The 114,803-nt window shown below is 49.8% G+C and carries 111 protein-coding genes, 4 tRNA genes and 3 pseudogenes (2 of these 118 cut by a window edge); 72 read left to right on the forward strand and 46 right to left on the reverse strand.

Annotation, left to right across the window (positions count from 1 at the left end):
• Both ACZ41M_RS02150 and rimO read left to right on the forward strand, forming a co-directional pair.
• Positions 1-384: the end of a DMT family transporter gene (locus ACZ41M_RS02150; protein WP_464730495.1), read on the forward strand. 588 nt of this gene lie to the left of the window's left edge; 384 of the gene's 972 nt are visible here — the last part of the coding sequence; its start codon lies beyond the left edge, outside the window; the stop codon is at positions 382-384.
• Between the two features lie 31 nt (positions 385-415).
• Positions 416-1,789 (forward strand): 30S ribosomal protein S12 methylthiotransferase RimO, encoded by a 1,374-nt coding sequence (gene rimO / locus ACZ41M_RS02155; RefSeq protein ID WP_464730494.1) that lies wholly within the window; start codon positions 416-418, stop codon positions 1,787-1,789.
• Between the two features lie 66 nt (positions 1,790-1,855).
• Here rimO and ACZ41M_RS02160 read toward each other — a convergent pair whose 3' ends face one another.
• Entirely contained in the window at positions 1,856-2,122 is a 267-nt protein-coding gene (locus ACZ41M_RS02160) for an acyl-CoA-binding protein (RefSeq protein ID WP_464730493.1), read from the reverse strand.
• A gap of 209 nt (positions 2,123-2,331) precedes the next feature.
• On the opposite strand from ACZ41M_RS02160, the gene ACZ41M_RS02165 reads away from it, so the two are divergent.
• Positions 2,332-2,763, forward strand: coding sequence for a septum formation initiator family protein (locus tag ACZ41M_RS02165; RefSeq protein WP_464730492.1), 432 nt, complete (start codon positions 2,332-2,334; stop codon positions 2,761-2,763).
• 38 nt (positions 2,764-2,801) lie between these two features.
• Here the strand turns inward: ACZ41M_RS02165 and hslO are convergent, their stop codons facing one another.
• A complete protein-coding gene (gene hslO, locus ACZ41M_RS02170) occupies positions 2,802-3,725 on the reverse strand; it encodes an Hsp33 family molecular chaperone HslO (protein WP_464730491.1) in 924 nt (307 codons plus the stop codon).
• Between the two features lie 89 nt (positions 3,726-3,814).
• On the opposite strand from hslO, the gene earP reads away from it, so the two are divergent.
• Together earP and efp are read left to right on the forward strand one after the other, a co-directional pair.
• A complete protein-coding gene (gene earP, locus ACZ41M_RS02175) occupies positions 3,815-4,948 on the forward strand; it encodes an elongation factor P maturation arginine rhamnosyltransferase EarP (RefSeq protein ID WP_464730490.1) in 1,134 nt (377 codons plus the stop codon).
• 144 nt (positions 4,949-5,092) lie between these two features.
• Positions 5,093-5,653: an elongation factor P gene (gene efp / locus ACZ41M_RS02180; RefSeq protein ID WP_464730489.1), complete on the forward strand. Its 561-nt coding sequence runs from the start codon at positions 5,093-5,095 to the stop codon at positions 5,651-5,653.
• A gap of 177 nt (positions 5,654-5,830) precedes the next feature.
• Here efp and ACZ41M_RS02185 read toward each other — a convergent pair whose 3' ends face one another.
• A complete protein-coding gene (locus ACZ41M_RS02185; RefSeq protein WP_464730488.1) occupies positions 5,831-7,165 on the reverse strand; it encodes a citrate (Si)-synthase in 1,335 nt (444 codons plus the stop codon).
• A gap of 465 nt (positions 7,166-7,630) precedes the next feature.
• On the opposite strand from ACZ41M_RS02185, the gene ACZ41M_RS02190 reads away from it, so the two are divergent.
• From ACZ41M_RS02190 to ACZ41M_RS02235, 10 genes are all read left to right on the forward strand, one after another.
• Entirely contained in the window at positions 7,631-7,960 is a 330-nt protein-coding gene (locus ACZ41M_RS02190) for an FAD assembly factor SdhE (RefSeq protein ID WP_464730487.1), read from the forward strand.
• Between the two features lie 45 nt (positions 7,961-8,005).
• Positions 8,006-9,307: a citrate synthase gene (gltA, locus tag ACZ41M_RS02195; protein ID WP_464730486.1), complete on the forward strand. Its 1,302-nt coding sequence runs from the start codon at positions 8,006-8,008 to the stop codon at positions 9,305-9,307.
• 333 nt (positions 9,308-9,640) lie between these two features.
• On the forward strand, positions 9,641-12,502 hold the full coding sequence (locus tag ACZ41M_RS02200) for a 2-oxoglutarate dehydrogenase E1 component (protein WP_464730485.1): 2,862 nt from the start codon (positions 9,641-9,643) through the stop codon (positions 12,500-12,502).
• 109 nt (positions 12,503-12,611) lie between these two features.
• Positions 12,612-13,913 (forward strand): 2-oxoglutarate dehydrogenase complex dihydrolipoyllysine-residue succinyltransferase, encoded by a 1,302-nt coding sequence (odhB, locus tag ACZ41M_RS02205; RefSeq protein WP_464730484.1) that lies wholly within the window; start codon positions 12,612-12,614, stop codon positions 13,911-13,913.
• A 132-nt stretch (positions 13,914-14,045) separates the two neighbouring features.
• Entirely contained in the window at positions 14,046-14,546 is a 501-nt protein-coding gene (locus tag ACZ41M_RS02210) for a hypothetical protein (protein WP_464730483.1), read from the forward strand.
• A gap of 104 nt (positions 14,547-14,650) precedes the next feature.
• Positions 14,651-15,313 carry a M24 family metallopeptidase gene (locus ACZ41M_RS02215; protein ID WP_464730482.1) on the forward strand — a complete coding sequence of 221 codons (663 nt, stop codon included), beginning with the start codon at positions 14,651-14,653 and terminating at the stop codon, positions 15,311-15,313.
• Positions 15,314-15,402: 89 nt separating this feature from the next.
• Positions 15,403-15,813 carry a nucleoside diphosphate kinase regulator gene (rnk, locus tag ACZ41M_RS02220; protein WP_464730481.1) on the forward strand — a complete coding sequence of 137 codons (411 nt, stop codon included), beginning with the start codon at positions 15,403-15,405 and terminating at the stop codon, positions 15,811-15,813.
• 30 nt (positions 15,814-15,843) lie between these two features.
• On the forward strand, positions 15,844-17,283 hold the full coding sequence (gene lpdA / locus ACZ41M_RS02225; protein ID WP_464730480.1) for a dihydrolipoyl dehydrogenase: 1,440 nt from the start codon (positions 15,844-15,846) through the stop codon (positions 17,281-17,283).
• 663 nt (positions 17,284-17,946) lie between these two features.
• Positions 17,947-19,242, forward strand: coding sequence for an MFS transporter (locus tag ACZ41M_RS02230; protein WP_464730479.1), 1,296 nt, complete (start codon positions 17,947-17,949; stop codon positions 19,240-19,242).
• A 171-nt stretch (positions 19,243-19,413) separates the two neighbouring features.
• Positions 19,414-19,623 (forward strand): dodecin family protein, encoded by a 210-nt coding sequence (locus ACZ41M_RS02235; RefSeq protein WP_464730478.1) that lies wholly within the window; start codon positions 19,414-19,416, stop codon positions 19,621-19,623.
• A gap of 80 nt (positions 19,624-19,703) precedes the next feature.
• Here the strand turns inward: ACZ41M_RS02235 and ACZ41M_RS02240 are convergent, their stop codons facing one another.
• From ACZ41M_RS02240 to ACZ41M_RS02255, 4 genes are all read right to left on the reverse strand, one after another.
• Positions 19,704-21,098, reverse strand: coding sequence for an efflux transporter outer membrane subunit (locus ACZ41M_RS02240; protein WP_464730477.1), 1,395 nt, complete (start codon positions 21,096-21,098; stop codon positions 19,704-19,706).
• A 22-nt stretch (positions 21,099-21,120) separates the two neighbouring features.
• Complete coding sequence (locus ACZ41M_RS02245) at positions 21,121-23,166, reverse strand: MacB family efflux pump subunit (RefSeq protein ID WP_464730476.1); 2,046 nt, start codon at positions 23,164-23,166, stop codon at positions 21,121-21,123.
• A 68-nt stretch (positions 23,167-23,234) separates the two neighbouring features.
• Positions 23,235-24,395 carry an efflux RND transporter periplasmic adaptor subunit gene (locus ACZ41M_RS02250; RefSeq protein ID WP_464730475.1) on the reverse strand — a complete coding sequence of 387 codons (1,161 nt, stop codon included), beginning with the start codon at positions 24,393-24,395 and terminating at the stop codon, positions 23,235-23,237.
• Positions 24,396-24,493: 98 nt separating this feature from the next.
• Entirely contained in the window at positions 24,494-24,994 is a 501-nt protein-coding gene (locus ACZ41M_RS02255; RefSeq protein ID WP_464730474.1) for a DUF4405 domain-containing protein, read from the reverse strand.
• 374 nt (positions 24,995-25,368) lie between these two features.
• Here ACZ41M_RS02255 and pflB point away from each other — a divergent pair, with 374 nt between their 5' ends.
• Genes pflB through ACZ41M_RS02270 form a run of 3 tightly spaced genes read left to right on the forward strand, consistent with a single transcriptional unit; the run spans position 25,369 to position 29,436 of the window.
• Positions 25,369-27,624: a formate C-acetyltransferase gene (pflB, locus tag ACZ41M_RS02260; RefSeq protein WP_464730473.1), complete on the forward strand. Its 2,256-nt coding sequence runs from the start codon at positions 25,369-25,371 to the stop codon at positions 27,622-27,624.
• A gap of 35 nt (positions 27,625-27,659) precedes the next feature.
• Positions 27,660-28,475, forward strand: a complete 816-nt coding sequence (pflA, locus tag ACZ41M_RS02265) for a pyruvate formate-lyase-activating protein (RefSeq protein ID WP_464730472.1) — start codon at positions 27,660-27,662, stop codon at positions 28,473-28,475.
• Positions 28,476-28,506: 31 nt separating this feature from the next.
• The gene (locus tag ACZ41M_RS02270; protein ID WP_464730471.1) at positions 28,507-29,436 is read left to right on the forward strand and encodes a formate/nitrite transporter family protein; all 930 of its coding nucleotides are present in this window, start codon (positions 28,507-28,509) and stop codon (positions 29,434-29,436) included.
• Here the strand turns inward: ACZ41M_RS02270 and tal are convergent.
• Positions 29,414-30,349 (reverse strand): transaldolase, encoded by a 936-nt coding sequence (tal, locus tag ACZ41M_RS02275; protein ID WP_464730470.1) that lies wholly within the window; start codon positions 30,347-30,349, stop codon positions 29,414-29,416. The two genes, ACZ41M_RS02270 and tal, sit on opposite strands and share 23 nt — an antisense overlap.
• 333 nt (positions 30,350-30,682) lie before the next feature.
• Between tal and carA the strand changes: the two genes are divergently transcribed.
• From carA to ACZ41M_RS02320, 9 genes are all read left to right on the forward strand, one after another.
• Positions 30,683-31,840 (forward strand): glutamine-hydrolyzing carbamoyl-phosphate synthase small subunit, encoded by a 1,158-nt coding sequence (gene carA, locus ACZ41M_RS02280; protein ID WP_464730469.1) that lies wholly within the window; start codon positions 30,683-30,685, stop codon positions 31,838-31,840.
• A gap of 2 nt (positions 31,841-31,842) precedes the next feature.
• Complete coding sequence (gene leuE / locus ACZ41M_RS02285) at positions 31,843-32,538, forward strand: leucine efflux protein LeuE (RefSeq protein ID WP_464730468.1); 696 nt, start codon at positions 31,843-31,845, stop codon at positions 32,536-32,538.
• Between the two features lie 4 nt (positions 32,539-32,542).
• Positions 32,543-33,265 carry a pyridoxine 5'-phosphate synthase gene (locus tag ACZ41M_RS02290; protein WP_464730467.1) on the forward strand — a complete coding sequence of 241 codons (723 nt, stop codon included), beginning with the start codon at positions 32,543-32,545 and terminating at the stop codon, positions 33,263-33,265.
• Positions 33,266-34,177 (forward strand): DMT family transporter, encoded by a 912-nt coding sequence (locus tag ACZ41M_RS02295; RefSeq protein ID WP_464730466.1) that lies wholly within the window; start codon positions 33,266-33,268, stop codon positions 34,175-34,177.
• The gene (locus ACZ41M_RS02300; protein WP_464730465.1) at positions 34,108-34,860 is read left to right on the forward strand and encodes a hypothetical protein; all 753 of its coding nucleotides are present in this window, start codon (positions 34,108-34,110) and stop codon (positions 34,858-34,860) included. Before ACZ41M_RS02295 ends, ACZ41M_RS02300 begins: the two co-directional genes overlap by 70 nt.
• Before the next feature lie 26 nt (positions 34,861-34,886).
• A complete protein-coding gene (locus ACZ41M_RS02305) occupies positions 34,887-35,150 on the forward strand; it encodes a hypothetical protein (RefSeq protein ID WP_464730464.1) in 264 nt (87 codons plus the stop codon).
• 316 nt (positions 35,151-35,466) lie between these two features.
• Positions 35,467-38,721 carry a carbamoyl-phosphate synthase large subunit gene (gene carB / locus ACZ41M_RS02310; protein ID WP_464730463.1) on the forward strand — a complete coding sequence of 1,085 codons (3,255 nt, stop codon included), beginning with the start codon at positions 35,467-35,469 and terminating at the stop codon, positions 38,719-38,721.
• A gap of 209 nt (positions 38,722-38,930) precedes the next feature.
• A complete protein-coding gene (locus tag ACZ41M_RS02315) occupies positions 38,931-39,680 on the forward strand; it encodes an MBL fold metallo-hydrolase (RefSeq protein ID WP_464730462.1) in 750 nt (249 codons plus the stop codon).
• Positions 39,681-39,703: 23 nt separating this feature from the next.
• Positions 39,704-39,985 carry a DUF3817 domain-containing protein gene (locus ACZ41M_RS02320; protein WP_464730461.1) on the forward strand — a complete coding sequence of 94 codons (282 nt, stop codon included), beginning with the start codon at positions 39,704-39,706 and terminating at the stop codon, positions 39,983-39,985.
• 104 nt (positions 39,986-40,089) lie between these two features.
• Here ACZ41M_RS02320 and ACZ41M_RS02325 read toward each other — a convergent pair whose 3' ends face one another.
• Both ACZ41M_RS02325 and ACZ41M_RS02330 read right to left on the reverse strand, forming a co-directional pair.
• Positions 40,090-41,475, reverse strand: coding sequence for a GntP family permease (locus tag ACZ41M_RS02325; protein WP_464730460.1), 1,386 nt, complete (start codon positions 41,473-41,475; stop codon positions 40,090-40,092).
• Positions 41,476-41,542: 67 nt separating this feature from the next.
• A complete protein-coding gene (locus ACZ41M_RS02330) occupies positions 41,543-42,055 on the reverse strand; it encodes a gluconokinase (protein WP_464730459.1) in 513 nt (170 codons plus the stop codon).
• 211 nt (positions 42,056-42,266) lie between these two features.
• Here ACZ41M_RS02330 and gntR point away from each other — a divergent pair, with 211 nt between their 5' ends.
• The 6 genes from gntR to ACZ41M_RS02360 all read left to right on the forward strand — a co-directional run bounded on the left by gntR (position 42,267) and on the right by ACZ41M_RS02360 (position 48,357).
• Positions 42,267-43,292 (forward strand): HTH-type transcriptional regulator GntR, encoded by a 1,026-nt coding sequence (gene gntR / locus ACZ41M_RS02335; protein ID WP_464737479.1) that lies wholly within the window; start codon positions 42,267-42,269, stop codon positions 43,290-43,292.
• A gap of 197 nt (positions 43,293-43,489) precedes the next feature.
• Positions 43,490-44,053, forward strand: coding sequence for an alkyl hydroperoxide reductase subunit C (gene ahpC / locus ACZ41M_RS02340; RefSeq protein WP_464730457.1), 564 nt, complete (start codon positions 43,490-43,492; stop codon positions 44,051-44,053).
• A gap of 259 nt (positions 44,054-44,312) precedes the next feature.
• On the forward strand, positions 44,313-45,869 hold the full coding sequence (gene ahpF, locus ACZ41M_RS02345) for an alkyl hydroperoxide reductase subunit F (RefSeq protein WP_464732130.1): 1,557 nt from the start codon (positions 44,313-44,315) through the stop codon (positions 45,867-45,869).
• A gap of 224 nt (positions 45,870-46,093) precedes the next feature.
• Positions 46,094-46,999 carry an HlyC/CorC family transporter gene (locus ACZ41M_RS02350; protein ID WP_464730456.1) on the forward strand — a complete coding sequence of 302 codons (906 nt, stop codon included), beginning with the start codon at positions 46,094-46,096 and terminating at the stop codon, positions 46,997-46,999.
• A 57-nt stretch (positions 47,000-47,056) separates the two neighbouring features.
• Entirely contained in the window at positions 47,057-47,794 is a 738-nt protein-coding gene (locus tag ACZ41M_RS02355; protein ID WP_464730455.1) for a hypothetical protein, read from the forward strand.
• 65 nt (positions 47,795-47,859) lie between these two features.
• Positions 47,860-48,357: a hypothetical protein gene (locus ACZ41M_RS02360; RefSeq protein ID WP_464730454.1), complete on the forward strand. Its 498-nt coding sequence runs from the start codon at positions 47,860-47,862 to the stop codon at positions 48,355-48,357.
• A 140-nt stretch (positions 48,358-48,497) separates the two neighbouring features.
• Here ACZ41M_RS02360 and fusA read toward each other — a convergent pair whose 3' ends face one another.
• Positions 48,498-50,549, reverse strand: coding sequence for an elongation factor G (gene fusA, locus ACZ41M_RS02365; RefSeq protein WP_464732129.1), 2,052 nt, complete (start codon positions 50,547-50,549; stop codon positions 48,498-48,500).
• A gap of 274 nt (positions 50,550-50,823) precedes the next feature.
• Between fusA and ACZ41M_RS02370 the strand changes: the two genes are divergently transcribed.
• Positions 50,824-51,252 carry a DUF4395 family protein gene (locus tag ACZ41M_RS02370; protein ID WP_464730453.1) on the forward strand — a complete coding sequence of 143 codons (429 nt, stop codon included), beginning with the start codon at positions 50,824-50,826 and terminating at the stop codon, positions 51,250-51,252.
• 6 nt (positions 51,253-51,258) lie between these two features.
• Here the strand turns inward: ACZ41M_RS02370 and ACZ41M_RS02375 are convergent, their stop codons facing one another.
• Positions 51,259-52,041: an XAC2610-related protein gene (locus ACZ41M_RS02375; protein WP_464730452.1), complete on the reverse strand. Its 783-nt coding sequence runs from the start codon at positions 52,039-52,041 to the stop codon at positions 51,259-51,261.
• Between the two features lie 43 nt (positions 52,042-52,084).
• Positions 52,085-52,903, reverse strand: coding sequence for a type I methionyl aminopeptidase (gene map, locus ACZ41M_RS02380; RefSeq protein WP_464730451.1), 819 nt, complete (start codon positions 52,901-52,903; stop codon positions 52,085-52,087).
• Between the two features lie 291 nt (positions 52,904-53,194).
• Here map and rpsB point away from each other — a divergent pair, with 291 nt between their 5' ends.
• From rpsB to eno, 8 genes are all read left to right on the forward strand, one after another.
• Complete coding sequence (gene rpsB / locus ACZ41M_RS02385; protein WP_464730450.1) at positions 53,195-53,959, forward strand: 30S ribosomal protein S2; 765 nt, start codon at positions 53,195-53,197, stop codon at positions 53,957-53,959.
• Positions 53,960-54,096: 137 nt separating this feature from the next.
• A complete protein-coding gene (gene tsf / locus ACZ41M_RS02390; protein ID WP_464730449.1) occupies positions 54,097-54,975 on the forward strand; it encodes a translation elongation factor Ts in 879 nt (292 codons plus the stop codon).
• A gap of 302 nt (positions 54,976-55,277) precedes the next feature.
• Positions 55,278-56,804, forward strand: a complete 1,527-nt coding sequence (locus ACZ41M_RS02395) for an acetyl-CoA hydrolase/transferase family protein (RefSeq protein ID WP_464730448.1) — start codon at positions 55,278-55,280, stop codon at positions 56,802-56,804.
• Between the two features lie 270 nt (positions 56,805-57,074).
• Positions 57,075-57,785 (forward strand): UMP kinase, encoded by a 711-nt coding sequence (gene pyrH / locus ACZ41M_RS02400; protein WP_464730447.1) that lies wholly within the window; start codon positions 57,075-57,077, stop codon positions 57,783-57,785.
• Between the two features lie 137 nt (positions 57,786-57,922).
• On the forward strand, positions 57,923-59,575 hold the full coding sequence (locus tag ACZ41M_RS02405) for a CTP synthase (RefSeq protein WP_464730446.1): 1,653 nt from the start codon (positions 57,923-57,925) through the stop codon (positions 59,573-59,575).
• Between the two features lie 17 nt (positions 59,576-59,592).
• On the forward strand, positions 59,593-59,754 hold the full coding sequence (locus ACZ41M_RS02410) for a hypothetical protein (RefSeq protein ID WP_464730445.1): 162 nt from the start codon (positions 59,593-59,595) through the stop codon (positions 59,752-59,754).
• Between the two features lie 16 nt (positions 59,755-59,770).
• The gene (gene kdsA / locus ACZ41M_RS02415; protein WP_464730444.1) at positions 59,771-60,637 is read left to right on the forward strand and encodes a 3-deoxy-8-phosphooctulonate synthase; all 867 of its coding nucleotides are present in this window, start codon (positions 59,771-59,773) and stop codon (positions 60,635-60,637) included.
• Between the two features lie 116 nt (positions 60,638-60,753).
• Positions 60,754-62,040, forward strand: a complete 1,287-nt coding sequence (eno, locus tag ACZ41M_RS02420; RefSeq protein WP_464730443.1) for a phosphopyruvate hydratase — start codon at positions 60,754-60,756, stop codon at positions 62,038-62,040.
• Positions 62,041-62,131: 91 nt separating this feature from the next.
• Here eno and ACZ41M_RS02425 read toward each other — a convergent pair whose 3' ends face one another.
• The 10 genes from ACZ41M_RS02425 to serS all read right to left on the reverse strand — a co-directional run bounded on the left by ACZ41M_RS02425 (position 62,132) and on the right by serS (position 69,908).
• Positions 62,132-62,722 (reverse strand): 1-acyl-sn-glycerol-3-phosphate acyltransferase, encoded by a 591-nt coding sequence (locus ACZ41M_RS02425; protein ID WP_464730442.1) that lies wholly within the window; start codon positions 62,720-62,722, stop codon positions 62,132-62,134.
• A 164-nt stretch (positions 62,723-62,886) separates the two neighbouring features.
• Positions 62,887-62,962 (reverse strand) — tRNA-Glu (locus tag ACZ41M_RS02430).
• Positions 62,963-62,995: 33 nt separating this feature from the next.
• Positions 62,996-63,071: transfer RNA gene (locus tag ACZ41M_RS02435), tRNA-Glu, on the reverse strand.
• Between the two features lie 22 nt (positions 63,072-63,093).
• A tRNA-Ala gene (locus tag ACZ41M_RS02440) sits at positions 63,094-63,169 on the reverse strand.
• A 162-nt stretch (positions 63,170-63,331) separates the two neighbouring features.
• Complete coding sequence (locus tag ACZ41M_RS02445) at positions 63,332-64,534, reverse strand: ABC transporter permease (protein ID WP_464730441.1); 1,203 nt, start codon at positions 64,532-64,534, stop codon at positions 63,332-63,334.
• Positions 64,534-65,745, reverse strand: coding sequence for an ABC transporter permease (locus tag ACZ41M_RS02450; protein ID WP_464730440.1), 1,212 nt, complete (start codon positions 65,743-65,745; stop codon positions 64,534-64,536). The genes ACZ41M_RS02445 and ACZ41M_RS02450 overlap by 1 nt, the downstream gene beginning before the upstream one ends.
• Positions 65,746-65,753: 8 nt before the next feature.
• Complete coding sequence (locus ACZ41M_RS02455; protein ID WP_464730439.1) at positions 65,754-66,746, reverse strand: HlyD family secretion protein; 993 nt, start codon at positions 66,744-66,746, stop codon at positions 65,754-65,756.
• A gap of 29 nt (positions 66,747-66,775) precedes the next feature.
• Complete coding sequence (locus ACZ41M_RS02460) at positions 66,776-67,486, reverse strand: TolC family protein (protein ID WP_464730438.1); 711 nt, start codon at positions 67,484-67,486, stop codon at positions 66,776-66,778.
• A complete protein-coding gene (locus ACZ41M_RS02465) occupies positions 67,417-68,334 on the reverse strand; it encodes a TolC family protein (protein WP_464730437.1) in 918 nt (305 codons plus the stop codon). Before ACZ41M_RS02465 ends, ACZ41M_RS02460 begins: the two co-directional genes overlap by 70 nt.
• A 278-nt stretch (positions 68,335-68,612) precedes the next feature.
• Positions 68,613-69,908, reverse strand: coding sequence for a serine--tRNA ligase (gene serS, locus ACZ41M_RS02470; RefSeq protein ID WP_464730436.1), 1,296 nt, complete (start codon positions 69,906-69,908; stop codon positions 68,613-68,615).
• Positions 69,909-70,115: 207 nt separating this feature from the next.
• On the opposite strand from serS, the gene dcd reads away from it, so the two are divergent.
• From dcd to ACZ41M_RS02525, 11 genes are all read left to right on the forward strand, one after another.
• Positions 70,116-70,682: a dCTP deaminase gene (gene dcd, locus ACZ41M_RS02475; protein WP_464730435.1), complete on the forward strand. Its 567-nt coding sequence runs from the start codon at positions 70,116-70,118 to the stop codon at positions 70,680-70,682.
• Between the two features lie 19 nt (positions 70,683-70,701).
• A complete protein-coding gene (locus tag ACZ41M_RS02480) occupies positions 70,702-71,457 on the forward strand; it encodes a cation efflux transmembrane domain-containing protein (protein ID WP_464730434.1) in 756 nt (251 codons plus the stop codon).
• 134 nt (positions 71,458-71,591) lie between these two features.
• Positions 71,592-72,257, forward strand: coding sequence for a PAQR family membrane homeostasis protein TrhA (trhA, locus tag ACZ41M_RS02485; protein WP_464730433.1), 666 nt, complete (start codon positions 71,592-71,594; stop codon positions 72,255-72,257).
• A 24-nt stretch (positions 72,258-72,281) separates the two neighbouring features.
• Positions 72,282-72,515: a hypothetical protein gene (locus ACZ41M_RS02490; RefSeq protein WP_464730432.1), complete on the forward strand. Its 234-nt coding sequence runs from the start codon at positions 72,282-72,284 to the stop codon at positions 72,513-72,515.
• A 100-nt stretch (positions 72,516-72,615) separates the two neighbouring features.
• The gene (locus ACZ41M_RS02495) at positions 72,616-73,206 is read left to right on the forward strand and encodes a TetR/AcrR family transcriptional regulator (protein WP_464730431.1); all 591 of its coding nucleotides are present in this window, start codon (positions 72,616-72,618) and stop codon (positions 73,204-73,206) included.
• Positions 73,207-73,413: 207 nt separating this feature from the next.
• Entirely contained in the window at positions 73,414-74,526 is a 1,113-nt protein-coding gene (gene nemA, locus ACZ41M_RS02500) for an N-ethylmaleimide reductase (protein ID WP_464730430.1), read from the forward strand.
• A gap of 12 nt (positions 74,527-74,538) precedes the next feature.
• Positions 74,539-75,156 (forward strand): glutathione S-transferase family protein, encoded by a 618-nt coding sequence (locus ACZ41M_RS02505; protein WP_464730429.1) that lies wholly within the window; start codon positions 74,539-74,541, stop codon positions 75,154-75,156.
• Between the two features lie 51 nt (positions 75,157-75,207).
• A complete protein-coding gene (locus ACZ41M_RS02510) occupies positions 75,208-75,624 on the forward strand; it encodes an organic hydroperoxide resistance protein (protein WP_464730428.1) in 417 nt (138 codons plus the stop codon).
• Positions 75,625-75,970: 346 nt separating this feature from the next.
• A complete protein-coding gene (locus ACZ41M_RS02515; protein WP_464730427.1) occupies positions 75,971-77,161 on the forward strand; it encodes an acetylornithine transaminase in 1,191 nt (396 codons plus the stop codon).
• A gap of 56 nt (positions 77,162-77,217) precedes the next feature.
• A complete protein-coding gene (argF, locus tag ACZ41M_RS02520; protein WP_464730426.1) occupies positions 77,218-78,156 on the forward strand; it encodes an ornithine carbamoyltransferase in 939 nt (312 codons plus the stop codon).
• Positions 78,157-78,246: 90 nt separating this feature from the next.
• A complete protein-coding gene (locus tag ACZ41M_RS02525; RefSeq protein ID WP_464730425.1) occupies positions 78,247-78,663 on the forward strand; it encodes a YchJ family protein in 417 nt (138 codons plus the stop codon).
• 3 nt (positions 78,664-78,666) lie between these two features.
• Here ACZ41M_RS02525 and ACZ41M_RS02530 read toward each other — a convergent pair whose 3' ends face one another.
• Together ACZ41M_RS02530 and ACZ41M_RS02535 are read right to left on the reverse strand one after the other, a co-directional pair.
• A complete protein-coding gene (locus ACZ41M_RS02530) occupies positions 78,667-79,470 on the reverse strand; it encodes a UDP-2,3-diacylglucosamine diphosphatase (protein ID WP_464730424.1) in 804 nt (267 codons plus the stop codon).
• A gap of 5 nt (positions 79,471-79,475) precedes the next feature.
• On the reverse strand, positions 79,476-79,979 hold the full coding sequence (locus tag ACZ41M_RS02535) for a peptidylprolyl isomerase (protein WP_464730423.1): 504 nt from the start codon (positions 79,977-79,979) through the stop codon (positions 79,476-79,478).
• Positions 79,980-80,093: 114 nt separating this feature from the next.
• On the opposite strand from ACZ41M_RS02535, the gene cysS reads away from it, so the two are divergent.
• The 3 genes and pseudogenes from cysS to tnpA form a co-directional block, all read left to right on the forward strand.
• Entirely contained in the window at positions 80,094-81,518 is a 1,425-nt protein-coding gene (cysS, locus tag ACZ41M_RS02540) for a cysteine--tRNA ligase (RefSeq protein WP_464730422.1), read from the forward strand.
• Between the two features lie 422 nt (positions 81,519-81,940).
• A complete protein-coding gene (locus ACZ41M_RS02545) occupies positions 81,941-83,017 on the forward strand; it encodes an IS481 family transposase (protein WP_464729930.1) in 1,077 nt (358 codons plus the stop codon).
• Between the two features lie 119 nt (positions 83,018-83,136).
• Positions 83,137-83,397, forward strand: a pseudogene (gene tnpA, locus ACZ41M_RS02550) (IS66 family insertion sequence element accessory protein TnpA); the annotation flags it as partial.
• Between the two features lie 55 nt (positions 83,398-83,452).
• Here tnpA and ACZ41M_RS02555 read toward each other — a convergent pair.
• On the reverse strand, positions 83,453-84,529 hold the full coding sequence (locus ACZ41M_RS02555; RefSeq protein WP_464729930.1) for an IS481 family transposase: 1,077 nt from the start codon (positions 84,527-84,529) through the stop codon (positions 83,453-83,455).
• Between the two features lie 70 nt (positions 84,530-84,599).
• Between ACZ41M_RS02555 and ACZ41M_RS02560 the strand changes: the two genes are divergently transcribed.
• Together ACZ41M_RS02560 and ACZ41M_RS02565 are read left to right on the forward strand one after the other, a co-directional pair.
• Positions 84,600-85,427 (forward strand): IS3 family transposase, encoded by an 828-nt coding sequence (locus tag ACZ41M_RS02560; protein WP_464730421.1) that lies wholly within the window; start codon positions 84,600-84,602, stop codon positions 85,425-85,427.
• An 11-nt stretch (positions 85,428-85,438) separates the two neighbouring features.
• On the forward strand, positions 85,439-85,696 hold the full coding sequence (locus ACZ41M_RS02565; RefSeq protein ID WP_464730420.1) for a hypothetical protein: 258 nt from the start codon (positions 85,439-85,441) through the stop codon (positions 85,694-85,696).
• 154 nt (positions 85,697-85,850) lie between these two features.
• Here ACZ41M_RS02565 and clpX read toward each other — a convergent pair whose 3' ends face one another.
• The 4 genes from clpX to ACZ41M_RS02585 all read right to left on the reverse strand — a co-directional run bounded on the left by clpX (position 85,851) and on the right by ACZ41M_RS02585 (position 89,501).
• A complete protein-coding gene (gene clpX, locus ACZ41M_RS02570; RefSeq protein ID WP_464730419.1) occupies positions 85,851-87,137 on the reverse strand; it encodes an ATP-dependent protease ATP-binding subunit ClpX in 1,287 nt (428 codons plus the stop codon).
• Between the two features lie 8 nt (positions 87,138-87,145).
• The gene (clpP, locus tag ACZ41M_RS02575; protein ID WP_464730418.1) at positions 87,146-87,760 is read right to left on the reverse strand and encodes an ATP-dependent Clp endopeptidase proteolytic subunit ClpP; all 615 of its coding nucleotides are present in this window, start codon (positions 87,758-87,760) and stop codon (positions 87,146-87,148) included.
• Between the two features lie 207 nt (positions 87,761-87,967).
• On the reverse strand, positions 87,968-89,260 hold the full coding sequence (tig, locus tag ACZ41M_RS02580; RefSeq protein ID WP_464732128.1) for a trigger factor: 1,293 nt from the start codon (positions 89,258-89,260) through the stop codon (positions 87,968-87,970).
• Between the two features lie 153 nt (positions 89,261-89,413).
• Positions 89,414-89,501: transfer RNA gene (locus ACZ41M_RS02585), tRNA-Leu, on the reverse strand.
• 326 nt (positions 89,502-89,827) lie between these two features.
• On the opposite strand from ACZ41M_RS02585, the gene ACZ41M_RS02590 reads away from it, so the two are divergent.
• Both ACZ41M_RS02590 and ACZ41M_RS02595 read left to right on the forward strand, forming a co-directional pair.
• On the forward strand, positions 89,828-90,370 hold the full coding sequence (locus tag ACZ41M_RS02590) for a septation protein A (RefSeq protein WP_464730417.1): 543 nt from the start codon (positions 89,828-89,830) through the stop codon (positions 90,368-90,370).
• 222 nt (positions 90,371-90,592) lie between these two features.
• Positions 90,593-91,324 (forward strand): peptidylprolyl isomerase, encoded by a 732-nt coding sequence (locus ACZ41M_RS02595; protein WP_464730416.1) that lies wholly within the window; start codon positions 90,593-90,595, stop codon positions 91,322-91,324.
• Positions 91,325-91,433: 109 nt separating this feature from the next.
• Here the strand turns inward: ACZ41M_RS02595 and recX are convergent, their stop codons facing one another.
• The 8 genes and pseudogenes from recX to ACZ41M_RS02635 form a co-directional block, all read right to left on the reverse strand.
• On the reverse strand, positions 91,434-92,030 hold the full coding sequence (gene recX / locus ACZ41M_RS02600) for a recombination regulator RecX (RefSeq protein ID WP_464730415.1): 597 nt from the start codon (positions 92,028-92,030) through the stop codon (positions 91,434-91,436).
• On the reverse strand, positions 92,020-92,622 hold the full coding sequence (locus tag ACZ41M_RS02605) for a chorismate--pyruvate lyase family protein (RefSeq protein ID WP_464730414.1): 603 nt from the start codon (positions 92,620-92,622) through the stop codon (positions 92,020-92,022). The genes recX and ACZ41M_RS02605 overlap by 11 nt, the downstream gene beginning before the upstream one ends.
• Complete coding sequence (locus ACZ41M_RS02610) at positions 92,623-92,910, reverse strand: MJ0042-type zinc finger domain-containing protein (RefSeq protein ID WP_464730413.1); 288 nt, start codon at positions 92,908-92,910, stop codon at positions 92,623-92,625.
• Between the two features lie 18 nt (positions 92,911-92,928).
• A complete protein-coding gene (locus ACZ41M_RS02615; RefSeq protein WP_464730412.1) occupies positions 92,929-93,456 on the reverse strand; it encodes an FKBP-type peptidyl-prolyl cis-trans isomerase in 528 nt (175 codons plus the stop codon).
• A gap of 114 nt (positions 93,457-93,570) precedes the next feature.
• Positions 93,571-94,233 (reverse strand): annotated as a pseudogene (locus tag ACZ41M_RS02620) (class I SAM-dependent methyltransferase); the annotation flags it as partial.
• A gap of 8 nt (positions 94,234-94,241) precedes the next feature.
• Entirely contained in the window at positions 94,242-95,060 is an 819-nt protein-coding gene (locus ACZ41M_RS02625; protein WP_464730411.1) for an integrase core domain-containing protein, read from the reverse strand.
• Between the two features lie 50 nt (positions 95,061-95,110).
• Positions 95,111-95,407, reverse strand: a pseudogene (locus ACZ41M_RS02630) (methyltransferase); the annotation flags it as partial.
• A 12-nt stretch (positions 95,408-95,419) separates the two neighbouring features.
• Positions 95,420-95,947 carry a dihydrofolate reductase gene (locus tag ACZ41M_RS02635; protein ID WP_464730410.1) on the reverse strand — a complete coding sequence of 176 codons (528 nt, stop codon included), beginning with the start codon at positions 95,945-95,947 and terminating at the stop codon, positions 95,420-95,422.
• A gap of 316 nt (positions 95,948-96,263) precedes the next feature.
• Here ACZ41M_RS02635 and ald point away from each other — a divergent pair, with 316 nt between their 5' ends.
• The gene (gene ald, locus ACZ41M_RS02640) at positions 96,264-97,385 is read left to right on the forward strand and encodes an alanine dehydrogenase (RefSeq protein WP_464730409.1); all 1,122 of its coding nucleotides are present in this window, start codon (positions 96,264-96,266) and stop codon (positions 97,383-97,385) included.
• A gap of 89 nt (positions 97,386-97,474) precedes the next feature.
• Here ald and ACZ41M_RS02645 read toward each other — a convergent pair whose 3' ends face one another.
• A complete protein-coding gene (locus tag ACZ41M_RS02645) occupies positions 97,475-98,401 on the reverse strand; it encodes a DMT family transporter (RefSeq protein WP_464730408.1) in 927 nt (308 codons plus the stop codon).
• A 342-nt stretch (positions 98,402-98,743) separates the two neighbouring features.
• Here ACZ41M_RS02645 and ACZ41M_RS02650 point away from each other — a divergent pair, with 342 nt between their 5' ends.
• The 3 genes from ACZ41M_RS02650 to ACZ41M_RS02660 all read left to right on the forward strand — a co-directional run bounded on the left by ACZ41M_RS02650 (position 98,744) and on the right by ACZ41M_RS02660 (position 101,346).
• On the forward strand, positions 98,744-99,856 hold the full coding sequence (locus tag ACZ41M_RS02650) for a calcium:cation antiporter (protein ID WP_464730407.1): 1,113 nt from the start codon (positions 98,744-98,746) through the stop codon (positions 99,854-99,856).
• A 119-nt stretch (positions 99,857-99,975) separates the two neighbouring features.
• Positions 99,976-100,173 (forward strand): hypothetical protein, encoded by a 198-nt coding sequence (locus tag ACZ41M_RS02655; RefSeq protein ID WP_464730406.1) that lies wholly within the window; start codon positions 99,976-99,978, stop codon positions 100,171-100,173.
• A 61-nt stretch (positions 100,174-100,234) separates the two neighbouring features.
• Positions 100,235-101,346, forward strand: a protein-coding gene (locus tag ACZ41M_RS02660; RefSeq protein WP_464730405.1) for an IS3 family transposase whose coding sequence is annotated in 2 segments (ribosomal slippage) — positions 100,235-100,496 and positions 100,496-101,346 — 1,113 coding nt in all. Because the reading frame shifts where the segments join, the coding sequence is not laid out codon by codon here.
• Positions 101,347-101,475: 129 nt separating this feature from the next.
• On the opposite strand, the gene ACZ41M_RS02665 is transcribed toward ACZ41M_RS02660, so the two are convergent.
• Positions 101,476-102,342 (reverse strand): IS3 family transposase, encoded by an 867-nt coding sequence (locus tag ACZ41M_RS02665; RefSeq protein ID WP_464730404.1) that lies wholly within the window; start codon positions 102,340-102,342, stop codon positions 101,476-101,478.
• A complete protein-coding gene (locus tag ACZ41M_RS02670; protein ID WP_464730403.1) occupies positions 102,339-102,656 on the reverse strand; it encodes a transposase in 318 nt (105 codons plus the stop codon). Before ACZ41M_RS02670 ends, ACZ41M_RS02665 begins: the two co-directional genes overlap by 4 nt.
• Before the next feature lie 739 nt (positions 102,657-103,395).
• On the opposite strand from ACZ41M_RS02670, the gene ACZ41M_RS02675 reads away from it, so the two are divergent.
• Complete coding sequence (locus ACZ41M_RS02675; protein WP_464730402.1) at positions 103,396-103,596, forward strand: hypothetical protein; 201 nt, start codon at positions 103,396-103,398, stop codon at positions 103,594-103,596.
• A 49-nt stretch (positions 103,597-103,645) separates the two neighbouring features.
• Here the strand turns inward: ACZ41M_RS02675 and ACZ41M_RS02680 are convergent, their stop codons facing one another.
• From ACZ41M_RS02680 to ACZ41M_RS02690, 3 genes are all read right to left on the reverse strand, one after another.
• Entirely contained in the window at positions 103,646-104,065 is a 420-nt protein-coding gene (locus tag ACZ41M_RS02680) for a PIN domain-containing protein (protein WP_464730401.1), read from the reverse strand.
• 3 nt (positions 104,066-104,068) lie between these two features.
• Complete coding sequence (locus ACZ41M_RS02685; protein WP_464730400.1) at positions 104,069-104,332, reverse strand: prevent-host-death protein; 264 nt, start codon at positions 104,330-104,332, stop codon at positions 104,069-104,071.
• Between the two features lie 526 nt (positions 104,333-104,858).
• Positions 104,859-105,935 (reverse strand): IS481 family transposase, encoded by a 1,077-nt coding sequence (locus ACZ41M_RS02690; RefSeq protein WP_464729930.1) that lies wholly within the window; start codon positions 105,933-105,935, stop codon positions 104,859-104,861.
• 101 nt (positions 105,936-106,036) lie between these two features.
• On the opposite strand from ACZ41M_RS02690, the gene ACZ41M_RS02695 reads away from it, so the two are divergent.
• From ACZ41M_RS02695 to ACZ41M_RS02705, 3 genes are all read left to right on the forward strand, one after another.
• Positions 106,037-108,853, forward strand: coding sequence for a hemagglutinin repeat-containing protein (locus ACZ41M_RS02695; protein ID WP_464730399.1), 2,817 nt, complete (start codon positions 106,037-106,039; stop codon positions 108,851-108,853).
• Positions 108,854-109,384: 531 nt separating this feature from the next.
• On the forward strand, positions 109,385-109,780 hold the full coding sequence (locus tag ACZ41M_RS02700; RefSeq protein ID WP_464730398.1) for a hypothetical protein: 396 nt from the start codon (positions 109,385-109,387) through the stop codon (positions 109,778-109,780).
• A 655-nt stretch (positions 109,781-110,435) separates the two neighbouring features.
• A complete protein-coding gene (locus tag ACZ41M_RS02705) occupies positions 110,436-110,636 on the forward strand; it encodes a hypothetical protein (RefSeq protein WP_464730397.1) in 201 nt (66 codons plus the stop codon).
• A 143-nt stretch (positions 110,637-110,779) separates the two neighbouring features.
• Here the strand turns inward: ACZ41M_RS02705 and ACZ41M_RS02710 are convergent, their stop codons facing one another.
• Positions 110,780-111,214 carry a hypothetical protein gene (locus tag ACZ41M_RS02710; protein ID WP_464730396.1) on the reverse strand — a complete coding sequence of 145 codons (435 nt, stop codon included), beginning with the start codon at positions 111,212-111,214 and terminating at the stop codon, positions 110,780-110,782.
• Positions 111,192-111,791: a nucleotidyltransferase domain-containing protein gene (locus ACZ41M_RS02715; protein ID WP_464730395.1), complete on the reverse strand. Its 600-nt coding sequence runs from the start codon at positions 111,789-111,791 to the stop codon at positions 111,192-111,194. The genes ACZ41M_RS02710 and ACZ41M_RS02715 overlap by 23 nt, the downstream gene beginning before the upstream one ends.
• A gap of 376 nt (positions 111,792-112,167) precedes the next feature.
• Here ACZ41M_RS02715 and ACZ41M_RS02720 point away from each other — a divergent pair, with 376 nt between their 5' ends.
• The 4 genes in view from ACZ41M_RS02720 to ACZ41M_RS02735 are tightly spaced (at most 15 nt apart) and all read left to right on the forward strand, a layout consistent with a single transcriptional unit that may run on beyond the window.
• A complete protein-coding gene (locus tag ACZ41M_RS02720; RefSeq protein ID WP_464730394.1) occupies positions 112,168-113,295 on the forward strand; it encodes an SAVED domain-containing protein in 1,128 nt (375 codons plus the stop codon).
• Between the two features lie 15 nt (positions 113,296-113,310).
• Positions 113,311-113,886, forward strand: a complete 576-nt coding sequence (locus ACZ41M_RS02725; protein ID WP_464730393.1) for a nucleotidyltransferase domain-containing protein — start codon at positions 113,311-113,313, stop codon at positions 113,884-113,886.
• Positions 113,886-114,566, forward strand: a complete 681-nt coding sequence (locus ACZ41M_RS02730) for a hypothetical protein (protein WP_464730392.1) — start codon at positions 113,886-113,888, stop codon at positions 114,564-114,566. Before ACZ41M_RS02725 ends, ACZ41M_RS02730 begins: the two co-directional genes overlap by 1 nt.
• 9 nt (positions 114,567-114,575) lie before the next feature.
• Positions 114,576-114,803, forward strand: partial view of a ThiF family adenylyltransferase gene (locus ACZ41M_RS02735; protein ID WP_464730391.1) — the beginning only. The gene runs 1,518 nt beyond the window's last position; the window shows 228 of its 1,746 coding nt (coding positions 1-228); the start codon lies at positions 114,576-114,578; its stop codon lies off the right edge, out of view.

Consider the following 114,803-nt stretch of genomic DNA (forward strand, 5'->3'; position numbering starts at 1 on the left):
TTGGGCACAATGCGCTTGGTGGCGTATGCGATGATGATTTCAACGGCGTGTTGCGTGGTACAGTATGCGCTGCTGCGCGATTGGGGGCATTTGGGCAATTTGCTGACGTCGCATCCGCGTATGTGGTGGTACTCTGTTCTGATTGCGGCGATGAGTACGGTCGCGCCGGTGCCGTTGACCATGTTTGCAGTAGCGCGCCTCGGTTCACCGATTGTCTCGCAGATCGGGATGATGGGGCCGATTTCGATGCTGGGTTTGGGGTATTGGTTTTTGGACGAGCCGATTACGTGGATTCAATTGGTGGGCACGGTTTTGGTGTTGATGGGCATGGCTTTGGTGGGGCGCGTGGCAACGCGGAAAATTACCGCGCCTGCACACAGGTAATCACAGGTAATAATAGATAGGTTTTTTAAATATGAATCAGACGAATAATTTGGGCGGTGCGCCGAAAATCGGCTTCGTGTCTTTGGGTTGTCCGAAGGCGCTGGTGGACTCCGAAGATATTTTGACCAAGCTCAAAGTTGAGGGCTACGAAATTGCGCCGTCGTATGAGGGGGCGGATTTGGTGGTGGTCAATACCTGCGGCTTTATCGACAGCGCGGTGCAGGAGTCGCTCGATGCGATTGGCGAAGCGTTGCACGAAAACGGTAAGGTCGTGGTGACCGGCTGTCTCGGTGCGCGTACGGATGCGAACGGCGGTAATCTGGTGCAAACCTTGCATCCGAAAGTGTTAGCCGTGACCGGCCCGCATGCGAGCAATGAGGTGCTGGATGCGGTGCATCTGCATTTGCCGAAACCACACGATCCGTTCACCGATTTGGTGCCGCCGCAGGGGGTGAAGCTCACGCCGAAGCATTATGCGTATTTGAAAATCTCTGAGGGCTGTAACCACCGGTGTACCTTCTGTATCATCCCGTCGCTGCGCGGCGATCTGGTTAGCCGTCCGATTGGTGAGGTGATGCGCGAGGCGGAAAAGCTGGTCAACGCGGGCGTGAAGGAGTTGCTCGTGGTGTCGCAGGACACCAGCGCGTATGGCGTGGACATCAAATACCGCACCGGCTTTGTCAACGGTCGTCCGGTGAAAACCCATATGCAGACGTTGGCCGAGGAATTGGCGCAGTTGGGCGTGTGGGTGCGCATGCACTATGTGTACCCGTATCCACATGTGGACAACGTGATTGAGCTGATGAACGCAACGGCGGTCAATGGCTACGGGCGGGTGTTGCCCTATCTGGACGTACCGTTCCAGCACGCGCATCCGCGTGTGCTCAAGGCGATGAAGCGTCCGGCGAGCAGTGAAAAAACGCTCGAACGCATTCAAGCATGGCGCGCGCAGTGTCCGGATTTGACCATTCGTTCGACCTTTATTGCCGGTTTTCCGTCGGAAACGGAAGCGGAGTTCCAGTATCTGCTCGACTTTTTGGACGAAGCGCAACTGGACCGCGTGGGCTGCTTTGCCTATTCGCCGGTGGAGGGCGCAACCGCGAATCAGATCGAAGGGGCATTACCCGATGAGGTGCGCGAAGAGCGCGTGGCGCGATTCATGGAGAAACAGCAGGGCATCAGCACGGCGCGGCTGGCGCAAAAAGTCGGCTCGGTGCAAACGGTGCTGGTGGATGAAGTGGACGAGGACGGTGCGATTGCACGCTCAATGGCCGATGCGCCGGAGATTGACGGTTTGGTTTATATTGATTACACCGAAGAGCCGTTGCAAGTCGGTCAGTTTGTGGATGTGAAAATTCACAGCAGTGATGAGTACGATTTGTGGGGTACGGTGGTTGAGAACTGATGCCGAGGATGCACCAATGAAAAAGCACACCCACGGGTGTGCTTTTTTATATGCTGAAGGCGAGTTTTATTGATCTTGCTCAACCAAACGATTGACCAAATCAACATAGCTTTGCATGGCGCCTTCTTTCGATGTGCCGCTCAGTGCCGCCCATGCATCGTATTTGGCGCGGGCAACGAATTCGGTCATGCCGGGGCGATTTCCATCGGCATCGCCGTCGGTGGCCTGTTTGAAATTGGCATACAAAGCCAACAAATCAAAATTGCCCGGTTTTTCGCTCAGGTTTTTAACCGCGACTTGTGCGGCTTCGAATTGCTCGGTGATGGTGCTCATGTGTATCCTTTCAATTTTTAGGAATTTCATCATAGCATGGTTTGTATTGAAAAATCTTAAAAAATAATACGGTCGTTCTTTTTATTGAGTTTCTATCGTAAAAGATGTGGCAAATTCGGTTGAAGAGGTGCGTACAGGCGCAAGTTGTGCGACAATTCGGCAACGAACGTCTTGCAGCGTTTTTGTTGTGATTCCTTTTGAGGCTTTTGATGAAACGTCTACCTTTGTTTTTATTCCTTGCGTTGTGCGGTCTGTCCGTGTCGCTGGCTTTTGGCTGGTGGCAGGTGTATCAGACTAAAAAGCAAATCGAGGTACAACTGAAACAAAATCAGGAGCTGATTTATCGCAATGCCGCTTTGCAAGCAGAAATTCAGGATTTAAAAAGCAGTCAAGATGCGGTACAGGAACGCGCGCGCCTGCAACTGGGGATGATTAAGCGCAATGAGGTGTTTGTGCAGGTGATGGATCAGCCGTCAACAGTTCAGCCGGGCGCATCGAATCCTCAAAATCAGCAAGTAGCCACTGCAGCAGCCACCGCTGCATCAGCAGCACAAAACAATGCCCAAGCTAACCCGCAAACGAGCGCACAGCCGAACGCTCCATCCGCTGCTGAGAATTCCGAAGCAAAAAAACCGCAGTAATCTGCGGTTTTTTTATGGTTACGCATTTGTCAATGCAATCAATGTAATTGCGAAGTGGGTTCCACATTCGGATCAAACAGCGCGCGTACCTGCTCCGCTGTGAGTTCATAGGCTTGACCGCAGAAATCGCAGCTGACTTCCACATGGTTTTGCTCGCTGAGCATGTCCGATGCCTCGTCTTCTCCAAGCATTTTCAGCATATCCGTGACTTTTTGCGGCGAGCAGGTGCAACCGAATTGCACATTTTGCTCGGTGCTGTGTTCCAGCGGGTATTGCCAAAATAGGCGGTGCATGAGCGTATCGGCATCGGTATTCAGCAGTTCCTCCGACCCCACGGTTTTAACGATGGAGCACAACTCGTCCCAGACATGCAGATTTTGCGATTCGCTTTGCACGCCGCCGTGCAGCGGCAGTTTCTGCAATAAAACTCCGGCACAACTGTGGCTGTTCGCCGCCAATTCAATGTGCGTGTCCAATTGCTCGGAGGCGCTCATATAGTGCATCAAAATTTCGGCGATGGTTTCACCGTGCAACGGTACGATGCCTTGGTACGGCTGTTGGCCGGGTTGGCGTTCGTTCGGATCAAGCGTGATGGCAAAACGTGCGTTACCGTTTTGATTTAGCAGCGTTTGTAAATCCATTTGTGCGTCGATATTGGCGTTTTCAGCCACTTTTGCGGTCGCGCGGATGGTCAGATCGGAGCGGCATTCGACCACCAGCAACTGGATCGGGCCGTCGCCATGAATCTGCATAATCATCGAGCCGTCAAATTTCAGATTGGCCGAGAGTAGGGTGCAGGCGGCGGTCATTTGGCCGAGAATTTCGGTCACGACGGCAGGATAAGCACGCTTTTTCGCGGTGTGCGTGATGGTATGCCAAGTATGAGGTAATTGCACCAATTCGCCTTTCACGGGCGCGTTGGCAAAGAGGAATCGGTATAAAGTATCAGTCGGTAGTGTCATGTTTGTTAAAATGGGCGCTGTTTAAAAATTTTCAAGGCTGTATTCTACGCGACTCTGCATGGCTGTGGCGCGTGTCTTTTGGGTGAACAATGCGAATCGATTTGTTTTGTCGGGTGATTGATAACTGGGGCGATGCGGGCGTATGCTGGCGCTTGGCGCGGCAATTGGTGCGCGAGCGCGGGGCGCAGGTGCGGTTGTGGATCGATCAGCCGCAGGTTTTGGCGGCTTGGCAGGACGAAAGGGCAGCGCTAACGACGCTGCAGATCTGTACCTGGAGCGACGCGGTTAATTGGTCGGAAATCACTCCGGCGGATGCGGTGATTGAGGCGTTTGCCTGCGATATTCCCGCAGACTACGTGCGCAATATGGCTCAGGCTGAAATAAAACCGCGTTGGTTGAATTTGGAATACCTCAGCGCCGAGGCGTGGGTCGAAGGCGCACATTTGTTACCATCACCGCAGTCGGGCGGTTTGACCAAACTCTTCTTTTTTCCCGGGTTTACTGAGAAAACCGGAGGGTTACTGCGAGAACGAGATTTGTTGACCGTGCGTGATCGCTTTGTAGCGCAATATCCGCGTTATTGGTCGGATTTGACGGGGTTTGAATGGGATGACGATGCGCTGGCAATCAGCCTGTTTGGCTACGAAGATATGCCGTTGCAATCGTGGCTGCCTGCCTTGATTGAGGGCGAAACGCCTGTGCAATTGGCAGTGACGTATGGCAAAGCGAGCGAGGCGCTCAAACGTGCTTGGAGCGCGTTAAATTTACCCCAAAGCAATGCGGCGCAATGGCACGCGGGACAATTGAGCGTGCGCTTTTTACCCATGCTGTCACAGGGCGAATACGATCAACTGTTGTGGAGTGCGGACATCAATATGGTGCGCGGTGAGGACAGTCTCGTGCGTGCGCTGTGGGCGGGGAAGCCGTTGGTGTGGGATATTTATAAGCAGAATGACGGCGTGCATTGGGACAAGCTCAAGGCATTCACGCAGAGGTATGGCGCTTCAGGCGATGAGGGGGTGGCGCAGCTCAATGACGCCTTCACTCTGTGCTGGAACGACAGTCAGGTGGCTGCCTCAGAGTTGACACAGCAATGGCTGCGCTATGTACGCGCCATGCCCGCGCTCACGCAGCATGCGCGCGATGTGGCAGCTCATTTGGCGCAGCAAGACGATCTGGTGACGCAATTGCTGCGGCATTTATCCGTCGCTGAAAAACCATAGTTCGCATGAAAATTGCCGCGAAAGTGGTAAAATAAGCTATAATATTCCGTTAATTTTTTGGGCGTGGTGACCGTCGTTGAATGTGTACTCAAGCCCATTTGTGTTACATTCCAACTCACCCATTGTAAAAAGGTATTACTGATTATGAAAACAGCTCAAGAACTCCGTCAAGGTAATGTATTTATGGTTGACGGCGTTGCCAAAGTCGTATTGAAAACCGAATACAGCCGTTCCGGCCGCTCTGGCGCGGTCATCAAAATGAAGATGAAAGACTTGCTGACCGGTGCCGGCTCTGAAGTCGTTTATCGCGCCGATGACAAATTTGACGTACTGATTTTGGACAAAAAATCAGTGACCTACTCTTACTTTGCCGATCCGATGTACGTATTTATGGATGACGAATACAACCAATACGAAATCGAAGCGGACAGCATGGGCGATGTGCTGAACTATCTCGAAGACGGCATGCGCTGCGACGTGGTGTTCTATCAAGACCGTCCTATTTCGGTTGAACCAGACACCATTATCGTGCGCGAAGTGACCTACACCGAGCCAGCGGTTAAAGGCGACACCTCATCCGGTAAAGTGTTGAAGACCGCTAAATTGGCCACGGGCTTTGAAATTCAAGTGCCGCTGTTCGTTGACACCGGTGACAAAATTGAAATCGACACCCGTACCAACGAATACCGTAACCGTGTGAAGTAATTCAGTTTATAAGCTCTTGACTGCCTGCGATATGCGAGCAGTTATGTTTACTGAATGGATAAACGCCTGATGAAATCATCAGGCGTTTTGTTTTGAGTCAGTGGAGAAAAGAGTATGAGTGAAAGGAAAAAGGATGCGATACTCGCATCCTTTTTTGCTTTTCTAACGACTGCTGGCTTAAGCTTTAGGGACCTCGCGGCCGCCTTGTTCCGCCCATTTTTCGAGCATGTCGGTGGTGACGGATTTTGGACGCTCAATTGCGTAGCCCAAAGCGCGATCCCAAACGATATTGGCCATACAGCCCAATGCGCGACCCACGCCGAACAAGACGGTGTAGAAGTCAAATTCGCGTACGCCGTAGTACCATTGAATCACGCCGGATTGTGAGTCAACGTTTGGCCATGGGTTTTTGGTTTTGCCATGTTCGGTCAATACGCCCGGCGCTACTTCGTAAATCATGGATACGAGTTTGAACAGTGGGTCGTCACGCAAGCCCGGGGTGTTCAAGCAGAATTCACGTTGTGAAGTGTAGCGCGGGTCGGTTTTACGCAATACCGCGTGGCCGTAGCCCGGGATCACTTGACCTGAGTTCAAGGTATCCCACAATGCTGCGGTGAGCAATTCGCGAGTTGGTTCTTGATCCGAGCAGTATTTTTGTTGGAATTTCAGCGTCCAGTACAGCACTTCTTGGTTAGCCAAGCCATGCAATGGGCCTGCCAAGCCGTTCAAGCCGGCAGAGTAGGCGTAGTATGGGTCAGACAGGGCTGAGTGTACCAAGTGGGTGGTGTGTGCGGATACGTTGCCTGATTCGTGATCGGAATGCAGGATGAAGTACATACGCGCAACGTCTTCGTATTCTTTCGACTGGCCGATCATGTGCGCGAAGTTGGCACCCATGTCGAGTTTGCGGTTGATTTCGATTTGTTTGTTGTCGCGGTATTTTAGGTTGTAAATGTACGCGGCCAAAACAGGGATACGCGCGACGATGTCAAATGCGTCTTCGTAGACGTATTCCCACGCGGTATTTTTGTTGAATTGACCGGAGCTGTAAAACTCGTGGAATACGGAGTCTTTCTGCATGGCCAAAATACCGGTGGAGAGCATGGTCATTGGGTGCGTGTCAATTGGCATCGCGCGGATGATTTCAAATACGTAGTGCGGTACATGCTGACGTGCTTTGAATTCCAACATCACGGCTTCGAGTTGCTCTTCGTTCGGTACTTCGCCGGTCAACAGGAAGAACCAGAATGCTTCAACGGTAGGGTAGTTTGAACCTTCTGCTTTGGGTAGCATTTCGAAGGTTTCGGAGATGGTTTTACCACGGAAGCGAATGCCTTCTTGCGGATCCAAGTAGGAAATGTCGGTGACCAATGCGCGGATATCGCGTGCGCCGCCGATACATTGATCAATCGTGACTTCGTCAATTTTGACTTTGCCGAATTCTTTCATCAAGCGAGTGGTACGAGGACGGTGCGCCTCAATTTTTTGTCTCAAGACCTTTTTTAGTGACATGATGCATCATCTCCTTAAACAATTGTGTGGTAGAGCGATTGGTTGAAAGTTCTAATTAAAATATGAAAACGTTCGCATTATAGTGACGCCTTTATGAATATTTCAATCATTATTTTGGTTGAAGCTGCATATTTAGAATTTTTATGGATTTATCGTAAGATGAGTGTAAGTTCACGTGTGTTAGTAGTAAGTCAAGCGTAAGTTTGAGTCGGGCGAATGTTCGTTTGGGTATGGTTTTGGCAAAAACAGTGCGTTTTTTCGAAGAATATGATTAAAACGTGTAGATGTCTTTGAGTTTTTAATATTTGCAGTGTTTCCTCTGGGGAAAAATGTGGCTTTTTAAGTAAACTTTTGCCTTATAATCCCTATGAAATAGGTCGCTTGTTTGCTGTCTATGGTGATGTGATACGGTGACAGAAAACAAGTAATTTGTGCTTATGAATAGAATAATAGACGAGGTTTTTTATGAGTTCATCCGAAAAGGCAGTACCTTTGGGCGCAGTGGCGAAAAATGCAGTGGAAGACTCGGTGCGTCGTGCACGTTTGCTCTGGCGCGCCAAACGCGGTCTGCTGGAGAATGACATTGTCATGACGCGCTTTTTTGAGGCGTATCCGAACCTGAGCGATGAGCAGGTATATGGTTTGGATTTATTGCTGGATTTGTCGGACGACGAGTTGTTTGCCTTGATCATGGGGCGCAAGGAGCTGAAGGATGTTGATCCCGCCGAGCACATGATGGATGAGAACGATATGCGTCAGGCTGATGAGGTTTTGGCCTTGCTGCGCGTGGTTTAAGGGGTAATACGGTTTGCTAATTGATTGATATAAAAGGAGGATGGTATGAGCTTGGTAACGAAAAGTACGGCAACTTTGTCATTTGCGGATGGTTCGCCTTCGGTTGAGTTTCCCGTCTACGGCGGTTCGATTGGTCCGGACGTGATTGATATTCGCAAGCTGTATGGTCAAACAGGAAAATTTACCTACGATCCGGGTTTTATGTCAACGGCTTCGTGCAATTCCAGTATTACTTATATTGACGGTGATAAAGGTGAGTTGCTGTACCGCGGCTATCCGATTGAGCAATTGGCGGAAAAATGCGAGTACTTGGAAGTGGCTTATTTGCTATTGAACGGTGAATTGCCGAACAAAGAGCAGAAAGAAAAATTCATCAAACATGACATCATGCATCACACCATGGTGCATGAGCAGATGGCATCGTTCTTGAAAGGTTTTCGTCGTGATGCGCACCCAATGGCGGTATTGACCGCATCTGTCGGTGCAATGAGTGCGTTTTACCCGTCGGACAACAGTTGTGCCGAAAGCCGCACGATTGCGGCGCATCGTTTGATTGCGAAAATTCCGACCTTAGTGGCAATGGCGTATAAATATTCCATCGGCGAACCATTTGTTTATCCGCGCAATGACTTGTCGTATGCCGGTAATTTCCTGCGCATGATGTTTGCCGTGCCGACTGAGGATTATGTGGTGAATCCGGTATTGGAGCGTGCGGTGGATCGCATTTTCACCTTGCACGCCGATCACGAGCAAAATGCATCAACTTCGACGGTGCGTCTGTGTGGCTCATCCGGTACCAGCCCGTATGCGGCTGCGGCGGCCGGTGTCGCGTGCTTGTGGGGGCCAGCGCATGGTGGCGCGAATGAGGCTTGCTTGACCATGCTCGAAGAAATCGGCACGGTGGAAAATGTCAAGCCATTTATGGAAAAAGTGAAGAACAAAGAAGCGGGCGTACGCTTGATGGGCTTTGGTCACCGTGTGTACAAAAACTACGATCCGCGTGCCAAGCTGATGCGCGAAACTTGCTACGAAGTGCTGAAAGAGCTGGGCTTGGAAAATGATCGTTTGTTTGCCTTGGCGATGGAGCTGGAAAAAATCGCTCTGAACGACGAGTATTTCGTTCAACGTAAACTTTATCCGAACGTCGATTTTTACTCCGGCATCGTTCAGCGCGCTTTGGGTATTCCGACCGAGTTGTTTACTGGCATTTTCACGCTCGCGCGCATGTCCGGCTGGATTGCACAGTGGACGGAAATGATCACCGATCCTGAGTACAAAATCGGTCGTCCGCGTCAGTTGTTCGTCGGCGCGACCAAACGTGATGTGCCTGATTTGGCAGCGCGTTAAGTTATGATTCAGCAACGGCATCCGATATTGTGTGATGCCGTTGTTTTTAGTTTATCTTTAGTCTATCATTAGCTTAGGCTTATGATAGAATAAGCGTAGCTGATGAGTGCGGTGCTTTTTATATATGCGCTCGTTTTGAATTTTTAATCCCGTTTTCGGAGATTTACAAACCTTTTGCTTGAGAAGTTCTGTTAGACAGTGCAGTGCGGTATTCTCAACAAAAGATTGAAAGCTGTTGATGGCGCGGTGAGGCCGCTAAATCAACGGGAGCGTGATTTAATATCCTTCCCACATCCCAATTGTACGAAGCGTACAGAAAGGTTGAGCAACATTATGATGAATGATTATTTATCAAACTCATACCTCTTCGGCGGTAATGCACCGTATGTCGAGGAAATGTATGAGCAATATCTGAATAACCCCGGCTCGGTTCCTGAGCAGTGGCGTGATTATTTTGATTCCATGCAAAATTTGCCTGCATCAGACGGGCATGTTGAGACAACCGACGTCGCACACGCGCCGGTGATTGAATCATTCGCACAACGCGCCAAACAAAACAAATTCCTCGCGTGGCAAGCAGCCAACGTCGGCAGCGGCGGTGGTAAGCAGCAAGTAGCGGTACAGTCTCTGATCGCCGCGTATCGCGTATTGGGCGCGCGCTGGGCGAATCTTGACCCACTCAAACGCCGCGACCGTCCTGAAATTCCTGAGTTAGACCCCGCATTCTACGGCTTTACCGAAGCCGATATGGATAACACCTACACGGTGAATAACACGTATTTCGGTCAAGAGGAAATGACCTTGCGTGATTTGATTCACGCTTTGCGCGTAACCTACTGCTCGAATCTGGGTGCGGAGTACATGTACATTTCCGATCCGGTTGAAAAACGCTGGTGGCAAGAACGCATTGAGTCATGCCAATCCACACCATCATTCAGCATGGATCAAAAACGCCGCATTTTGCTGGAATTGACCGAAGCCGAAGGTTTGGAGCGCTATTTGCATACTCGCTACGTCGGTCAAAAACGTTTTTCGCTCGAAGGCGGAGAGAGTTTCATTGCCGCAATGGACGCGTTGATCCAACACGGCGGCTCGCAAGGTATTCAAGAAATCGTCATTGCGATGGCGCACCGCGGTCGCTTGAACGTATTGGTCAACACCCTGGGTAAAAATCCATCCGATCTGTTTGCCGAATTTGAGGGTAAGCACGCCGATGATCTGCCAGCTGGTGACGTGAAATACCACCAAGGTTTCTCCAGCGATGTGTCCACGCCGGGCGGTCCAGTGCATTTGAACCTCGCGTTCAACCCGTCGCATTTGGAAATTGTCAATCCAGTGGTCGAAGGCTCCGCGCGCGCGCGTCAAGATCGCCGCGGTGATGAAACGGGTGAGCAAGTTCTGCCGGTGCAGGTGCATGGCGATGCCGCATTTGCTGGTCAAGGCGTGGTGATGGAAACCTTGAATCTGGCACAAACGCGCGGCTACGGCACACGCGGCACGCTTCATATTGTGATTAACAACCAAATTGGCTTCACCACCTCGGATCCGCGCGACAAAGGCTCGACTTTGTACTGCTCGGACGTGGTGAAAATGATCGAAGCGCCGGTGTTGCACGTGAACGGTGACGATCCTGAAATGGTGGTTTGGGCGACTGAGTTGGCCTTGGATTACCGCAAGCGCTTCAAAAAAGACGTGGTGATTGATATCGTGTGTTTCCGTAAACTCGGCCACAACGAGCAAGACACGCCTGCATTGACCCAACCGCTGATGTACAAATCCATCGGCAAACATCCGGGCACGCGCGCTTTATACGCTGAAAAATTGACCACGCAAGGCGTGCTCAAAGAAGGCGAAGCGGATAAATTCGTGGAAGAGTATCGCAAATCGATGGATGAGGGTAAACACTACAACACCTCGATTTTGACCAACCACAAGCACATGTTCGCCAATGATTGGTCTCGCTATTTGGGTAAAAAATGGGTGGATGCGAATAATACCGGTATCAATTTGACCGAGTTGAAACGCTTGGGTGAAAAGATCACCACGATTCCAGACAGCTTCAAAATGCACCCGCTGGTCGCAACTTTGATTAAAAACCGCAGCCTGATGGCCAGCGGCGATATGCCTCTGGATTGGGGTATGGCGGAGCATTTGGCGTTCGCATCTTTGTTGGCCAATGGCTACGATGTGCGCATCACAGGACAGGATTCGGGTCGTGGCACGTTCGTGCATCGCCACGCGGTGTTGCATGACCAAGAGCGCGAGTCGTGGGACAAAGGTACTTACATTCCGTTGCAGCATGTGACCGACAAAGGTGAATTCACTGTGATTGACTCGGTGTTGTCCGAGGAAGCGGTGATGGCGTTTGAATACGGCTATTCCAGCACTGCGCCGAATACTTTGGTGATTTGGGAAGCGCAGTTCGGTGACTTTGCCAATGGCGCGCAAGTGGTGGTTGATCAGTTTATCTCCAGCGGCGAAGTGAAATGGGGACGATTGTCCGCTTTGACTTTAATGTTGCCGCATGGTTACGAAGGTCAAGGGCCGGAGCACTCATCCGCACGCATTGAGCGCTATTTGCAACTGTGCGCGGACAATAATATGCAAGTGGTTCAGCCAACCACGCCGGCGCAAATTTTCCACATCCTGCGTCGTCAGATGGTGGCCGATTTCCGCAAACCGTTGATTATTTTCACACCGAAATCGCTGCTGCGTCACAAAGAAGCGATTTCTGATCTGACCGAATTGTCCAAAGGCGGCTTCCAAACCATTATTGGCGAAGTGGACAAAACCGTTACGGTTGATCCGAAAAAGGTTGAACGCGTTTTGGTGTGTTCAGGTCGCGTGTATTACGACCTCATCGCGGCGCGCCGTGAAGAGAAAGACCAAAACGTTCCGATTATTCGTGTGGAACAAATGTACCCATTCCCGCATAAAGCATTTGCGGCCGAGCTGAAAAAATATCCTGAGCTCGAAGAAATTGTATGGGTGCAAGACGAACCACAAAACCAAGGGCCTTGGTTCCAGATTCAGCACAACCTGTTTGAAAATCTGGAAGAAGGGCAAAAACTCGGCTACGCAGGCCGTCCGTCATCGGCATCTCCTGCGGTTGGTTACTACGCCAAACACTATGAGCAACTGAAAAACCTGTTGCAAACCGCGTTTGGTAAGCCAAAGTCTTGGTTGAAAAAATAACCGTACGGTTTTGATCTTAAATTTTGTCAGGGAGACACCCTGACAAAATTCCCAAATTAAACCAAAAAGTAGGGTTTTACTTTTTGAAGAATTTTTAAGGATATTAAAAATGGCAATTATTGAAGTGGTTGTTCCCCAGCTCTCCGAATCGGTTGCAGAAGCGACCTTGCTCACGTGGAACAAAAAAATCGGCGAAGCGGTCAAACGCGACGAAAACCTGATTGATGTAGAGACCGACAAAGTCGTACTCGAACTGCCTGCGCCGGCGTCCGGCCTGTTGGTCGAAATCATCGCTGCGGACGGCGCGACCGTTACCAGCGGTCAACTGATCGCTAAAATCGACACCGAAGCGGCTAGCGCCAGCGATAAAGAAGAAGCCAAAACCGGTGTATCCGTCGGTACCGCAACACCAGAACCAGCGCCTGCTGTCGTGACCGAAGTGCGCCCAATGGCTGGTGAGCCGATCAGCGAAAAAGCAGCAGGCATCGCCATGCCGGCAGCCAGCAAAATTTTGGCAGAAAAAGGTGTGTCAGTCTCTGATGTCAAAGGCACGGGCAAAGATGGCCGCGTGACCAAAGCCGATGCCATGAATGCGTCTGCTCCTGCAGCCAAAGCTGCCGCACCGGTCAGCACCGCGATTCCAGCGGTTGCCTTGGGTAGCGCATTGCCGCAAGTACGCCCGCCGATCAGCATCGCCGACGTATTGGCCGATCGTCCTGAGCAACGTGTACCGATGAGTCGTCTGCGCGCACGCGTGGCCGAGCGTTTATTGCAATCACAGTCCACTAATGCGATTTTGACCACGTTCAACGAAGTCAATATGCAGCCGGTAATGGACTTGCGTGCCAAGTACAAAGAAAAATTTGAAAAAGAACACGGCGTTAAACTCGGTTTCATGGGCTTCTTTGTCAAAGCCGCAGTGGCCGCGTTGAAAAAATATCCGGTACTTAACGCCTCAGTCGATGGCAACGACATCGTATACCACGGCTATTTTGACATTGGTATCGCGGTCGGTTCGCCGCGTGGTCTGGTGGTGCCGATCATTCGCAATGCCGATCAACTGAGCTTGGCTGATATTGAAAAACAAATCGCCGAATTTGGTGTTAAAGCACGCGACGGTAAACTGACGCTCGAAGAAATGACCGGCGGTACCTTCTCCATCTCCAACGGCGGCACCTTCGGCTCGATGATGTCCACGCCGATTATCAATCCGCCACAATCCGCGATTCTTGGTGTACACGCGACCAAAGATCGTCCGGTGGTGGAAAACGGCCAAATCGTGATTCGCCCGATGAACTACCTCGCCATGTCGTATGATCATCGTATCATCGACGGTCGCGAAGCAGTGCTCGGTTTGGTCGCGATGAAAGATGCGCTCGAAGATCCGGCGCGTTTGTTGTTGGATTTGTAAGGATTAGATAAAAAACTTGTATTGGACTGTATGTTATTGAATTAGGCATACAGTCCAGTGTCTAAGTTGCAATTATCATTTTATAGACTTTAACTTGATGTTGTTAGAATGGGTTATTTTAGGAAAATAAAGATGAATAAAAAATTTCAAATGGCAGTGCTAGGAGCAGGGTTGGTATTTTCTTCATTGACTGTTGCTCAAGAAAATGTCGGTAATAAGTTGATTACAATTGCTGAAAACACACCTTATTTGGATGAAACACTGGTTCAAGAGAATGTATTGAAGGAATGTACGGCGCTTGGCAAAACCTTTTCAGATTCTTTGGCGGAGCAATTAACCGCGAGCGGGTTTGAGGTTCAAAAATCAGCACAATTAGAGACAGCTAAAGGCGACGTGGTACAAGCACAATTAGTCACTATGACAAGTGGTGGCAGTATTATGTTTGGGAAGCAAATGGGTGGTTCAGTCAAAGTGACGATCTACCACGATGGTAAAGTTACTGGTGCGAAATCATTCACACGAACTTCTGGTGGGGGTATGTTTGGCGTATACCGCGGGGCATGCAGTATTTTGGGTAAAGTTTCTAATGTGTTGGGTCAAGATGTTGCCAAATGGGTGATTGAGCAGAAGTAAGATTGAAGGTCGAGCTTGATATTAGCAAGTAATAAATTTTCCGTTTGGCTTTAAGAGAGAGGGTTGCAATATGGCAACCCTCCGGCAATCTGTTCAAGATTATAATGGCAATTGATAAAAAACAAGCCGTAGGCAGTAATTTTGATTTACAAAAGATGCACATTGCGCGCGATAAAACGTTTGAAGCAGTGCATGCCATTGCCCAGCAAATTACAGTAGGCATGAGTGAAACCGATGCGCGTGAGTTGGCAAAAGATATCCTTGTTGAAATGGGTATGGATCGCATTTGGCATCAGGTGTTGGTGCGGTTCGGCATAAATACCTTGAAGACGTTTAATGAGCCATCAGAAGGTAACCCGATCTTACAAACCAACGATATTTTCTTTATTGATTTGGGTGTGGTATGGGATGGACATGAGGGTGATGCAGGCGCGACGTTTACGGTGGGCGATGATGCTGATATGATAGCGTGTGCGCGTGGCTGTCAAATAATTTATGATGAAGTTGAGGCTCATTGGCGTGCAAGCCGTTGTTCGGGTAGGGCGCTGTATGAGTATGCCGAGCAAGTGGCAACGAAGCACGGTTGGCGTTTGAATGTAGAAATACGCGGCCATCGCGTGAGTGATTTTCCCCATGCAATTTATAAGGCTGGGAATTTAGGCGATTTTGAGGGTGTGCCGCAGCTTGGCTTGTGGATTTTGGAGATTCAAATTGCGCATCCAACCAAGCCGTACGGTGCATTTTATGAGGACTTGTTGATTCAGTAGCGAGTTGGATTGATCAACATGACTCTTGTGGCACTGTGGCACTATTGAAGAACGATAGTTGCCACATTTTTTAATAAGTGAATAAAGCAATGAACAAAAAACCGAATCTGATCGTAACCGAATTGGATGCAAGTCGTATCGAAGAATTATTGGCGAGTATGCCCAAAAGTGCAGAGCACATTAAAAAATCGTTGGAGTCCGAGCTGGATCGTGCGGAAATTGTTGCACCTAACGAAATCGCACGCAATGTGGTAACGATGAACTCAACGGTGCGCTTTCAAGTGGTTTCTTCGAAAGAAAGTTTTGAATACACGCTGGTTTATCCGAAGGATATGAGCGCCGGATCAAACAATATCTCTATCTTGGCGCCGATCGGTTCGGCGTTGTTGGGGTTGTCTGAGGGCGATGAGATTGAATGGCCGGCACCCGATGGCGTGGTGCGCGTGCGTGTGGACAAGGTGGTTTATCAGCCGGAAGATTCGGGCGATTTTCACCTGTAATTGGATTTTGATTTTTGTAAAGGAAAAATGATGTCTCAAACGTTTGATGTGGTGGTGATTGGCGCGGGTCCGGGAGGCTATATTGCGGCGATTCGTGCGGCGCAATTGGGCTTGTCCACGGCGTGTATTGAGGGCAATGCTTATGCAGATCCAAAAGGTGAACCACGCTTGGGCGGAACCTGCTTGAATGTCGGCTGTATTCCATCCAAAGCCTTGCTGGCCAGTTCGCATCATTACGAAGACGCCACCAAGCATTTGGACGTACATGGCATTACGGTTAAAGGCGCATCGCTTGACGTGGGCAAAATGATTGCGCGCAAAGATGGCATCGTGGACAAAATGACCGGCGGCATTACGTATTTATTCAAAAAGAACAAAGTGACTTTGCTCAAAGGCTATGGCTCGTTCGTCGGCCAAGCGGATGGCGTGACCAACATCAAAGTCACGAATAAAGAGGGCAAAGATGAGATCGTCAGCGCGAAAAACGTCATCATCGCCACTGGCTCGAAAGCCCGCCACTTGCCGAATCTCGCTGTGGACAATGTCGTGGTGTGCGATAACGAAGGCGCGTTGAACTTCACGGAAGTACCGAAGAAACTGGGTGTGATTGGCGCGGGTGTGATTGGCCTTGAATTAGGCTCGGTATGGCGTCGTTTGGGCGCTGAAGTGACCGTGCTCGAAGCCATGCCAGCTTTCCTCGGCGCGGCCGACGGTGCGATTGCCAAAGAAGCGAAAAAACTGTTCGAAAAGCAAGGTTTGAAATTTGAACTGGGCGTGAGCATTGGTGACGTGAAAACCGCTAAAAAGGGCGTGAGCGTTGCATACAAAGACGCTGACGGCGCGAGCAAGAGCTTGGATTGCGACAAATTGATCGTCTCTGTTGGTCGTGTACCGAATACCGACGGCCTGAATCTCGAAGCGGTCGGTGTGAAAACCAACGAGCGCGGCTTCATCGAGGTCAATCACGATTGCCAAACGGCGATAGCAGGCATTTGGGCGATTGGCGACGTGATTCCGGGGCCAATGCTGGCACACAAAGCGGAGGACGAAGGCGTGGCTGTCGCTGAGCGCATCGTCGGTCAAAAGCCGCACATTGATTACAACTGCATTCCGTGGGTGATCTACACCTCGCCGGAAATCGCATGGGTCGGTCAAACCGAAGAAGCGCTGAAAAAAGAAGGGCGCGCGATCAAAACCGGTCAATTCCCATTCATGGCCAATGGTCGTGCACTGGGTATGGCGCAGGCAGATGGCTTTGTGAAAGTGATTGCGGATAAAGAAACCGACGAGATTCTCGGCGTACACATCATTGGTGCCGGTGCATCCGATCTGATCGCGGAAGCGCTGGTGGCAATGGAATTCAAAGCGTCCGCCGAAGACATCGCACGCATTTGTCATCCGCATCCGAGTTTGTCTGAAGTGATGCGCGAGGCTGCTTTGGCAACGGATAAGCGTGCATTGAATATGTAATTGATGCTCAGATTGTTTGAGTAGTTCATGAGAGCCGACAAGGGATTTGTCGGCTCTTTTTTACGCCTTTTTCAATCCTTTGAGGAAAAAGCGCAGTGTTGCTTTTTTAGCAAAGGATTTTACTTACTCCATTTTTTTATAGATCAATCTTTTTTGTAATTATGTAATCGTTTTTATATTTATCTTTATAGTTTAAATAAAATTAGATTAAAAGTTATCTTTTGTTCCTAAAAACATGTATTTTTATTATTTATTTAATGTAAACGGTTACACATTTTTTGCATAAATTGCTTGACACTGTATGGCATGAGAATAGAATAAATACACCGTAATCACGGCTTACAGTGCAACTCACCGGCTTTTTTAGGACATACGCTCTCGTACACCCAGTTCAAAGCATTGCGATTGGGCTTGGTATATGTGCATGATCCGCTCTTCGGAATGTATGACTTTTGATCCTCGAGGCGATTGTTTGCAGGATGTGATGGTGTGCAATCTGGTGTGGCTGGCTTGCGGTGAAATTCAGTATATGTTTTTGCAGTATCTTCATTTGACGTGTTTCATTGAATTGATCATTTTGACCCGTTGGTTTAGGGTCGCAGGGGAAAGATAATGTCTGAGCCAAGAAAGTTACCACCATTAACGTTGCAACAAATCATTCTCATGAATTTCGGTTTTTTTGGGATTCAGTATAGTTTTGGTTTGCAACAAACCGCCATCAATCCGATTTTTTCATTTTTAAATGCCAATCCTGAGGAGTTGCCTTTACTCAATTTAGCAGGCCCCATGACGGGGTTGATTATTCAGCCGTTAATCGGTGCGATGAGTGATCGCACATGGAGTCCACGCTGGGGGCGTCGTAAACCATATTTTCTATTGGGTGCGATGGGTTGTAGTCTGTGTCTGTTTGCGTATCCGTTCAGTACGGCCTTGTGGATGGCGGTGCTGTTGCTGTGGTTGCTCGATGCGAGTAATAACACGGCGATGGAGCCGTACCGTGCATTTATTGCGGATCGCCTGCCACCGGAACAACATGCCAGTGGCTTTTTGACTCAAAGCTTTTTTACGGGTTTAGGGATTACTTTGGCGAACGTGTCTTTGTTTTTCTTCCAAAAATCGATCACCGGTGAAACCGCTTCAGGGATTCCGTATTGGGTTTTCGGCTCGTTCTTTGTCGGTGCGATTTGTTCGATAGGTTCTGTCCTGCTGTCCGTATCGAAAACGCCTGAAATTCCGCCGACTGAGGCTGAATTGGCCGCCATTCGTGCGAAAAAAGGTGGCTTGATTGCGGCTGTGACTGAAATTGCCGAAGCGATCAAAGAGATGCCGAAACCATTGTGGCAATTGGCTTTGGTGTATTTATTCCAATGGTATGCGATGTTCTGTTATTGGCAGTATGTGTCACACAGTATTGCGCAATCCGTGTGGAATACCACGTCTGAAAATAAAGAGTTGTATTCACAAGCGGTTGCTTGGACCGGCTTGGTCAACGGTTTTTATAATGTGGTGACCTTCTTGTCTGCCTTTGCCTTGGTCGCCGTGGCGCGCAAGTACGGTGCGAAATGGGTGCATGCAGGCGCGTTGATGTTGGCGGCGGTCGGGCTGTGGATGTTCCCGCACATCAGCAATAAATACATGCTGTTTGTGCCAATGATCGGCTTTGGTATTGCTTGGGCCAGTATGATGGGTGTGCCGTACATCATTGCCGTGGCCGCAATTCCACGCGAACGCTATGGCGTGTACATGGGTATTATCAATATGATGATCGTGATTCCGATGCTGATCCAGACGTTGACGTTTGGTAAGGTTTATCACAATTTCTTGGGCGCAACCCCGGGTAATGCGATTATGTTTGCGGGTGCATTGCTGTTTATGGCGGCTATGGCGACATTGTTGATCAAAACGCCGAAACAGGAATCCAATTTGCCGATGCCTGCGCGTATAGGTGGTGGTCACTAAGCATCTTGTCGGTGTCAACATAAAAAGTATGGGGTGAAAATCCCATGCTTTTTGATTTGCAGTACAATGGAGTCACTCTTTCGGGCTATACTCAGTTGTCCGGCGAGTCAAAGCATACGCATGAACCCAAGACGGTTCATCGGTCAAACCACAACAATAGGAGCATTCATTATGTCAATTGTAAAAGTCATCGAAGTCATCGCCTCATCCCCAACCAGCATTGAAGACGCGATTCAAAGTGCAGTGGCCGAAGTGTCCAAAACCGTACGCAACATCGACTCTGTTTATGTGCAAGACATCAAAGCGCATGTGAAAGACGGTAAAATCACGACCTACGGAGCGATTTGTAAAATTTCCTTCCGCGTGGATAAGGCGGATTAATTGCTGTAAAAAGTAATCAGTACGAGAAAACGGGTGCAATCATGTACCCGTTTTGTTTTGCCTGTGTTTCTAAAAAAGCATCAGCCGCCCAATGCCAGCATCAGATCAATATAGTTGACGTATTGATTGTAGCGGATTGCCAAATGCGACAGTTCCGCTTGGCGGCGCGCTTCCTGAGCGTCCAGCCAGTTTTTCAGACTGTCCGCGCCTGCACGATAGCGAACTTCATACAGCCGTTCCGCCTCGCGCGCATTGGCCAGTGATTTGGCTTCCTTTTGTGCTTGCGCAGCGTACAGTGCGTGCGCAGACAGGGCGTTTTCCACCTCTTGCAATGCCGTGTAGACCGTCTGGCGGTGATTGATCGCGGTTTGCTCATACGCCGCTTTGGAGATTTTCAGATTGAGTTGATTTTCGTTCCAGTTCAAAAAGGGCAGCGCCAGATTGAGTGCGACCGAGCCGACCGGATTGCTCAGAATCTCCGATAGAGAGCTGGAGCCGGTACCGATATTACCGGTCAAGGTGAAATTCGGATAAAAATTGGCACGCGCCACATCAATATTACCCAGTGCTTGGCGCAGACGTAGCTCGGAGGCGATTAAATCGGGGCGACTGGCGATTACTTCGGCAGGAATACCGGCGGAAATGCTCGGCAGTGCGCTATTGGGCAGATTTTGCGGCTCATCGCTGATGTGTGCCGAGGGCGGCGCGTCGAACAGAATCGCCATCGCGTTGCGCGCGACTTCACGCTCCTGTTTGAGTGCGTCCAGCGAGGCTTCCTGACTGGTCAAATTGCGTTCGGCGGTGATGACCTCCAGCTTGGATACTGCGCCGGCACGGTGCTGTACGCGCACCAAGTCCAAGGTTTTGCGTGCGTAGACGATGCTTTGCTCGCCCATGCGCACGCGCTGATTGAGATAAGCCAATTGCCAATACAGCTTGCTCACCGAGCCTTCAATCGTGAGTTGGGTACTCAATAAATCTTGCTCGCTCGCTTGCGCTTCCCACTGTTTGATGCTGCTGGTTTTGGCCAATTTGCCCCATAAATCCAATGTATATGAGACCGATAATCCGCTGGAAAAATGACGCGTGCTTGTGGCGGAACTGCTGTCCAATGAGCGCGAACTTGAACCGCTGGCCGAGCCAGATACCGAGGGATAGCGCTCGTTTTGCGCTAAACCGGCGGAGAGCTGTGCTTGATACAATTTATAGCCTGCGCTGGCCAAGGTATTGTTTTTTTCGAGCGCGGATTCAACCAGTTGATTCAGACGCGGCTCGCGAAAGGCTTCCCACCATTTTGAGTTAGCGGTGCTCAGGCTGCTGGTGCGATTCTGGTCAGCATATTGCCATTGCCCAGGCGTTTGAATGCGCGCCGTCGCTTGCTCCATTGTCGGGCCGGTGCTGGCGCAACCGGTCAGCAGTGCGCTCAGTACCAACAAGGCAGTGATATGACGGCGAAAGTGTTGGGATGTTTGCATAATGTGTACTCGTGGAGATGATTTATTCGCGCGACAGGGCGACGACCGGATCAAGCTTGGCCGCATTTTTCGCCGGTAAAAAGCCAAAAATCATACCGATCAAGGTGGAGCAGGTAAACGCCGCAATGATCGAGGTGACGGAGAATGCCATGCTGAAGTCTTTCACAAAGTGATCGAATAGAGCGCCGATGGCCAAGGCCAAACCCACGCCGAGCAAGCCACCGAGCAGACACACCATGACCGCTTCGATCAAAAACTGCTGCATGATGTCGCTTTGCCGCGCGCCGACCGCCATGCGTACGCCGATTTCCTGCGTGCGTTCGGTGACTGAAACCAGCATGATGTTCATCACGCCAATGCCGCCGACAATCAATGAAATCACCGCGATCATGGACACCAACAAAGTCATGGTGCGCGTGGTGGACTCGATGGTTTGACGGATGGTGTCGCTGTTGGAAATATAAAAATCCTGCGTGCCGTGACGCTGGGTCAGAATTTTGGTGATGCCTTGTTCGGCGGCTTGGCTGCTGACGCTATCGGAAACGCGCACGGTGATGTTGCGCACATGGGTTTGCCCCAGCATTCGGCTCAAAACCGTGGTGTAGGGAACCCAAATATTCAGATTTTCGTCATTGCCAAACGCGGAGGACTGCGCTTTGCTCACCCCAATGATGCGCACAGGCACATTGCCCAGCATGATGACTTGGCCGATGGGGTTGGTATTTTCGCCGAACAGGGTTTTGCGCGTGTTCGGGTCGATCACCGCTTCTTGCGCGTATTCGTTGACGGCTTGGCGATCGAACTGCTTACCCAAATCCATGCTGATGCCTTTGACTTGGAAATACTGCTCGCCGACGCCTTGCACCTGCGCGCTGACCGAGTTATTGCCCAGACGAACGGTCACGGCGGTGCTGACCCTCGGTGTGACCGAATCGACGTAGGGCTGTTGCGCTAAAACTTCTGCATCCGCCGCCGTCAGTGTGCGAATCGACGATGCTTTGCGATCGCCCCAGCCTTTGCCCGGGAAAATATCAATGGTGTTCGTACCCATTGAACTGATGTCTTCTAATATTTTTTGCCGCGAGCCTTCGCCCAGCGCTACGACCGAGACCACGGAGGCAATGCCGATGATGATGCCGAGCATGGTGAGGAAGGTGCGCGTGCGGTGCGCGAGCATGGCGCGCGTGGCCATCAATGCGGCTTCTTTAAAACGGTCAAAAAATCCGAACAAGGGTCTGCCGGCGCTGCGCGCGGGTGTGTTGCTCGATGCGTCATGTTGCACCTGACGGGTGCTTTGCTCGGTAGGTGTAGCGCTGCTGTCGTTGTTATTGCTATTGTTGTTCTCGTCGCTCTGCCTGTCCGTTCGGCGATCGTCAATGATGCTGCCGTCGCGGATTTCGATGATGCGATTGGCATTGGCTGCCACTTGCGCATCGTGTGTGACGATGATCACGGTGTGGCCTTCGGCGTGCAGCTCGCGCAGAATGCGCATGACTTCCTGTCCGCTTTGACTGTCCAATGCGCCGGTCGGCTCGTCGGCGAGAATGACTTCACCGCCATTGACCAGTGCGCGCGCGATACTCACGCGCTGTTGTTGCCCGCCGGAAAGTTGATTGGGGCGGTGGTGTTTGCGCTCGCCCAGACCGAGGCGCTCCAGCAGGGCGGCACTGCGCGCGCGTCGTTGCTCGGACGGGTAGCCCGCATAAATGGTGGGGACTTCGACATTGCCCATGGCGTCCAAGTCACCCAGCAGGTGATAGCGCTGGAAAATGAAGCCGAAATACTCGCGGCGCAAACGCGCCAATTCGTCCGGTTCCATAGCGCCGGTTTCTTGCCCATTGACCAGATAGCTGCCGCGTGTCGGCCGATCCAGACAGCCGAGGATATTCATCAACGTGGATTTGCCCGAGCCGGACTGGCCGATGATGGCGACCATTTCACCGGCAGCAATTTGCAGATTGATGTTGTTTAAAACGGTCACCACGTCGTCGCCCGAAGGAAATTCGCGGTATAAATTGCGAACTTCGAGCAGAGCGGGGCGTTCGGTGGTGTGTATGGTGTTGTTCATTTCGGCCAATGCGTGCGTTGGAACGTTGGTTGATGAATTTGAGGTTGCATTCGAGGGGTCATGCGAGTTTACATCGGCGGACCCATGCGGCGGCCGGAGGTGGTGTTCGACGCATCGGTGGATTGACTGACGACGATTTGTTCGCCTTCGCTCAGGCCGGATTTGACTTCGGCGTTGATGTTGGTGTTCAAACCGACGTCCACCCATTTGTCTGTGGTTTTGTTGTCTTTACTCAAAACCAGCACTTTGTATTGCCCCTGTGCATTGCGCTCGCCCAGTGCGGTGGAGGGAAGGATCAGTACCTGCTTGGCCGAATTGACGATGATGGATACTTGCGCGGTCATGGAGATGCGCAGCTTGCCGTCCTCGTTCGGCATGTCCAAAAGCCCGTAGTAATAAATCGCGGATGAGGATGAACTGCTGGCGCTGGTAGAGGTGTTATCCGATAGTGTGGTCGGCCCTGGGTCGATGGAGCGCAACGTGGTGTCGTATCGTTTGTCGGTTTCGCCCAAAATATTGAAATACGCGGGCATGCCGGATTTGACCTTGGTGATGTCGCCCTCGGAAATCTCGGCGCGAATGGTGATTTTGTCCAATTGGGCAATGGTCATCAGCGTCGGTGAGGATTGGTTGGAATTGATGGTTTGGCCTTCTTCGACCGGCAGCGACACAATCACGCCGTCAATCGGTGCGATAACTTGGGTGTAGCCGAGCGAGAGTTTGGCGGTGTCCACGTTGACACGCGATTGATCGACGTTGGCTTTGGCGGAGGCGAGGGCGGCTTTGGCGCTGTCGTAGTTTTCTTTCGAGGTGGCGCCTTCGGCCAGCATCATTTTTTGGCGGTTAAAGTCCAACTGCGCTTTTTCCAGTGCGGCTTGGTTGCTGTTGAGCTGCGCTTGAGCGGTTTGCAGGGTGTTTCTCTGTGTGCGTGAATCAATCACGGCCAGTAACTCGCCTTGTTTCACCGTTTGCCCCAATTTGACCTTGAGCGATTTGATCTCGCCCGTGACTTGAGCACCCACGGCGACCTGTTTGTACGGTTTGACAATACCCGTTGCGAGTACGGTTTGTTCCAAATCGCCGCGCGTCACTGGCGCGGTGATGTAGTTGTTCTGCGCCTTGCTGGGGAAAAAGACCAGTTTGATCAGCCATGCGGCTGCCAGCAGTACGATCAGGTAAATCAGGCGGCGAATCCATACGTTGCGCCACAGTTTTGCCAAAGCATTCATAAAAATCCGTTTTGAGTATTTTTTGTATACGCCTAAAACCAATATCGCTCAAACCGTGATTTGAGCGATATCGATACGCGGGTCATTGTACGATGAATTTATGGAGTGGTTTTGAGGATGCTGTTTAAAGTTTGCATCTGCTTGCCTAAGTCATCGCCGACCAGTTGTTTGACCGAGGATTGTGCTGTTGCCGAGTTCACTCCGGCTTGTTGCAAACGGGTGAGCAAGATTTGCTCATCGATATGGCTGATTTGGGACAGCTCGGTAATGGAAGCGTTGGATAAAAGGTTGACGGAATTTTTAAATGGAGGGCCGCCATTGCCTTCGCCACCGCCCAGATTGAAAAAGCTCAATGCCAAAATCAAGGTGAATAAGCCCAAGATACCCTTGCCCAAAGTGGTGCGGAACATGTTTTTAAAGCCTTGTAAATTAACCATGACGTGCAAAGCCACCGCCACGACCATGGCCCAGCCCAACCACTCATGCACGGTTTTGTTCAGTCCGGTGTCCCAGTGGAAAAACATCAATATACCGGTGACGCCCATGAGTAAAAATGAGCCCGCGACTAAAGGGGTAACCCATTGACGTTGGAGTGCCATACTATTTCCTTTCTTTTTGAACGATAAAATGGATAGGCAGCATTTTAAAATCCTGCTGTACGAGGAATATTTCGCTGGTGTAAAGTTTTGTAAATCGTCATTTGCTCGGAGTACAAAGGAAAATGGTGGTGAAGTGTTGCATTTATTACAATGGATATTTCTGCAAAAACTGAAATATCAGTAATAGTTAATAAATTTCAATGTTTTAGGCTTTTAAAGTGAAAAATAGGGTGTGTAAACGATTTTATTATGTAAAAATAACAACCATATGCTGATAAATGAGTGCTTCTTGTTTTTTCAGCGCGGGTGTTTTTGAATTAGATCACTATTTTTTTGATGGGCTTTGTAACCGCTTACAAAAAGGAGGAATTGAAATGAATGCAATTAACGAAAATATGGCCGCACTGTATGCTTGGCACGGTTTCCAAGAAGGCGAGTGGCAAACCAGCATCAATGTTCGTGATTTTATTCAGAAAAATTACACCTTATATGAAGGCGACGCCTCCTTTTTGGCGGGGCCTACCGAACGCACGAAAAAAATTTGGGCGCAATTGGAAGAATTGCTCAAGCAAGAGCGTGCCAAAGGCGTGCTGGATGTGTCGCAGATTCCGAGCAGTATCACCGCGCATGAGGCCGGTTATATCGACCAAGAGTTGGAACTGATTGTCGGCTTGCAAACCGATGCGCCGCTCAAGCGCGCGATTATGCCGAACGGCGGCCTGCGCATGGTTGAAGGCGGATTGAAAGCCTATGGCTTTGAACTCGATCCTGCGGTGAAAGAGATTTGGGGCAAATACCGCAAAGACCACAATCAAGGCGTATTTGATGCCTACACACCGGATATTTTGGCGGCGCGTAAATCTGGCGTGATCACCGGTTTGCCAGATGCTTATGGGCGCGGTCGGATTATTGGCGACTATCGCCGCGTAGCGTTGTACGGGGTGAATTTCCTGCGCAAGGAGCGTCAAGCGGTCTATCATGAATTGGACGACGCGGTGTTCACCGAAGATGTGATTCGTGCGCGTGAAGAATTGTCCGAACAATTCCGCGCTTTGGACGAGTTGGTGCAAATGGGGCGCAAATACGGTTGTGATTTGACCCGTCCTGCGGCGACTGCGCGCGAAGCGATTCAGTGGACATATCTGGCGTATTTGGCTGCGGTCAAAGAGCAAAACGGTGCGGCCATGTCGATGGGGCGTGTGAGTACCTTCCTCGATATTTACATTCAGCGCGATTTGCAAAGCGGCGAAATTACCGAAGAGCAAGCGCAAGAAATGATCGATGATTTCGTGATCAAACTGCGCATCGTGCGTTTCCTGCGCACGCCTGAATACGATGAATTGTTCTCCGGCGACCCGACTTGGGTGACCGAATGCGTGGGCGGTGTGGGCGAAGACGGCCGTCCGTTGGTCAGCAAAAACAGCTTCCGCATTTTGAATACCTTGTACAACTTGGGGCCTGCGCCGGAGCCGAATATCACCGTGCTGTGGTCAACCCAATTGACCCGCGGTTTCAAAGATTTCTGTGCCAAAGTGTCTATCGACACCAGCTCGATTCAATACGAAAACGATGATCTGATGCGTCCGCAATGGGGCGATGACTACGGCATCGCGTGCTGCGTATCGGCCATGCGCATTGGTAAACAAATGCAGTTTTTTGGCGCGCGTGCGAATTTGGCCAAAGCCTTGCTGTACGCGATCAACGGTGGTGTGGATGAAAAAACCGGTATGGTCGTGGCCAAAGGCTTCGAGCCGATTAAGGCCGACGTATTGGACTACGACGAAGTCATCGCCAAGTTTGAAAAGATGATGGATTGGCTCGCCGCAACCTATGTCAAAGCTCTGAATTGCATTCACTACATGCACGACAAATACGCGTATGAGCGCATCGAAATGGCGCTGCACGACCGCGATATTCTGCGCACCATGGCCTGCGGGATTGCCGGTTTGTCCGTGGCTGCGGATTCCTTGTCTGCGATCAAATACGCTAAAGTTCATGTGATTCGCGATGAAAATGGCTTAGCAGTGGATTACAGCACCGAAGGCGAATTCCCAACTTACGGTAATAATGATGACCGTGCGGACGACATCGCGGTGTGGCTGACCACGCGCTTTATGGAAAAAATCAAGCAGCAGCCGTATTTTTACCGCAATGCGACGCCGACCCAATCGGTGCTGACCATCACCTCAAACGTGGTGTACGGCAAAAAAACCGGTAATACTCCGTGTGGTCGTCGTGCCGGTGCGCCGTTTGCGCCGGGTGCCAACCCGATGAATGGCCGCGATGCCAAAGGTTTTGTGGCGGCGGGCGCGTCTGTGGCGAAAATTCCGTACGAAGCGGCATTGGACGGGATTAGCTGGACAGCCTCGGCGACGCCGGATGCTTTGGGTCACACCGAAAAAGACCGCGTGGCGAATTTGTCCAACTGTTTGGACGGCTACACGGCAGCGGGCGGCTTCCACGTCAACGTCAATGTGTTCAACCGAGACATGCTGGTCGATGCGATGAATCACCCTGAGTTGTACCCGCAATTGACCGTGCGCGTATCGGGCTATGCGGTGAACTTCATCAAGCTCACGCGTGATCAGCAGCTGGATGTGATCAGCCGAACCTTCCACGCGCATATTTGATGGTCGGCTGATGGATTTTATACAGGAGAGGGGATATGAGTCGTTCGATTAATCTGCACGCACTATCCCCAACGGACTCATCCCACGAGGCAAACACGCCTGTGACAGACGATCAGGCTGTCACGGGCTTTTTGCACTCGGTCGAGTCGGGCGCGGCGGTTGATGGCCCGGGTATGCGTTGTGTTTTATTCATGTCCGGTTGCCAATTTCGCTGTCTGTATTGCCACAATCCTGACACATGGAAACTGCACAGCGGGCGCGAGGTCAGCGTGGACGAAGCGCTGGCGGAGATCAAGCCGTATGCGGGATTTTTAAAATTCAGCGGCGGCGTGACCCTCTCGGGTGGTGAGCCACTGATGCAGGCCGAGTTTGTCGGTGCGCTGTTTCGCCAAATCAAGCAACGCTGGGGTTTACACACCGCTTTGGACACGCAGGGTTTTTTGCACGAGCATGTGGACGATGCGTGGTTCGCACCGGTGGATTTGGTGCTACTGGACATCAAACACATTGTGCCGGAGCGCTACTTGCGCTTGACGGGCAAGCCGTTGCAGCCGACTTTGGATTTCGCGCAGCGCTTGGTGCGCCTGAACAAACGCATGTGGATACGCTATGTGCTGGTTCCGGGCTGGACGGATGACGTGGCGGATATTCGGGCGTTGGCACAATGGATTGCCGAGCATATCGCATCGCATGTGGATCGGGTTGAGGTGTTGCCATTTCATCAGATGGCGCAAAACAAGTGGGCTGAAATAGGCATCGAGTACGAGCTGAAAGATACGCCGACCCCGACGCCGGAGCAAACCGCGCAGGCACGCGCGATTTTTGCCGAATTTGGATTAACCGTGGCATAGCAGTGGTATCAATAATCATGGAGAGCAGATCGTGACAGACGCGACTTCCCATACATCCCAGATACATCAAACAACGCCCGCACTGGTTTTGGCAGTGAATGAGGCGCAATACAAAGCCCATACGATGGATCACGAGCCGACGCGTTACCTGCTCAGTTCGGCAGTGGCAGGCGCACTGATCGCCTTGATTTTAGCCGTATGTCTGAAAATGGGGCAGGTGCTGTTTGCGGGAAAAGTGGCGGCGTATTATGTGCCGGTGTCGGCGTTTTTCGGTGTGGCGCTGTCCACCATCATCATTTGCAAAGTCGAATTATTCACCAGCAACATCATGTATCTGACGTTTGGGCGCTTGGCCGGTGTGGCCAATACGCGCCAGATGTTGCAAAGCTGGCTCATGGTCTATCTCGGCAATGCGCTTGGCATTGCGGTGTTTGCGTGGGTATTCATGTCGGCCCATGCCTGGGGTACAGTGACGGCGGAACATCTGCTGTTCAATGTGGTGCAGCATAAGGTCGAAGCGAGCTTCGCAGCGATTTTCTGGAAAGGCGTGCTGTGTAACTGGGTGATTTGCTTGGCGGTCTGGGTACCATTGAAACTGAGCAATGAGGTGGCGAAAATCCTCATGACCCTGTGCTTGGTGTTCGTCTTCTTTTTCAGCGGTTTTGAACACAGCATTGCCAATATGGCGTTTTTTGCCTTGGCTTGGGTGTATGGTGGTTTGGATGCTTTGCCGCTCAGCCATGCGCTGCATAATCTGATTCCCGCCACATTGGGTAATATCGTCGGCGGCGCGGTGCTGGTCGGAATGCTGATGTATCGTTTGGAACGGCACACCTTGCCCGATGGATTGGTAAAGTCGCGTCAGAGTGTGGCTGGGGTTACATCCGAATCTGTGCCTGCATCAGCGCATGCGCCGACGCAGGCATCCGTAGCAGGCTTTACACCTGCTCAATCAAAGTAACCAGCTTTTCGGTATCCACGCAGAACAAGCGAATGCCTTCGGCTAATTTTTCGTTTGCCATCGGGTCGTTGTTGAGCATCAGGCGGAATGACGCTTCGGTCTGATTCAGCAATTCGATGGTTTGCGCCTGTGCGTTTTCGCTATTGAGTGCGGCGCTGACCGGCTCATTCATCTCTTGCAACTGCTTCAACAAATCAGGGCTGATGGTCAGCAAATCGCAACCGGCCAAGCCGATGATTTGCCCAACATTGCGAAAACTCGCGCCCATGACTTGGGTTTTGATGCCGAATTTTTTGTAGTAGTTGTAGATGGTGCGTACCGATTCGACGCCCGGATCGTTGCTCGCATCGTACTCCGTGCCGGTTTGTTTTTTGAACCAGTCGTAAATGCGTCCGACGAATGGAGAAATCAGCGTCACATTTGCGTTGGCGCAGGCTACAGCTTGCGCCAGACTGAACATCAAGGTCAAATTGGTGTGGATGCCTTGTGCTTCGAGGATTTTGGCGGCTTGGATGCCTTCCCAGGTCGCTGCGATTTTGATTAGGATGCGTTCACGGTCAATGCCTTTAGCTTCAAACAGGGCGATCACGGTTTTCGCCTTTTCCACCGTCGCCTCGGTGTCAAATGACAAGCGCGCGTCCACCTCGGCGGAAACACGCCCCGGAATGATTTTGAGAATTTCAGAGCCAAACGCCACCAAAACGTGGTTCATGATGTCGCCGACCGGCTCGCCTTTGTGTGCTTGGACAGTGGCGGCAAATAGCGGTTGATATTCCGGTTTCTGTACCGCTTTTAAAATCAGCGACGGATTGGTCGTCGCGTCTTGCGGTAGAAATTGCGCGATCGACTGAAAGTCGCCTGTGTCGGCAACAACGGTGGTGTATTGTTTGAGTTGGTCTAATGAATTCATCATTTTTCTTCTTTTGAGTAGGTGTGGTTAAAAAATAATCAATCGGCGCTTAATAAAATATCTATAGGGATTTTGCTATTATTGTGTCATAGAAAGTTTAAATTTCTGTTAAAATCCCGCAGATTTAGTTTTGACGATTGAATAGACTGCGTAAATGACGATTTTTTGTGAGCCGCCTCCCGTTTTTGGCCAAGTAAGCCGCCTAAAGACAAATCACTGAGTGATTATGGATAGGGCGGTTTTTTTTCGCCCGCCATCGACTTGATGACTGTAAAGAAGATGGCTGCTCAACAACGTCATGGTACAGTGTAAACCTGTAGGTAAAAAGGAGCAAGCGTGTTACCGATTTTCTCTTCCCAATTTCCCAAAGCCATCTTGGCGCTGGCCGATGGCACGGTATTTCAAGGCTACGCCATCGGCGCGAGCGGCCATACAGTCGCTGAGGTGGTATTTAACACCGCGATGACCGGCTATCAAGAGATTCTGACCGATCCGTCGTATACCGGCCAAATGGTCACTTTGACTTATCCGCACATCGGCAATGTCGGTGTGAACTCTGAAGACATCGAGGCAGATAAAGTCTACGCTGCCGGTTTGATCATCAAGGATTTGCCTGCGATTGTGAGCAATTTCCGCTCCGAGCAAAGCCTGTCGGATTATCTGAAAGCGAACAATGTCGTCGCCATCGCAGGCATCGACACGCGTGCCCTGACCCGCGTGCTGCGTGAGAAAGGTGCGCAGGGCGGCTGTATTTGGGTTTGCAATGATTCTGGTGACGACGTGGCGCAGGCCAAGGCTTTGGCTGCCGGTTTCGGCGGTATGGCGGGGCAAGATTTGGCCAAAGTCGTTTCGACCAAAACCGCGTATGAGTGGACGCAAACCGAATGGCAACTTGGCCAAGGCTTCGGCACGCAAACCGCGCCCAAGTTCAAAGTGGTGGCCTACGATTTTGGTGTGAAATACAATATTCTGCGCATGCTCGCCGAGCGCGGCTGTGCGATCACCGTCGTACCGGCGCAAACGCCTGCATCTGAAGTATTGGCGATGAATCCGGATGGCGTATTTTTGTCCAACGGGCCGGGGGATCCAGAACCATGCGACTATGCGATTGCGGCGACGCGCGAGTTTTTGGACAAAAACCTGCCGGTATTTGGCATTTGCTTGGGACACCAGATTTTGGCTTTGGCTTCGGGCGCAAAAACCCTGAAAATGAAATTCGGTCACCACGGCGCGAACCATCCGGTGAAGGATTTGGACAGCGGTCATGTGGCGATTACCTCGCAAAATCATGGTTTTGCGGCGGATGAAAAAACTTTGCCTGCCAATGTGCGCGTGACGCATGTGTCACTGTTTGATGGCAGTTTGCAAGGCATCGCGTTCACCGATAAGCCTGCGTTTTCGTTCCAAGGCCACCCGGAGGCATCTCCAGGGCCGCACGACATCGCATATTTGTTCGATCGCTTTGTGGATAACATGGCTGCGGCGAAGGCGTAAATATGCTCGGAATCACCGATCTGACCACCTTTGTCATTGGCACGATTGCCGTGGTGTTGCTGCCTGGGCCGAACTCGATGTACGTGCTCACGACCGCCGCGCAAAAGGGCGTTCGCCGTGGCTATATGGCCGCGTGTGGTGTGTTTGTCGGTGATTCGGTGCTGATGCTGTTGGCAGTATTGGGCGCTGCGACGCTTTTTAAAACCGCACCGCAGATATTTTTAACTTTGAAGCTGGTCGGTGGCGCGTACCTCGCATTTTTGGGCTTTAAGATGCTGTTGGGTGCGTATCAAATCTGGAAAAACCGTACAGCGATTTTGTCGCAAAGCCAGCTGGAGCAAAACAGCACGATGGACGCCCAAGAAGGGCGTGTGGAGCGCGTCGCTGATTCGGTGCGCTCACCGTTTGTCAAAGCTTTGTTGATTAGCCTGATTAACCCGAAAGCGATTTTGTTTTTCATTTCGTTCTTTGTCCAGTTTGTACGCCCAGACGCGGAGCATCCGATGCTCGCCTTTTTCGTACTGGCGCTGATTTTGCAATTTTTTAGCTTTTTATATTTATCCATGCTGATCTTTTCGGGTGATCGCTTGGCTGCGACATTTCGTGCACGTCCGCTGTGGATGGTCGCCGGTACGGGCACCGTGGGCATGATGTTTTTAGGTTTTGGGCTGCGTTTGGCGACCGCTACGATGGAGTAAATAGATGACACAACTATCCGTCAATATCAATAAAATTGCGCTGATTCGCAATTCACGCGGGCGTAATTATCCCGATGTGGCCGCTTTTTCCGAACGATTTTTGCAATTGGGCGCGCATGGCATTACCTTGCATCCGCGTCCGGATCAGCGTCACGCGCGCTACTCGGATGCGCACGAACTCAAAGCGGTGTGCGATCGTCATGGCGCGGAATTGAATATTGAAGGCAATCCGACGCGCGAGTTTCTCGACGTGGTGCTCGCGGTCAAACCGGCGCAATGCACGTTGGTACCGGATGATCCAAACCAAGTCACTTCCGATCACGGTTGGGATCTGGACAAAAATGCCGCATTTTTGCGCGAGGTGTGTGTCGAGCTGAAAGCGGCCGGTATCCGCGTGAGTTTGTTTGTGGACTACGACTGCCCGAATATTGCGTTGGCAAAAGAACTCGGCGCCGACCGAGTAGAGCTGTACACCGAGCCGTATGCTGAAACCTACGGTACACCGCAAAATGATGCGATTCTGGCGCAGTTTGGTCAAGCGGCTATGGCTGCGCAAGCGGCGGGCTTGGGCGTGAATGCAGGGCATGACTTGAATTTGGACAACTTGGCTAAATTCATCGCGCTGCCGAATATTTTAGAAGTCTCCATCGGTCACGCGCTGATTGTAGAGTGTTTGCAAATGGGCATGGATAAAACCATGCAAGCCTATATGGATATTCTCAAATAAATGGCGAGAAAGTTAGCCTATGCGCAAATGACCGCCTCCATGCTGCTGATTGGCAGTATGTTTGTGGTGAGCAAGGTGATTGTGGCAAACATCCCTGTGATGACGGCTTCGTTTTTTCGGCAGTTTTTGGCGTGTTTGGCTTTGATTGCGGTATTGCTTTGGCGCAATCGTCATGGCGAAAAGGTGGTGTGTCCACCGATTAACAAGCGCGATAAATGGATTTTGTTTGTTCAAATTTTTTGCGGCATATTTTTATTTAGTTTGCTGCTGTTGTGGGGCGTGCAGCGCACCAATGCGATTGATGCGAGCATTATCACCAGTGCGACGCCACTGTCAATGATGCTGTTTGGCGTGGTGTTTTTGAGTGAGCGCATGACGCGGTTACGAGGTGTGGCTCTAATCTGTGCCTTGGCAGGTGCTTTGGTGATGAATGTCTATGGCGCGCAGACACATGCTGGTGTCATAAACAAAATATCCAATGTATGGTTGGGTAATTTGCTGATTGCAGGTGCGGTATTGTTTGAAGGTGTGTTTTTCGGCGCGCAAAAATTATTGAGCCGACCTTTGCCGAGTATTTGGTTAATGGTGATACTGACCGCTGGCGCGAGTGTGTTGTTTGCACCGTTTGCCTTGTACGACGCCTTGAGTTTTGATTTTAGCCATGTACCGATGTATGTCTGGGGCTTGGTGGTGTACACAGGGGTGGGCATCACGGCTTTGGGCGTATTGCTGATGCACGCAGGGATTAAACAAGTGCCGAATAGCAGTGCATCGGTGTTTACAGCCTTGATGCCCGTGAGTGGTGTGGTGCTGTCGGTGCTTTTGCTGAACGAATCGTTCCAATGGTATCACCTATTGGGTATGGTTTTGGTGATGGTGGGGATGGGGTTGATTGTGGGGGGAGAAGGGTGAAAGAAAACCTAACAGAAAATAGAGAACCAATTGAAAACATCGTGATGGAATTTTATAAAAACATTAAAGATGATGAAAATCATAGGTTTAAATCTTGGGAGCATTGCTTTGATTTTTTTAAATCAGTTCCAACAGATATTGATTTAGCATGTTTGCACTTAGGATTCTATTTAGCAAGTTGGGGGATGTATCGTGGCTCCTCTTTTCTTTTGCAAAAAGATTACAAAATACATAAGACAGCAGTGTGCGAAGTTTTAAAATCAGAGTACGATGTTTTGCGTGGTATTGAGTTGCAATGTTTCAACGACGAAAAAATTGACATCTTGTTTGGATTAATAGGCAGGCTAAACACAATTTATCAAAACATCAAAAAATCTGTAGAAACGAAGAACAATGATAGAGATACCACAGATACATTGATAACAAAAATATTATTGGGAACTTTGGGGTGTATTCCAGCTTACGATAGGTTTTTTATTAATGGGATTAGACAATTTGATGGCTTGTCGTATTCAACGCTCAATGAAACAAATTTTCGTAAATTGTTGAATTGGTGTGACGAAAATAAAGATGAAATTCAAGAGATTTCAGAAAAGATTAAGTATCCACCAATGAAAATTGTAGATATGTATTTTTGGAGTATGGGTGCGAAATTTGACATCGATAAGAAAGAGCAAAAATAGAAGTGTGACTTTTAAAAGGAAACGGTATGAATACCACAGGAAAACTGGAAATAAAAACTTTTGATAAAACAGGTGATGATTTTGGATATAAATGTGCTGACTGTGATAATGACACTTTTGACTTTCCTGATTCCCCTAAATCAACTGATATAGTTAAGTGCGTTAATTGCGGGGCTTCAAATACCTATGAGGTATTTCATGTAAATGCGCTTAAATTGGCATGCGAAAAATCAGGGTACTCACCAGAGTTAACAGAGGCAATTCTAGCCGAACAAAAAAAGTGCCATTGATTTGTAAAATGGTAATAACTTTTTGAACTAATTCAGAGCCCGTAGGTACGATTAGCGAAGCGTAATCGTAAGCATGAGAAGTTAGATTGACGGAAATCAAAGGGGGCAGACTCCATTGATTTGTGAATTGAAAATGAATTAGAGCGGTGGGGCAAAAGCATTGCTTTTGGTAGCCACCCTACGTTGGAAGCGTCATGCCGTGCTTGACACGGCATCTCCTTGCAAGGAGATTGCGGCTGGGATTAGTTTAACTGTCCGCAATGACACATGAATGAGTAAAAAATTTTGAAATTGAATTAAAGTTGGAGTATAAAAAATGCCAAAACGGACAGATTTAAAAAGCATCCTGATCATCGGCGCGGGGCCGATCATCATCGGACAGGCGTGTGAGTTTGACTACTCGGGCGCGCAGGCGTGTAAAGCCTTGCGCGAAGAGGGTTATCGCGTGATTTTGGTGAACTCCAATCCGGCGACGATCATGACCGACCCGGAGATGGCGGATGCGACCTATATCGAGCCGATCACTTGGGAAGTGGTGGAAAAAATCATCGAAAAGGAAAAACCGGATGCGATTTTGCCAACCATGGGTGGTCAAACGGCGCTGAATTGTGCGCTCGATTTACATCGTCACGGCGTATTGGACAAACATGGCGTACAGCTGATCGGCGCGTCGCCTGAGGCCATTGACAAAGCCGAAGATCGCATGAAGTTTAAAGACGCCATGACCAAAATCGGTTTGGGCAGCGCCTTGTCCGGCATCGCGCACAGCATGGAGGAGGCGACTGCGGTACACGCGATGATTGCGCAGACGAATAACAACTCCGGCTATCCGGTGATTATCCGTCCGTCGTTCACCATGGGCGGGACGGGCGGTGGTATTGCGTACAACCGCGAAGAGTTTGAGGAAATCTGCCGTCGCGGTTTGGACTTGTCGCCGACCAATGAATTGCTGATCGAGGAATCCTTGCTCGGTTGGAAAGAGTACGAGATGGAAGTGGTGCGCGACAAGGCGGACAACTGCATCATCGTCTGCTCGATTGAAAATTTAGACCCGATGGGCGTTCATACGGGCGATTCGATCACGGTGGCGCCTGCGCAGACCTTAACCGATAAAGAATACCAAATCATGCGTAATGCGTCATTGGCGGTATTGCGCGAAATCGGCGTGGACACGGGTGGCTCAAACGTACAGTTCTCCGTCAATCCCGACACCGGTCGCATGATCGTGATCGAAATGAACCCGCGTGTGTCGCGTTCGTCCGCGTTGGCCTCGAAAGCCACGGGTTTCCCGATTGCGAAAATCGCGGCGAAATTGGCGGTAGGTTACACGCTGGATGAGTTGAAAAACGACATCACCGGCGGACAAACACCGGCGTCGTTTGAGCCGTCAATTGATTACGTTGTGACCAAGATTCCGCGCTTTGCGTTTGAAAAATTCCGCGAAGCCGACCCGCACCTGACCACGCAGATGAAATCGGTGGGCGAGGTGATGGCGATTGGCCGTACGTTCCAAGAGTCGTTCCAAAAAGCCTTGCGCGGCTTGGAAATAGGCATTGATGGCCTCAATCCGGTTTGCACCGACATCAATCAGATCATCGAAGAAATTCGCGAACCGAAAGACCGCCGGATTTTGTTCGTCGCCGATGCGTTCCGCGCGGGCATGAGCGTGGATGAGGTGTTCAATCACTCGAAAATCGACCGCTGGTTCCTCGTGCAGATCGAAGAGATCGTTAAACTGGAGCAGCACATCAGCAAATTGAGCTTGGATCAGATCGGTGCCGATGATCTGCGCACGCTCAAGCAAAAAGGATTTTCAGACCGTCGTTTGGCGCAGGTGCTGAATGTCACGGATTCAGCCGTGCGTGCGGTGCGCCATGCCTTTGGCATTCGTCCCGTATACAAGCGCGTGGATACCTGCGCGGCCGAGTTTGCGACCAACACCGCATATATGTATTCGAGCTATGACCAAGAATGCGAAGCGCAGCCGAGCGACAAGCGAAAAATCATGGTGATTGGCGGTGGACCGAACCGCATTGGGCAGGGCATCGAATTTGACTACTGCTGCGTTCATGCGGCACTGGCACTGCGTGATGACGGTTATGAAACCATCATGGTCAACTGTAACCCCGAAACCGTTTCGACCGACTACGACACCTCGGATCGTTTGTATTTCGAGCCGGTGACGCTGGAAGACGTATTGGAAATCGTCAACGTGGAAAAACCGGCAGGCGTCATCGTGCAATACGGCGGGCAAACGCCGCTCAAGCTCGCGCTGGATTTGGAGCGCAATGGCGTGCCGATCATCGGTACGTCGCCGGATTCGATTGACTTGGCCGAAGACCGCGAGCGTTTCCAAAAACTCTTGCACGATTTGAATTTGCGCCAGCCGCCGAATCGCACGGCGCGCGCAGAGGACGAGGCATTGCGTCTGGCTGAGGAAATCGGCTACCCGCTGGTGGTGCGTCCATCGTATGTTTTGGGCGGACGCGCGATGGAAATCGTTCACGGCCCCGAAGGTTTGGAGCGCTATATGCGCGAAGCTGTGCAGGTGTCGAACGATTCGCCGGTGTTGCTCGATCGCTTCCTCGATGATGCGATTGAGGCCGATGTGGATTGTATTTGCGATGCAACGGGTCGGGTGCTGATCGGTGCGGTGATGGAGCATATTGAGCAGGCGGGCGTTCACTCGGGTGACTCGGCGTGCTCGCTGCCGCCGTATTATCTGAAAACGGAGACGGTCGCCGAAATCAAACGTCAAACCGCTGAGATGGCGCGTGCGCTTAAAGTGGTGGGCTTGATGAACGTGCAATTCGCGGTGCAAGAGCAGGACATTGATGGCGTGAAAACCGATGTGATTTATGTGCTGGAGGTCAATCCGCGTGCGTCGCGTACCGTGCCGTTCGTCTCCAAAGCCATCGGTCGTCCGCTGGCGAAAATCGCCGCGCAGGTGATGGCGGGTAAAACTTTGGCGCAGTTAAACTGCACTGAGGAAGTCATTCCCGACTATTTCAGCGTGAAAGAAGCGGTGTTCCCGTTCAATAAATTCCCGGGCGTTGATCCTGTACTCTCGCCGGAAATGCGCTCAACGGGCGAAGTAATGGGCGTGGGACGTACTTTCGGTGAAGCCTTGTTCAAAAGTCAGCTCGCGGCCTCGTCGCGTCTGCCCGCCAAAGGCAAGGTATTTATCAGCGTGAAAGACAAAGACAAAGCGGCGATGGCGAATTTGTCCAAAGATCTGATTGAATTGGGCTATACGATTTGTGCCACGGGCGGTACAGCGGAGTTTTTGAGCAAGGCCGGTATTACGGTTGAGCGCATCAATAAGGTGAAAGAAGGCCGCCCACACATCGTCGATGCGATGAAAAACGGCGAGGTCGCATTGGTCTTCACTACGGTGGATGAAACGGCCTCTGCGATTGCCGACAGCAGCTCGATCCGCAAAACCGCGATTGCCCAGCGCATTACTTACCAAACCACGGTCGCAGGTGCGGAAGCGGCGATTGAAGGCATGAAGCATCTGAATGAGATCAATGTGTACGATGTGCAGGGCTTGCATCGTCGTTTGAGTTAAGAAAGCATGGAATAACCCCTATCCTGCGCCGCGTTCTGAATGTTTTTTGCTCAGAACGCAGACTGGTTTGGGTTCTTCCGTGTTTCCTTAATGCCTGTAAAGGGTTAAGATAGGGGCAAACGGTTGTTTGCCCCTTTTGCTTGCCTCTTCTTTGATGCCATATCTGCGGTAAACATGCCGCGCATGAATGCTGATCGTCGGAGATGATTATGATTTTTCGTCAACTATTTGAGCCAATTTCCAGTACCTATACTTATTTGCTTGGCTGTGAGCAGAGTGGTCAAGCCTTACTGATCGATCCGGTGTTGCCGATGTGGCAGCGTGATTTGGCGCTGCTCAATGAGTTGGGTTTGAAATTGGCGTATACCTTGGATACGCATATTCACGCCGATCATGTGACTGCGGCGTTGCGTTTGAAACGCGAAACCGGCAGTCAAATCGCTTGCTCGGCGGTGGATGCTTTGCCCTGTACGGATGTGGCTTTGCGCGAAGGTATGCCGCTTCAGATGGGCAGTGTGTGTATTGATCCGCTGTTCACGCCGGGGCATACGGACGGGCATTTGGCATTTTTGGCCGGCGAGCGGGTGTTTACCGGTGATGCTTTGTTGATTGATGGTTGTGGCCGAACGGATTTTCAAAATGGTAATGCGCAGGATTTGTTCCACAGTGTGCGCGAGAAATTGTTTACACTGCCGGATGACACGCTGGTTTATCCGGGGCATGATTATCATGAGCGTCGGGTGTCGAATATCGCGCAGGAAAAAACCCGTAATCCGCGTCTGGGTGGTGACAAATCTTTGGCTGAATTTATCGAAATCATGGCCAATCTGAATTTGGCTTACCCGAAATTCATTGATTATGCGGTACCGAGCAATCGTGCGTGTGGCGTGTGCGCGCAGGAGATACCGGAGGATTTGCAGCAATATTGCGATCAAATGACCGATAGTGTGCAGGGTTGATATATACAACGGGAGGGAATGTAATGAGACAATTGGCTTGGGTGCAAGGGGTGATGCTACTGATCGCCATTGCGCTGACAGTGATGTTTAAAAATGGGATGGGCGGCTCAGAATCCATGGTGTTTTGGAGCTGGTTGGCACATGGTATCGTATTTTTGTTGTATGTCGCCATGCTGGGTTGGGCGATGGGGCGTCGATCGCTGTCGGCGAAACATAGTTGGATTGGCTTGCTCGTGACCTTGGTTCCATTTGGCAGTTTGATTTTTGAACGTATGATTTTGCGCCACTCGCCCATGATCCGGTGATGGTTCGAATGATATTTTCGTAAGACCATTATGAAACCAGCCCTTTGTGTGACACAGAGGGCTGGTGTGTTTTAAAAGCGATCGATGACGATCGCTGATCGCGATTAAACGATAAAGTACAAACCGAGTGCCAAAGCAAAGCCCATCAAGGCAATCAAGGTTTCCATAACCGTCCAGGTTTTGAAAGTGGTTGGCACGTCCATATTCATCAAGCGCCCAACCAGCCAGAAGCCTGAGTCATTCACGTGCGAAGCGATCACCGAGCCTGCGGACGCGGCCAATACAATTGCGGCCACTTGCCCGGACGAAAAGCCGCCAACTTCAACGGCCGGCTTGATCAAAGCCGCAGTGGTCATCAGGGCAACGGTGGCGGAGCCTTGTGCGATGCGCAGCAAGCTGGCAATCAAAAATGCCGCCAAAATCACCGGTACGCCCAATTCGCTCATCGAGTTCGACACGGCCGCGCCGATACCAGAGGTACGCAATACGCCGCCAAACATACCGCCTGCACCGGTAATCAACACCACCGAGCAAATCGCTGGTAAAGAAGACTCCATCAGTTTTTCAAGCGAAATTTTATCCACGCCGCGCGCAGCACCGAGTGTGAACATAGCGATCAGCAGGGTGATGAGCAGGGCAATCGGCGTGTTACCAATCATGCGGATGGTTTGTACCCATAGTTGAGAACCGTCCACTATTTTGGCATTCACCAGCGCGTCCAAGCCCGTATTACCGAAAATCAATATCAACGGCAGTAAAAGCATCGCAATCACCAAAGTGGCAGATGGCGGATTTTTAGGCGTTTCGGTAGACATAACGCCGCCACTCAACAAATCAGGCACTTCGATAGGATAGCGTTTGCCCGCCCACAAGCCGAACAAATATGCAGCGAAATACCAAGTCGGAATCGCCACGACCAAGCCCATCAGCAGCAACACACCCATATCAACGCCCAACAGCGTACCCGCTGCTACCGCACCCGGATGCGGTGGCAAAAACACATGCATCACCGAAAACGCACCCGCAGCAGGCAAACCATAAATCAACACCGGCTGCTTCATGCGGCGCGCCACTGCAAAAATCACCGGCAGCATCACAATCAAGCCCGCGTCAAAGAAAATAGGGAAACCAAACAGCAATGAGGCGATACCCAAAGCCATCGGTGCGCGTTTCTCCCCAAACTTTTCCACCAATGTATCGGCCAAAACTTTCGCGCCGCCGCTGGATTCGACCAGACGGCCAATCATTGCGCCCAGCGCCACCAGCAAAGCCACACCGCCCAAAGTAGAGCCAAAGCCATCCATCATGACTTTTACAACACCTTTGGCCGGAATGCCGGTCGCCAGAGCGGTCAAGAAACTGACCACGACCAAGGTAATGAATGCGTGTACCCGCATTTTCAAAATCAACAATAAAATCAATGCGACCGCGAGTGCCGCGATGCCCAAAAGCGTCGGGGCAGAAAGGGTTTGCGTCCATCCGTCCATCATGTACTCCTTCATTAGAAAATTGAGCCAAACACGTTGAAACTGTTTAATTAGTTAGAAAAATGCTGCATTAAGCCGCCTGATCGTCTAAATTGAGCCATTGCACGACTTGTTCGGTCAGTTCCGGAATAGACAGCATGGCGTCAAACCCGCGTGTGTCGGGCTCGTCGGCCAAAGGCACTTCCAACGTATCAAACTGACTGTCAACCAAAGCGGGATTGAAATAATGGCCTGAGCGCGAAGAAACGCGTTCTTTGGCCTGATCGGGCGTGAGTACGAGATGAACAAAACGAGTGACGGGGGCTTGAGCGAGGCGCAAACGATCGCGATAGATTTTTTTCAACGCAGAACACGTCAAAATCGATCCATTTGGATGCAGCTGCATTTGCTCGGCCAGAGCATCGAGCCAGCCGGCTCGATCGGCGTCTTGCAAAGCAATGCCATTGCGCATTTTTTCGACATTTTCTGGTGGATGCCAAGAATCACCTTCAATCATGACATAGCCCAATCTCTGTGCGAGAGACTCGGCCAAAGTGGTTTTGCCACACCCAGAAACACCCATGATAATGATAGAATACCGCATGAAGATCTCCTAAAAATGGGGTTAACCTTTGAAGCGATCATCCAAATGTGTGTTGGGAAAACAAATCATTGAATTGGATCGTATTGCATCATCGGTATGGGAGTTAGGATAGCGCTAACCGAGATAAAAAAGCAAGCTTTTTACACTTTGTTGCGCAATTTATACATTTTTACGTCATATTTTGATTTTTTAGACGGGTTTGGGACTGAAATTGACAGAGTCACGGAAAAAAACACGCGCCACTGGCAGGATAACTCTCAATGATGTTGCACAAAAGGCGGGCGTCAGCGCAATGACCGCCTCGCGCGCGCTGCGTGGCGAGCGGCGGGTGGCGCCTGAGCTGGTGCTGCGGGTCAAGCAAGCCAGCGAGGCTTTGGGCTATGTACCTGATCCTGCGGCGCGGGCATTGGCCTCCAGCCGCAGTGGTCATGTCGGCATATTGATTCCTTCTCTGACCAATGAATTGTTTGTCGATCTGTTGGAGCAAGCGCACGTGGTCCTGCGTGGCGCGGGCTATCAGGTGCTGTTTGGGATTTCCCATTACGACGCGCAGGAGGAAGAGGCGCTGCTGCGTGAGCAATTGATGCAGCGTCCGGCGGGGCTGCTATTGACCGGTTTAAGCCAGACGCCGAAGGCGCGTGAGATGCTGAAAAAGGCAAAAATCCCCTGCGTGTATATGATGGAAACCACCGATGAGGCGGATATGTACAGCGTCGGTTTTTCACAGGAAGCAGCAGCGGTGCACTTGGTCGAGCATTTGTTGCAACGCGGGCGCAAGCGTATTGCTTTTGCCGCTGCGCAACTGGATCCGCGCACCTTGCAACGGATGGCTGGCTGGCGTACGGCGCTGGAGCAGGCGGGACTATTCGATGAGCGCTTGCTCTACACCGACCGAACGCCGTCATCCATTGGCTTAGGGGCGCAGATGTTACAGCACATCGTGCAATCTGATGCGTCGGTGGATGCGATCTTTTTTTGTAATGATGACTTGGCGCAAGGCGCTTTGCTGTCGGCTAGGGGATTGGGCATTGCGATTCCGGAGCGGCTCTCGGTGGTGGGGTTTAACGATTTGTCCGCAAGCAGGCACATGACGCCGCCATTGACCACGATTCGCACGCCGCGAGCGGAGATTGGCCAGCAGGCAGCTCAGGTTTTGTTGCAGTTGCTCAAGGGTGAAGAATTAACGCAAAGATGCTTTGATTTGGGCTTTTCTTTGAAAATTCGGGGCAGTAGTTGATGGAATCAAGGTACTTATTTTCAGATAGCTTTTAACTATCGATGAGATTTAAAAATACAATGCCTCTATTATGGTTTTTGCTCGAAGATGTTGCTATAATGACATTCAAGTCAATTGATTAACTGATGTTTTTTATTGGCGGATCAATTGCATGATGTGTTCTGACACGTTTTTAACCCTTAAAAAAGGAGCTTATAATGCCTATCATCAACTCTACTGTAAAACCTTTTAAAGCCACTGCGTTTCACAATGGTAACTTCGTTGAAGTATCCGATGCCGACTTGAAAGGCAAATGGTCTGTGGTGTTCTTCTACCCAGCGGACTTCACGTTTGTGTGCCCGACCGAATTGGGCGATTTGGCTGATTTGTATCCTGAATTCCAAAAATTGGGCGTTGAATGCTACTCCGTGTCTACCGACACGCATTTCACGCACAAAGCATGGCACGATGCGTCTGAAACCATTAAGAAAATCAAATACCCAATGATCGGTGATCCAACCGGCACCATCACTCGCAACTTTGACGTGATGATCGAAGAAGACGGCTTGGCATTGCGCGGTACTTTCGTGATCAACCCAGAAGGCGAAATCAAAGTCGCTGAAATTCACGATTTGGGCATTGGCCGTGACGCGAAAGAGTTGTTGCGTAAAGTACAAGCGGCTCAATACGTAGCTTCTCACCCAGGTGAAGTTTGCCCAGCCAAATGGACTCCAGGCGAAGCGACTTTGGCACCATCTTTGGACTTGGTTGGTAAAATCTAATTGATGCTGCGTTGACGCGTGTGAGGTGGTCTTGCCACCTCATCAAATGATTAGATTTAGAGTGTTTTGCGCAGGGTTTTATCCGTTTGAGTTAAAGCCCTGTACAAAATTCTTTCCCCAAAAATCCAAACCATGATTGATCTGAATGAAAGCCTCTGTTTTGTCTGGCTTGGGATTTTTATTGTCTAAAATTGGCAGAGATTTTTAGTAAGTCTTTGATTTAAAATTAAAATTATTGATAACCAAAAAGGAGTTCATGATGTTGGACGCAAATATTCAAACGCAATTAAAAGCCTATTTGGAGAAACTGCAAAACCCGATTGAATTGATCGCATCGCTGGATGACAGCGCCAAAGCCGCGGAAATTCGCAGCTTGCTCAATGACATCGCCGCGTTGTCCGATAAAGTGAGCGTGAGCGAAAACGGTACGGCGACCTTGCGCCCATCCTTTGGCGTGGCGCGCGTTGGCGAGCCTGCGCGCGTGCAGTTTGCCGGTATTCCGATGGGGCACGAGTTCACCTCGCTGGTCTTGGCCTTGTTGCAGGTGGGCGGTCATCCGCCGAAAGCCGATCCCGAGTTGATCGAGCAGATCAAAGGCCTGAACGAGCCGATGCACTTTGAAACTTTCATTTCCCTGTCGTGCCACAACTGTCCTGAAGTCGTTCAGGCGTTGAACCTGATGTCGGTTTTGAATCCGAACATCAGCCACACCATGATTGATGGCGCGGATTTTCAGGATGAGGTCAAAGCACGCAGCATCATGGCCGTACCAACGGCGTTTATGAATGGGGTGGAGTTCGGCCAAGGGCGCATGACGATTGAAGAAATCGTGGCCAAGCTCGATGCGAATGCCGATCAGAAAGCCGCAGAAAAGCTCAATGCGAAGGATAATTTTGACGTACTGGTGGTGGGCGGCGGCCCAGCCGGTGCCGCAGCGGCGATTTACGCCGCGCGTAAAGGCATTGCCACCGGCGTGGTCGCTGAGCGCTTCGGTGGGCAAGTGCTGGATACATTGGCGATTGAAAACTTCATTTCGGTGCAGGCTACCGAAGGACCGAAACTCGCAGCAGCGCTGGAGCAGCACGTCAAAGCCTATCCGGTGGATGTGATGAATCTGCAAACCGCGCGCCAATTGACGCCTGCGGGTGAGGATGGCCTGATCTCGGTTGAATTGGAAAACGGCGCGACGCTCAAGAGCAAAACCGTGATTCTCGCAACCGGCGCGCGCTGGCGCAATATGAACGTGCCGGGTGAAGCGGAATACCGCGCGAAAGGGGTGGCGTATTGCCCGCATTGTGACGGTCCGCTGTTCAAAGGTAAAAAGGTTGCGGTGATTGGCGGTGGTAACTCAGGCGTGGAAGCCGCGATTGATCTGGCGGGAATTGTCGAGCATGTGACTTTGCTCGAATTTGACAGTAAATTGCGTGCTGATGCGGTATTGCAGAAAAAACTACTCAGCTTGCCGAACGTCACCGTGCATACTGAAGCCTTGACCACCGAAGTGCTGGGTGATGGCTCGAAAGTCACCGGATTGCGTTACAAAGACCGAGCGACCGAGCAGGAGCACGTGGTTGAATTGGCCGGTATTTTTGTACAAATCGGCTTGCTGCCGAATACCGATTGGCTCAAAGGGACGGTGGATTTGACAGCTCGCGGCGAGATCGAAATCGATGCGCGTGGTCAAACATCGGTTGCGGGTGTGTTCGCGGCAGGCGACTGTACCACTGTGCCGTACAAGCAAATCATCATTTCGATGGGGGCAGGTGCAACGGCGGCTTTGAGCGCATTTGACCACATCATTCGCAGCGGTCACTAAGACTTGTTTGCAATATGATCGCGCTATGATTGTGATGGCGCAGGAGGGCTTGAGCCATAAAAAAGCCAGATTGATAGTTAATGATCTGATTTAACTATAAATTATAAACATTTGATTTAAAATATATTTATATTTTTAAATTGCTTGTTGGGCTTCTTTAAGTTCCTTGCGTCAGACAGGTGTTTGGGTTATCCTAAACACCTGTTTAACTCTATTGGATGGTCATGTCAGACGACGCATATCCCGCGCGTGGCGCGAAAAATGAAAAACGCCACAAATCCTTTTTTGAGCGTTTGGCCGGTATGTTTGAAGCCGAGCCGGAAACGCAAGAACAGCTTTTAGAAATCCTTCACGGCGCGCATGAGCGTGACCTGCTTGACGACGATGCGCTCTCGATCATCGAAGGAACCCTGCAAATCTCAACATTACGCGCACGCGACATCATGGTTCCGCGCGCGCAAATGGATGGGATCAACATCGAGGATACCCCTCGAGAATTCATTCCCAACATCATTGCCACCAGCCATTCGCGCTTTCCGGTGTTTGAAGGCGGACGCGATAAGGTCATTGGCGTCTTGCTGGCAAAAGACTTACTGCGCTTTTACCACAACGAAGACGAATTCGACGTGCGCGATAATCTGCGTCCGGCAGTGTTTGTCCCTGAGTCCAAACCGCTGAATGTCCTGCTGCGCGAGTTTCGCGAAAACCGTAACCACATGGCGATTGTGGTGGATGAATACGGCGGCGTTGCCGGTCTGATCACCATTGAGGACGTGTTGGAGCAAATCGTTGGCGATATTGAGGACGAGCACGATTGGGACGAAGAGGCGGATAACATTATCGCCGATAAAATAGGGCGCTACCGCGTACGCGCCTTGACCGAGATTGAGCAGTTCAACGAATACTTTAATGCCGAGTTGTCCGATGAGGACGCCGATACCCTCGGCGGACTGGTCACCTCTGAATTGGCGCGGATGCCGCGTCGCGGTGACGTGGTGGTGATTGACCGCTTTGAAATCGAGGTTCAGCGCGCCGATGCGCGACAAGTGCATGTGTTGATGGTGCGGGTATTGAGCGATGAAGAGCTGGCCGAGCGTGAGCAGCAAGCCGAACACCACGAACACGACTGATCTGCATGGATCGCCGTTTAAATCCCGCTGTCTTTTACGGAAAATAGGAGGCGTGTGATGAAGAAAAGCATGATGTTGGGCTGTTTGCTCACATGGGCAATCTGTGGCGTGGCCTCTGCACAGGAGATTGAGCTGCCGGATACACCGCCAACCGATCGCTATGATTGGGCCGAGCGCTATGGCATGGGTGCTTTGGAGTTATGGCAAACAGCTTCTGGCTTGGAAGGCGCAATGTTCAACATCAACACAGTGAGCGAGCGGGGCAATATCTGCGATGCGGCGGGTGTGATTCATCAGCAAAAATCCGTGCTCCAAACCCCTAATGGCGCCTGTGAGCTTCACTTCACACCGAATCAAAACCGCATTCAGGTTAAAAGCTCGTCGCCACAGATGTGTACTTATTTCTGTGGTTCAGGTGTGTATTTTGAGGGCGATTATCTAAAAATGCCTGCTGAATGCAGTGATGCTGCGAAAAGGAAAACCGATCAATTGTTCAACCGCCAATATCGTGCGAAGCAGTATGCGCAGGCCGTGAGCACACTGCGCCAAATGTGGCAAACCTGTGCACCTACGATGCATTGGCTGGAGGAAATGAGCATTCGCAATAATTTGGCCGTGACCTACGCAAAAATGGGTGACAAAGATCAATGCAGCAAAATCCTACAACCGTATAAAAAGGAAATCGTCTCGAAAAATCCGATGGAGGAGCGCGATCCACCGGTGACTTATGTGTTTGAAGAGGAGTACAAAGTTCAGCTCAAAAATGCGCGGTATAACTGGAAACTGTGCCAATGAATGGTCGAGTGGTAAAGCGGTAGAATGATTCAGCGGTGATTGGATAGCAGGCAAAGGGGTAGAACATGATTCAGCGAATGATGGTAGCGGCGGTATTGGGCGTTGTTGGATTAAGCACCGTTTCGATGGCAAAAGCAGGGCAGAGCTATTGCAACAGCAAATATGAATACTGTGTGGATTTCCCCGATCCTATGCAAGCACTCCCGGAGGCGGAAAATGGCGATGGTCGCGCGTTTCGTCTGGCGGGTTCGACAGCGGATATTCGCGTCTATGCCAGCACCATGCCGTTGATACTGGATATGAGTGCGCAGCAGTATTTTCGTGCATCACAAAAAGAGCAACGTGCCAAAAAAATTCCAGATTATGAGTTACTCAAAGCCGATCGCTATGTGTTTAGCGTGCGCGAGGGCGGCCAAATCACTTATGTATTCAATCGAAGTTTCAAGCAGACGAGCAAAGATGGACTGATGTACAGTGTGTATGCTCAATATCCTGCCGCCGAGCAAAAGCGGCTCCAGCCAATTATTCAACAGATGACGCGCAGCTTGCGTTTGCTTCCCTAAAGCGTAAGTGCGCTGTTATCGCCGCTTGGTATTGCTGATTTTACTCAATCAAAAACCCTTCCGTTCAATTGATCGGAAGGGTTTTTGTTGGCTGATAAATTACTGCCAAGAACGCTATCAGTGACTCAGCTAGCGATGAATTACTGCTCATCCTCCTCATGCAATTCGAATTTGCTTGCCAACTGTTGCTGAACATGCATCGGAACCGCAGCGTAGTGTGAAAATTCGACGGTGTAGCTGCCTTGACCACCGGTCAGTGATTTCAGGCGCGATTGGTAGTCTGAAATTTCGGCCAGCGGTACTTCGCCGGAGACGATTGCCATGCCGTGTGCCTTTTCACCCGTGCCGGTGACGTGACCGCGGCGTGAGGACAAATCGCCTGCCATATCGCCGATGTGGTTTTGCGGTACAACGATTTCGATGTTGACGATGGGTTCGAGTATGATCGGTTGAGCATTGCGAATTGCTTCGATGGTGGCTTTTTTACCCGCCGCGACGAAGGCGACCTCTTTGCCATCGACCGGATGGGTTTTTCCATCAAATACGGTGACTTTGACGTCTTCCACTGCGTAGCCGGCGACAATACCGTCGGCCAAGGCTTGGCGCACGCCTTTTTCCACCGCCGGCATGAATACGCCCGGAATCACACCGCCTTTGATGGCATCGACGAATTCAAAGCCTTCGCCGCGACCTTTTGGCTCAACGCGCAAGTGTACTTCGCCGAATTGACCAGCGCCACCGGATTGCTTTTTGTGGCGGCAGATGCCTTCGGCCGTACCGGTGATGGTTTCACGGTACGGAATGCGCGGTGGCTTGGTGTCTACTTCCAGCTTGTATTGGTTGAACATTTTGTCCAATTTGGATTTGAGGTGAATTTCGCCCAGGCCGCGAATTACGGTTTCGTTGCTGCTTGGATGGCGTTCAATGACAAAGGTCGGATCTTCACTGGCTAATTTGGCCAGGATTTCAAACAGTCGCTGTTCGTCGCCTTTTTTCTTGGTTTCAACGGCCAGGCCAGCCATTGGTTTTGGAAACTCCAGCGGTGCCAAATGGATGTGGTCTTCATCGTGCGAATCGTGCAGCACGCTGTCAAATTCGATGTCATCAATTTTCGCGACTGCGCCGATGTCGCCGGGCAGCAGTTCATCCACTTCCACCGTCGCTTTGCCTTGCAATTGGTATAAATGCGCGGCTTTGAACGCGCGTTTGGAGTCGCCCACGAACAGTTGCATATCCTTTTTCACCGTGCCTTGATGCACGCGGAATACGCTGATTTTGCCCATATACGGGTCGGAAATGACTTTGAATACATGCGCCAATACGTGCTTGCTTGCGTCCGGTTCGGCGTGGAAAGGTTCGGCGTTGCCCAATTCACCTTTGTAGAACGGTGGTGGATTGCTCTCGGTCGGATTCGGCGCGAGCGAGGCCAAAACGTGTAGTAATTCTTTGATACCCGCACCAGTTTTGGCCGAGGTGAACAATACGGGGATCAAATGACCTTCGCGCAGGGCTTTTTCAAATGGTGCGTGCAAATCGCTTGTGCTTGGGTCGGCACCGTCTTCGAGGTATTGCATCAATAGCTCTTCGTCCTCCTCAACCAATTGGTCAATCAGTGCGCGGTGCGCTTCGGCCACCGAGTCAAAATCCGTATCCCCGCTGTCATGCTCCAACACTTCGATCACATCGGCAGCATCGTGCGCCGGTAAATCCAGCACCAAGCATTGTTTGCCAAAAGTATCACGGATGTCGTTGAGCAGGGCAGGCAGGTCAATATTATCCGCATCAATTTTATTGACCACGATCATGCGCGCCAGTTTGCGGTCGGCTGCGTACTGCATCATGCGTTCGGTCATGAGTTCGATGCCGGTTTGCGCGTTAATCACGACCAGCGCGGTGTCCACACCGGCCAATGCGGCGATGGATTGACCCGAAAAATCAGGGTAACCGGCGGTGTCGATCAGGTGAATATGGGTGTCTTCATAGGCAAAATTTACCACGGCGGAGTTGAGCGAGTGACCGGCTTCTTTTTCTTGTGGTTCAAAATCGCAGACGGTTGTACCGCGCTCGATGCTGCCTTTGGCGGGGATCGCACCGGTTGCAAACAGCAATGCTTCGGCCAAGCTGGTCTTACCAACCGCGCCATGACCGACCAAAGCAACCGAACGAATGGCTTGCGTGGTGTATCTTGACATCATATTCTCCTTTTATATAGTCAAAACAAATGAAAATCGGCGTTTACCGCAGTGAATTTGAATAAATTTTTTGCGCAGCAACGATGTCACTATACGCCGTTCAAAAGTGAATTTCAATCAGGACTGAAAACAGTAAAACCGCTGTTTGAAATGACTCAATGCCGTCATTTGAGACGGCAAAATTTATTTTTCAAATTTTTGTTTGAATTTTTTGGTGTTTACGATGTATTTTTAGATAGAATAAGCACATAATTAATTGATATAAGGAGTTATCGTGCTGCGTTTTGATCTACCTGCTGTTTCTTCCAATGTGATTCGTTGGGAGGCGGTTATAACCTTTGTTGTGTGCAACTTGGCTTTGTTTGTCTCGCCGTGGTTCATGGCTGTTTTGGTGGTTCAGGCCTTAGTCAAAGGTTTTATCGGACATTACAAATGTCCGTCGCATCTGCTGTGGAAGCGTATTTTCGACGCGCAAGGCTGGACTGGAGCTATGGTGAATGCGGGGGCGAAGATGTTTGCCGCCAAGATATTATTTCTCGCCAGCAGCGTGTCTTTGGTGCTGTTTTTACTGGGCAATGAACTGTGGAAAGTTCCTTGCGTGGTTTTGATTGTATTCTCGTTCCTTGAGTGGGCGCTGTCTTTCTGCGCCGCGTGCTGGGTGTATGGTCTTTGGTATCGGTTTTTTCCACCAAAAATGGGGTGATTTCACTTAATCTGGGTAATAATCAGCCATTTTGTACCTTTTTGTTTTGCGTACCATTTTGCCATTAACGCCATTGCTGCGGGTTTGGGTGGTGACGTAAACATAGCGGCCATCTGAACTAGTGGCGTCTTCGGTCAGGATTTTGGTTGCGACCAGGCCACGTTTGGGTACGACCGCATATTCGGTAGTTTCATGCCAACAGCAGCCGGATTTGGTAAAGGTGGTCAGGCGTTTGCGCACAGGGTCGGTTTGGAACATGCCGAGGTTTTCGTAAGCCAATGCCGTTAATTCCTTGCTCGGTACAAATTGTCCGCGGCTTTGGTTGAACACATAAACGTCGTAGGACGGGCCGCCGTAGCCGCTGTTGTTGCCATTGCGAATCGCCAAATCCTCAGAGCCGTCAAAATTAAAATCTTCGAAAATCAACGGGCTTTGCTCGTTGTAGAGCTGGACGATATTTACCGTGGGTTGTTGTTCGGCAGTCAAAAAGAAATTTAAATTATCCGAGCGAAAGGTTTGTACGAAACGCTGGTTCGCTTTGTCAAATAGCTGGACTCGACCTTCGCCTTGACATTGCCCAGCGTCGCAATGACTGACATACAGCTTCGCGATGTAGTGTACGGAGCCATCGTTGATGGTGAACTCGTGCGATGGGGTGGTGCCCGAATTGGTGTCAGCGCTTGATACCTGCGCCAGAGCGGGGAGATGGAATGTGCTGCACAATACAGTTAGCGTCGTGATTGTTGATCGGGTCAATAGCGAACGGCGTGGAGTAGTAGTGCAACGCATTTCAATCTCCTCAAAATGGGTTGGGCTGTGTTTTTTTAAGAATTTAACATCGTGTGGTTTTGATGAACTCAGGCAAAGCGGGGTAACCATCGGACAATGTTAACACTTCATAGCCGGTCGGTGTGACCAAAACGGTATGTTCCCATTGGGCAGATAGACTGCGGTCTTTGGTTTTGACCGTCCAGCCGTCCGACATGGTGCGCAAATCGCGCTTGCCCGCATTGATCATCGGCTCGATGGTGAAAATCATACCGGCTTTGAGCTTCATGCCTTGGCCTTTGACGCCGTAGTGTAGCACTTGCGGCTCTTCGTGGAACACTTTGCCGATGCCATGACCGCAGTATTCACGAACTACCGACATACCGTTGGCATGAGCGTGTGCTGCAATCGCCGCGCCGATGTCGCCCAAAGTTGCGCCTTCTTTGACCTGAGCAATGCCCAGCCACATACATTCATAGGTCACATCGCACAGGCGTTTTGCCGCGATGGATGGCTCGCCCACGGTAAACATGCGGCTGGTGTCGCCGAAATAGCCTTCGGGTGTGATGATGGTAACGTCGATATTGAGGATGTCGCCGTTTTTCAGAATTTTGTCGTCCGATGGCACGCCGTGGCAAATCACGTCGTTCAGTGAAATACAGCAGGATTTTGGGTAGGGCGGATAACCGGGCGGCTGATAGCCGAGTGTGGCGGACACCGTTTTTTGCACATTGACCATATAGTCATTGATCATGCGATCCAGCTCGCCGGTGGAAATGCCTGCCTTAATAAAAGGCGCAATATAATCAAGTACTTCAGATGCAAGGCGGCAGGCAACGCGCATATGAGCGATATCGGTTTCGGTTTTAATGGTCACGGACATAGGTATGGCTTTATAAAAACGTGTCAATCGGTCAACACAAAAACCAATCGGAAGGGACGTATCCACGGTATTCATACCGCTTGGCTTGTGTTTGGGCTGTAATTGGTTTAGAATTATAGACTGTCTTGGATACATGTGCAGAGATTGTTTGACGCATGGTGGCAAGACAGTGGCCGTGTTATCGCTGTATTTCCGGCCAAAATAGCGCATACGGCGCGTATAGGGTGCAGGCAAAACGTTTGCAAACCGCATCGTATGTTAGACACAACCCTGAAATAAAAGGTATTTAATATGTTAGTTTCTATGCGTGAAATGCTCGAAGCGGGCTGCCACTTCGGTCACCAAACCCGTTTTTGGAATCCAAAAATGGCTCCGTTCATCTATGGGCATCGCAACAAAATTCACATCATCAACTTGGAAAAAACCGTTGTGATGTACAACGAAGCAGCTGAGTTCGTGAAAAAATTGGCTGCACGTCGTGGCACCGTATTGTTCGTCGGCACCAAACGCGCTGCACGCGAAATCATCGCCGAAGAAGCAGCACGCGCAGGTATGCCGTATGTGAACCAACGCTGGTTGGGCGGTACTTTGACCAACTTCAAAACCATCAAAACCTCTATTAAACGTCTGAAAGACATGGAAGCAGCGGTTGAATCTGGTGAAGTTGAAAAACTGACCAAAAAAGAAGCTTTGTTGTTCCAACGTGAAATCGAAAAACTGAACAAGTCCATCGGCGGTATCAAAGATATGGGCGGTATTCCTGATGCGATTTTCGTGATCGATATCGGTTACCACAAAGGCGCATTGCTCGAAGCGAAAAACTTGGGTATTCCAGTGATTTCTGTGGTGGATACCAACCACAATCCAGAAGGCGTTGATTTCGTCATTCCGGGTAACGACGACTCAGGTCGTGCGGTTCGCCTGTATGCACGCGGTATGGCCGATGCGGTATTGGAAGGTCGTGCGAACGCGGTTCAGGAAGTGGTACAAGCAGCTAAAGAAGCGGCTGAACCGACTGAAGAGTTTGTTGAAGTACAAGAAAGCGAAAACGCTTAATTGACGAATGAGCAGCAAACAAAGGAAGGGGCGGTTTGCCCCTTTTTTAAAGATTTTTTGGCACGATGATGCAAATTGCAGGAATGATTAACTGCATCATTGTGTGAATTGAAGCACATCACTATTGAGGAAAAATTATGACGACAATTACTGCAGGCATGGTTGCCGAATTGCGCGGTAAAACCGACGCGCCGATGATGGAATGCAAAAAAGCCTTGACCGAAGCCGGTGGCGATATGGTCAAAGCCGAAGAATTGCTGCGTGTGAAATTGGGCAGCAAAGCGGGCAAAGCGGCATCACGCATTGCGGCGGAAGGTGTTGTGGCGGTATATGTCAATGGCACAACCGGCGCGATGATTGAAGTGAACTCTGAAACCGACTTCGTGGCGAAAAATGACGACTTCTTGGCTTTGGCCAATGGTTCGGCAAAATTGGTTGCAGAGCAAAATCCTGCTGACGTAGAAGCATTGGGTGCGTTGGACATGAACGGCAAAACCGTTGAACAAACCCGTACCGACCTGGTGGGTAAAATCGGTGAAAACATGAGCATTCGCCGTTTCAAACGTTTCGCTGGTGACAACCAATTGGCGTACTACCTGCACGGCTCAAAAATCGGCGTCGTGGTGGAATACACCGGTGACGAAACTGCGGCCAAAGACGTTGCCATGCACGTTGCTGCGATGAAACCTGTTGCTCTGTCAGCGGCTGATGTTCCTGCAAACCTGATCGAAACTGAACGCTCAGTAGCTAAAGCCAAGGCGATCGAGCAAGACAAACCGGCTGAAATCGCTGAGAAAATGGTTGAAGGTTCGGTACAAAAATACTTGAAAGAAGTGTCTTTGTTGAATCAATCATTTGTGAAAAACGACAAACAAACCGTTGAGCAAATGTTGAAAGAGAAAAACACCACCGTTGCTGGCTTCACCATGTTCATCGTGGGCGAAGGCATTGAGAAAAAAGTGGACGACTTCGCTGCAGAAGTTGCTGCGCAAGTTGCGGCTGCAAGCCAAGGCTAATCGCAAGGCGACAGTACGGAAAAACGGGCAGAGATGCCCGTTTTTTTATGCGCAGTGCGTCGTCCAGCGGTGTGAGTCGGAGTAATTCATCCGTAAGTATGGTGTCCTACAATCGGCATTGAGTGAATATATAAAATCTCTTCTTTTAAAGGTGGGTTTTTGCTTATAATTACACTGCTTTCATTCATTGCTTATTTGGGTATTCTCTAAAGTAGGGTTGAGTGAATTGGTCAAAACGAATCCATAAATAACCCCTACGAAAAGGGGATTTATTTTAACGATAAATAATAGGAGAAAATCTTATGAGTTCTACGATGGGGCACGAGCGAGTCGGTCATTTGGGTTTACGTGAAAAAATCATGTCTGCGGAGCAGGCTGCTGAGTTTATCCAAAACGGGATGAACGTCGGCATCAGCGGCTTTACCGGCGCGGGCTATCCCAAAGCGGTACCGGCTGCATTGGCCAAACGCATGGAAGAAGCGCACGCGCGTGGCGAAGAATTCGGCATTGGTATGTTGACCGGCGCGTCAACGGCGGATGACTGTGATGGCGTATTGGCGCGTGCCAAAGGGATTAAATTCCGTACTCCGTTCCAATCTGACCCGACTTTGCGTAAGCAAATCAATGCGGGCGCGACCAATTACCAGGACGTGCATTTGTCGCATTTGGAACAGCAGGTTCGTTACGGCTTTTTCGGCGATATGGATGTGGCATTGGTTGAAGTGACCGGCATTTTGCCGGATGGTCGCTTGATTCCTTCACTGGCGATCGGCACCAATAATCAATGGCTCAAGTCCGCGAAAAAAATCATTTTGGAGGTCAATAGCCGTCAAAATGCGTTGCTGGAAGGTATGCACGATATTCACCCAGACATCGGCGTGCCGCCAAATCGCAAACCGATTCCGATCGTGTCGGCTGCCGACCGCGTCGGTTCACCGTATTTGGAATGCGATTTGGACAAAATCGTCGCCATCGTGTTAACCGATTCGCCTGATCGCAACAGCAAATTTGCCGATCCGGATGAGAATTCACAGCGTATCGCTGCGCAAATCATCGATTTTTTCTCACACGAAGTGAAAATGGGGCGTTTGCCTAAAAACCTATTGCCATTGCAATCGGGCGTGGGTAACGTTGCGAATGCCGTGTTGGCGGGTTTGCAAGACGGTCCGTTTGACGGCTTGATGGGCTATACCGAAGTATTGCAAGACGGTATGCTGGACTTGATCTTGTCGGGCAAAATGGTATCGGCTTCTGCGACTGCATTGTCCTTCAGCCCAGATGCGCTGGATCGTTTTAATGCCAACATCGAAACCCTGCGCTCAAAAATTATCTTGCGTCCGCAAGAGGTGACCAACCATCCTGAAGTATCCCGTCGTCTGGGCGTGATCGGTATGAACGCCATGATCGAATGTGACATCTACGGCAATGTGAACTCCACGCATATCATGGGCACCAGCATGATGAACGGTATCGGCGGTTCGGGCGACTTTGCGCGCAATGCGTTTTTGTCGTTCTTCGTCACGCCATCGGTAGCCAAAGACGGCGCGATTTCCTGTATCGTGCCGATGGTGTCGCACCACGACCACACTGAGCATGATGTAATGGTATTGGTAACCGAGCAAGGTTTGGCTGATTTGCGTGGCAAATCACCGCGTCAGCGCGCGAAGCTGATCATCGAGAACTGCGCACATCCAGACTACCGTCCGATGTTGCAAGACTACTATGATCGTGCAGAGAAAGCCGGTGGCTTGCATACGCCGCATATGCTGAACGAGGCTTTGTCTTGGCATCAGCGTTTCGTCGAAACCGGCGATATGCGCGTTAAATAAGGTGACACTCATGTGAATCCGAACAATCCCCCGCACCAGTAATGGCGGGGGATTTTTTATGGTCTGGGCCAGTATGCGATGCGATTTTGACACTAAGTAAATTGAATTTTGGTACAATCTCGCCGTTTGCGTGCCGTTAATGACGGCGCGATATTTTTCAAAAATTTGCTGGAAGTCATTGATTTTAAATTGATTTGATTTCTAATTTCAGCGGTTTCGACTCAATCTTGCCCAGCAATCTCAATACGACCCAACAATAAGGAGAATTAAATGGCTGGTTACAAACGCGTATTACTCAAACTGTCCGGCGAAGCGCTGATGGGCGACGATGCGTTTGGCATTAATCGCGCGACAATTGAACGCATGGTTGCCGAGATCAAGGAAGTGGTCGAAACTGGTGTAGAAATGGCGGTGGTGATTGGCGGCGGCAATATTTTCCGTGGTATGGCCGGTGGTGCGGCGGGTATGGATCGCGCAACGGCAGACTACATGGGTATGCTGGCCACGATCATGAATGCATTGGCTTTGCAGGATGCGATGAAACACGCGGGCTTGGAAGCGCGTGTGCAATCGGCTTTGCGTATTGATCAAGTGGTCGAGCCATACATCCGTCCGCGTGCGATGCGTCACTTGAGCGAAGGCAAAATCGTGATTTTCGCAGCCGGTACGGGCAACCCATTTTTCACCACCGATACGGCGGCAGCGCTGCGCGGTGTGGAAATCGGCGCGGAAGTGGTGCTGAAAGCGACCAAAGTGGATGGTATTTACACCGCAGACCCGAAAAAAGACCCGAACGCAACCCGTTACAGCGACATCACATTTGACGAAGCGATCAGCAAAAATCTGGGCGTAATGGATGCGACAGCGTTTGCGCTGTGCCGCGACCAAAAAATGCCGATCAAAGTGTTCTCGATTTTCAAAGAGGGCGGTTTGATGCGTGTCATCAAAGGTGAAGACGAAGGCACCTTGGTGCATGTGTAATGCGCTATGAATGAGTTATCAAATAAGGGACAAGTCGATTTGTCCCTTATTTATTTTGATGCGGCTTTTTGTTGAATGCGTGTGGATAAAGTCACATAGGAAATGTATAATTACGCTTTCCAATGAGGTAATTAAAAATGACAAAATATGTGTTTGTAACGGGTGGCGTGGTATCGTCTTTGGGTAAGGGGATTGCCGCGGCATCGTTGGCAACTTTGTTGGAGTCACGCGGACTGAAAGTGACGATGCTCAAACTCGATCCGTACATCAACGTCGATCCGGGTACCATGAGTCCGATTCAGCATGGTGAGGTTTTTGTGACCGAAGACGGTGCGGAAACCGATCTGGATTTGGGTCACTACGAGCGTTTCATCAGCGCGAAAATGCGCAAATCAAACAACTTCACGACCGGTCAGATTTACGAATCTGTTTTGAAAAAAGAGCGTCGTGGCGAGTACTTAGGAAAGACTGTTCAAGTAATTCCTCATATTACCAATGAAATTCAAGCCTTCATCGAACGGGGTGCGGCAGCATCAAACAACGGCCAAACCGACGTGGCGATTGTCGAAATCGGCGGCACAGTGGGTGACATTGAATCACTCCCGTTTTTGGAGGCCGTGCGTCAGATGAGCCTGCGTCTGGGGCGTGGCAATTCGGCGTTTGTGCATTTGACTTTGGTGCCGTGGATTGCCGGTGCGGGCGAATTAAAAACTAAGCCAACCCAGCATTCCGTGCAAAAATTGCGTGAAATCGGCATCATGCCACACGCTTTGCTGTGCCGCGCGGATCGTCCGATTCCGGATGATGAAAAGGCCAAAATCTCCCTGTTTTCCAATATTCCCGTTGAGGCCGTGGTTTCGGTATACGACGTAGATACGATTTATAAAGTACCGCGCCTGCTGTTTGAACAAGGTTTGGATCAAATCATTTGCGACGAACTGCGTCTGGATGTACCAAAAGCCGATGTGGCGATGTGGGACAAATTGGTGTTCGCGTTGGAAAATCCGCAGAATCATGTGCGCATCGGTATGGTCGGCAAATACATGGATTTGACCGAGTCGTACAAATCATTGATTGAGGCGTTGCGCCACGCGAGTATTCACAATCAAACGCAAGTGGATATCGAATACATTGATTCGGAAGAATTCGATGACGCGCATATGGATGAAGTGGCTGCGAAATTGTCTCATTTGGACGCCATTTTGGTACCGGGTGGCTTTGGTAAACGCGGAACCGAGGGTAAAATCGCCGCGATTCGCTATGCGCGTGAGAATAAAGTGCCGTATTTGGGCATTTGCTTGGGCATGCAGTTGGCGGTGATTGAATTTGCACGCCACATGGCGGGATTGGCGCAGGCCAACAGCACCGAGTTTGACCACGATACACCGCAGCCGGTGGTAGCATTGATTACCGAGTGGATGGGCAAAGATGGTCAGTTGCAAAAGCGCGATGTGGATTCCGATTTGGGCGGTACGATGCGCTTGGGCGCGCAATCATGTCCGGTCAAGGCCGATACCAAGGCCGCTGATATTTATGGTGCGACTGTGACCGAGCGTCACCGTCATCGCTACGAAGTCAATACGCAATACACCGATCAATTGGAGCGGGCGGGTATGATTATCTCCGCACGCACACCGACCGAGCATCTGCCGGAAATGATGGAGTTACCTGAGTCTATGCATCCGTGGTTCATCGGCGTTCAGTTTCACCCCGAATTCACTTCGACGCCGCGCGACGGTCACCCGCTGTTCAGCGCATTTGTGAGCGCGGCGTTGGCGCATCAGCGCTAATAAGCTGAGCTTAATATATGTGGGAACTGCTCCAAACCGCGCCAACGGCATTGATCGTGATACTGATTGTTACCACGATTGTGGCTTTGGCTGGGTTTGGACATTTGCTGTGGATGTGGCGTAAAAGCGGGCGTAAAACTGAAGGTAAAAGCCCGCCATCCAAGAATAAGCCAAAATAAATGAAAAGGGAATAATATGAAATTATGCGGTTTTGACATCGGTTTGAATCAACCTCTGTTTTTGATTGCTGGAACCTGCTCGATTGAAGGGCTACAGATGTCGCTGGACGTAGCCGGCCAACTCAAAGCGATGTGCGATGAATTATCAATTCCCTTGATTTACAAGGGCTCTTTTGACAAAGCAAATCGCTCTTCGGGTAATACCAAGCGTGGCTTGGGTATGGATGAAGGGCTGCGGATTTTGGATGAAGTGCGTCGTCAAATTGGCGTGCCGATTTTGACCGATGTGCATGAAATTGAGCAAATCAAGCCGGTGGCTGACGTCGTGGACGTGTTGCAAACACCGGCTTTTTTGTGCCGTCAGACCGACTTTATTCGCGCGGTGGCGCAATCGGGCAAGCCGGTGAATATCAAAAAAGGGCAATTTTTAGCGCCCGCCGACATGAAAAATGTGATTGAAAAAGCCCGCAGCGCGGCAGCAGAAAAAGGTTTGCCAACGCATCATTTCCTCGCGTGCGAGCGTGGCGTGAGCTTTGGGTACAACAATCTGATCTCTGATATGCGCGGTTTGGCGATCATGCGCCACGGCGCTGAGCGAAACGATACGCCGGTGGTGTTTGATGCGACGCATTCGGTGCAATTGCCGGGTGGTCAAGGCTCAACCAGCGGCGGTCAACGTGAATTCGTACCGGTTTTGGCGCGCGCCGCCGTCGCAACCGGAATTTCCGGTATTTTCATGGAAACGCATCCGAACCCAAGCGAAGCGTGGTCGGATGGTCCGAATGCCGTACCGCTCAATCGCATGAAAGAGCTGTTGACTACGTTGAAAGCTTTGGATAGCGCGGTTAAGTCGGGCGGTATGTTTTTGGAAGATAATTTTTAATGGTTTAAATGTAAGCGTGAACGGAGTACAATAGAGTAAACGATTACATAGCATTGATGGGTTTGGGTGGGCATTGAAAAAGTGCCTGATTTTTCGGTTTATTTGAGGAGAAAGCAATGAGTGCAATTATTGATATCGTAGGTCGCGAGATTCTGGATTCGCGTGGTAATCCGACTGTTGAATGTGAGATTTTGTTGGAATCAGGTGCGAGCGCACGCGCTGCGGTACCATCTGGTGCGTCTACCGGCTCACGCGAAGCAATTGAGCTGCGTGATGGTGATAAAAGCCGTTATTTGGGCAAAGGCGTGTTGAAAGCCGTAAACAACATCAATACCGTGATCGCTGATGCTTTGGTCGGTATGGAGTCGTCCGAACAAGCGCTGATTGACCGAACCTTGCTCGAACTCGATGGCACGGACAATAAATCCAATCTGGGCGCGAATGCTTTGCTGGCGGTGTCTATGGCTGTGGCGCGCGCATCTGCGCAAGAGGCCGGTTTGCCGTTGTATCGTTATTTTGGCGGTTCGGGCGCGATGCAAATGCCTGTGCCGATGATGAATATCATTAACGGCGGCGAACACGCGGATAACAACTTGAACTTCCAAGAATTCATGATTTTGCCGGTCGGCTTTGACTCATTCCGCGAAGCTTTGCGCGCCGGTGCGGAAATTTTCCATAGCTTGAAAAAAATTCTGCACGATAAACATATGAACACTGCGGTGGGTGATGAAGGCGGTTTCGCACCAGACTTCAAATCCAACGAAGAATGCTTGGCAACGATTGGCGAAGCGATCAGTGCGGCTGGTTACACCATGGGTGACGACATCTTGATCGGTTTGGACTGCGCGGCATCCGAATTTTACAAAGATGGTAAATATGAGTTGACGGGCGAAGGTTTGAGCTTGACCAGCAAAGAAATGGCGGATTACTTGGCCAATTTGGTGGACAAATTCCCGATCGTTACCATCGAAGACGGTTTGGATGAATCTGACTGGGACGGCTGGAAGTACTTGACCGAAATCCTTGGCAAGAAAATCCAATTGGTCGGCGACGATTTGTTCGTAACCAACACCAAGATTTTGAAAGAAGGCATTGAAAAAGGCATTGGCAACTCAATTCTGATCAAGATCAATCAAATTGGTACTTTGACCGAAACCTTTGCTGCGATCGAGATGGCTAAACGTGCGGGCTATACTGCCGTGATTTCACACCGCTCAGGCGAAACCGAAGATTCAACCATCGCCGATATCGCGGTTGGCTTGAATGCAGGTCAAATCAAAACCGGCTCGTTGTCGCGTTCTGATCGCATTGCCAAATACAATCAATTGCTGCGCATCGAGGAAGCTTTGGGTGAAACCGTGAGCTATCCGGGCAAAAGCACGTTCTACAACATCAAGAAATAATCGAATGTTGTGATACAAGAAAAGGCTGGTGTGAACCAGCCTTTTTGTATGCCTTGCCATGAGTATATTTGAGATTATGAAGCCATAGGCATCAAGAAGCCGATGGTTTGCCCGCGCCTTTTTTCTCACGTACCGCCAATGCACCAGCATTTTCGGGGTAGCGGGCGCGATGTCCGGCGAAGTCCAGTTTCAACTGTTCGATCTCTTCTTCGATGGTGTCTTTGACATAGCGATAGTCGGACACGCCAATGGTTTTGGTTTCGTAATTGAATTTGGCTAAGCCGATCGGTACATTGGCTGCTTTGGCGATGTAGTAATAGCCCAAATGAATGTAGGGTTTGTAAGAGCGTGTACCTTCAATCGCAATAACCAGCCAGCAGTTATCCTCGGCCAGCATGGTCTTTTTCAAATTTTGCGCCACGTCCAAATTACCTTCGCGCTTGATGCCAATCCCACCGAGTTTGCGCATAAACCAGCCGAATACAGGAGGCTTAAACAAAGACTCCTTCGCAACCCAGCGTGGTCGTACTTTATAAGCCGATTTCCAGAGTACGCCCAACGGAAAGTCCCAGTTGGAAGTATGTGGATAGACCACGATGATGCCGTGTGATCCGGGTAAGGGTTCGTAATAGGTTTTCCAACCAATCAGTTTAAAAATAGCGAATGAGAGTTTTGACCACATGAGTTTAATTCCGAAGTGAATGTCGGCCAATTTTAAAGGAAAAGCCGCTTGAATAAAAGCCTAAATCGGTCATGCGTGCTGCTGCGGAAAATAAGGCTTTGCTTAAAAGAGTAAATAATAAAAAATCCACGCATGGTCTGAACTCAATGCGTGGATGTGTATTTTGGCACTCCCAACCGGATTCGAACCGGTGTTACCGCCGTGAAAGGGCGGTGTCCTAGGCCTCTAGACGATGGGAGCCTAATGTACTGCGTATTACTCAATCATAAAATCTGGCACTCCCAACCGGATTCGAACCGGTGTTACCGCCGTGAAAGGGCGGTGTCCTAGGCCTCTAGACGATGGGAGCCTAATGTACTACTAAAAAATCTTGGTGGAGATAAGCGGGATCGAACCGCTGACCTCTTGCATGCCATGCAAGCGCTCTCCCAGCTGAGCTATACCCCCGAATCTCTTTGATTCTGCCCGCAATACTTACTAACTGCGAAGAAGTGCAATTATGCCGTAATTGAAGGATTTGTTCAAGTGGTTTTTGAGAAAAAATGCGTATTCTACGCACATTATTTCGCTATTTCATTTCAAAGACAACGTTGCATTACCGCTGATCCCTTATTGCTCGTGTGTCGAAGATACAGATGAGGCGTTGGGTCGAATGCGACCGATATAACACAGAAAAATAAAGTTCAGTACACCCATCAAGGCGAGTATGGCCAATAAATACCATGCCTGAGATAGGCTGGTGCCGATTTGGTTAAAGCGAATGGAGGCTTCGATGGCGGGTGTGCTCGGCAGCAACCAGCGCGCGTATTGCAATAATTGCGGTAACGCTTCGGTCGGCCAAGTGAATCCGCTCAGGAAAAACATTGGTAATGAACTGAACAGCAAAATCTGCATGCCGCGCTCACGCTGTTTGAACCACATACCGAATACGCAGCCAATCGAGGTGATGACGGGCGCAAAAACGAACGCTAACAGCAATGCGCCTGACCAATTGGCGCCGTGGGTGTAACCTTGCACCGTGAAGATCCAGCCGAAATAGATCAGGCTGTTGAGCCAACCGAAACACGACAGCGCAAACACCCGTCCCGCCCAGGTTCGTGCAGATGTACGCGCTTTGTGCTGTTCTACCCATGTGCCGATGATCAGCGCTGTTCCCATGAGCAAGGTTTGTTGCAAAATCAGCAGGGCGACGGCAGGCACGACGTAGCTGCCGTATCCTTGCGACGGGTTATACAGCGCCTGTGTGAGCAGGGGAACGGGGTTTTGTGCGACTTTCGCTTGATTCTTGCTCATACCGGCGGCCATGTACTGGCGAATCTCAATGCCGGCGGAGACCGTACCGACGACCTCCGACAGGCCGGTGAGCGCTTCTTTGTTCAACAGCAGATAACTACCGTTGCCTTCGATGCTCACGCTGGCCGGTTGACGCATGACCACATCGTGTTTGAGCGAGTCGGGGATGATCATGTAGGCGTCGATTTGACCGCGCCACAAGGCGAATTGCGCCGCCTGCTCATCGCTCAAAACCTGTACGGACAAGCGCGGACTGGCGCTGGCATAGCGGATGATTTGTCGCGACAGAGTACTGTTGTCATGATCGACAATACCGACCGGCACTTGTCGCGCAACGGCGGTGCTGTATGGCCACGGATAGAAAAAACCGTAGAGCAAGGGTGCAATCACGAGCAATAAAATTGCACCTTTGTCGCGCATCACCGCGCGCAGGGTTTGCCAAAAACCCGCGCTGAATGAGCGACGGTCGAGATGATCGTTAAGGTCGTGATCGGTATGCTCAAGCGTATCGCGTGTCATCAGCGCGCCCCCCAGCGTTCGGGTTGCTTAAGTACGCGCAAAGTCAGGGCGCTACTGAGCAACAGCAAAATAACCACCGCGGTTGTGAATCCGAGCAATGAGGGAATCGCCCACCAAAACGGCGCATTCATTTGTAATTGGTTGATTTGCAGTTTGAGGTAATGGGTCAGCGGCACTAGATTGGCCCAGATACGAGCGCCGATGGGCATGGCGAAGGTCGGAAAGCCGACACCGGCAAAGGCAAACGCAGGTGCGGTGATGAATCCGGTCATGGACAAGCCCATACGCAGAGACATACTGAGCGTGGTGACAATCACGCCCATCCACAGTGAGACCAGCATCATCAGCCAAATAGCGACGAAGGTTGCGAGCCATGAAAGCATGCTCGCCTGATGAGAACGAGTGGACAGCGCAATCGTGATTGCCGCCCAAACGGTGAACGAGAGCATGGGCCAGAGTAGTTTTCCGTTGAGCGCAAACACCACGTCCCAAAAGCGTGGCGAGGCGTCGGGATGCGCATATTCGCACGCATGGCGAATCCAGTTGCCCAGATGATGATCGCGAATTTCACGGCCAATGGCGTAGGCGCCCGCGGTCATCGCCAAAATATGCAACAGTGCGGGAATCATGGTGGAGGCCAAGGTCTGCTGGTAATTCGAGGAAAGATTGAATAAAGTCACGGTTGCCGTGCGAATCGGCGTGAATGTGTCCTTCGCTTGTTGCAGATTTTGTCCGCGCTTATTGCGTGCTTGGATTTCGACGCCCGCAGAGAATGTACCAACGACGCGCTGGACGCTATTTTGAATCTGACCGGAATGCGTGCCGAATTGTGCATTCACTTGCAGGGCGATGGGCGCTGCGTGTCCGGTTTTCATTTTTGCAGCAAAATCCTGAGGGATAACCACTACGCCGTAGACATCCACCGCATCCATCGCCTGTTCGGCGCTGCTGGCGTTGTCATAATATTGCACCACCTGTATACCCGGCGTGGCGTTGAGATAGCGCACCAATTGGCGCGATGGCGCGCTGTTATCCTGATCCCACACGCCGATTGGCAAGTGGGTGATTTGTGCATTGGAGAAAATCCACCACATCAGCATGACCGTCGCCAACGGAATCCAGATCAGCATCGTGCGATCCCAGCCATGCTGTCCCAAATAGCGCCATTCCAACGAGGCGCTGCGGCGGAAGATGTGCAGAAGTCGGCGCATGATGAGCGTTAATCAACCGTCACTAATACGCTCATGCCCGGGCGCACGTTGGCAATCGGTTGGGCAGGGCGCGCCTTGATTTCAAAGGTACGCATGTCAAAGCCGCTGTTGTTACGCGTTGCGCGCCATGTGGCAAAGTCGGGCAAAACCGAGCTGGCGTACACTTTGAACTGCGCTTTGATTGGTTTGCCATTTTCGGTTAAGGCGGGCAATTCGCCGGTGAACTCTTGGCCGATGGCAAATCGCTGAACCGCATCTTCGCGCACATTCAACACCACCCATTGATCGCTCAAATCGGTCAGGGTCACGATGGGAACGCCTTGCGGTACGATTTCACCCACTTTGGCAATCACATCGGCGACCTCGCCTTTGATCGGGCTGCGCAGATTTGCTTCGTTTTGGGCGACTTCGACTTCCTTCACCACGGCGGACACTTGTTTGGCTTGCGCTTCGGCGGCGGCTTTATCTTCACTGCGCGCACCGCTGTATGCCATGTCGTATTGTGCTTTTGCTGCTTCGGCTTGCTTTTGCGCTGCGACGTAGTTGGTGTAGGCTTCGTCGCGTTTTTGGCGGGAAATCAGGCCTTCACGCGCCAGATTGTCCACGCGGCGGTAGCTGGTTTGCGCCAGTTCAGCGGCGGCTTGGGCGCGTTGCCAATTCGCACGCGCCATTTCGACTTCTTGCGGACGTGCGCCGTTTTGCGCTTTTTGTGCCACTGCTTCGGCGGCCTGTTGTGCGGCTTGCGCCTGCTCGATTTTGGCGGAGATTTCCGGTGTGTTCATCTCGATGAGCGGTGTGCCCATCTCAATGGTTTGGCCTTCATGTACTAAAATTTTGCCAATGCGTCCCGAGACTTTGGCGGCAATATCGGTCTGCTGCGCGTCCATTTGGCCTTGAATCACCAGCGGCTGTTTGCGTGCGGACAGCCAGACGCCGGTGATAATCACCAATAGAATCAGGGCAACGAGGGCCAGTGCGGAAATTTGCTGTTTCTTATTCATGGTTCATCCTGTGTCTATTCGCTCGGCGGTTATGGTTTGCCTGAGGCAGGCTTGGCTTTGTTGGCCGATCGGGTGGTTTTTGCCGTGGCTTTATGGGTCGCAAGCGGTGCGGCTTGGTTCAATGTATCCGCACGCAGGCGCACATCGGCACGCGCGGCGTAATCGGTGAAAGCATCAGGCGTGCCGCAGCTATCGAGCAATTGCGCCAGCGCCTGCACGTAGTCATTGCCAGCTTTGGCTTGTTCGGTCAGCGCTTGGAAATACTGGGTCTCCGCCGTCATCAGATCGGGTACGGTCGCCAGTCCTTCACGTACGCTGCTGCGTTGCAGACGCACGAGTTCTTTGGCCAAATTAATGTTGGCGTTCAATGCGAGATAGGCGGTGCGAGCGTTTTCCGTTGCGCGCCAGTTTTTCTCGACCAGTAATAAGATGTCTTCACGAACCTGCGCGTCGCTGTAATTTGCCTGCATGACTTGCTGCTCGGCTGACTGCGCCATGCGCTGACGATCCAGCCCGCTCCACAGCGTCCAGCTGGCGCTCACGCCCGCCACCCAAGATGGATTGTGGTTAGACAACTCGTGTGCGCCGTAGACGCTGACCGACGGTAGATAGCGCGCTTTTTCAACGTCCAACAGGCGCTCGGCCTGAGTTTTTTTCGCAGAGACTTTGGCTAAGCCCGGGTGATTTTGCAGCGCCAGATTTTGAAAATGATCCAGCGGTTGCAAAGGATGTGAGAGCACGAAAATCGGTGTGCTGGGTTGCACGGCTTGCTTTGCAACAAACGTTGCAGGGCTATATGGGCCAACTGTGCGTCGTTCGCCGATTTTTCTTGCTGGCGTTTCGCGTCCTCCAGCGATACTTTGGCGCGCAGTCGTTCGGCGCTTGAAATCAGACCTTCTTGCAACATGCGCTCGGCGGCGTGGTCGTGCGCCGAGATGGTGTTGACGGCGGCTTTGCGCAAATCGAGCGCGACTTGCGCCAATTGCGCACCGAAATAGCGCTGCACCAAGGTGACATACAGCTCATGCTCGGCCATCGCCGCGTCGGCTTGTGCTTCGTTTGCACGCGCGGCGAGCAGGCCTTTGGCCGCTTGGATTTTGCCACCGGTGTACACAGGCCAGAACAGCAGGGCGTTTTTGCTGGTGGTTTGGCCTTTGGCCTTGAGCGTCAATTCGTTTGGAATCAGATGAGGCAGCATCGCGCCTAAATTCGGCATCCCCGGAATCACAATCGAGGAGCCGGATTGTGCGGCCAATTGTTTGGCCTCGGTTAGGTCTACGTCATAGCTCAGGCTGTATTTGTTCACGCTGGCCGACAAAATGACATTTGGCCCGCCCAACCATTTGGCCGCGTCGCTTTGCAATTGTTTGCTTTGAACTTCGGCTTTGGCAGCCGCCAGTTTGGGGGAATGCTCGGTCATTTGGCTGACGGCGCTGGCAAAATCCAGAGGGCTGCTGCCCGATGTTTTGAGTGTGCTGCTCAGTCTGTTATCAGATGCTGGATCGATTTCGGTGCCGGTAGTTTGCGCTGCCGGCACTGCTTCGTCCGCCTCGATTGCTGTTTGATTGACTTGCGCGGCGCAGTTCATGCTGTGGCTCAACAAAATGGCACCAAGGCACAGCGACCAAGGAGATCGTAAAGTTGTCTTCAACCGGTTGTGAAAGGCGTATTTGGACATGGGTGCGTTTCGCTGCAAAAATAATAACAAAGTGTCATGATCCAATAAAAAGAACGATCGTGCTCATATTAGGTGTAAAGCACAACCCAACGACATGACCATCGTACTGAAAACGTGCTGAAAAAGCTACATGACGCATCCATCGCGCAAGGCGTGGCACGATTTAATCAGCTAAAAACCACCCAAACTCAGCGTAACTCGGTCAATCCGCCCATATACGGTTGCAACGCCGCCGGAATGCGAATGGAGCCGTCAGCCTGTTGATGGTTTTCGAGCAGGGCGACCAAGGTACGACCGACCGCCAAGCCAGAGCCATTTAAGGTATGCACCAATTCAGGTTTGCCCGATTCGTTACGCGAATTTTTAAAGCGCGCCTGCATGCGTTGCGCTTGGAAGGCTTCGCAGTTGGACACGCTGGAAATCTCGCGGTAGGTGTTTTGTGACGGAACCCACACTTCCAGATCATAGGTTTTCGCTGCGCCAAAGCCGATGTCGCCGGTGCACAGTGCGACGACGCGATAGGGCAGCTCCAGCATTTGCAAGATTTTTTCCGCGTGGCCGCGCATTTCTTCCAGTGTCTCGTAGGATTTTTCGGGGTGAACGATCTGCACCATTTCCACTTTTTCAAACTGATGCTGGCGAATCATACCGCGCGTGTCGCGACCGGCAGAACCGGCTTCGGAACGGAAACACGGCGTTTGCGCGGTCAATTTGAGCGGTAATTGATCCGCATCCAAAATCACGTCGCGCACGGTGTTGGTCAGGGTGATTTCCGAGGTCGAGATCAGGTACAGCTCGCGCGCGTCCTCATCTCCGCCTTTGGATACCCAGAACATATCCTCTTTGAATTTCGGCAGTTGTCCCGTGCCGTACAAGCTGTCGGCGTTGGCCATATACGGCGTGTAGCATTCGGTGTAGCCGTGCTGCGTTGTGTGGGTGTCCAACATCAACTGCGCCAATGCGCGGTGCAGACGCGCCAAACCGCCGCGCATGAAACTGAAACGCGAGCCAGCCAATTTACTGGCCATATCAAAGTCCAGCAGGCCGAGGTTTTCGCCCAGTGCAACGTGGTCTTTCACCTCAAAATCAAATTTCGGCGTGTCGCCCCAGCGCGCGACCTCTTGATTATCCGTCTCATCCGTACCGACAGGCACGGATTCGTGCGGCAGATTCGGCAGATTCAGCAACAGAGTGCGCATTTGTGTTTGGATGCCGTCCAATTGCTCGGCAGAGGCTTTCAGTTCATCGCCAATCCCCGCCACTTGCGCCATGACGTCCGATGCATCGAGCTTTTGCGCTTTGCGCACGCCGATTTCTTTGGACAATTTATTGCGCTGCGATTGCAACTCCTCGGTTTTCACCTGAATCGCTTTACGCTGCGCTTCGAGAGCGTTAAACGTCTCCGTGTCCAACTCAAAACCGCGCGTTTTTAAACGGCGAGCCACGGTGTCAATATCTTTACGCAATAATTGTATGTCTAACATGATGTATCCGAATCGAAAGGTAAGTCCTAAAAGACCTCTGGGCGCGTCAGCCGACGCGAACAGGGCGGGGTGAAAGCATGATTTTAGCAGATACGCGGGGGAAATGTGCTACAATGCGCGCCAATACCACATGAGCCGCATGATCATAGCGCATGATTTTAGAACACGATTTGCCACCGATGGCAACCCCACTGAATAAGGAGCATCATGAGCATCAAATCCGATAAATGGATACGCCGTATGGCAGAGCAGCACGGCATGATCGAGCCATTCGAGCCGAATCAAGTGCGCTACATCAATGACCAACGCATCGTCAGCTACGGCACTTCCAGCTATGGCTACGACATCCGTTGCGCCAACGAATTCAAAATTTTCACCAATGTGAACAGCAGCATCATCGACCCGAAAAACTTTGACCCGAATTGCTTTGTTGAGCATGTGGGCGACACCTGCATCATTCCGCCGAATTCCTTCGTTTTGGCGCGCACAGTCGAATATTTTCGCATTCCGCGCAGCGTATTGACGGTTTGCTTGGGCAAATCCACCTATGCGCGCTGCGGTATCATTGTCAACGTCACGCCGTTTGAACCCGAATGGGAAGGCTTTGTAACGCTGGAGTTCTCGAACACAACACCGCTGCCCGCCAAAATCTACGCCAACGAAGGCTGCGCGCAGGTGTTGTTCTTTGAATCCGACGAAGAATGCGAAACCTCCTACAAAGATCGCGGCGGCAAATATCAAGGGCAAACCGGCGTGGTTGTGCCACGCATGTAAATTTTCTTAGAGGCTCACTATGTCCGGCTGTGGCTGCGAAATGACCGCGCGCAATGCGGCGGAGCGAAAAACGCTGTGGATCGTATTGTGGATCAACGCGGTGATGTTTGCGTTCGAGTTGAGCCTCGGTTTGTGGGCGCAATCCACTGGTTTGGTCGCTGATTCACTGGATATGCTGGCGGATGCGTCGGTGTATGGCATCGGTTTGTACGCCGTAGGCAAAAGCGCGGGCTTGAAAATCAAGGCGGCGCGCAGCAGCGGTATGGTGCAAATCGTACTTGCGCTGTGGGTGCTGTTCGAAGTGCTGCGCAAGGCGTGGTTTGGCAGTGAGCCGATGAGTTCTCTGATGATGGTGGTCGGATTGGTCGCGTTGGCGGCGAATGGACTGTGTTTGAGTTTGATTGCCAAGCATCAAGACGACGGCGTGCATATGCGCGCGTCCTATATTTTCTCGAAAAACGATGTGATCGCCAATTTGGGCGTGGTGCTTGCAGGTGCGTTGGTTTGGCTGACGGGCAGTCGTTATCCCGACTTATTGATTGGTTTTATCATTGCGTGGGTGGTATTGCGCGGTGGGCTAAGGATTCTGCGCGAGGCGGCGCAAGAGCAGCGCATTGCTTTGGCGGATCCTTTGATGCAAGAGATGCCAACCGATATGGCATCAAGCGATCGTTGCGCTGCGAGCACTCCAGCCGACACCACATCGGACTGTGGTTCAGCACAGAAGTGCTGCGCGTCAAGCTGTTCCGAGGCGAAATCATCGCCATCGGAGTGAGGTTTATCCTCCTTTTTCTCCCCATCCATTATCCGATCTCTGCATGAATTCTGACGAATTCGGGCGTAGCATGAATGCGTCACATGCACGTGGCGCAGATGATGCGTGGGCATTGAAATAATAGGGAGCAACGAATGAGTACCAAAGGGTTGGCAGTCGGCTCGGATTATCATCCGCGCGAGGAGTTTTTGAACGCGCTGTTGCATGGCTTGGGCGTGGTCTTCGGCATTGTGGCGCTGGTGCTGATGCTGGTCAAAGCGGTTGGTTCGAGTGTGTCGTTCAGCGGATTTCAAATCACCGGTTTGGCTTTGTATGGCGCGAGTTTGATCGTGATGTTTTTGAGTTCAACCCTGTATCACAGCCTATCGAATACGCGGGCGAAATCGGTACTCAAACGGCTGGATCACTGCGCCATTTTTGCGTTGATCGCCGGAACGTACACGCCAATTTTGCTGATCGGATTGGCCACCAGCAAGGCGCTGGTGCTGTTTTGGGTGCTGTGGGGCATCGCTTTGACCGGGATTGTGTTCAAGGTGTTTTTTGTCCACCGATTCGATCGAGCCTCTTTGCTTGCCTATCTGGGGATGGGCTGGCTGTCGGTGCTGATTATCAAGGATATGCTGCATGCGCTGGATCCGGCGGCGTTGGTACTGATCGTTTTGGGCGGCGTGCTGTACACGGTGGGAACGATCTTTTATGCCGCAAAAAATCGCCGCTACACCCATGCGATTTGGCATCTGTTTGTGCTCGGCGCGGCGGTGTGTCATGCGCTGGCGATTGGGTTGTATGTGGTGAAATAATCCATAACTCAAGGGTGTTTTGTTATGTCTCATTCTTTGTATCAATTGCTTAATCGTTTAGAGCAGGCGCGCATTCATTTTACTTTGGGACGTTATCGTGATGATACGATCTTGGTGACGCTCACGTTGGTGGGTGAGCGCGTGGAAATTGATGTATTTGAGGACGGGCACATGGAGGTATCTCGTTTCAAAGGCTCTGAGGATATTGTGGGTGATTGGGCGCTGGTTCAGCAGATCATCGGGACACATACAGATTGATTGTGTTGAGTGCGAGCCAAATTGCCGTTCAGGAGGTATCTATTTGTTGGGCGGTTTTTTAGTATTTGACAAGACGACTGGTCTATTTTAGAATGTGGACATGAAAACAGTACAGAACGACACCCGTGAACATATTTTGACCGTTGGCCATCGCTTGATTGCCCAGAAGGGCTTTGTCGGCGTGGGCTTGGCTGAGATTTTGCAGCAGGCGGGTGTGCCCAAGGGTTCGTTTTACCATTATTTTTCGTCGAAAGAGCAATTTGGCCATGCGGTGATTGAGCGCTATTTCGATGATTATGTATCGCGCTTGAGCGAATTGCTCGGCACCAGCGGGCGTTCGGCGCGCGAGCGTTTGATGGCGTATTGGCAGTATTTGGCCGATACGCAAAAAATGGACGGCTCGGGCGAGCAAAAATGTCTGGTGGTCAAACTGAGCGCAGAGGTCGCGGATTTGTCCGAATCCATGCGCACAGCTTTGCTCGATGGTTATCGCCGCGTGATTGCTTTGATCGCGCAGTGTATGCGCGAGGGGATGACGGACGGTTCTTTGCCGGCGCGCTTATTCCCTGAATTGGATGCGCAGAATTTGTATCACCTCTGGCTGGGCGCCAGTCTGGCCAATAAGTTGACGAAGGACGGTGTGCCGCTGTCCGCAGCCATGCGCCACACCGAGCAGATTTTGGCGATGTGAGTTATGATGTTGCCAATTGGGTAAGCGGCAAGTGAACAAGCGCAAGCGGATGTAGTGCGCACTGAGTTTTGAGTGGTTTTTGAGTGGTTCAAGAAGTGGCAAGTGTTTGAACGTGAGTGCAGTTAATCACCCTGCAGTTATCGCGTTAGGCGCTTGTCTTTTTTAGCAGTTATTTATAGACGACTGGTCTAATTTGAAAGGAAATATATGGCTCATGAGGTTTTGTTTGAATCCCTGACTTTGGGGAAAAGCGAGTTGAATAATCGCATTGTGATGGCGCCATTGACGCGCTTGCGCTCGACTGAGCCGGGCGATATTCCGTCGCCATTGGCAAAAACCTATTATGCGCAGCGGGCATCGGCTGGTTTGATCGTGACCGAGGCGACGCAGGTGTCGGCGCAGGCCAAAGGCTACGCCGGTGCGCCGGGCTTGCACACGGCCGAGCAAGTTGCTGCGTGGCAGGAGATCACGCAGGCGGTGCATGCTCAGGGCGGCAAAATTGCGGTGCAATTGTGGCACACCGGTTTGGTGTCGCACGCGAGCCTGCAACCAGATGGTCAAGCGCCGATTTCTGCTTCGGTCGTGGCTTTGGGTGGAAAAACTTCTTTACGCGATGAAAACGGTTTGCCGATGCGTGCGGAAACGACACCGACGCGCGCCGCGAGCTTGGATGAAATCAAACAGGTGGTGGCGGATTTTGCGGCGACAACGGTGCGTGCGCGCGAAGCCGGTTTTGATTTTATTGAAATTCATGGTGCGCACGGCTATTTGCTCAGTCAGTTTTGGGCTGAGCACACCAATCAGCGTACTGATGAGTACGGTGGTAGCCGCGAGAATCGCGCACGCTTGATGCTCGAGGTGGTGGATGCGTGTATCGCTGCTTGGGACAAAGACCACGTGGGCATTCGCATATCGCCGTTGGGCTCGTTTAACAGCGTGCACATGGGCAACAACGAGGACGACCAGCTGTATTTGATTGGTGAGTTGAATCAGCGCGGCTTGGCGTTTTTGCACATTTCCGAACCGGATTGGGCGGGCGGCGAACCGCTTTCCACTCAATTTCGCCAAAATATCCGAGTAAACTACTCAGGTAAAATCATTGGTGCGGGTGCATACGATGCGAAGAAGGCCGAAGATTTGATCGGTGCGGGCTTGATTGACGCCGTTGCATTTGGTCGAGCGTTTATTGCCAATCCCGATTTGGTGGAGCGCATTGCGCAGGATGCGCCGCTCAATCAGATGGATCAGGCGACCAGTTATGGCGGCGGGGCGAAAGGCTATACCGATTATCCGACATTGGCTCAGTCAAGCGCCACATAATAGGAAATGGATATGATTAAACTGCATTATTTGAACCGTTCACGCGCCAAGCGAATTTTATGGTTGCTGGAGGAAATCGGTCAGCCATATGAAACGGTGGTGTATCAGCGCGATGCCAAAACTTCCTTGGCACCGGCGGAGCTCAAACAGGTACATCCTTTGGGCAAGTCGCCACTGATTGAATTGGATGGTTTCGTATTGGCCGAATCCGGCGCGATTACCGAATATCTGATTGATCGTTTTGCTGCGGATCGCTTGGCGCCCGCGCGTGGAACGGCGGATTATGCGGCGTATTTGCAATGGATACATTTTGCGGAAAGCTCGGCTATGTTGCCGCTTTTGCTGCGCATGTTCATATTGCGTGATGGTTGCCAGACGAATCATCTGCTGGACTATGCGCAAGGCGAGTGCGCTCAGGTGCTGACGTATCTCGATCAGTCTTTGGCGGACAAGCGCTATTTGGTCGGTGACCGCTTAACCGGCGCAGACATCATGATGTCGTTTATCATTGATGTATTGGTCATGTCGGATAGTTTGCACCACTATCCGAACTTGGCTCAGTATGCGCAACAATTGCAAACGCATGAGTCGTGGCTGAAGGCAAATGCGTTTGAAAAACAATTATCGTAAGCTTGCTCAACGATAATTCCATGTATAGCAACAACAGAAAAGGAGTTTGATATGGAAGCAATTTATACAGCAAAAGCAGTGGTGAGCGGTGGCCGTGATGGCGTCGCGCGTACCGAAGACGGTCAATTGGAATTGAAATTGGCGCGTCCGCAGGCTATGGGGGGAGCGGGAGGCGGTACCAATCCCGAGGAACTATTCGCAGCGGGCTATGCCGCGTGCTTTATCGGCGCGTTGAAAGTGGTTGCAGCGCAAGCCAAACAAAAATTGCCGGAGAGCTTGCGCATCGAGAGCGAAGTTGGTCTGGGCAAAGTCGGCGCGGGTTATGGTATCAATGCCGCTTTGGACGTGTATTTGGAAGGGATGGAGCAATCCTTGGCGCAGCAGTTGGTGGATCAGGCGCATCAAGTGTGCCCGTATTCCAATGCGACGCGCGGCAATATTGATGTGCGCATCACCGCGCATGTGTGATGCTGCCATCATGCCGTGAACCCCAGCTTGGGTTTCAATGAGCCTATGGCATGAATGGGAGCGGCAGGTGTTTCTCTCATTCTCTGGCAACCGCTTCGGATGATTCGAAGCGGTTTTTTATCATGGGTCAGGAGCACGTCATCTGTCGTCAGCGCGCCTCAAACTCTCGTTCGATGCGCTTTGAGCGCGCTAAATACTTGCGTTTGCGCGGGTTTTTCCCTATGATTGAACGCTGTGATGGTGCACTATGATGGTCCGCTGTCATAGGCGATACTTTAGATGGGCGGATGTTCGTCAGAGCAGCCGTCCATTTTCTTTTTTTATTATTCAAACTCGTGGAATAACTATGTCTGATGCCGCTGCTACCCACCTCATGCCTGTATTTAACCGTCTGCCGGTTGCGTTTACGCACGGCGAAGGCGTTTGGCTCACCGATACGCAGGGGCGACGCTATTTGGACGCGCTGGCCGGCATTGCCGTGAATGGTTTGGGACACAATCACCCGAAACTGGTGGCGGCTTTGCAAAAACAAGTCACGCAGTTGATTCATGTATCCAATTTATATCAAGTGCCGGAGCAAGACGCGCTGGCGAATCGTCTGGCTCAATTGAGCGGCATGGATCATGTGTTTTTCGCCAACAGCGGCGCTGAGGCCAATGAAGGTGCGATCAAACTGGCGCGGCTGTATGGTCAGCAGCAGGGCAAAGCGAATGCCAAAATCATCGTCATGAGCGAAGCGTTTCACGGACGCACGCTGGCGACCCTGACTGCGACGGGCAATGTGAAGGTGCAAAAAGGCTTCGAGCCGCTGGTGACGGGCTTTGTGCGCGTGCCGTTCAACGATGTGGCGGCGATTCGTGCGCTGCAAGGTGACAACGACGTGGTAGCGGTCATGCTGGAGGTGATTCAAGGTGAGGGCGGTTTGTCGGCGTTGTCGCAAGGTGCATTGACCGAGATTCGCGCGATTTGCGATGAGAATCAATGGCTGTTGATGCTGGACGAAGTGCAAACCGGCGTCGGCCGCACCGGCCAATGGTTTGCCCACCAAATCGAGGGTGTGAAGCCGGATGTGATGACGCTGGCAAAAGGTTTAGGCTCGGGCGTGCCGGTTGGCGCATTGTTGACCGCTGGTCGGGCGACGGGCGTGTTTCATGTCGGTGCGCACGGCACGACATTTGGCGGAAATCCGCTGGCGATGTGCGCCGGATTGACTACGTTGGACGTGATCGAAACCGATGGTTTGCTGGACAATGCGCGCCAACAAGGCCAAGCAATCCGTGAGGGTTTGGCACAGGCGCTCAGTGCGCAAGTCGCGGCGGGTACGGTCAAATCGTTTCGCGGTGTGGGCTTGATGATCGGGATTGAACTCGATCGTCCGTGCGCCGAGTTGGTCAAACGTGCGCTGGATGCGGGCTTATTGATCAACGTCACCCATGACACCGTGGTGCGACTGTTGCCGCCGTTGGTCATTGACGACACCGAGAGCGCCGAATTGGTCAGCCGCTTGGCGGCCGTGATTAAAGAATTTTTGTCGTAACTAAAACATTGAAGTAATTGAATAAATTTAAGCCCTATTTTGAAGGAGCCAGATAAATGAAAGCCGATGAAGTCGCAAAAAATGTGAAGCATTATTTACAGTTTCAGGATTTTAGCAAAGAGGAGCACGAATACATTTTTGCGCGTACCAAAGAACTCAAACGCCGCTTTAAAAACTATGAAACTTGGCATCCGCTGCACGACCGCACGATGGCGATGATTTTTGAGAAAAGTTCCACGCGCACACGTTTGTCATTCGAGGCAGGGATGCATCAATTGGGCGGTCATGCGATTTTTCTCAACACCCGCGACACCCAGCTCGGACGCGGTGAGCCGATCGAGGATTCGGCGCAAGTGGTCTCACGCATGACCGACATTGTGATGATTCGTACCTTTGGACAGGAGATTGTTGAGCGCTTTGCCGCGCACTCGCGCGTGCCGGTAATCAATGGTTTGACCAACGAATATCATCCGTGCCAAGTGTCTGCCGACATCTACACTTATATCGAGGAGCGCGGCGACATTACGGGCAAAACCGTCGCGTGGGTCGGCGATGCCAATAACATGAGCTACACTTGGATCCAGGCCGCACGCGTATTGGGCTTTCATCTCAACGTGGCGATTCCGGCGGCGTATGCGCTCGATCCTAAGATGATTACCGAACAAGACAAGGCGTTTTTCACCGTATGCGACACACCGATGCAGGCCTGTACTGGCGCGCATCTCGTGACCACCGATGTGTGGACGAGCATGGGCTATGAGGCGGAAAACGAAGCGCGACAAAAGGCGTTTGAAGGCTATAAAATTACTGCCGAGATGATGGCGGCTGCCGCGCCTGAGGCGGTATTCATGCACTGTTTGCCTGCGCACCGCGGCGAAGAGGTGGATGCCGAAGTGATTGACGGCCCACAAAGCGTGGTGTGGCAAGAGGCGGAAAACCGCATGCACGTACAAAAAGCAATCATGGAGTATTTACTGCGTGGGCGATTTGAGTAAGTGGCTTGTCAAATAATGAACATCAGTGGGTGAGCGGTAATCTCACCCATTTTTTATCTGTCTATTCGTGTATCTGTGATGGTGGTTACGATGAAATCCAAACGCGCTCCTCAATCGCTGCAAAATAGCTGTCCCTGCGGTTCCAACCGGAGCTATGCGCAATGCTGCGAGCCATTGCATCAAGGCTTGGTCAACGCAGCTACGGCCGAAGCCTTGATGCGTTCGCGTTATAGCGCCTATGTGCTGCGTTTGAGTGATTATGTGTTGAGCACTTGGCATGCGAGCACACGGCCACAGGATTTGGATTTGAGCGAGGACAGTGCGACAAAATGGCTGGGCTTGACTGTGGTTCGTGCGATTGATGGTGATTTGCCGAATGGGGCATGGGTCGAATTTGTCGCCAAATATAAAGTCGGTGGGCAGGGCGCACAGCGGCTGCATGAAACCAGTCGGTTTGTGCATGAGATGGGACGCTGGTTTTATGTGGATGGCGTGTTCGCCGAATGAGGTTTAGTCTGAATGGATGTGTGTTATCAGCTCAAATTGCTGATGGCGCGCACTCATATAGCCCCAACGATGGGGCGAATTATCCAAATCCCAATCGGGCAGCACCCAGCGGGTAAAACCGCCATCAGCATGCTCGCCCGGACGATGTGTGTGACCGTGCAGGAGGGTGGTGGCGTTGTATTGCTCGCGCCATTGTTGTACCGCTGATTCGGTGACGTTTTGCTCAATCGTGCGTTGTTTGCGTAAATGTTCGGGCGTGTTGAGCCAACGACGGCGCGATTTTTCACGCAGGTACTGCACCAGTTTGACCCGCCATGACAGTGGGGCTTTCAAGATAATTTTTTTCACCCAAGGATGGGTGTAAAAACGTCGTTGCCGTTGATATTCGTGGTCATCCGTACACAGCAAATCGCCATGCGAGAGGATGATGCGTTGTTCGCCATCCGTCAAAACGCAGGGATCGGGCAATAGAATCATATCGGCGCGTTCGCAGTAGGCTCGCTCCATAGCGATGTCGCGATTGCCGCGCATGAAATAGCTCTGCGTGCCGCGTGATTTCAAAGTATGAATCGCCTCAATCACACGCAATGCGGCGGGGTTGAAATCCGCCGCATCGTCGCCTACCCAGTACTCAAACAGATCGCCGAGGATAAATAGCGCGTCATATTGCGGCGCGATGTGTGCGCAAAACCATTCAAACTTCGCCATGGTTTCGGGCATGTGCTCCGATAAATGCAAATCGGAAATCGCGCACCAGCCACGTTGGCTGTTGGATAATGTCAATTCGTAGACCGATGCGCGCGTCATGATGATTATTCGACGATTTCGGCTTTTTCGATGGTCACGGTTTCTACCGGAACGTCTTGGTGAAAGCCTGAACGCGAGGTTTTGGATTGTTCAATCGCGTCAACCACATCAGAGCCTTCTACCACTTTGCCAAATACGGCGTAGCCCCAGCCGCTTGGCGTTGGCGAGCTGAAGTTCAAAAATTCGTTGTCGTTGGTGTTGATGAAAAACTGTGCGGTCGCAGAGTGCGGATCAGAGGTGCGCGCCATGGCGATGCTGTATTTTTCATTTTTCAGGCCGTTGTCCGCTTCGTTGGTGATCGGCGCTTGGGTTTTGCCTTTTTCCTTCATGTCTGCCGTGTGGCCGCCGCCTTGGATCATGAATTTTTTGATCACGCGGTGGAAAATCGTACCGTCGTAGTGGCCGGCTTTCACATACTCGATGAAATTGGCAACGGTTTTAGGCGCTTTTTCAGCGTTCAATTCAATCACGATTGCGCCAAGATTGGTGGTCAGACGTACTTTTGACATGGTGTCCTCAATGTGTGGGGTTAAAAAAAGAACCGTAATTATAGTATACTGACGGGCAAATTGTTCAAACTTGGACGGGCAGCCGTTCTTTCTCATTAGAGATCATCCATCATCATGCTACATATCTACAATACCTATTCGCGCCAAAAAGAAGCATTCAAACCCATCGACCCCAAACACGTACGCATGTATGTCTGCGGGATGACGGTGTACGACTACTGTCATTTGGGGCACGGGCGCATGGTGGTGGTGTTTGATATGGTGCAACGCTGGTTGCGCGCATCGGGCTACGACGTGACTTATGTGCGTAATATCACCGACATTGACGACAAAATCATCAAGCGTGCCTTGGAAAACGGCGAGTCGATTCGCGCGCTGACCGATCGTTTCATCACCGCGATGAACGAAGATTTCACCGCGCTGGGCATTCAAAAGCCCGACCATGAGCCGCGCGCGACCGAATATGTGCCGCAGATGCTCGATATGATCAGCACACTCGAGAAAAATGGTCTGGCGTATCAAGCCGACAGCGGCGACGTGAACTACGTCGTACGCGGGTTTAAAAACTACGGTCGTTTGTCCGGTAAATCCTTGGACGAGCTACGCGCAGGCGAACGCGTCGCGGTGGCTTCGGACAAACGCGACCCACTGGATTTTGTGCTGTGGAAGAGCGCGAAAGCCGACGAGCCAGAGGACACCAAATGGCCGTCACCATGGGGCTTGGGTCGTCCGGGTTGGCATATTGAATGCTCGGCCATGAGCAAAGCTCTGCTGGGTGAGCGTTTTGATATTCATGGCGGCGGAGCGGATTTACAGTTCCCACACCACGAAAACGAAATTGCCCAGTCCGAAGGCGCACTGTGCGGCGGAGAGGGTTGCGGCTGCGATGCGGACGACAAACCCAATGGCTTTGTGCGTTACTGGATGCACAACGGCTTTATCCGCGTGGACAATGAAAAAATGAGCAAATCGCTCGGTAATTTCTTCACCATCCGCGATGTGCTGCAAGAATACGATGCCGAAGTCGTACGCTTTTTCATTCTGCGCGCGCAGTACCGCAGTCCGCTCAATTACTCCGAGGATACGCTCAACGACGCACGTGCCGCATTGGCTCGTCTGTATACCGCACTCAAACCGTTTGACGGCTTGACCGTAGGAGAAATCGACTGGTCTGAGCCGCACGCGACTGCATTCAAAGCCGCGATGGACGATGATTTCAACACACCGGTTGCGGTATCCGTCTTGTTTGAATTGGCGAATTACGTCAACAAAACCGCTGATGCAGCGGCGGCCCAGTTGCTCAAATCATTGGCGGGTGTATTGGGCTTGCTCGAACGATCCGCCAGCGAATTTTTGCAAGCAGGCGGTCAAGCGAGCGACATTGATGTTGCACAGATTGAAGCGCTGATCGAACAACGTAAAGCCGCCAAAGCGGCGAAAGACTTCGCGCAGGCCGATGCTATTCGCGCGCAATTGACCGAGATGGGCATTGCGATTGAAGACAAGGCAGGCGGCGTGGTGGAGTGGCGCAGGCTTTGATGGAACAAAATCCCGCTGTAGAGCGGGATTTTTTTATGGTGTTTGCGAAATCAAGATTAGCACTGAACATTGTTTTCATGCAATATATCTCGTACGATTACGCTTCGCTAATCGTACCTATGTGCGATAGAGGTCATTCAAGACACCTTGTGATCTGATATGAAAAAGTTGAAATTAAAATTCAATAGGAAATGCATTCATGATTAACCCAATATTGCTTGACTATATAACAAAGTATTGCGAAGGAATGGATTTAAACTCAATATGGGATTACTTTGGAAACTACACTGATTTTGGTAGGAGTATGCATAACTATGTTCAATTTCAAGATAGAAGAGAGGCTTTTTTTGTAATGATAAAATGTATTAGTTAAGACTTAATCTGACGTTTTGTTTATCATATAGGAAACAAAGGAGTCAGAAATGAACACTCAATCAAGTCACAAGATTATCAAAAATAAATTAGGTTTGCTCAATTTAGCCCAAACTTTGGGCAGTGTCTCAAAAGCCTGCAAGACGATGGGATTTAGTCGAGACAGTTACTATCGGTTTAGAGATTTGTATGAGCGCGGAGGTGAGGCGGCGTTACAAGAAATCAGTCGCCGTAAACCGATACTCAAGAACCGTATCGACCCGTCAATAGAAGAAGCGGTGGTCAACTTCGCCATAGACAAACCCGCGTATGGACAGCACCGAGTGAGCAATGAATTACGCAAAGTTGGCGTATTTGTTTCAGGTGGTGGCGTTCGTTCCATTTGGTTACGCCATGACTTAGAAACCTTCCAGAAGCGACTCAAAGCATTATCAGCCAAAATCGCACAAGACGGCATCATACTCACAGAAGACCAACTGTTTGCACTCGAACGTGCTCGCGAAGAGAAACAAGCGCATGGTGAAATCGAAACCGAACATCCAGGCTATTTGGGTTCGCAAGACACCTATTACGTCGGCACGATTAAAGGCGTGGGGCGGATTTATCAACAAACCTACATCGACACTTACTGCAAGCTGGCGATTGTCAAACTGTATCAACAAAAACACGCCATTACTTCGGCTGATTTGCTTAATGACCGTGTGATACCGTTCTATGAGGCGCACGACATACCGCTGTTACGCATCCTTACAGACCGAGGCAGTGAATACTGTGGCAACCGAGAAACGCATGAGTATCAGTTATATTTGGACTTAGAGGACATTGAGCACACGCGTACCAAGGTCAAGCATCCGCAAACCAATGGCATTTGTGAACGTTTCCACAAAACCATACAAAACGAATTCTACGCCACCGCATTTCGGCGTAAAATATACAACAGTTTGGAAGAGTTACAAGTCGACTTGGACGCATGGGTGCTGGATTACAACGAGCAACGAACCCACTCAGGGAAGCATTGCTTTGGTAAAACACCCATGCAAACTTTTTTAGATAGCAAACATATCGCTATCGAGAAACAACTGAATCGGACATTTCAGACAACCGAGTCAGTTTTAGCGACAGCCTAATAACTGTCTGTCAGGTCAAGTCGTGGCTACTACAGATAAAAGAACTTGTAGGGTAATACCCCCTAAAAAAGCCAGCACCTAAAAGTAGAACCCTTTAAACTAACCCAAAGGAGTTTTACATGAAAGTATCCAAATTCAGCGACAGCCAAATCGCCAGCATTCTAAAACAAGCCGAGTCAGGCGTACCCGTACCCGCACTGTGTCGTGAGCATGGCATCAGCAGTGCCACCTTCTACAAATGGCGCAGCAAATACGCAGGCATGGACGCAAACCTCATGAGCCGCCTCAAAGCCTTAGAAGCCGAGAACACGCGCCTGAAAAAACTCTATGCCGAATCCCAGCTGCACACCGACATCCTCAAGGAGTGCCTTGCAAAAAAGTAAGCGCGTCATCTCGTAAAGTGTAGTAGCCACGACTTGACCTGACAGACAGTTATTAGGCTGTCGCTAAAACTGACTCGGTTGTCTGAAATGTCCGATTCAGTTGTTTCTCGATAGCGATATGTTTGCTATCTAAAAAAGTTTGCATGGGTGTTTTACCAAAGCAATGCTTCCCTGAGTGGGTTCGTTGCTCGTTGTAATCCAGCACCCATGCGTCCAAGTCGACTTGTAACTCTTCCAAACTGTTGTATATTTTACGCCGAAATGCGGTGGCGTAGAATTCGTTTTGTATGGTTTTGTGGAAACGTTCACAAATGCCATTGGTTTGCGGATGCTTGACCTTGGTACGCGTGTGCTCAATGTCCTCTAAGTCCAAATATAACTGATACTCATGCGTTTCTCGGTTGCCACAGTATTCACTGCCTCGGTCTGTAAGGATGCGTAACAGCGGTATGTCGTGCGCCTCATAGAACGGTATCACACGGTCATTAAGCAAATCAGCCGAAGTAATGGCGTGTTTTTGTTGATACAGTTTGACAATCGCCAGCTTGCAGTAAGTGTCGATGTAGGTTTGTTGATAAATCCGCCCCACGCCTTTAATCGTGCCGACGTAATAGGTGTCTTGCGAACCCAAATAGCCTGGATGTTCGGTTTCGATTTCACCATGCGCTTGTTTCTCTTCGCGAGCACGTTCGAGTGCAAACAGTTGGTCTTCTGTGAGTATGATGCCGTCTTGTGCGATTTTGGCTGATAATGCTTTGAGTCGCTTCTGGAAGGTTTCTAAGTCATGGCGTAACCAAATGGAACGAACGCCACCACCTGAAACAAATACGCCAACTTTGCGTAATTCATTGCTCACTCGGTGCTGTCCATACGCGGGTTTGTCTATGGCGAAGTTGACCACCGCTTCTTCTATTGACGGGTCGATACGGTTCTTGAGTATCGGTTTACGGCGACTGATTTCTTGTAACGCCGCCTCACCTCCGCGCTCATACAAATCTCTAAACCGATAGTAACTGTCTCGACTAAATCCCATCGTCTTGCAGGCTTTTGAGACACTGCCCAAAGTTTGGGCTAAATTGAGCAAACCTAATTTATTTTTGATAATCTTGTGACTTGATTGAGTGTTCATTTCTGACTCCTTTGTTTCCTATATGATAAACAAAACGTCAGATTAAGTCTTAACTAATACACGTAAAGAGATGGCGCAACAACTGCACAACGATAAAAACATCAGCATCCGTGCGTCCTGCGAACTCATGAGTATCTCAGAAAAACGCTTTCGCCACATCCCAACGCGCGCGCAAGCCAACGCCATGATAGCCGCTAAACTGATCGAGTTGACCACCACCAAAGGACAAAACACATGGGGCTTTCGATTATGCTACCTGCACATCCGCAACGTCTTGGGCTGGAAATACAACCACAAACGCATCTACCGCATTTACTGCAAACTCGGGCTCAACTTGCGCCTGATTCCCAACAAACGCCTTGACCGAGAAACACCGCAACCACTCGAAGTGCCCGACGCAATGGATGTGACGTGGTCAATCGACTTCACCCACGACAACCTCGAGGATGGGCGCAGCATCCGCTCATGCAACGTCATTGACGACCACAACCGAGAAGGGTTGTTGGCAGAAATCAACTTCTCAATCCCCGCAACCACGCTGACGCGCTATCTCGACCAACTCATTGAATGGCGTGGTAAACCTCAAGCGATACGCTCGGACAACGGCCCTGAATTCATCAGCCACCACTACCAACAATGGGCGCAAAAGCACGACATTAAACTGCTCTACATCCAACCTGGAAACCCACAGCAGAACGCCTACATTGAACGCTTTAACCGAACCATGCGCTATGAATTGCTCAATCAGACATTATTTGAGTCACTCGAACACGCTCAAATCGAGGCGACACAGTGGCTGTGGTGTTACAATAACAACCGTCCTCATATGTCGCTCGGTGGATTCACTCCAGCGCAAACGCGTATGATGGCTTTAACAAACTCACGCGTCCTGCACTAAACGCAGGACTTGTGTTGATTCTACTTTTAGATGCCGCCCTTTTAGGGGGTATTACCGTAGAACACAACTACATTCGTTTGGCAGAGATGGGAAAACCTGAGTGTTTGTTAACGGGCACAATTGATCAGCAACTAAATGTTTTGAGAAATGCATTTCCGAAAGATGATGATGGAATGCATGAGGGATTATGGTTCTTTTTTGACAGTTGTCCTGTTGGGTGTAGATGGTATTCGGAATTACCAGATATCGTGCCAATTCCATTTGTCTGATCTCGCAGGCACGATTAGCGATAATCGTACGAATGGATTAGCCAGTTGATGTAGTAGGGGCAGGTTTGAAACCTGCCCCTACTAATTTGTGACTGACTTGGCTACCACTGAAATGGTTATCCGTATGGATATCGGCTTTTCAGCGGCTATTGATTCACGATGCCAAAGGCTGAATATGCCCGAAGTCTTTTTTCTTCGCCACACGTTTGCCTTTGACTAACTCCGGCTGTTTCTTGTCGGTCACGCAGTCGGCATTGATAATGACTTCCACAATGTCGGTTTGCGACGGTAAATCAAACATCACGTCCAGCAGCGTTTCCTCGACGATGGAGCGCAGGCCCCGCGCACCGGTTTTACGCTGCATGGCTTTTTCGGCGATGGCGTCCAGCGCTTCCGGCGTGAAGGTGAGCTTGACGTCTTCCATATCCAGCAAGGCGGTGTATTGTTTGACCAGCGCATTTTTAGGTGCGGTCAAAATTTCGACCAAGGCTTCTTTGTCCAAATTATTCAGACAGGCCCAGACCGGCAGGCGGCCGATTAGCTCGGGAATCAGACCGAATTTAATCAAATCTTCGGTTTCCAATTCGGTGAGCAATTCGCCGATGGCGCGCTCTTCGGGTTTGCGCACGTCGGCGTTAAAGCCGATGCTGCCTTTTTCGGTACGACCGGTAATCATTTTGTCCAAGCCATCAAATGCACCGCCGCAGATGAACAGAATGTTGGTGGTATCCACTTGGATGAATTCTTGATTCGGGTGTTTGCGTCCGCCTTGCGGTGGAATGGAGGCGACTGTGCCTTCAATCAATTTGAGCAGGGCTTGTTGCACGCCTTCGCCGGACACATCGCGTGTGATCGATGGGTTTTCACTTTTGCGCGTGATTTTGTCGATCTCGTCGATGTAAATAATGCCTTTTTGCGCTTTTTCGACGTCGTAGTGACAGGCTTGCAACAGTTTTTGTACGATGTTTTCTACGTCTTCGCCGACGTAGCCCGCTTCAGTCAAAGTGGTGGCGTCGGCCATGACGAACGGTACGTTGAGCATACGCGCCAAGGTCTGCGCCAGCAGCGTTTTGCCTGAGCCGGTCGGTCCGATTAGCAGAATATTGCTTTTGGCCAACTCGACATCGTTGCGCACTTTGTCATTGGCATGGCGCAGGCGTTTGTAGTGGTTGTAGACGGCAACGGACAGCACTTTTTTCGCCGGTTTTTGGCCGATGACGTAGTCGTCCAAATGATCGAGAATTTCTTGTGGCGTTGGCAAATCGGTGCGTTCGGATTCCGTCGGCGCTGCGGTTTCTTCGAGCTTGAGAATATGGCCGCAGGTTTCGATGCATTCGTTGCAGATGTAGCCGTTCAGACCTTCAATCAGCTTTTCAACCTCGCTTTTGGGTTTGCCGCAAAAGGAGCAGGACAGTTCGTTGTGATTACTTTCTGTGGTCATGGCGATCCTTACAGTGCCGAACGGCTGGTGAGTACTTTGTCAATCAGGCCGTATTCGACGGCGGCTTGCGCAGACAAATAGTTGTCGCGGTCGGTGTCGTTAATAACTTTTTCCAGCGGCTGACCGGTGCGTTCGGCAATGATTTGGTTCAAACGCTCTTTAATGAGCAAAATTTCGCGCGCATGAATTTCGATGTCCGACGCCTGACCTTGCATTCCGCCCAGTGGCTGATGAATCATCACGCGCGAGTGGGGCAGGGAAAAACGTTTGCCTTTGGCGCCGGCAGTCAATAAAATCGCGCCCATGCTCGCTGCCATGCCCATACACATGGTGGACACGTCAGGTTTGATGAATTGCATGGTATCGTAAATGCTCATACCGGCGGATACGGAGCCGCCCGGTGAGTTGATGTAAAAATGGATGTCTTTGTCCGGGTCTTGGCTTTCCAAAAACAGCATTTGCGCGACCACAAGATTGGCGGATTGGTCATTCACTGGGCCGACGAGGAAGATGATACGTTCTTTGAGCAAACGTGAATAGATGTCGAATGAGCGTTCGCCACGGCTGGTCTGCTCCACGACCATCGGAATCAGGCCGATATTTTGAGGTTCGTTGTACAGCATAGGTGCGTCCTTTGCGGGTATTGGGTGCGATAGAGAAGTTTTAGCATGATAACCCAAAAGCGGCCTGATCGTTCGAGGCGGCAGGTTTTTTCTGTATCAAAATAAGTAAAGTATTACTTTTTAGATATGGGATTTATTTGGGTATAAATCAAGAGGCTATAAAAAACGACGCTATGAGCGCCGTTTTTTACGAAGCGTTCCAATGTTTTACGCCTGAGGGTTCATCAACTCTTCAAACGTTACGTCTTTTGTCGTCACTTTCGCGTTTTTCAACGCCCATTGAACCACATTGTCTTCCATGGTGATGGCTTCGATTTCGGATTTGCGTTGTGCATCGCTCATATACCATTTCACGAAACCTTGTGGGTCTTCGTATGCTGCGGCAATGTTTTCAACGTGTGCTTGAACTTGTTCAGGAGTTGAACGCAGATCGTTTTTATTCACAACATCGGCGATCAGCAAGCCCAAACGAACGCGGCGTTGCGCACGGTCTGTGAAAATATCGGCTGGCAAAGTCATTTTGTCATCCACTGGAATGCCGCGTGCGCGCAAGTCTTCACGCGCATTGTGTTGCAGGCGTTGGATGTCTTCGTTCACCATTGCCATCGGCACGTCAAATTCAGCGGCTTTGATCAATGCGTCCATGACGTTGTTTTTGGTGATGGCTTTGGCACGGTTGGCAATTTCACGTTCCAAGTTCACTTTGATGTCGGCTTGCATTTTTTCTACGTCGCCGTCTTTCACGCCCAATGCTTTGGCAAAGTCGCTGTTCAATTCAGGCAATTTCGGTGCAGAAACAGAGTTCACGGTCACGGTGAATTGTGCGGTTTTGCCCGCGACGTCTTTACCGTGGTAGTCTTCTGGGAATGGCAGATCAAAAGTGCGTGATTCGCCGGCTTTCAAACCTTCAACCGCCGTTTCAAACTCTGGCAACATGCGACCTTGGCCCAAGACGAACGGGTAGTTTTCAGCAGAGCCGCCTTCAAACGCCACGTCGTCGATTTTGCCCACGAAGTTGATGTTAACTTGATCTTCTTTTTCAGCCGCTTTGTCGGCAGCTTCGTATTGCACACGTTGTTGGCGCAGTACGTCGATGGTACGCGTCACGTCCGCGTCGGTCACGGTGCAGTTGGCTTGCTCAATTTCCGCGCCGGACAAATCAACGGCTGGAATTTCAGGATAGACTTCAAATTTGGCAACGAAGTTCAATTCGCTGTCGGTGTCTTTGCCTTCAACCGGCTCGATGCTCGGTGTGCCGACCACGTAGAGGTTTTGTTCTTGCGCGATTTGCGCGAATTTTTCACCGACTTGGTCGTTCAAGGCTTCCCATTTGGCTTGTGAACCGTACATTTGCTTGACGCGCGACATAGGTACATGACCTGGGCGGAAACCGGCGATTTTGACCGATTTGGCCATTTGTTTGAGGCGTTTGTCTGCGGCTGCATCTACTTGTGCCACGGTCAGGGCGAATTCGACGGTGCGGGTCAAAGACGGCGTCATGGTCGGCTTTTCAGCAGGTGCTGCTACAGCTTGTTCCGTTTGCTCAATCACTTCGTTGTTTGTTTCAGTGGTCATGGTGAACCTTTATCAGTATGTGCAATGTCAATTGCCACGATTGAAAAAATAAAAATTGGCGCTGCCAATTTTTGAATCTGGTGCGAAGGAGGGGACTCGAACCCCTACGCCTGTTTAGGGCGCCAGGACCTAAACCTGGTGCGTCTACCAATTTCGCCACCCTCGCAGGAACGACCAAGGGTCGTTTCGTCGAAAGCGGCAATTATACTGCATTACGGATTTACTGTAAATGGTCGGCTGGGTTTGTCTTACAGACAATTTGTGGCCGCTTTGTTGAGGGTAAATTAAGGGTGAAGCGGTTGTATGAATTTTTGCATCATTTTTGTCAGCGACTGTATTTTTTACATATTTTCGGCTGAGAATAGCGCATTTATTTTGAATGACGTATGAATAACCAGTAGAATGCGGCATTTTGCACGCGCAGCGGGCATGTTTTTGTGTCATATGGGTTTGTTTTGCTGCGTCATTCATACAATGTGCTAAGGGTGTCGGATGAAGTTATTAATTGATTTTTTGGTGATCATTGCGTTTTTCGCTGGTTATAAACTCAGCGGTGGCGATATGATGGTCGCTACCAAAGTGGCGATGGGCGCGACGTTGGCGCAACTGGTTTTGATGAAGGCGCTGAAAATGCCCATTCAGCCGATGCACTGGTTTAGTTTTGTGCTGATTGTGATTTTGGGTTCGATGTCGATTTTCTTTAATAACCCTCGATTTTTACAATGGAAATTCTCGGTGCTCGAATGGGTGATGGGCGCGGCGATTTTGATTGGACAATTGGTTTTCAAGAAAAATATGTTTAAGCTGCTGATGGGCAATGAATTGACCTTGCCCGAACCAGTTTGGACAAAAATGGCTTGGCTGTGGGCGGGGTTTTTTATCTTTTTGGGTTGTCTGAATTGGTATATTTTCAGCAATTACGACAATGATGTTTGGATGAATTTCAAAACTTTTTGGGCGCTGGGTCTGACCATTGCGTTTGTCATCGCTCAGGGTTTTTGGCTCAGCCGTTATTTGCCGAAAGGTAAGGAATAAGGCGGTGTATCGCTGTTTTCTCGGATTGAATCAAGCATTGTTTCTGCACAATTGTTTGGTATAAATTCGAGTGTTCTTATGGGAACAGGCTTTGGCTCTTCAATTTTTTGGGAGCTTTATTTGTGGTTGCGAACAAGTCCTGTGCGTTTTAAACGTTTAATGATGCTTTTTTAATTTTCCTGAGGAAAAATTGTGGTGAAAAAAAATAGTTTAATGGTTGCAATGATGGTACTGGCTGGTTTGGGTTTGGGCGCCTGTGCCAAAGACACAACGAAATATACTTTGGATCAAAAAGTAGATGCGATCGTCAAGCAAATCTCGGCTGAAGCGCCGGATCAGCCGGTCAATGACGAGATGAAAAAACGCATTCACGAGCAACTGGCGCAGCAAGAAGCAATTGCCAATGCCGCTCGCCAAGATGGCTTGGACAAAAATGAAGACGTGAAAATTTTGTCCGCGATCGGTGTGGAGCAAGCTTTGGCCTCCAAGTTTTTGGAAAGCAAAATGGCCAGCTTCAAGCCGTCTGACGAAGAGTTGAAAAAAATCTACGACGAGCAAGTGAACAAGGGTAAAGAATACCATTTGCGCCATATTTTGGTAGACAGCGAAGAGAAAGCAAAAGAAATCATCACCAAATTGAAAGCCGGTGAAAAATTTGAAACCCTCGCCAAGCAGTCTAAAGATCCGGGTTCTGCGGCCAAAGGCGGTGATTTGGGCTGGATGCCATTGGATGCGTGGGTGCCTGAGTTCAAGGAAGCGGCAGGTAAATTGACACCGAAACAAATCACTGAAGCGCCGGTGAAATCACAGTTTGGTTACCATGTGATTCAATTGGTCGAAGAGCCGCGTACGCCACAAAATGTGCCTGCGTTTGAAGCGGTCAAGCCTCAAGTGATGGAAATGGCCAAACGCGATCATTTGAAACAGTTGCAAGACTCGTTCATGAAGAAATAAGCATCATGTGATTGCATACGCATGGTAGCTAATAAACAAAGGACAGGTTAAACCCTGTCCTTTGTTATTTTTGACTCTGCGTTGTAGCGGGGATGTTACTCATCCAATATTATTCATCCAAATCAAGGTCTTTGCCTTGAATCACCTTTTTGATCACGTCAAAAGAAAAGCCACGATAGGCCAAAAAACGGCTTTGCTTGGCGTATTCGCTGGCGTTTCCGGGCGCAGCGCCGAATTTTTTTTGCCAGACGGCATGCGCGCGTTGTAACTCGCTTTGCGCCAATTCGGCTACGGTTTCGTCGATGAGTTCTTTCGATAAGCCTTGCTGATTCAGCGTGTGTTTGATGCGGGCGGCGCCGTAGCGTTCGCCCTTGACCTTGCCGATCTGTGCGGCGAAACGCGCATCGGATTGCCAATTGTTTTGTGCCAAATGCGCCAGTACGTAATCAATCAGCGCTTCTAAATGCTCAAACTGCTCATTCGGCGTGAAGGGTTGCTCGGCAAAGGCGAACATGAGTTTGCGTTTGAGTTCGGTCTGCCCGTGTTCGCGACGCGACAGATAGGACACAGCTCGGTGCATGATGCGCTGGCGCAGTTCGTTGGTGCTCAGTGTGGCGGGCGCACGGGTTCGTTGCTCCGCCGGTTCGCTGGGCGCAAACTGCTCAAATGCTTCGTCCTCATGTGGGTCGTCAAATCTATTGGGCATGTTCGTAACTCAAACTGGTTCGTAGCTCGCGCAGCGCATACACCGCAGGCAGCATGACCTCGGTCACCATCATTTTGCTGTTCGGGTGTCGCGAATGGGTGAACACACAGCGGCGCGCCCAGAGGTGCTGCGGCAGTTCGGTGGAAAAAGCGTGTTGTGTCAAGGCGCGTTGCGCCAGTTGGTACAGCATGTCGTGTTTGGACAGGCGCGTGAATTCAAAAGCTTGGCGCTGAATCAGCGGATTGAAAAATAGGGCGAGGCCGAGGGCTTTTTGCCCCAAACCATTGAAAAATGGCCAGTGACGTTTGAGTGTAGACAGAGCCGTCACCGTATGCCCGAACACCACGGGCTGCTGATCGCAACACAGAATCACATTGCGGCTCATGACGCGGTCGGCGAGGCGCAATTGTAAGGGTGCTTGCTCGCTCAGATGCAGCGCTGTTTTAGCCTGAAAGGTGCGGATGACCTGAAATTCGTGGCTATGGCGTTTTAATTTAAGCGTTAAAGAACCGGCATCGGTGAGCCAATGCCGGTGGTGCGGTTCGATGCGGGGAACGTAGCTTTGCCAAGGTGATTGTTGGCTTGCGCTCATTTAGTGTGCTCCCGCGCCTGCATCATTTTGCCAGATGGCCGCATCAGCGGGCTGCGTGGCTGCATCGATTTGTGCCACCGCATTGAGTACGGGTAATCCGTCCGCCTGGTCGGGCTGCGAGGGCAAAAATTGCGTTTGATGCGGCGGAAGCAGCAACAAGGCGGTTTGCACGTCGAAGGATAAACCGCAGGCGCCGCAGTTGGCATAGCCGTTGTGCAAGCGCAACTGATCGGGATAGACCTTAAATAATGTGTCGCAATGCGGACATTTGGCGCCAAAGGCAGTCATATCGCACCTGAAGGTTAATTAGTGAACGGTGCTGCCGTGCTCGTGGTCATCATCATGATCGTGGTGATGACCGTCACCGTCGTGGACGTGGCCGTGCTCGATTTCTTCTTCCGTCGCAGGGCGCACATCGGTCACTTTGACCGCGCAGCGCAAAGCCATGCCAGCCAGCGGATGATTGCCATCCAGCACCACTTTGTCGCCAGCGATGTCGGTCACGGTGAAAAATTCCATATCGTCTTCGCTGCCGCCTTCAGGAATGCCTTCAAACATCATGCCTGGTTCGGTTTCAGCAGGGAATAGTGAGCGGTCTTCCACGCGCACGAGTTCGGCATCGTATTCGCCAAATGCGTCGTCCGGTTCGAGCTGAACGGTGGTTTCATAGCCAATATCTTGGCCTTCGAGTGCCTCTTCGATTTTTGGGAAAAAGTCATCGTAGCCACCGTGCAAATAGGTAAAACCTTCGCCGGAGGTCTCTTCGATGAAGTTGTTTTGTGCATCGGTCACAGACATGGAGAGGGTGACGACGGTGTTTTTAGCAATTTTCATAAGAATTCCTTGCCCGAACTGAATCGGCTGTGTGATTGAGCATGAGAAATATGGTTCATTATTATACGCGAGCGTGGTGCTTTTCGGTGGATTTTGGCGCGGATCGATGCAATTTTAATGAGGCTCGGTGTTGACTTTGGTTGATGCTTGCGGCGTAAAAAATCGCTCATGCAGATCGTGGTTGAGTCCAAAGGTGTTGAGCAATTCGCCTAAACGCTGCGCCGCAGCGCGATTGTATTGAATCCGTCCGTTCGGTGTGCGCTGGCGACTGGCAATAATCAGCTCGTTTTTCATCGAATGCTCCCAGCCGACCAATTCGGTCACGGAAACCGTGTAGCCATGCGCTTGCAGTTGCAGGCAGCGCAAGACATTGGTCAGATGGCTACCAAATTCGCGGGTGTGAATCGGAAAGCGCCAAATTTCCGATAAAGGATTGGCCAAATTGTGGGCTTTATTTTTGCGTAAAAAACTGGCCACTTCGGCCTGACAGCAAGGTACAAGTACGATGTGCTCGGCATTTTTCGCCAGAGCGAAGCGAATCGCATCGTCGGTCGCGGTATTGCAGGCGTGCAGGGCGGTCACAATGTCGATTTGCTCGGGTAGGGCGTCCGAGGTTATGGAGTCAGCCACCGATAGGTTGAGAAATTGCATACCGGTAAATCCGGCTTTTTGTGCCAACTCCTGCGAGCGGCTGACTAAATCGGGACGGGTTTCGATGCCGTAAATGCGTGCTTGGTTCGGATTCAGTTGTTGCGGTTTGAAAAATAAATCATAAATTGTAAGAATTAATCGGGTTGTTTACAGTTTGTTTGATAAAAGTAATTTTGTAGTATCTCGTAGGGGGTTAAGTTATTTAATGATTTGTGAGGTTTAACGGTATTGTAAAAGTTAATGAAGCGATTAAGTTCAATTTGTCGGTGCAACGGGTCTTTAAATTGAATTTTCTCGTGCCACATTTGCATCAAGGTACGAATGACTCGCTCAGCTTTGCCATTGGTTTGAGGTCTGGCGATGCGAGTAAAGCGCTGCCCGATGTTGTGCTGTGCGCAGGCTTGAACAAATGCGTGATGGGGTGTACCTCTATACTCCTTGCCGTTGTCTGAGTAAATGTAGTCTATCTCATAAGGGCATTGAGCCAGCAGATGTTCCATCAGGAACTGCGCAGAACTGAATTGGGTTTTATCGGGCAGGATGGCGGCGTAGAGTTCGCGCGAGTAGTCGTCTATCGCGACGAACAGATATTCGCGAGGTTGCGTGTTGTTTTGCCCTTTGATTAGGGGCAGACGTTTGGTGTCAACATGTACCATTTCGCCGGGATAGGATTTGTTATACCTTTGAGCTTCACGCTTGAGTCGAGCTTGGATACTCAACTCAATTTTAGCCAATCGTTTAAGCCCATATTGGATCGAACGATAGCGAGCATTGGTGCTGTCGCTCGGTGCAAATTGTTGTAAACGCGCTTTTTTCAGCGCTGAATAGATGGTAGGGCGACTTACTCGGTAGTGTTCTGCCAAGTGCGTCACCTTCCATTGTCGACCTTGATATAAGCGCCATATTTCCTCTCGGTCTAACGGGGTTAGGCGGACTCGTTTGTGCATATTCATTTCAGTATTTTCTCCGAAAATACTGTAAACAACGCGTTAATTTTTTACACATAAATAATAAAGCCCAAATATGACTTACCCGCTCCGTGATCGACCAAACTCAGTGTTTCTTTATCACCTAAGATATCTTCAAGCAATGGTTTAATAAAGTTAAATAAGTGATAGATTTGCTTGAGTTTTCTTCGAGAGTCCTGGTTGATTTTTCCTTCGTTGGTGAGGATGTGCAGGGCTTTGAGTAAGTCAACGGATTGCTCAGGCCGTACTTCATAGGCGGTTGCTTTATCGAGCTTGGCCGGTTTTTTTGCGGTGGTTTGAGTGGCTGACTGAACCGTGTTTTTTTTGGACATGGTCGGTTTCCTTCAAACTACTTTGCGGTAGTCAACGAAGTCGAAATCCAAACCGCTGGCTGTGTCATGATGAGATTCGCGCCAGACCTCTTGCCAATGGCGCTGACCTATTTCGGGAAAAAATGCGTCTGCTTCAAAGTCGCGTTTGACATGCGTGATCAGCAGGCGATCGGCGAGGTTTTGCTGCATGGCTTGCGCATAAATTTGCGCACCGCCGATGATGAATAGTTCATCGGTGTTGGTTTCGGTGTTGGCTTTTTTTGCAATATCAATGGCTTGCATCAAATCGCCTGCAATGTGGCAACCGGGCAAATCACCATTCTTTAACTGTGTGGAGATTACAATATTGGTGCGATTCGGTAGCGGACGGCCAATCGAGTCGTAGGTTTTGCGCCCCATAATGATCGGGTGATTTTGCGTGGTGCGTTTGAAAAATTTTAAGTCTTCAGACAGATGCCACAGCAGTTGATTGTCTTTGCCCAGCGCGCGATTGCTGGCGATGGCGGCGATAAGGGTGATGCGGGGTGTTTGAGTGGTCATGGTACTTGGGTGGTTAATCTGCTCGATAGAAAATTGGGCTACCGTGCCGTTCAATGAGTCTGAATGAAAGGCGCGAAGAGGTATTTTTATGGGAATCAATGATACCAAAATCAGCCTGTTGATGCGTCCATTTTAATTATCGAAAGTTTTTATGGATTTTTCTCAAAAAATACCATAATTTTTTTAATTTGCACAAAAATCGTTTCAATAATTTATTCTGCTATCGGTATACTTCGCCAAAATTTTCACCTTTTATTCCAGAAAGATATAGGTGAAAGTTTTGAATATAATTTGTATTTCATCAAAGGAGATGATTATGCGTATCGGGGTACCTAAGGAGATTAAAAATAACGAGAACCGCGTTGGGCTGATTCCGGAAAACGTCCGTGAATTGGTTGCGCATGGCCACGAAGTTTGGGTAGAAACCCAAGCTGGACAGGGCATTGGCGCGGACGATGCGGTGTATGAAGCGGCAGGTGCGCAGATCAAAGCGACGGCTGCGGAAATTTTCGCCCAGTGCGAGATGATTATCAAGGTTAAAGAGCCGCAAAAAGTTGAGTATGAACAACTGCGCGACGGGCAAATTTTGTTCACCTACTTGCATTTGGCGCCCGATCCGGAGCAAACCGAAGGTCTGCTCAAATCCGGCTGTATCGGTGTGGCGTATGAAACGGTGACGGCAGGCAATCGCACACTGCCTTTGCTCGCGCCGATGTCGGAAGTGGCCGGGCGCATGGCGGTTCAGGTTGGTGCGTATGCCTTGCAAAAGCCCGAAGGTGGCTTGGGCACGCTGCTGGGTGGTGTTCCGGGTGTCGCTCCGGCGAATGTGGTGGTACTCGGCGGCGGCGTGGCCGGTTTGAATGCGACTAAAATGGCGGTCGGCATGGGTGCTAATGTCAGCGTGTTGGATCGCAATATTGACCGTTTGCGTTATCTGGACGACATTTTTGATAATCAGATCAAAACCATTTTCTCCACCACCGGCGCAGTCGAATCAGCGGTGACGGCGGCGGATTTGGTGATTGGTACGGTCTTGATTCCCGGGGCGAACGCGCCGAAACTGATTCCTCGCAGTTTATTGAAAAAAATGAAAAAAGGCTCAGTCATCGTGGACGTAGCGATTGATCAGGGTGGCTGTGCCGAAACCTCTGAGGCGACAACCCACGAAAATCCGACTTATGTGGTGGATGGTGTGGTGCATTACTGCGTGGCGAATATGCCGGGCGGTGTGCCGCGTACCTCAACCTATGCATTGAACAACGCGACCTTGCCTTATGCACTGGCGATTGCGAATAAAGGCATCAAGCAGGCCTTGCTTGACGATCCGCATTTGCTTAACGGTCTGAATGTCTGTAAAGGACAATTGACCTACAAAGCCGTGGCCGATGCGCAGCATTTGGCTTATGTACCGGCGCTGGATGCCGTAAATGCGCTGTAAGCAGATGTAAGTGCAAAAAGATGTATCAATAACAAAGGAGCCAGTTTGGCTCCTTTGTTGTTTGCATGCGTTTTGAGGGCGGTGAATGGTCAAAGCGAAAACGGTTCGGCGACCGGTGGTTTTTTCGGTTCCGGCAAAATTTGTACAATGACAATACCCGCAGCAATTAACGCGCCACCCAAATAACCATACCAGGTCAGGCGTTCGCTCAAAAAGAGTGCGCCGGCCAGTGCGGCAAATACGGTTTCGCCCGAGAGAATAATCGCGGCTTCGGCAGGGCGCGCGTAGCGTTGACCAATCACCTGACCGGTAAAGCCGATGCCGACGGAAATAAACACCATATACGCCAACGGCCAGAAGACTTTGGACAGATTATTCCAGTCGAAGGTCTCCAATGGCAGCGAAAACAGCAGTGCCAACACGCCGCAGACGATGAATTGTCCCCATGCAACCAGAAGCGGCGCGTGCAGGCGTTCGGCCAATCCGCCGACCCACAAAACATGCAGGGTGAACGGAATCACTGTACCGAGTACCCACAGATCGCCGACGTTTAAAGCCAATTGTCCGGCGCCGGTCAATAACCATGTGCCGATCAGACAGCCCAATGCCGCAGGCCAAACCACCCAATGCACTTTGCGTTTGTACAAAATCAAGCCCAGCAGCGGCACCAGTGGTACATATAGACCGGTGAGAAAACCGGCGTTGGTCACCGAGGTATACTTCATCCCGATTTGCTGTAAAGAGGTTCCGGCACACAACAGCACACCCATGAGAGCAATGTGCAGCCAATCTTTTGTGGTGATTTTGGGTGCGGCAGCATTTTGCTTCAGACTTTGCCATTCCATCCAAACCAACGGGCTAATCAATACGGCGCCAAGCAAAAACCGAGTGCCGGTGAAGGTGAGTGCGCCAATGTAAGGCGCGGCGATGGATTGCGGAACAAAAGCGCAGCCCCATGCACAAGCGCAGATGAGTAACAAAAAATTGGCTTGCGCTCGAGTTAACGGTCGATTCATTACTAAAAACTATCCAAGAATTTTTTAATGGCTGATTTTAAATAAACAGCGGATGATGTTCGGGCCTGGGTTGCTGTTGATACCACGAATTGCTTCATGCCAACATGCGTCAAAATACCCCTAAAAGCACAGGGCGTCCACTATACCTGTTTTGGCAGTGATAAAACAAGTTTCACGAGGATATTGTTGCTGAAAAAAATCATTTGCTCCAAATAAGTGCGTTTTTTTCAATCGGAAGCAGTAATTATTTTTGTTTTTTAATAAAAACAGCAAAATTCAAACAAATTTGTTAGGTAAGATGTAGACCTTCAATCATTGGATATTTAAAATAAATGGAGCAGCATGGTCAACTTTTTTCGTAAACCTCTTTTTGATACCCCTGCATGGGGGCTGTTAATCCCGCTGATCGCGGTGGGTGTTTTCTTAATTATGATGGGGAACGAGCTGTCAGGATTTGGCTTGACGCTGGTGTCCATTGCTCTGATCTCTGCGGTTTTAATGTCCGTTCACCATGCGGAGGTGATCGCGCTGCGTGTCGGTGAACCGTTTGGCACACTGATTTTGGCGCTCGCGGTGACCGTTATCGAAGTGTCGTTGATCGTGACGCTGATGCTCTCCGGCGGGGAGGCGATCAGTGCGCTGGCGCGCGATACCGTATTTGCCACAGTGATGATTGTCTGTAACGGCGTGATTGGGCTATGTTTGCTGCTCGGCGCGTGGCGCCACCGCGTGCTGGTGTTTCGTGTGGATGGAACGACGCCCACTTTATCCGTTTTGGCCGTATTGTCCACGTTGGTTTTGGTGCTGCCAACGTTTACTTCATCCACCGCGGGCGCGACTTTGACCAATACGCAACTGATTTTCACAGGTGTGGTGGCTTTGCTGCTGTATTTCGTGTTTGTATTTGTATTGACCATTCGGCATCGTGAGTATTTTTTACCACCAGAAAATATAGTTGTTAATGAGGTGCCTGATGTGGAGCCGCACCCACGTCCATCGGTACTTTCGGCCGTAGTGAGCTTGGTATTTTTGTTGGTCTCTTTGATTGCAGTGGTGGGACTGGCGAAAACATTGGCGCCTGCGATCGAGGCGGGCGTGAATGCCATCTCTGCACCAATGGCGGTGGTCGGGGTCATGATTGCCATGCTGGTGTTGCTGCCGGAGACACTCTCGGCAGTGCGTGCGGCGATGCGTAATCAAATGCAGATCAGCTTTAATTTAACGCTGGGATCGGCGTTGGCGACGATCGGATTGACCATTCCGACGGTGGCAGTGACTTCGCTATTGTTGGATTTGCCTCTGGAGCTGGGGTTGCCGCAAAAAGAAATCACCATGCTGGCTTTGACTTTGTTGATTACCTCAATGACCATTTCGCGTAACAGCGCTACGGTTCTGCAAGGTGCGGTGCATTGGGTATTGTTCATGGTGTTTTTATTCTTGAGTATTTTTCCATGACGGGCATTTAGCAGCGGGGATGATGGTTTATCGTCACAAAGCGATGGCTCAAATGCATAGATTTTTGCTCGGTCAAAACTTATGCTGGAATTCCTAGATAATTTGGAAAGATAAATGAGATGAACCTTGACGAACTAACTGCAGAAGCATATGCCGTATATTTAGCAAAACAAATGCTTTCAAAGAAAATGTCTTTTTTTGAAGGTGCTGCGAGAATGGCGCCATTGCGACATGATATTGATGGCCTTGAATATACGGATGAAGATTTTTTAGCTTTTGTTTTGATTAGTTCAGAAACTGATTGTAACCCTCCCTAAAACCAGTAGCACTGATAACTAGAGTTTTCCGGTAGACTTTAGAGAGAAACGGAGAACTTAGATGAAGAAATCACGTTTTACAGAGACGCAGATTGTTAAGATCTTGAAAGAGGTCGAAACAGGCCGGTTGGTCAAAGAGGTATGTCGGGAGTATGGTGTATCCGAGGCGACCTACTACAACTGGAAAAGCAAATATGGCGGTATGGAAGCCTCCGACATCAAGCGGCTCAAGGAGCTTGAAGACGAGAACCGACGACTCAAACAAATGTACGCCGAGTTGTGTTTGGACAACCGCATTCTGAAAGACATTGTCGAAAAAAAGCTTTGACGACAGGTGTACGGCGCGAGCTGGTGGACTATGCTCGGCAAGAGCATGACAGCAGTTTGCGCCGCGCCTGTCGTTTGATCGGCATCAGCGACTCAAGCTATCGCTATCGCCCCATGATGAACAAAGACCATGCTGTGATTGCAGGGATACAAGCCGCAGTAGAACGCTATCCAGCCTATGGCTTTGGCAAACTACTGCACATCCTCCGGCGGCAAGGCCATGCTTGGAATCACAAACGCGTACATCGGGTGTATTGTCAATTAAACCTGAATATGCGCCGTCGCGGTAAGAGGCGCCTTCCCAGCCGGAATCCACAAACACTTTCTGTTCCCAGTGTCATCAATCAAAGTTGGTCAATGGATTTCATGAGTGATTCGCTTGTCTGTGGGCGGCGGTTTCGCACCTTCAATGTGGTTGATGACTTTAACCGCGAAGCCTTGGCAATTGAAATTGATCTGAGCCTGCCTGCACCGAGAATCATCCGCGTGCTGGAGCGCATCATTGCATGGCGTGGCTATCCGCAACAGATTCGTATGGATAACGGGCCAGAGTTTATTTCCACTGCATTAGCCGATTGGGCAGAGACGCACGGCATTCATTTGGAATTTATTCAACCGGGAAAGCCCACGCAGAATTCGTTTGTTGAACGGTTCAATCGTACCTATCGCGATGAGATGCTGAACATGTATGTGTTCAAAAGTCTGAATCAGGTACGTGAGCTGACCGATGATTGGATTCGTGAATACAACGAAGAACGCCCTCATGAATCACTGGGGAATTTGACTCCTTGGGAGTATTTGGATACAGTTAACAACACCGCAAACTCTAATTTACAGTGTAACTGAAATAGGGAAGGTTACAGATGCTTATATAAAGAAGCAACAGCTACAGTTTAAGAAAGATGCTGATGTTTATATTAAGTCAAATAAAGTAAGTGATGAGGATGTTGATCTGCCCTCGTTTCCACGGACAGTTTAAGCGGCTAATTTGATGTAAGCCAACTCGAAGTTTACAGGAGATTTATAGCCGATTGTTGAATGCTTGCGCTTTCGATTGTAATAAACCTCGATAAACCAAAAAATCATGGACTGTGCGTGCTCAATTGAGCCGAACGAATGTTGATACACAAATTCGACTTTTAGGGTGTGGAAGAAGCTTTCGCACGCCGCATTGTCGTAGCAATTGCCTTTACCACTCATGCTGCATTTGAGTTGGTACTCCTTAATCAATTTCTGATAATCCTTTGAGCAATACTGGCTTCCACGGTCGGTGTGTATAATGACACCCGTTGGATAACCCCGACTGCGCAACGCTGATTTGAGCGCATCACAAACCAATTTGGCATTGATACGCACGCCAAATGCCCAACCAATCACCTTGCGTGAATGCAAGTCTAAAATCACAGCCAAATATAACCACTGTTGTTTCACGCGAATATAAGTTATATCGCCCACCCACGCGGTATTTGGAGCAGTTACCTTAAAGTTCTGTTCCAACAGGTTTGGTGCAATCGGGAGATTGTGACGGCTGTTGGTGGTGTATTTGAATTTGATGCTTTGAATGCCACGTATCCCAATGCGCTTCATTCTGCGACGCACACGTTCCAACGATGCGGACACGCCAAGGTCGCGCAATTCGTCACATACGCGCCGATAACCATAGCGCCCCTCGTGCTCACGGTAAATGCGCATGATGTGCTCGTCTAATTGGATATTAGACACCTCACGGACTGAAACCTCACGATTGCGCCAATCGTAAAATCCACTGCGCGAAACGCCCATGATGGCGCATTTGCGGGCGATGGTTAGCCCCTGATGTTCTTGAATGCACGCGTATTTCACGGTTTCAGGCTCGCAAAATACGCGCTTGCTTTTTTTAGGAAATCAATCTCCCGTTTACGCAAGTCCAACTCTTTGTGAGCTGCTTTGAGTTGACGCTCTAACGTTTGATAGTCCTGTTTACTTGGTTTGTTTGGTTGGGTTGTATTGCTTATCTTGTCTGACTTCGGGTTGCTCATCGTGGCATAAATCCAATTCGTTAAAGTCCCGTAGTTTACCCCCAAATCTCGGGCAATTTCGGCGTAACTTAGTTCGCCTGATAAAGCTAACTTTACTGCCTCTGATTTGAACGTTTCATCGTATTGATTGCGTTTCATTTGACACCTCTTTTTTTACGTTGATAGGTGTCCGTCAAATCGAGGGCAGATCATGTTAACAAAGCTGCAAAGAGAATATAGCTAGAATCGGACATTTCTATTTAGCCGCTACACACCAATTTCGTATAAGTTGTGTTATGCACAATTGAAGAATCTACCTATCGGTGCAATTTTCAGTAATTATTTTTGTTTACAATTGCAGGGAGATTTAAGAATTTTTCAAGAAGAAGAGGGGAACTCATCCCTCACTTGTTAAGGTAAACCAGAATTGTTTCTAAGTCAAGAACAAATTTGTTCTTATAATCGGATCAATCCTAAAAATAACAATAAGATCAAGGCTGGTATGGCTTCTGTCTGGTAGTGTGTATTCTAAGCCAACTATAACAGTTCGTCTACAAAATGTAACAATCTCAGATTATCGTGAATAATATGGTCAAAACCGTGATTTTCATAACAAACTTGAGTTGTGGTTTTTTAAATATTAAAATATCCTGAGTCTTTCATTTTGAGTAGTAAATATTAATTCTAAAATTTAACATAATATATAATCGTGGGTTATGTGCAACAAGCCTTGAGTTTTATGCGAAAAATATTTGACAATAGAAGTTATGCTGTTTTGAATTGATCTAAACTCTGATTTGACCAACAGGTACGGAGATCAGGCTGTTACAAAAAACCTCAAAAATGAAGCTGTGAACAGTATCTCAGAACTTTCAATCATACAAAAGAAGGTACTTTTATGAACTCAGAACAATTAACCCCTCAGCCTATTGAAACATCTTTTGATTCTGCTGAAACAGTAGGGGAGGAGTGTAACTTATCCAGTAGCACTATGCTTAGCCCAGAAGAAATCAATGAACTGAAACGCAAAACCAAAGAAAAAGTCGAGTATCTACAAAAATATTTTCCTGGCCTTAAAGTCCATTCACCCGAAGAGTAGAATAATTAAAATAGAGAAACCCGATACAAGCAACTCAACAAACAAAAAGTTAAGTAGAAAACTCCCATGGGTTGATCAGCTGCACACCTGTGTGCGCAAAATCGGATATATTGCGTGTGACGACAACAAACCGATGCTCCAATGCTGTAGCGGCAATCATGGCATCTCGCTCGCTGCGAGGATCAGGTAAGTGCAATGCCGCGCAAATCGGTGCAGTGTTTTCAGTGAAGGGCAGAATACGACCGGCAAACGCTAGGCGTAGTCCATTAAGCCAAGTTCTTAATGCCGAACCTTGAGGCGGGGTTTTACGCTCCAAAGCCTGAACACCTTTTTCCAGCTCCAACAAGGTAATTGCCGAGATAAACAGCTTGCCGCTGCTTTGTGTCGCAGCCCAATTACGCACCGCCGTAGACTGCTGTGGTTTTCCGTGACGCAACTCTGATAGAACGTTTGTATCTAACAAGTACATGGATCACCCCAACTGAGCATCAGATAGCTGAATCGACAATTTGGCCGGTTCAAACTCAATGCCTTCTTCGCAGGCAATATTGTCCATAAGAGCCAACAAGCTCACGTCGCGATGTTGTCCAGTCATCCCATAGTAGTCATCAATTTTGAGCAAGGCATAGGCAGGTTGACCTCGATGTGTGATGAATACCGGACCATCATTGGCTGCGCGCTTCGCCGCTGCAATATCGCGCGTAAATTCTCGACTCGATATGGTTTGAATAGTCATTATAAAACTCCTCCGAATGATTAATGTTTGTATGTTATGACAAACTTCTTTTTGAGTCAATAGTTATGATCACGTAAAAAATGTTTAGATGAGAACTCGAATTATTAATTAATGGCCATCGTCAAGTTACTTGGCATTTAAACGGAAGATCGAAAAATGATGAGGTTTCAATCCATTACGCAAGCTCAAAGGTTTCTGAGTGCGATGAGCAAGTTCTACGATCATTTCCAAATGAACAGTCATAAAACGACAGCAAAAGCGCATCGAATTCTGCTTATCAATGTGGCGAACCATAGCCCAAAATCCGTTGGGCGCATGAGATATTGCATGAACTTACGAATTTTTCAGACTGAAAAAGTTAATTTGACGATACCGCGCGATGCTTAGTGCAGAAGAACTCAATGAACTGAAACGCAAAACCCGAAAAAAAGTGACCGTTACAAAGCAGAAACTGAAGTTTAATGTTTCTTTTCCAGATGATTAGACTATAAATGTAGTAGCCACGACTTGACCTGACAGACAGTTATTAGGCTGTCGCTAAAACTGACTCGGTTGTCTGAAATGTCCGATTCAGTTGTTTCTCGATAGCGATATGTTTGCTATCTAAAAAAGTTTGCATGGGTGTTTTACCAAAGCAATGCTTCCCTGAGTGGGTTCGTTGCTCGTTGTAATCCAGCACCCATGCGTCCAAGTCGACTTGTAACTCTTCCAAACTGTTGTATATTTTACGCCGAAATGCGGTGGCGTAGAATTCGTTTTGTATGGTTTTGTGGAAACGTTCACAAATGCCATTGGTTTGCGGATGCTTGACCTTGGTACGCGTGTGCTCAATGTCCTCTAAGTCCAAATATAACTGATACTCATGCGTTTCTCGGTTGCCACAGTATTCACTGCCTCGGTCTGTAAGGATGCGTAACAGCGGTATGTCGTGCGCCTCATAGAACGGTATCACACGGTCATTAAGCAAATCAGCCGAAGTAATGGCGTGTTTTTGTTGATACAGTTTGACAATCGCCAGCTTGCAGTAAGTGTCGATGTAGGTTTGTTGATAAATCCGCCCCACGCCTTTAATCGTGCCGACGTAATAGGTGTCTTGCGAACCCAAATAGCCTGGATGTTCGGTTTCGATTTCACCATGCGCTTGTTTCTCTTCGCGAGCACGTTCGAGTGCAAACAGTTGGTCTTCTGTGAGTATGATGCCGTCTTGTGCGATTTTGGCTGATAATGCTTTGAGTCGCTTCTGGAAGGTTTCTAAGTCATGGCGTAACCAAATGGAACGAACGCCACCACCTGAAACAAATACGCCAACTTTGCGTAATTCATTGCTCACTCGGTGCTGTCCATACGCGGGTTTGTCTATGGCGAAGTTGACCACCGCTTCTTCTATTGACGGGTCGATACGGTTCTTGAGTATCGGTTTACGGCGACTGATTTCTTGTAACGCCGCCTCACCTCCGCGCTCATACAAATCTCTAAACCGATAGTAACTGTCTCGACTAAATCCCATCGTCTTGCAGGCTTTTGAGACACTGCCCAAAGTTTGGGCTAAATTGAGCAAACCTAATTTATTTTTGATAATCTTGTGACTTGATTGAGTGTTCATTTCTGACTCCTTTGTTTCCTATATGATAAACAAAACGTCAGATTAAGTCTTAACTAATACAGGGTAGCACGGTTACGACTGCAACAGACCAAACCCTGACAGTGACCCACGGCGACACCAGTTTGGGTACACAGCTGATCGGTAACAACGTCAATGTATTTGCCAGCAAAGGCATCACCACCAAAGGTAGCACCTTGTTCGCGCAAAACCGCGTGGATTTAAGCACGGTCACAGGGAACATCAATTTGGCGGCGAGTGCAGACAATTATCACGACAGCGATAAATACAAGCAAACCAAACTGGACTTTGACTGGTCATGGACGAATTTTATTAAATTTGGACAAACCAAGACCTCACAAGCCATTGTAGGAGACAAGTTTGGATATACCGGTACCACAGTGAGCAGTTTGGGCGATGTCAGCATCTCCGCCAAACAGGGCGGGATGACGGTTAGTAAAGGAACGATTGATGCACTCTCGGGTGATGTGGACATTACCGCTCGCAATATTCGGATCCAAGATCTGAACGAAACTGCCAAAAAAACCTTTATCAACAAATACAAATTCACGGGTCTGCAAATACAAGTACAGTCGCCAATTTTATCTGCGGCCAATATGGGTAAAACCATCTATGATCAGTCCAAAGACGCCAGTGGCACCACCCAAGTCGCAGCACTGACCGTTTCGGGCGCATTGGCAGCGTACAATGCCTATCGCAATCTCACCGATTTATACAATGCCGTCGGTAATGCTAAAAGCTTTGGCGAAGCCGCAGGTCAGTTGGGTTCGGTCTCTTTGAGCCTCGGTGTACAAAAGCAATTTAACGAGACGGTTAGCCAAACCAGTACCAGTAACGGTTCACAAGTCACCGCCGGTGGTGCAGTCAACTTGACCGCAACCGGTTTGGGTAAATCCACTACATTGGATACCATTGCCAGTAATACCGGCTCGGATATCTTTGTTCAAGGCTCCACCGTCGCAGGCGTACAGCAAACCATACTCAAGGCCGATGACGACATTCAACTGATTGCCGGACGCAGTGGTGCTAAAGTACTTACCACTGAAAGTACCGCTGATGCCAGCATTGGTGCATCAGCCAGCATTACCGGATTCAGTTTGAATGTAGCGGCTTCGGGCGGCAAAGCCCACAAAAGCACCGAGGAGCTGATGAACAATGAAGCCATCATAGGTGATAAGAACAGTCAAACCCAGTTGATCAGCGGTAACGACACCAACATCATTGGCAGTCAAGTATTTGGCAAGAAGGTTTACGCCGATGTAGGGCGAAGCCTGAGCATCCGTAGTTTGCAAGACAGCTACACCTTTGACTCTACCAAGAAGAACTACGGTGTGAGCCTGCAAGCCCCCTTGGGCGGTACCGGGTTTGGGGTGAATGTGAATGCCGGCAAAACCACCATGATGTCTCGCTATACTTCAGTGATTGAGCAGGCCGGTATCTATGCGGGTAAAGATGGATTTGATATCAATGTCAAAGGTGCGACCAATATCAAGAGCGCGAAGATCACCTCGACTTCGGGAGATTGGGCAAAGAACATATTGCACACGCAGACACTGAACTTGGAAGCGAATCTGAACAACTCAGCGGCCTATCGTGCCAATGCGGTCAGTGCCTCAATTGGCTTTAACACCGACACCAGCCAAGGCTTCTACGGTATTACCCCATCGGCGCCGATTGCCATGACCGCTAAAGGAGATGCAGACAGCACCACGCACAGCACGATCAATGGCACTATCAGTAATGCCGCTGGAGCAGCACCGGTGATTAATGGCACAGGCACACTCGACCGAGCCGATGACGGCTTGGACACTGCCGCCCTCAAACAGATATTTGATGAGAAGAAGGTCAACACCGGCTTTGCGATTGCCACCACCTTAGGCCAAAACCTCTCCGAGTTTCGCACCATCAAAGCCCGCGATATTGACAATGCGGGTAAAGCACTGGCGGTCGATGCCGCAGGTAATCCAGTGCTGGGCAAAGACGGCAAACCACTCACCGTGGCACAAGCGGCCAAACTCGATCCGAACGACGTCGGCTACGGCCAAGCCACGGGTGAAGCGTTTGACAAATACATAGGACTACAAAAGGCTTGGGGCAATGGTGGGTTCGGTACCATTCTGCTCACCGCCGTGGCCGGAGCGGCCAATGGCAATGTCACCGGTAGCGGTGCCGAGTTCCTGCAAAATGCAGCGATCAATGTGGCGCGACAATACACCGCGACAGAAATCAAACGGGTGGCCGATAGTTTCTTCACCGTCGATCCAGTGACGGGTGAACGCAAGAGCAATGTACTCAGTGAGTTGGTACGCGGCGCACTGCACGCGATGGCCAGCTGTGGCGGTGCGGCGGCAACGGGTGCAAGCTGTAAGACTGCCGCCGGTGCGGCTGTGGCGACCGTAGCGCTGAATAATCTATTGATTGGGGTCAATACTAAAGACATGACCGAGGCGCAGAAGCTGGCATACTCCAACCTCATTCAAACCATCATCACCGGTGCGGCAACCGGCATGAATATGGATTCCGCTGCTGGGCAGTTGGCGAGTAAGATGGAGATTGAGAATAATGCGTTTGGTATGAAAGAGGGGGATTGGAAGGATATCTCATATACTGTATTCAAAGAAGGTGTTAGCCTCGTTGGTATAGTGTATAAGCCCGCTCGTTTTGGAACGTTGATTCTCGATGTTTCTGAGATAGGATATGATTTATTAACTCAAAACGACCCTAAAACATTAGTTAGCTTTGCCGGAGCAGAGATTATTGGACGAGCTCTTGAAAGCAAGCACCCTGGGTTTAAAGCTTTACCCAAAGAGCAAAAAGAACAGGCTATAGAAGCGGTTAAGTATGTTATTTCAAAAGGAATTCAAGGAGTTTATACGATGAAACAAGACGGACTCTATTGAAAATAAAGGGGGGATGATGAGTAACCTGCTTAAAAAAAATATTACATTATTTTTCGTTTTTGGAATCAATCTGACACTAGCGTGGCTCAGTGGATTTCATAAACTTTTTCTGTTATTGCTAGTAGTGAATAGCATATCAATTTATATGGTTATAAGTCGTTATTATGACAAGACGAGGGAATATTTTTGTGGTGTGATAAGTCATACTGTACCTATGAGTGAAAGCCGATTGAAATTCTATTTGCTTGATTTTTTTATCTGGGAAGGATTGGTTCTTTTAGTTGCTTATATTGTGATAATTAGAGGTGGCCTATCCAGTTTTAATTGACTAGCTAGAGAGGCTCTTGATGTACAGAGGGCGCCGCCAAAGAGAGGCGCCGAGTTCCTGCAAAATGCCGCGATCAATGTGGCGCGACAATACACCGCGACAGAAATCAAACGGGTGGCCGATAGTTTCTTCACCGTCGATCCGGTGACGGTGAACGCAAGAGCAATGTACTCAGTGAGTTGGTACGCGGCGCACTGCACGCAATGGCCAGCTGTGGCGGTGCGGCGGCAACGGGTGCAAGCTGTAAAACAGCCGCCGGTGCTGCGGTGGCGACTGTGGCCTTGAACAATCTGCTTATTGGGGTTAATACCAAAGATATGACCGAGGCGCAGAAGCTGGCATACTCCAATCTCATTCAAACTATCATCACCGGTGCCGCGACGGGCATGAATATGGATTCCGCTGCTGGGCAATTGGCGAGTAAGATGGAGATTGAAAACAATGGGACATACACAGTTAATGGTAAAAGCTACAATGAGCTTCAGTGGGATGCTTATATAAAGAAGCAACAGCTACAGTTTAAGAAAGATGCTGATGTTTATATTAAGTCAAATAAAGTAAGTGATGAGGATGTTAACAAAGCTGCAAAGAGAATATAGCTAGAATCGGACATTTCTATTTAGCCGCCACACACCAATTTCGTATAAGTTATCTTATGCACAATTCTCGAATCTACCGATCGTTGCAATTTTCAGTAATTATTTTTGTTGAGAAATTGCGAGATATTTGAGAAAAAACTGGAAAGAGAAGGGGGGTACGCCCCACACTATCTAAGTTAAACCAGAATTGTTTCTAAGTCAAGAACAAATTTGTTCTTATAATCAGAGCAATCCTAAAAATAACAATAAGATCAAGGCTGGCGCGGCTTCTGGTTGATAGTGAGCATTCTAAGCCAGCTATAAACGTTCGTCTAAAAAATCTAACAATCCCAAATTATCGTGAACAATATAGTCAAAACCGTGATTTCCTATCAATCTTGCGCTGTGGTTTTTAAATATTAAAATATTCTGAGTTTTACATTCTAAGTAGTAAATATCAATTTTAAAATTTAACATAACGCTGAATCGTGGGTTATGTGCAACAAGCCTTGAGTTTTATGCGAAAAATATTTGACAACAGAGATTATGCTGTTTTGAATTGGTCTAAACTCTGACTTGATCAGCAGGTACGGCAATCAATTCGTTTAGAAAAACTTCAGAAATGAAGCTGTGAATAGTATCTCAGACTTTCAATCATACAAAAGAAGGAACTCATATGACCTCAGAACAACTCACCCAGAACGCCATTGAACCATCTTCTGATTCAGCTGAAACAGTAGGGGAGAAGTGGAACTTATCCAGTAGCACTATGCTTAGTCAAGAAGAAATCAATGAACTGAAACTCAAAACCAAAGAAAAAGTCGAGTATCTACAAAAATATTTCCCTGGCCTTAAAATCGATTCCTCTGAAGAATAGAAATTTAAAGTGAATCGCCAAATTGAAATATTGCAATCTTGGTTAAAAATAATGATTTCATTGCAATAAAAATCAAATCAATACCAAGGATCCAGATAAGATCTTCTCAGAATGTTGATCAATTAAAGAGTATGAAAGGTGAATCAACTCGTTTGCATCCATTGGGCATCTAAGGCAATGACCTGAGCAATCAAATGCTCAACCGACTCGATGAGCTCATGGACAAACGACTCGGTAACGTCCAATTCGCCTTCATATTCCGATAAGTTTCGTTTCTTGTGGGCTAAGTCAAAGAGCAACCATTGTGCAGGCTCAAATCCGAGCGTATGTTCCAAGCTTTGAAACACAATATAGCGATTCTCACTGCGATAGCCGGAATAGCGTAGGGCGCAAAGAGCTGCCGAGTGCGCCGCGTTGTAAGCCAAATCAAACCGACTCTCGACAGACAGGACGGCTTGTTTCGTATCACGAATCCGAATAATAGCTGAGCGCAGTAAACCTGCACACTCGTGCTGATCGCGAGGCTCAAGCTTGAGTTGGCCGATCCGGACCAAGTTATTGAGCTGATCCAAAGTCATTTAAATTCTCCTCAGAACCTATCACAAACCACTTAGGTTGCGCTAACACCCGAATAATAAAGGATTTACCTGCTTCAATGCGAGATCGAAACTCTGCTTCAGTATACAAGGTCGGATTGATCGTGCGTCCAAGTTCCGTTTCCACAGCTCTTAATAATTCCAACAACACTTGATGCGATACATCACCCACAACCAATAAATCGATATCACTATTGGCTCGCTCAGAACCCTTGGCTATGGAGCCATACACAAAAGCCAAACAGATGTTGGCATGAATAGGATTCAAAGCCTTCTGTAACACTCCGACCAGACCAAAGGTCTTATTCACAATACCACACAACTCAGAAAAGATAGGAGAGGTCTCATTGGCCTGATAAAACCGTTGATGACCTACTTTCCAAGAGCGAAGCAAATCAGCCTGTTCCAGCTTGGATAACTCACGTTGAACTGTGCCGGTACCGGACTTGGCCCAATCAATGATTTCTTTGAGATAAAAAGCCTTCTCTGGTTGGCCAAATAACAAGGCCAACACATGTTGTTGTGTTTTAGAGAAGAGTGCATCTGCTTGAATACCCATAATGGGAATATTAAAACCCAATTTGGGTATGTTGTCAATAGTGAATTTGGAGAAATAGACACTGTCTAAATAAGTCGTAATAAACGCTATCGAATCTTATTTAATTAAAGTCTCGATTTGTGGTGTTCTGCAACAAAAAATCCTTTGAGTTCATGAGGAATAGCATGAAGGTGCGGTTTTCTCAGACTTCAAGAGTTAATTTGACGATGCGATCATAAATTAAATTTGTAATAATTTGTCTTAGAACCTTTGTAAAAATTTTGAAAACATTAATCGGATGCTCTTGAATTTGTGAAATTGACACAAATATAAGCTTTGGAAGAGTTAAACAATGTAAAAAAATGAAGCAAGTAAATAGCCTCGTAGAGGAGTAGCTGTGGCAGAAAATCGATTTGATACCGACCCTAAGGTCAAAAATTATGTTTGGAGCCGGGCAGCTGGTCACTGCGAATTGTGTAGTCTTGATTTAACGCATGATTTGAAGACTCTCTCGCCTGCCAAGTTGGGTGAAGTTGCTCATGTGGTTCCTGCAAGCCATCAAGGTCCAAGATCGGATGCTAACCAGACAGCAGATATGTCAAAAGAATTGACTAACAATCCTGACAATCTGATGTTGCTCTGCTCAACTTGCCACAACACAATCGATAAAACACCTGATGGCTATCCTGTTGGAGATCTCACAGATGCACACCTAGCATTTATAGAGGGAATAGAGTTTGCAGCGAATGTTAAAAAATACAATATAGCTGCTGGGGTCATTATCTTAGGTCACCATTTTCAAACCAATAACAACATTGATCCAAGTGAATTGCAAGCTGCAATGTGGCGTGATCAATACCGGCTACTAAATAAGCCCATCAAAATTTTACTACCTATAATTGATCACTATGGCCGTGATGAAAGGTACTATGAAAATGTAAGGATTAAGTTCAAAGAGACTTATCAACGTGAGGTAACTCACTATCAAAGTGAAGCTGGAGACAAGCCTGTGATTGGTATCGTTGGCTTGGCGGACATACCCAGTTTGATGATTTGTGGTCAGGAGTTTGGTGACAGAGTTCGGCATGAAATTTACTCCAACGATAGAAACACCAGACTGAAATGGCCAGATAAAACTGTAGTTGCGCCCGATTTCACATTCACATTTTCAGGCACAAAAGACCGAGTTAACGCACTCGTTTTATCAATCTCTGCAGACATACCTGAGCGTGATGTTTTAGCAGCCTTGCCTGGCTGCGAAATCGCCACATTTAGAATTCCAACTCCCAATTACCACGCTATACGAAATGCAGCTTTCATTGAACAATTCGGTCTTCAACTGCAAATAGCACTGAGTCAGTTAGAGGCTGCAAGTGCACAGCCAATACATGTTTTTCCTGCCATTCCGGCTGCATTGGCAATTAAGTTCGGCAGTCTCCTCTCCACGAATCACCGTCATAAGTATGCAATTTACGATCGCGATTCAGCAGGAGGCGGTTTTAGTTTTCATACATATCTCAATTAATTAGAACTATAAATTATGAACGACCATTTTTATTCTGACTCACGTAAGAAAAGTTGGGAAGCTGTTTTGTTTCAGGCTGCTTTCGATATTTCTATTACACCCTCACTATATGAAACCATCAATGCAAGGTATGCCACCTTGGAAGGTATTTTGAATGGAGCAGATGATCCTGTTTTAAAAAGTGCACACATTTTTCCCCAAGGATCAATCAGGCTTAAAACCGCGATTAAACCACTGCAAGGTGTAACAGGTGATTTAGGCACAGTTGATGCAGATGCTGTAGTTTGGCTGGAAAATGCTTCGACTACAACTACAGACTACGTGCTCCAAGCCATTCAGCAGAGATTTCAAGATGGCAAGCGGGTAACGGCGGATATTGAAGAGTTACGTCGAGGCATTCGCATCAAGTATGCGGATGAAAATCCTGGCTTCCACATTGATATCACACCAGCGAGAAACTTACGGGGTAACACAGCAGAATGCGGTCAGGGTGCATTGGAAGTCCCTGACCGCAGCAAGGCTGGAAAGCAAGTAGCCCGATTGAATATAGTGATTGGCTCAACAATATTTCAGAGAAAACATTACCAGTGATGGCAATGGAGAGCTTTCGTGAAAGTGCTGAAGTAGTCGCCAAGACAACAGTGGAAAACATGCCAGAATATGACGAATACGTTGACTCGAATGTATTAAGAGCATTGATCAAACTGATTAAACGCAATCGTGACGTCTGGGCGCAAAAGAATCCAACTAGAAAAGATTTTCGTCCGATTTCTGCTGTATTAACGACCTTGGCAGGGCTTGCCTATGAAAAGCTAGTGAACAATCCAACATATATTGTCATTCACAGTCCATTCGAAGTCATGCAGGCAATAATTAAAACCATGCCAGATTTCATTAAAGGTTCAGCTGGTCACTGGGAAGTGCTTAATCCAGTCAATAGCGAAGAAAATTTTGCTGAAAAATGGAACAGAGAAGACGGAGATAGTTACCGTGAGGCATTTGATGATTGGTATTCAGATGCAGTGACAGCGTTTTCCCTTGGTTTGGAGGAGTTTTCTTCAAATGCTTCCTTCCAAGTTGCGTTGAATGAAGCATTCAGTATTGGTTCATCCACTGTTGATAAGACGCTCCGTCACCTTCCACTAAACTGGAATTTACCTGGTCGTGAATTAGGTAAAACTGGTGCGACAGTTGCGCTTGCAACGATGAGTGGACAATCTGTTGCCTCCAGTAAGCCTCAGTCAGTTCAGCATTCTGGCCGTTTAGGATAATTCAGTCATATGAGTCAGGAGTTGGAGCGCGGAATCGCCGAGTTAAAGCGTTTTTTAGGTGACTCTGCTTATCAACTGACACCAGTCAAAAAGAAATTTGGGGAAACAGCTGCTTTTAATTATCTGCTTCCTCCAGACTATAAAGATGTCAGACGAACATTACGGATTAGTTTCCCTGTTGGATTTCCATATGAATTGCCGGAATTCGATATCACTCCATCCGCATTTCAAATTTGG

The organism is Puribacter membranae (assembly GCF_055380425.1).

Coding starts and splice junctions, on each gene's coding strand:
- fusA (WP_464732129.1), bottom strand. CDS start 50,549: ATGTCAAGATACACCACGCAAGCCATTCGTTCGGTTGCTTTGGTCGGT.
- ACZ41M_RS02250 (WP_464730475.1), bottom strand. CDS start 24,395: ATGAATGCTTTGGCAAAACTGTGGCGCAACGTATGGATTCGCCGCCTG.
- ACZ41M_RS02495 (WP_464730431.1), top strand. CDS start 72,616: ATGAAAACAGTACAGAACGACACCCGTGAACATATTTTGACCGTTGGC.
- nemA (WP_464730430.1), top strand. CDS start 73,414: ATGGCTCATGAGGTTTTGTTTGAATCCCTGACTTTGGGGAAAAGCGAG.
- ACZ41M_RS02725 (WP_464730393.1), top strand. CDS start 113,311: ATGAACGACCATTTTTATTCTGACTCACGTAAGAAAAGTTGGGAAGCT.
- leuE (WP_464730468.1), top strand. CDS start 31,843: ATGCTCGGAATCACCGATCTGACCACCTTTGTCATTGGCACGATTGCC.
- ACZ41M_RS02185 (WP_464730488.1), bottom strand. CDS start 7,165: ATGTCACTAAAAAAGGTCTTGAGACAAAAAATTGAGGCGCACCGTCCT.
- ACZ41M_RS02610 (WP_464730413.1), bottom strand. CDS start 92,910: ATGACTGCCTTTGGCGCCAAATGTCCGCATTGCGACACATTATTTAAG.
- ACZ41M_RS02480 (WP_464730434.1), top strand. CDS start 70,702: ATGTCCGGCTGTGGCTGCGAAATGACCGCGCGCAATGCGGCGGAGCGA.
- cysS (WP_464730422.1), top strand. CDS start 80,094: ATGCTACATATCTACAATACCTATTCGCGCCAAAAAGAAGCATTCAAA.
- ACZ41M_RS02465 (WP_464730437.1), bottom strand. CDS start 68,334: ATGAACTGCGCCGCGCAAGTCAATCAAACAGCAATCGAGGCGGACGAA.
- ACZ41M_RS02375 (WP_464730452.1), bottom strand. CDS start 52,041: ATGCGTTGCACTACTACTCCACGCCGTTCGCTATTGACCCGATCAACA.
- ACZ41M_RS02330 (WP_464730459.1), bottom strand. CDS start 42,055: ATGCGGTATTCTATCATTATCATGGGTGTTTCTGGGTGTGGCAAAACC.
- lpdA (WP_464730480.1), top strand. CDS start 15,844: ATGTCTCAAACGTTTGATGTGGTGGTGATTGGCGCGGGTCCGGGAGGC.
- ACZ41M_RS02305 (WP_464730464.1), top strand. CDS start 34,887: ATGAATACCACAGGAAAACTGGAAATAAAAACTTTTGATAAAACAGGT.
- ACZ41M_RS02445 (WP_464730441.1), bottom strand. CDS start 64,534: ATGACACGCGATACGCTTGAGCATACCGATCACGACCTTAACGATCAT.
- ahpF (WP_464732130.1), top strand. CDS start 44,313: ATGTTGGACGCAAATATTCAAACGCAATTAAAAGCCTATTTGGAGAAA.
- recX (WP_464730415.1), bottom strand. CDS start 92,030: ATGCCCAATAGATTTGACGACCCACATGAGGACGAAGCATTTGAGCAG.
- ACZ41M_RS02240 (WP_464730477.1), bottom strand. CDS start 21,098: ATGCAAACATCCCAACACTTTCGCCGTCATATCACTGCCTTGTTGGTA.
- ACZ41M_RS02530 (WP_464730424.1), bottom strand. CDS start 79,470: ATGACGCGCGCATCGGTCTACGAATTGACATTATCCAACAGCCAACGT.
- clpP (WP_464730418.1), bottom strand. CDS start 87,760: ATGCTGTACAACGAACCTCAAAATATCGGCCTGATTCCGATGGTCGTG.
- ACZ41M_RS02525 (WP_464730425.1), top strand. CDS start 78,247: ATGAAATCCAAACGCGCTCCTCAATCGCTGCAAAATAGCTGTCCCTGC.
- ACZ41M_RS02730 (WP_464730392.1), top strand. CDS start 113,886: ATGGCAATGGAGAGCTTTCGTGAAAGTGCTGAAGTAGTCGCCAAGACA.
- ACZ41M_RS02700 (WP_464730398.1), top strand. CDS start 109,385: ATGGCCAGCTGTGGCGGTGCGGCGGCAACGGGTGCAAGCTGTAAAACA.
- gltA (WP_464730486.1), top strand. CDS start 8,006: ATGAGCTTGGTAACGAAAAGTACGGCAACTTTGTCATTTGCGGATGGT.
- eno (WP_464730443.1), top strand. CDS start 60,754: ATGAGTGCAATTATTGATATCGTAGGTCGCGAGATTCTGGATTCGCGT.
- ACZ41M_RS02215 (WP_464730482.1), top strand. CDS start 14,651: ATGGCAATTGATAAAAAACAAGCCGTAGGCAGTAATTTTGATTTACAA.
- ACZ41M_RS02595 (WP_464730416.1), top strand. CDS start 90,593: ATGATGGTACTGGCTGGTTTGGGTTTGGGCGCCTGTGCCAAAGACACA.
- ACZ41M_RS02655 (WP_464730406.1), top strand. CDS start 99,976: ATGAACCTTGACGAACTAACTGCAGAAGCATATGCCGTATATTTAGCA.
- rnk (WP_464730481.1), top strand. CDS start 15,403: ATGAACAAAAAACCGAATCTGATCGTAACCGAATTGGATGCAAGTCGT.
- dcd (WP_464730435.1), top strand. CDS start 70,116: ATGAGCATCAAATCCGATAAATGGATACGCCGTATGGCAGAGCAGCAC.
- ACZ41M_RS02405 (WP_464730446.1), top strand. CDS start 57,923: ATGACAAAATATGTGTTTGTAACGGGTGGCGTGGTATCGTCTTTGGGT.
- ACZ41M_RS02165 (WP_464730492.1), top strand. CDS start 2,332: ATGAAACGTCTACCTTTGTTTTTATTCCTTGCGTTGTGCGGTCTGTCC.
- argF (WP_464730426.1), top strand. CDS start 77,218: ATGAAAGCCGATGAAGTCGCAAAAAATGTGAAGCATTATTTACAGTTT.
- clpX (WP_464730419.1), bottom strand. CDS start 87,137: ATGACCACAGAAAGTAATCACAACGAACTGTCCTGCTCCTTTTGCGGC.
- ACZ41M_RS02560 (WP_464730421.1), top strand. CDS start 84,600: ATGGCGCAACAACTGCACAACGATAAAAACATCAGCATCCGTGCGTCC.
- ACZ41M_RS02450 (WP_464730440.1), bottom strand. CDS start 65,745: ATGCGCCGACTTCTGCACATCTTCCGCCGCAGCGCCTCGTTGGAATGG.
- tsf (WP_464730449.1), top strand. CDS start 54,097: ATGACGACAATTACTGCAGGCATGGTTGCCGAATTGCGCGGTAAAACC.
- ACZ41M_RS02645 (WP_464730408.1), bottom strand. CDS start 98,401: ATGAATCGACCGTTAACTCGAGCGCAAGCCAATTTTTTGTTACTCATC.
- ACZ41M_RS02325 (WP_464730460.1), bottom strand. CDS start 41,475: ATGATGGACGGATGGACGCAAACCCTTTCTGCCCCGACGCTTTTGGGC.
- ACZ41M_RS02200 (WP_464730485.1), top strand. CDS start 9,641: ATGATGAATGATTATTTATCAAACTCATACCTCTTCGGCGGTAATGCA.
- ACZ41M_RS02680 (WP_464730401.1), bottom strand. CDS start 104,065: ATGTACTTGTTAGATACAAACGTTCTATCAGAGTTGCGTCACGGAAAA.
- ACZ41M_RS02505 (WP_464730429.1), top strand. CDS start 74,539: ATGATTAAACTGCATTATTTGAACCGTTCACGCGCCAAGCGAATTTTA.
- ACZ41M_RS02590 (WP_464730417.1), top strand. CDS start 89,828: ATGAAGTTATTAATTGATTTTTTGGTGATCATTGCGTTTTTCGCTGGT.
- ACZ41M_RS02320 (WP_464730461.1), top strand. CDS start 39,704: ATGAGACAATTGGCTTGGGTGCAAGGGGTGATGCTACTGATCGCCATT.
- ACZ41M_RS02410 (WP_464730445.1), top strand. CDS start 59,593: ATGTGGGAACTGCTCCAAACCGCGCCAACGGCATTGATCGTGATACTG.
- kdsA (WP_464730444.1), top strand. CDS start 59,771: ATGAAATTATGCGGTTTTGACATCGGTTTGAATCAACCTCTGTTTTTG.
- ACZ41M_RS02545 (WP_464729930.1), top strand. CDS start 81,941: ATGAACACTCAATCAAGTCACAAGATTATCAAAAATAAATTAGGTTTG.
- ACZ41M_RS02295 (WP_464730466.1), top strand. CDS start 33,266: ATGGCGAGAAAGTTAGCCTATGCGCAAATGACCGCCTCCATGCTGCTG.
- ACZ41M_RS02395 (WP_464730448.1), top strand. CDS start 55,278: ATGAGTTCTACGATGGGGCACGAGCGAGTCGGTCATTTGGGTTTACGT.
- ACZ41M_RS02670 (WP_464730403.1), bottom strand. CDS start 102,656: ATGAAACGCAATCAATACGATGAAACGTTCAAATCAGAGGCAGTAAAG.
- ACZ41M_RS02245 (WP_464730476.1), bottom strand. CDS start 23,166: ATGAACAACACCATACACACCACCGAACGCCCCGCTCTGCTCGAAGTT.
- ACZ41M_RS02715 (WP_464730395.1), bottom strand. CDS start 111,791: ATGGGTATTCAAGCAGATGCACTCTTCTCTAAAACACAACAACATGTG.
- ACZ41M_RS02615 (WP_464730412.1), bottom strand. CDS start 93,456: ATGAAAATTGCTAAAAACACCGTCGTCACCCTCTCCATGTCTGTGACC.
- ACZ41M_RS02515 (WP_464730427.1), top strand. CDS start 75,971: ATGTCTGATGCCGCTGCTACCCACCTCATGCCTGTATTTAACCGTCTG.
- carB (WP_464730463.1), top strand. CDS start 35,467: ATGCCAAAACGGACAGATTTAAAAAGCATCCTGATCATCGGCGCGGGG.
- ACZ41M_RS02290 (WP_464730467.1), top strand. CDS start 32,543: ATGACACAACTATCCGTCAATATCAATAAAATTGCGCTGATTCGCAAT.
- ACZ41M_RS02360 (WP_464730454.1), top strand. CDS start 47,860: ATGATTCAGCGAATGATGGTAGCGGCGGTATTGGGCGTTGTTGGATTA.
- ACZ41M_RS02690 (WP_464729930.1), bottom strand. CDS start 105,935: ATGAACACTCAATCAAGTCACAAGATTATCAAAAATAAATTAGGTTTG.
- ACZ41M_RS02710 (WP_464730396.1), bottom strand. CDS start 111,214: ATGACTTTGGATCAGCTCAATAACTTGGTCCGGATCGGCCAACTCAAG.
- ACZ41M_RS02555 (WP_464729930.1), bottom strand. CDS start 84,529: ATGAACACTCAATCAAGTCACAAGATTATCAAAAATAAATTAGGTTTG.
- ACZ41M_RS02300 (WP_464730465.1), top strand. CDS start 34,108: ATGGTATCACCTATTGGGTATGGTTTTGGTGATGGTGGGGATGGGGTT.
- ACZ41M_RS02455 (WP_464730439.1), bottom strand. CDS start 66,746: ATGAATAAGAAACAGCAAATTTCCGCACTGGCCCTCGTTGCCCTGATT.
- earP (WP_464730490.1), top strand. CDS start 3,815: ATGCGAATCGATTTGTTTTGTCGGGTGATTGATAACTGGGGCGATGCG.
- tal (WP_464730470.1), bottom strand. CDS start 30,349: ATGATGAATTCATTAGACCAACTCAAACAATACACCACCGTTGTTGCC.
- rpsB (WP_464730450.1), top strand. CDS start 53,195: ATGTTAGTTTCTATGCGTGAAATGCTCGAAGCGGGCTGCCACTTCGGT.
- ACZ41M_RS02605 (WP_464730414.1), bottom strand. CDS start 92,622: ATGAGCGCAAGCCAACAATCACCTTGGCAAAGCTACGTTCCCCGCATC.
- ACZ41M_RS02160 (WP_464730493.1), bottom strand. CDS start 2,122: ATGAGCACCATCACCGAGCAATTCGAAGCCGCACAAGTCGCGGTTAAA.
- ald (WP_464730409.1), top strand. CDS start 96,264: ATGCGTATCGGGGTACCTAAGGAGATTAAAAATAACGAGAACCGCGTT.
- odhB (WP_464730484.1), top strand. CDS start 12,612: ATGGCAATTATTGAAGTGGTTGTTCCCCAGCTCTCCGAATCGGTTGCA.
- ACZ41M_RS02675 (WP_464730402.1), top strand. CDS start 103,396: ATGAACTCAGAACAATTAACCCCTCAGCCTATTGAAACATCTTTTGAT.
- rimO (WP_464730494.1), top strand. CDS start 416: ATGAATCAGACGAATAATTTGGGCGGTGCGCCGAAAATCGGCTTCGTG.
- ACZ41M_RS02535 (WP_464730423.1), bottom strand. CDS start 79,979: ATGTCAAAAGTACGTCTGACCACCAATCTTGGCGCAATCGTGATTGAA.
- pyrH (WP_464730447.1), top strand. CDS start 57,075: ATGGCTGGTTACAAACGCGTATTACTCAAACTGTCCGGCGAAGCGCTG.
- ACZ41M_RS02315 (WP_464730462.1), top strand. CDS start 38,931: ATGATTTTTCGTCAACTATTTGAGCCAATTTCCAGTACCTATACTTAT.
- pflA (WP_464730472.1), top strand. CDS start 27,660: ATGAGTCGTTCGATTAATCTGCACGCACTATCCCCAACGGACTCATCC.
- ACZ41M_RS02235 (WP_464730478.1), top strand. CDS start 19,414: ATGTCAATTGTAAAAGTCATCGAAGTCATCGCCTCATCCCCAACCAGC.
- ACZ41M_RS02685 (WP_464730400.1), bottom strand. CDS start 104,332: ATGACTATTCAAACCATATCGAGTCGAGAATTTACGCGCGATATTGCA.
- ACZ41M_RS02255 (WP_464730474.1), bottom strand. CDS start 24,994: ATGGCACTCCAACGTCAATGGGTTACCCCTTTAGTCGCGGGCTCATTT.
- ACZ41M_RS02425 (WP_464730442.1), bottom strand. CDS start 62,722: ATGTGGTCAAAACTCTCATTCGCTATTTTTAAACTGATTGGTTGGAAA.
- ACZ41M_RS02650 (WP_464730407.1), top strand. CDS start 98,744: ATGGTCAACTTTTTTCGTAAACCTCTTTTTGATACCCCTGCATGGGGG.
- efp (WP_464730489.1), top strand. CDS start 5,093: ATGAAAACAGCTCAAGAACTCCGTCAAGGTAATGTATTTATGGTTGAC.
- ACZ41M_RS02210 (WP_464730483.1), top strand. CDS start 14,046: ATGAATAAAAAATTTCAAATGGCAGTGCTAGGAGCAGGGTTGGTATTT.
- ahpC (WP_464730457.1), top strand. CDS start 43,490: ATGCCTATCATCAACTCTACTGTAAAACCTTTTAAAGCCACTGCGTTT.
- ACZ41M_RS02490 (WP_464730432.1), top strand. CDS start 72,282: ATGTCTCATTCTTTGTATCAATTGCTTAATCGTTTAGAGCAGGCGCGC.
- ACZ41M_RS02625 (WP_464730411.1), bottom strand. CDS start 95,060: ATGAATATGCACAAACGAGTCCGCCTAACCCCGTTAGACCGAGAGGAA.
- ACZ41M_RS02635 (WP_464730410.1), bottom strand. CDS start 95,947: ATGACCACTCAAACACCCCGCATCACCCTTATCGCCGCCATCGCCAGC.
- pflB (WP_464730473.1), top strand. CDS start 25,369: ATGAATGCAATTAACGAAAATATGGCCGCACTGTATGCTTGGCACGGT.
- ACZ41M_RS02510 (WP_464730428.1), top strand. CDS start 75,208: ATGGAAGCAATTTATACAGCAAAAGCAGTGGTGAGCGGTGGCCGTGAT.
- ACZ41M_RS02350 (WP_464730456.1), top strand. CDS start 46,094: ATGTCAGACGACGCATATCCCGCGCGTGGCGCGAAAAATGAAAAACGC.
- map (WP_464730451.1), bottom strand. CDS start 52,903: ATGTCCGTGACCATTAAAACCGAAACCGATATCGCTCATATGCGCGTT.
- ACZ41M_RS02190 (WP_464730487.1), top strand. CDS start 7,631: ATGAGTTCATCCGAAAAGGCAGTACCTTTGGGCGCAGTGGCGAAAAAT.
- hslO (WP_464730491.1), bottom strand. CDS start 3,725: ATGACACTACCGACTGATACTTTATACCGATTCCTCTTTGCCAACGCG.
- serS (WP_464730436.1), bottom strand. CDS start 69,908: ATGTTAGACATACAATTATTGCGTAAAGATATTGACACCGTGGCTCGC.
- ACZ41M_RS02705 (WP_464730397.1), top strand. CDS start 110,436: ATGACCTCAGAACAACTCACCCAGAACGCCATTGAACCATCTTCTGAT.
- ACZ41M_RS02230 (WP_464730479.1), top strand. CDS start 17,947: ATGAATTTCGGTTTTTTTGGGATTCAGTATAGTTTTGGTTTGCAACAA.
- tig (WP_464732128.1), bottom strand. CDS start 89,260: ATGACGCCGTCTTTGACCCGCACCGTCGAATTCGCCCTGACCGTGGCA.
- trhA (WP_464730433.1), top strand. CDS start 71,592: ATGAGTACCAAAGGGTTGGCAGTCGGCTCGGATTATCATCCGCGCGAG.
- ACZ41M_RS02355 (WP_464730455.1), top strand. CDS start 47,057: ATGAAGAAAAGCATGATGTTGGGCTGTTTGCTCACATGGGCAATCTGT.